This is a genomic window from Ectothiorhodospira haloalkaliphila ATCC 51935 (assembly GCF_000633935.1).
GTDB classification, from domain to species: domain Bacteria; phylum Pseudomonadota; class Gammaproteobacteria; order Ectothiorhodospirales; family Ectothiorhodospiraceae; genus Ectothiorhodospira; species Ectothiorhodospira haloalkaliphila.
This window is the reverse complement of sequence record NZ_KK214997.1, coordinates 1-113,199: the sequence shown is the minus strand read 5'-3', so window position 1 is coordinate 113,199 and position 113,199 is coordinate 1. Positions and strand designations below refer to the sequence as shown.

Genomic DNA, 113,199 nt, shown 5'->3' with positions numbered 1-113,199 from the left:
ATTTGACAATAGGATTGATTATCAACAACAATAGCGCCACTGCCCTGGAGGTGTCTGGCTGCGGTGGGTGCCCGCCGGGCACCGGGCGCTGCGAAGACGTCCGCGAGATCATCCGATGAGCCAGCATAATCCCAAGCATCCGGCAATGCCCGATGCCCTCAGCACGCAGGAGGGAGCCGGCCATTCCGGGTTGTCCTCCGGTCGTGCGGATCTGCTGTCCAGTCAGCGCTTGTTGCAGGGCAGGCGGCAGTTGCAGATCGAGCACATGGGGGAGATCTACACCCTGCGTGTCACCAGTAAGGGAAAACTGATTCTGACGAAATGATTGAATGCCGGGGCAGGCCTCACGTCCCCGGCAGTTATCCGCCAGCCAGCCAGAAGTCCCTGGACTTCAAGCCAGCCATTTTCTCGACACATACTAAAACGCTGGAGTCTTAACTGTGCAAGTCAAAAATACTTCGCTGGTCACTGCGGTGGCCTTGGCACTCGGCACGATGGGGAGCGTGAGCACGGCCATGGCTCAGGAAAGGGCATTCCAGCTGCCCCGCATCGATGTCGTCGGACAAACCGAAGCCGAGCGGGCCAGGATTCCAGCCGCGGTGAATGTGTTGACCCAGGAGGATGTGGATCGCATCCAGCCTCGCTCCACCGAGGATCTGCTGCGCAGGGTGCCGGGTGTCTATATCAAGGGCGAGGAAGAGTCTGCGGTAGTGACCAATTTTGGTGTGCGCGGCATCCCCGCCGGCGATTTCAAGACCCTGGTGCTGGAGGACGGTGTGCCGGTCCAGCCCGGGATATTTATCGGTAACTCCAGGTACTACAATCCCCGGGTGCAGCGCATGGAAGGGGTTGAAGTCCTGAAGGGCGCCTCCTCCCTGCGTTATGGACCCAACAATATCGGTGGTGTTATCAACTTCCAGACCAGAATGCCTGAGGATGGTGTGTCCGTCCGCGGCAAGGTGGGCTCCTGGAATACCCAGGAGGTGGTCGCGGAGCTCGGCGGCAGTTCCCCCAGTGGCGATTCCCGCTTCGGCATCATCGCCACCCGCGCCGAAAGTGATGGCTGGATGGATAAGGGTTACACCATGACCGATGTGATGGTCAGGGCAGGCACGGCCATTGGTGAAGACCAGTACATCAGTGCGAAATTTGTCTACTACGACAATGAGGCCAATATCTCGTACCGCGGACTCTTTGAGGATGCCTACAAGGCGGGCAAGACATTCAATCCCGCACCGGATGACTATTATCTCACCAGTCGAACATCGTTTGATGTGAACCATGAATGGCAGATCAACCGGGATGCCGAGTTGAGAACGCTGGTTTACTGGAGCGAGATGGATCGTGGCTATTGGAGGCAAAACGTTGACGGCACCAAGCAGGTTGATGGGGTGACAGTCTGGGATTACGGTCCTGACAATAGAAACGCTTTTCGCGGCGCCGTCCGTGAGTTCGAGCGTATCGGGGTCGATTCACGCTTGACGTTGAATCACGAAACGTTTGGTATCAATAACGAGGCTGAGTTTGGTATCCGGTACATGGAAGAGGAGATGCTTGATATCGACGCAGGAAACACTCCTTTTGCCTTGCGCTACGACACCACCCATCAAGCCGGTGACTTGAGGCAGGATCGCACCCTGAGTGCCTCCAATATTGGGCTTTTTGCACAAAACCGTTTTGACGTGACCTCGGACCTCTCCATCACCGCAGGATTGCGTACAGAACGCTATAAGGTCGAGCGAGAGGATAGAAGGAACGCCGACAATGACGGTTCATTTTCTGATTCCCATTTCCTTCCGGGTATTGGTGCAACCTATCGGCTGAATCCGTCGGCACAGTTGTTCGGTGGCATTCACCGGGCGATGGCGCCTCCGCAGGTGGCCAATGCCCTGGATCCGGATCTCGTCTCCGATCCCGAAAAATCCACCAATATCGAGATCGGGGTTCGTGGCGCCACCGGTTCCATGCGCTACGAAGTCGCTGCCTTCAATATGGATTTCTCGAACTATGTGGAACCCGGCATATCGGCCATCGCCGACCCCAAAGAGGGTGATGCTCGGATCAGAGGCGTAGAGGGTGCTGTCGGGTATGATTTCGGAAATGGATTCATGCTGGATGGTAATTTAACCTGGATCCCGACTGCTGAATTTCGATCCGGTATTCCAGAGAAGGACGTAGATGCTGGGAACCGACTGTCTTATTCCCCGGAATGGATGGGTAATCTGACGCTGGCTTATCACACAGGCCCGCTGGAGGCGGCCCTGCTTGTGAACTACACAGGGGAAGTTTATGGCGAGGCCCGCAACCGTAAGGAGATCGATCCTGAGAATCATCGGGATGGACTGCTTTCCAGTTACTACACGGTCGACCTGACCGGGCAGTATGCTGTCAATCAGCAGTTCAGTGTCTTTGGTGCCGTCAAGAACCTGACCGATGAGCGTTATATCTCGGGTCTGCGGCAGGGCATCTATGTGGGGCCGGAGCGCAGCTTTGAACTCGGTGCGAAGTACCGCTTCTGAGTATTGAATCCAGGGTGCAGGGGGCGGGGGGCAGGCCCTCCGCCCCCTCACCTGGGTTGCTGTTCAGGCATAAAAAAGGCCGGGCCCGCCATTCACTTGGCGGGCCCGGTCTGTTTTGCGTGTCAGTCAATCATGACACGCACAATCACGACAGGCAGGGAGCCTGCTTACTTGCCACGCTCCATGGTGCGCTCCATGCGCTGCATCATCTCCCGCAGGCGAGCATTTTCTTCCAGGGCGCGGTCGGCCTTCTGGTTGGCCTCATTCGCGGTGCGCTGAGCGCTATCGGCACTGGACTGGGCCCCCTCGGCGGTGCGCAGGGCGCGGTCGGCGGTGACGCCAGCGTTGTCGATCATCTGACGATGTTCTTCCATATTCTGGGTGGTGGCACAGCCGGTGCTCAGCACCAGAGCGAAAGCGGCGGCGGGAACCACGGCAAATCTGATCATACCTTTACGCATCGTAACCTCCATTACAAAGGATCGTTGTTTTTCGGGGCATGTATGGCTCCAGCCCGGGGGTGCCCCAAGGCGCGGTGGCCATGACTCCATCGGACTGAATTCTGAAAAAATTCACGCCACTTGAGTGTAACAGGTCAAGTGGAATATCAATACTGCCGGGTCATCACTCTTGTAAGTCGTTCACAAAACCGGAAATTCCGCGGTGCATCATTGCTGCGCGAATCCCCGAATGGTTGCACCCTTTTGGTGCGAGCTGATGCTCCAAAGGAATCGATGAGTCCTTTTGAATCAGTGAGTTATGATTTGGCACGCCGGTTGCTCATCCTTGAGTGTCTGGCAAGATATGCATCACCGCCTTGTCGGTCATCTCGTTCACTCCTCCTGCTTGCGGGGTATCTTCGGATGCCCCGTTTTTTTGTGGGCGCGTCAGTCCTCGCGCTCCAGGCGGCTGACCGTTGCCACGGGCGAGCCGGCCTCCACCAGCGGATTGCGCCGGATCGAGGTCAACAGGCCGCTCACGGGTGTTTTGAATTCCTTGATGAGGGCACCGGTGCCGCGATCGTAGAGATAGCCGATCAGGTCACCGCCATGGAGCCAGTGCCCCGGATCCTGCCGGAACACGAACAGGCCGCGGGCGTCGCTGGTGAGTTCGAAGACCTGTTTCTCACCAAAATAGTGCAGGTCATCCTCCTCCTCCGCGAGGCTGATGTCCTGAATCACCTCGGCATGGGTGAGAAAGGTCACCAGGGCCCGGAACAGGCGCTCGCACAGGGCCGGCTGCAATTCACCGGCGCGGCCGGCCTTGAGATAGAGGTTCTCGCCGCCGGCTTCCCGCCAGGCGGGCAGCCAGGGGGCGTCCCCATTCATGTGTTCCGGGTGTTCGATCACCGCAGCCAGGCCGAACAGGCAGGCGGATGATCGTTCATCGTCGCTGGGATTGATGAGAAATACCTGGGGCAGGGCATCCATGCCGTCCGCCCCGTGGCCTACCTCCACCCGGTAAAAGGCCTGACGGGTCTGCTCGGCAACGTTCCGGGCCTGGTCGGACCCAGGGCAGGGGGCAATGAGGATGCGCTCCCGCAGGCGCCCCCGGGGCGATTCGCCCGATTCCAGGCTGGTGAGAAAGGCGCTGAGGCGCCCCAGCACGAACTGGCCGTTGATGTTGGCCTCGCCCCCCGGGTTGACCAGTGCCACCCGGGGTCGCCTTTCGGCGGGTCCCAGGTCGTGAACCGGGTTGGCGGTTGGGGTGCTTTGATCTGCCATCGGCATCCGATCCTTCTGGGTTGTGTGGCCCTTGGAGCGCTATCCGTTACAATCGCGGGTCTCGATCCCGAGTGCAAGAGTAAGCTGCCATGCCCCTGGGGCCCGTGATGCTGGATCTTGAGGGGACCACCCTCACCGCCGCCGAGCAACGCCTGTTATGCCATCCCATGGCGGGTGGGGTGATCCTGTTCACCCGAAATTTCCAGTCGGTGGAGCAACTCACCGAACTGGTGACCCGGATCCATGCCCTGCGGGATCCGCATCTGCTGGTGGCGGTGGATCATGAGGGGGGCAGGGTACAGCGTTTCCGTGAAGGTTTCACGAAGCTGCCCCCCATGGCCCGCCTGGGTGAAGTGTACGACAGGAACCCCACTGAGGCACGGCGCAGATCCCGCCTGCTGGGCTGGCTGATGGCGGCGGAGTTGCGCGCCGCCGGCGTGGACTTCAGCTTTGCACCGGTGCTGGATCTGGCCCACGGCTGCAGCGGTGTGATCGGGGATCGCGCCTTTCATCGCTCGCCCCATGTGGTGGCCGATCTGGCCGTGCAGTGGATGCGGGGGATGCGCTCGGCAGGCATGGAGGCAGTGGGCAAGCACTTCCCCGGCCATGGCGGCGTACGCGCCGATTCCCACCTGGAATTGCCGGTGGACGAGCGACCGCAGCGGGATATCCTCACTGATGACATGCTGCCCTTCGAGCGGCTGATCGAGCAGGGCATCGCCGGGCTCATGCCTGCCCATGTGGTGTACTCCCGGGCCGACGGGCTGCCGGCGGGGTTCTCGCGCTACTGGTTAAGGGACATATTGCGTGGGCAGCTGCGTTTCCAGGGGGCGATCTTCAGCGATGATCTGAGCATGGCGGCCACCGAGACCTTCGGGGACTACGGCGAGCGGGCGCTCAAGGCCCAGGCTGCCGGTTGCGACATGATGCTGGTATGCAATCATCCCGACGGTGCGGCCCAGGCGCTGGATGCCCTGGCGGGTCACGAGGCACCCGTGGCCATGGCCAGGCTGGCCAGGATGCACGGTCGGCGGGCGCCGACCTGGGAAGCACTTCGCAAGGATCCGGACTGGGAGGCCGCCGTGGCCCTGGCGGGGTCCATGGACGACTCGTCAAACATGGAATTGCCGGTGTGACAAGGGCTTGGCTGATCCGTGAATAAGCCGGGCTTATGCATTGGCGGGAGTGGAATAGCCTGCCTATAATGCCGCCTGAACCACCAAAGGAGTTAAGAGAATGGCCGACAAATTACTAATTATCATGGTCAACACCGATCCCAAGAACCCTTCTGAGCTGGGGGCTCCCTTCTTCCAGGCCACCGTGGCAGCGGCCATGGAATATGACGTGGAAGTGGTCATGACCGGCCGTGCCGGGGAGCTGGCCAAGAAGGGGGTGGCCGAGAACCTGTTCGTGCAGGAAGGCAGCCCCAAGTCCGTTTACGATTTCATCAAGGATGCCCACGAGGCGGGCGTTACGTTCAAGGTGTGCACGCCCACGCTGGATCTCTGGGGTGATGATATGATCCCCGAAGTGGACGAGACCGTGGGTGGGGCCTACGTCATCGGCGAGGCCATGGATGATGATACGGTGACGTTCACCTACTGAGTTGTCTTGCGGGTCTCCTCTCTCACCCGGGAGAGGAGATCATGGCTTGATCGATCACTTCACGCAGCAAACACGCAGCAAACACAAAGGGTTGTCATGTCCGTTACCCCGGAGCACGTCGCACAGGTCTACGCCGAAGCCGATTGTCTGGTCTCGAAGCAACAGGTGGAGGCGGCGATCGACCACATGGCCGAGGCGATCACCCGGGACATGAAGGATCAGAACCCTTTGCTGCTCTGCGTGATGACTGGTGGGGTGGTCTTCACCGGTCACTTGCTGACCCGCCTGCATTTTCCGCTGCAGGTGGATTATGTGCATGCCACCCGTTATCGAGGCGAACTCAAGGGGGGCGACACCCTGCACTGGATCATGGAACCCCAGATAGAACTCAAGGATCGCACCGTCCTGGTCCTGGACGACATCCTGGATGAGGGCCATACCCTGGCCGGCCTCCTGGAGTATTGCCGTCGGCAGGGGGCCCGCGCGGTTCACAGCGCGGCCCTGGTCCTCAAGCATCATGATCGCCGCGTGCCCGGTCTGGAGGCCGACTACGTGGGCGTGGAAGTGGAAGACCGCTATGTCTTCGGTTATGGCATGGACTACAAGGAATACCTGCGCAACGCCAACGGCATCTACGCCGTGAAAGGATGTTGAGCGGGGTGTCCTGACCGTATCCTCGCCGCCAGCGGGCGGCCCGAATTTTCCCAAAGTAAGAGAGATCCATGACTGACAGCACCATTGCCATCATCGGTGGCACCGGCCTGACCTCCCTCAATGGCCTGGAAATCACCCGCCGCGAGGTGATGCACACCCCCTATGGCGAGCCCTCCGGGCCCATCACCCATGGGGTGCTGGCCGGGCGGGAAGTGATGTTCCTGGCACGCCACGGCTATGGGCATACCATCCCCCCGCACCGCATCAACTACCGGGCCAACCTCTGGGCATTGAAGAATGCCGGCATCAGTCGTGTGGTGGCGGTGGCTGCCGTGGGGGGGATCACCGCCGAGATGTATCCGCCCCGGATCGTCTTTCCCGATCAGATCATCGACTACACCTGGTCCCGGGGGCACACCCTGTTCGAGGAAGACCTGAGTCATGTGACCCATGTGGACTTCACCGAGCCCTATTGTTCGGAATTGCGTCAGTGCCTGCTGGCCAGCGCCCGGTCCATCGGGCTCGATGCCCATGATGGCGGGACTTATGCCGCCACTCAGGGCCCGCGTCTGGAAACCCGCGCCGAAGTGGACCGACTGGAGCGGGACGGCTGCGACGTGGTGGGCATGACCGGCATGCCCGAGGCGGGCCTGGCCCGGGAACTGGGGCTGGGTTATGCCACCTGCGCCGTGGTGGCCAACTGGGCCGCTGGTCGTGGCGAAGGCGCCGGGGAGATTTCCATGGAGGATGTGGAGAAGAATGTCAGCGAGGCCATGGTGAACGTGCGTCGTCTCCTGGAGGCGGTGATTCCGACCATGTAGGTCCGGTGGGTGTCCCTCAGGGCAGCACGCCCCAGAACGGTTGCACCTGCACCGTTTCGCCCGGCGCCACCTGGTTCTGCTCCATCTCCAGCACAATGAAACAATTGGCCTCGCTCATGGAACTGAGCACGCCGGAGCTCTGGGACGGGGTGGCCCGGACCTGCATCTGCCCCGCCTCATCCCGCTCCAGCACCCCGCGCTGAAACTCGATTCGCCCCGGACGCTTCTTCAGCGCACTCTGGCAAGTGGCCGGGAACAGCGGGGGCAGCCCGGGTTCGGCAATCCCCATCATCCGTTGCAGCATGGGCTGAACCAGTTGATGAAAGGTGACCACCGCCGAGACCGGATTGCCCGGCAGGCCCACGAAAACGGCTTCCCCTACGCGACCGAAGGCCAGAGGACGGCCGGGCTTGATGGCCACTTTCCAGAAGTCCACCTGGCCCACCTGACCCAAGATGTCGCGGATATAGTCTGCTTCTCCCACCGAGACACCACCGGTGCTGATCACCACATCAGCGCAGGTTGACGCATCCTCGAAGGCCGCCTTCAGGCTCTCGCGGGCATCCGGGATCACCCCCATGTCCAGCACGTCCACGCCCAATGCGGTGAGCATGCCAAAGAGGGTGTGGCGATTGCTGTCGTAGATGCCTCCGGGTGGCAGGGGCTGACCCAGGGGCGTGAGCTCGTCGCCCGTGGAGAAAAAGGCCACTCTCGGGCGGCGACGCACGGTGACTTCCACCAGCCCCAGGGAGGCCAGCAGGCCCAGACGCGCCGGGGTGATCGCCGCTCCGGCGTCCAGCACCGTCTGACCCTGTTGCACATCCTCGCCAGCACGGCGGATGTTCTCGCCGGCACGCGGCCCGGCGGGGATGATGATCTGATCGCTTTCGCGCGTGACCTTCTCCTGCATGATCACGGTGTCGCAGTCTTCCGGCACCATGGCACCGGTCATGATGCGCACGCATTCGCCTGGGCCCACAGAGCCGGTGTAGGGCTTGCCGGCCCAGGCGGTGCCCATCAGTTCCAGTCGCACCGATCCCTGCCCGGGCAGGTCGGCGCCGCGCAGGGCGTAGCCGTCCATGGCGGCGTTGTCGTGGCCGGGCACGGCAATGGGGGCCAGGACCGGCTCGGCCAGCACCCGGTGCAGGGCGGCCCGCAAGCCAAGCCGTTCGTGACCAGTCACCGGGTTCACGGACTCGAGCATCCGTTGCCGGGCCTGGTGCAGTGTCATGGAGTCCGGGTCGTGATCATCGTGGCAGTGCGAGGCGGCACGGGTGTTGGCTTCAGTCATGGTCTGAACCCCGGGTTGTGTGGTGAGTTTTGAGGCGGTCATCCACCGGTCACGCTCATGTGCCGCAGGATCACCGGCTTGACGCTCAGATCAAAGGCATGTCCCTGCGGCTTGATCTGCATCGCGTCGATGATGGCCTGGGTCAGCGCCCGGGAATCCCCGGGGTGCTCGCGCACCACACGGCGCAGGTCCACCGAGTGCTCCTGGCCCAGACAAAGCAGCAGGCGCCCCTCGGCGGTAAGCCGCACCCGGTTGCAGTCACCGCAGAAGTTGTGGCTATGGGGCGAGATGAAGCCCACCCGGGTGGGGCCATCGCCCAGACGGAAATAGCGGGACGGGCCGCCCGTGGATTCGGTGGTGGGGATCAGGGGGTAGTGGGCCTCGATATCGGACCGTACCCGATCGCTGGAATAGAACACCTCAGCCCGGTCGTGATCCGGATTCACGCCCAAGGGCATTTCCTCGATAAAGCTGATATCCATGCCCCGGTCACGACAGAAGTCCACCAGGTCGATGATCTCGTCCTCATTACGGCCCTTGAGGATCACGCTGTTGATCTTGACCCGCTCCATGCCCGCCTCGCGGGCTGCTTCAATGCCATCCAGTACCCGTTGCAGGTCGCCCACCCGGGTGATGCGTCGAAAGCGCTCTGGTCGCAGGCTATCCAGGCTGATATTGATGCGGCGGACGCCTGCAGCCCGCAGCGCCGGGGCGTGACGGGCCAGCTGGGAGCCATTGGTGGTGAGGGTGAGTTCCTCAAGGCCGGGGAGGCTGCCCAGCCCCCGGAACAGCCCGGTTACGCCCCGCCGTATCAGGGGTTCGCCACCGGTGATGCGGATCTTGTCCACTCCCAGCGCCACAAAGGCCTGGGCGATCTGCTGGATCTCTTCCAGGGTGAGTACCTGATTTCGGGGCAGGAACTGCATGTCTTCGCTCATGCAGTACACGCAGCGAAAATCGCAGCGATCGGTAATGGAAATCCGCAGGTAGTTCACGCGGCGTCCAAACCGGTCTACGAGGGCGGGCGGGGGTGTTGGACTCATGAGGCGCGGTCCTCCGGCGGCGTGGGCATCCCGGGTAATTGGCCGGTGGGGAGCGTGGCAGCCAACAGGCGATGCTCTTGGGGTGTATTGATGTTGGTGAAGGCCCGGGCGCAGTGAGAGAAATCGGCCACGGCCGCATGATGGCGCTGGCACCAGATCCAGGCCTTGCGTTCACCGGCGCTGATAAAGGCCTCAAGGTCGGGCAGCAGCGACTGGTGCAACAGGGCGAAGACGGGCTGCGGGCGTTCACCATCATGGGCGATGGCCAGCCTCCCGCCCTGAGCCTGGAGGGCCCGAGACAGTCGTTGCAGCAGGTCATCGGGAAGTTGTGGGCAATCGCAGGGGGTAGTGAGTATCCAGGGCGTGGTGGTGGCGCTCAGCGCCGCGGCGATGCCCGCCAGGGGGCCGGCAAAGCCGGGCTGTGTGTCGGCCACCACGGGGGCACCGAAGCTTGCGTAGGCATCTGCATGGCGATTGGCACTGATGATGAGCCTGTCCACCTGAGGCGAAAGCCTGTCCATGACCCAACGCACCATGGGTTGCCCGGCAAGATCCACCAGGCCCTTGTCGCGCCCGCCCATACGCTCGCCCCGGCCACCGGCCAGGATGACGCCGGTGACGGAGGCTGGAGTGGGCGCTATGGGCGTGGGTTGGGTCATAAGGTTATATCGGAGTGTAACCCGATCCGGCGGGCTTGAGTAACCGCAACCTCATCCTCAGCCGATCAATAACAGCCACAAGGGCAAGGTGATGGCCGCCGCCAGGGTGTGCGTGGCGATCAGGGCGGCCACGATCTGTCCGTCGCCGCCCATGCGCACGGCCAGGATATAGGCCGAAGAGGCCGTGGGCAGGGCGGCCAGAACCAGCGCGGCGGCCAGATAGACGCCACTCACCCCCAGGAGCATGGCGGCGCCCAGGGCGATGGCCGGCACGGCGATGAGCTTGACCACGGTCAGGTAGGCAATGGCCGGGGCATGCCGGCCCACCCCCGCCAGGCGCAGGCCGGCCCCCACGGCAATCAGCCCCAGGGGCAGGGCGGCTTCACCCAGAAAGCCCAACGAGGTATCCAGCATCGTCGGCAGGGGCCAGCCAGTGATGGACCAGGCCAGACCGGCAAAGGTGGAGAGCACCAGGGGGTTGCGGGCCAGTTCCCGCAGCAGGCCGTGGTTGCCACGGCGGGCCAGGGCCCACACGGCACCTACATTGGCCAGGGGTACCATGAAGCCGGTCAGGATGGCGAACACGGCCACACCCTCAGCCCCATGAAGTCCGCCGAGAATGGCAAAGCCGATATATGAGTTGAAACGGAAGGCGCACTGGAAAGCCGAGGCGAATTCACGCTCCCCCAGCCGCATCCACCGCTGCCCCAGATAGCCCAGGGCCATGCCCCCCAGCATGAAGATGAACCCGGTGTAGATCATCCCGGCGGCGCTCTGGATCTCCAGCGGATGCCGGGCCAGTGAGCCAAACAACAACGCCGGGAAGAGGATGTAGTAGATCAACCATTCCAGGTCGGACCAGAAGCCCTGGTTGAAGGCGGCGTGTCGTTTCAGCAGGAAGCCCAGAACGATCAGGGCAAAGGTGGGGATGAGGATCTGCAGTGTGGTCATGAGGCAAGGATATCGGCAATGTACCGCCACGGGTCAGCGGCATGGATCGCCCCTTAGAAACTCACCTCAACCGCCTGATCTCCCGGGGCCTCGATCCCGCGGCGCAGCAGCAGCGTGCCACTCTGACGATAGAGTTCGGTGAGGGCCTGACGATGACGGATGATGGCCTCGGCTTCCTCCAGCTGGCTCTCCAGCAGATCCCGCTGCGCCTGGGACAGGGCCAGGGCTGTGCCGGTGCCCACGCGGAAGCGGGCCTGCTCGCCACGCAGCACCTCTTCCTGAAGCTCCCGGGTGAGTTGCGTGGCCTGGATCTGTTCGCGGGTGCGGTTGGCCTCGAACCAGGCGTTCTGCACATCCAGGGCGGTGAGTTGCTGCAGATTCCCCAGCGCCTCCAGGGCCTGCTGGCGGCTCAGGCCGGCCCGTTCGGCATCGGCCCGGGCGGCCCGGTTGCCGATGGGATATTCCAGTTGCAGGCCCACGCTGTAGTCGTAGCCGGGGCCGTCCACCTCGCGCCAGGCATCGCCGAAGGCGGAGGCATAGCCGCTCTGGCCCAGGGTGACGAACAGATCCAGGCGCGGCAGCAGGCCCTGACGGGTGCGGATCAGTTCCAGTTCGCCGCGCTGTACGCGCAGGCGCGCTTCATTGAGTGCAGGGCGCAATTCACGGGCCAGTTGCATATGGTCGCCCACCGGTTCCAGAGCGGGTACCTGTGGGTCAGGTGCGTCCAGGGGGGTGACATGGGTGCCCCAATGGGCCACGGACGGGTTGATGAGCTGTAACAGGCGGATGCGGGTCTGAGCCCGCTGCGAGCGCGCATCGATCAGACCCTGACGGCGCAGGGCCTCCTCGGCACGGGCGGAGATCTCCTCGCTCTCGGGCCGATCACCCACGCGGATGCGCTGACGGGTTTCTTCCAGTTGCTGACTCGCCACCGCCAGGGACTCCTCGAAAATCTGGGTGCGGCGACTGGCCAGGACGTAGTCCCAGTAGGCGGTTTCCACGTCGGCCACCAGGGATTCGGTAAAGCCCCGGAACTCGTACAGGGAGCTCTGTGTGTCCACCCGGGCCTGCCTCAGACTGGCCAGGTTGGAATCGATGCGGGCACCGCGCAGCAGGGCCTGGGTGAGGGTGAGGCCGGCACGGGAGGTGAATTGCTCGTCGGTTCGTGTCGACTCACTGCGCACGGTGCGCAGGGAAAGCTCGATGTCGGTGCCGGTGGGCAGACTCTGACGCAGTCCGGCTTCGGCACGATCCCGCTGAGAGCGGGTCACCTGATCGGGGATCTGGGCCTGATCGAACTGCCGCACCGTCTCATCCTCGGACAGGCTCATCTCCGCGAACAGCACCGGATCGAACACCGCCCGTTCCACCGCCTCGAAGGTGCCCGTGATCAGTGGCTGCAACTGCTCCATGGCCAGGGAGCGATTGTTCTGCAGGGCCATGAAGACGGCGTTTTCCACCGACAACTCCAACTGCCCGGATGACACCTGCCCCGGACCGGGGGACCAGGCCGCTGGCGCACCGGGCTTGGGGGCTCCTTCGGGAAGCGTATGGGGCGCTGGGCCCCAGGCATCCAGGCGTTCCTCCAGCCAGGGCGGGGTGGGCAGATCATCGGCCTGAGCCTGGGTGGCAGGCAGCAACATCAGACCGGAGAGGGCCAGGGCCAGAAGGGTGGGGCGCAGGGTTCGGTTTGGGGACATCATGTCGACCTGATCGGGTTGGCAGCGGGAGCCCCCGCATCTTCTCGATGGAACAGCGTGTAGAGCACCGGCATCAGTAGCAGCGTGATCAGGGTGGAACTGAACAACCCGCCGATCACCGCCCGCGCCATGGGCGCCTGGACCTCGCCGCCCTCACCGATGCCGATGGCCAGGGGGATCAAGGCCAGGATGGTGGTCAGCGAGGTCATCAAAATGGGTCGCAGGCGCCGACGGGCGGCCTCACGCACGGCAGCACGGGGTGTCATACCCTGGCTGCGATGCAGTCTGGCGCTCTGATCCACCAGCAGGATGGCGTTATTGACCGAGATGCCCACCAGCATGATGATACCAATCAGGGACTGGGCGTTCAGGGTGGTGCCCGTGGCCAGCAGCATCGCCACCACGCCGATCAGGGCCAGGGGCACGGAGAACATCACGATGAAAGGATCCCGCAGGGATTCATACAGGCTGGCCATCACCATGTACACCAGGGCCACGGCCATGAGCAGAGCCAGACCCAGCTCCGCGAATGCCCGTTGCTGTTCCTCCACGTCCCCCCCGAAGGTGATGTCCACGTTGCGGGGCAGGGGCATATCCGCCAGTTCGGCCCGCACGTCGGCGACGATGGAACCCAGGTCCCGACCGGCCGTATTGGCAAACACCTCGTTGATGCGCTGCTGTTCCTTGCGTTCGATCTGCAAGGGGGCGATCGACGGCTCCAGGTCCACCAGGTGGCGCAGGCTCACCGGCTCGCCGTCGCGACCAGGCACGGTGATATTGAGCACCTCCTGAAGGGTCATGTGCTCGGCATCCCGCAGTTGTACCCAGATGCGGGTCTCCGTGCTGCGATCCCGGAACTGACCGGCGCTACCGCCGCTCAGGGCAGTCTCCAGGGTGCGGGCCACCTGGGAAACGCTCACGCCCAGGTCGGCGGCGCGGGTGCGGTTGATGCGCACCAGCTGTTGTTCGCGGCCTTCCTCGCGACCCAGTCGCACGTCGGTGATGCCTTCGATCCGCGCCAGTCGCGTCTCCAGTTCGGCGGCCACCTGATCGATGGTTTCCAGGTCGAATCCGCGTACCTCCAGGCTCAGGCTCTCGTCATTACCCCCGCCGCCGATACGGCCCATCATCATGCCGCGGCTGGGGCGCACCCGAATGGTGGCGCCGGGCATGTCGCCCAGCTGGCGGCGCAGGTCGGCCGCGATCTGGTCGGTGCTGCGGCTGCGCTGATCCTGGGGCACCAGGGAGATACGCAGCGAGGCAGTGGAAGGCGAGGTGGAACGGAATGTGGAGCCCCCCACGCTGGTGACCAGGTTCTCCACCTCCGGAACATGCGTTTTCAGGACATCTTCCATGCGGCGTACGGCCTGGTCCAGGATCTCCAGACGGGTGCCGGGCTCCATCTCGATGCTGACCCGCAGTTCGCCCTCATCGGTGGCGGGCATGAATTCGGTGCCCAGGCGCGGGATGAGGGCCAATGCCAGCACGAACAGGCTCAGTGCCAGCACGATCACCGTCCAGCGATGGGCCAGTACGGCATCCAGAAGTCGCAGATAACCCGTTTCCACGCGCCGGACGATGCCACCGGCCACGGCGGCGGCACGTTGGGTCAGCGGGTTGCCCGGGCGTTCGCTCACCGTGCCCTTGCGCCCCATGAGCATGGGTACCAGGGTCAGGGCCACCAGCAAGGAGCAGAACAGGGCGAAGGCCACCACGAAGGCCAGCTGCTTGAATAGCACCCCGGCCATCTCCTGGGCAAAGAACATGGGCAGGAAGATGGCCAGGGTGGTCAGGGTACTGGCGGTGATGGCCGCGGCCACATCGGATGTACCTTCGGTGGCGGCCTGTGCGGCGGGCAGTCCGTCCTCGGTGCGGCGTCGGGCGATGTTTTCGATCACCACGATGGCATTGTCCACCATCAGGCCGACCCCCAGGGCCAGACCGCCAAGGGTCATCAGGTTGAGGGTGAAGCCGCCGAAGTAGATCAGGCCGAAGGTGGCGATCACCGAGACCGGGATGGCCGTGGCGGCCACCAGGGTGAAACGCAGATGGCGCAGGAAGAACAGCAGTACCAGAACGGCCAGGCTGCCGCCATAGAGGATGGAGCGGCCCACGTTGGCGATGGAGCGTTCAATGAAGCGGGAGCTGTCGATGGCCGCGACGATATCGAGCTGAGGATTCTCCCGGTTGAGGCGCGCGATCTCTGCGCGCACCGCTTCGGCCACCTGCACGGTATTGGCATCGGCCTGCTTGCGCACGGCCAGGCGCACCCCGGGGGTGTCGTTGATGCGGATCAGGCGAGTGATGCGCTGGTGGGTGTCCCGTACCTGAGCCACCTGATGCAGGAAGATGGGAGAGCCCTCCCGGGTGGCGACGACGGTACCGCGAACCTGGTCCAGAGTCTCGAACTCCCCGGGAACCTGCAGGCGCAGGTCCATGCGACCCCGCACGATCTCGCCCGCCGGCACCGTGACATTGGCCTCACGCAGTGCCTGACGGATATCCTCCAGGCCCAGTTGCAGGGATTGCAGCCTGTCCTGATCCACTTCCACCCGGATCTCCCGTTCCAGGCCGCCCCAGACGTCCACGGCCGCCACGCCGGGCACCCGCTCCAGGCGGGTGCGGATACGGTCATCGATGAGTTGGCGCAGTTCGATGGGGTCCAGCTCGGCGGCCACGCCGATGAGCATCACCGGCAGGTCCGAACTGTCGAAGCGACGCACCCTGGGTCGGTCGGCCTCCTCGGGAAGGGCATTGACGATACGATCAAGCCGGTCGCGCACCTCGTTGGTGGCGTCGTCCAGGTTGGTGCCCCAGGTAAAGGAGATCCTTACGGTGCTGGAACCCTCGGATGAGGTGGATGTGACTTCCTCCACGCCAGGGACGGCCGAGACGGCTTCCTCCACGGGGCGGGTGATCAGTTGTTCAATTTCCTCCGGGCCGGCATTTTCGTAGGTGGTCATCACCGAAATGGTGGGAAAGGTGATGTCCGGCATCAGATCGATGGGCAGGCGGAACAGGGACATGAGCCCCAGGGTGACCACGATGGCCGTCACCATGGAGGTGAATATGGGGCGAGGGACGGTAAAGCGAGCGGGATTCATCAGCGCTCGTCCTCGGCACGGGCCTCGCCCTCGTCGGCAATACGCAACCGCACACCGTCACTGAGCAGGTGCTGCCCCAGGGTGACCACCCGACCACTGATCTCGGGTTCGGTGATTTGCACCTTCCCGGCTTCCTCAATGCCGGTGCTCACGGCCACGAACCGGGCAATGGGGCCATTGTCCGCTTCTTCCACCTGGAAGACGCCGCGCTGGCCGTCCCGTTCGAGCACCGCATCAATGGGCACCACGGTCACATCTTCCACAGTGCGGGTGCTGATCCTGGCCTCCACGAACATGCCCGGGCGCAGGCGTTGGTCGAGGTTGGGCACCTGGATTTCCACCCGAGCCTGGCGGGAAGCCTCACGGAACTCGGGAGCGACGCGGATCACCTCACCTTCAAAGGTCTCGCCGGGATGAGCGACGGTGGAAAGCTGGGCCGACTGGCCGGGCGCCAGGCGGGCGTAATCCCGCTCGGTGACAAATACCCGGGCCCGCAGGGGTTGCAGATTCACCAGCGCCAGGATGGGGGTGTTGGCCTGCAGGATGCTGCCCTGATCCACCATGCGGTCGGCCACCAGCCACTGGCCTTCACCGTTATCCAGTTCCGCCTGAATACGGGTGAAGTCCAGACGGATCTGGGCATTGCGCAGGGCCGCCTGGCGCTGGGCGATCTGGGAACGGGCCAGGGTGACACCCGCCTGGCGGGCCTCCACGTCGGTTTCCGCCGATTCCAGTTCGGACTGGGAGGCCACCCGCTGTTCGCGCAGGTCCCGGGTGCGGTCCAGGGCGCGCTGTGCCGAGGTCAGCGCCGCCTGGGCCTCGATCAGGTTGGCATTGGATACCGCCAGTTCGGCACGGGCCTGCTCCAGGTCCTGCTGGAATTCGTCATCGTCCAGTTCTGCCAGCAAATGTCCCGGCTCCACCTGATCGCCAATGTCCACATGCAGGCGCTTCAGACGCCCGGCCACGCGTGTGGCCACTTCCACCCGGTGAGCAGCCACCAGGGAGCCGGTGAAGAACGCACGGTCCGTCAGATCTGCGCGCGTGACGGTATCCACGCTCACGGCCACGGCGCCCTGGCCGGCACCCGGGCCCGGCCCGGTGTCTGAATCGGATCCGGTTCCCCACCAGATGAGCACCGCCACCAGGATCAATACCGGGGCGATCAGGATCGGGAGTCGTTTCATCGGGTCTTGTCCATGGCCGGAAGGGCGGGGTCGTGTGGGCTTGAACGGTGGCTGATTCAGGCCAGGGATGCCACGTCGGGTGGCAGCCGCAAAGGCCTGGATGAGGGGTAAACGCATGACGCTGTCATGCGTTGACAGCGGATTCGCCGACAGGGTATTTGCGGTGATCTGCCCTGCGGATAGACACCATCGGTGGGCGCGGGTTTCATGCACCGGCCACGCGGGCGGCGTTTGTCATGCAGCGGGCGCAGTATACTCAGTCCAGACCAGCAGATGCCATCCGGCCCGGCCCCCATTGCCACCGGCATCATAGTAGAATCCGCGCTCCCGCTGCCTGTTTCGACGTCATCCACGAGGTTTGTCCCGCCACCATGACCGTCCGTTCCACCGGTTTCCGGCTTGAGCGTCTGCCCTATCCCGGGGATGGGGCGCGGCTGTTTCAGGTGCTGGCGGATCGACCCTGGGCGGTCTTCCTGGACAGCGGCGGCACTGCCGGCCGGCGTGGTCGCTACGATATCCTGGCCGCCGACCCCTTCGTCACAGTGGTCACCCGGGGGGGCGTGACGCGCATCCAGGAACGCAGTGGCGTGCGCGAAAGCGGGGACGATCCGCTGCGCCTGGTGGCGACCTGCCTGGGGCCGCGATTGCCGCCCGTGAATGGCCTGCCCTTTTCAGGGGGCGCGCTGGGTTATTTTGGCTATGACCTGGCACGTCGGTTCGAACGCCTGCCTTCGTTGGCCCAGGACGGCGAGAACCTGCCGGAGATGGCGGTGGGCATTCATGACTGGGCGGTGGTGGTGGACCATCAGGAACAAGTGGCCTGGCTGGTGGGGCGCGGACTGGATCCTCATACGGCCCGGATCTGGCCGGAGTTGCTGCGCATGCTATCCAAGGCCGGCCGGGGGCGGATGCGATCGGGATTCAGGCTGCGTGGCGGTATACAGTCCAATATGTCACGGGAAGACTATCAGGCCCGCTTCGCCCGGGTGCAGGCCTTCATCCGCGAGGGTGACTGTTATCAGGTGAACCTGGCGCAACGCTTCAGCGCCCTGGCTCAGGGGGATGCCTGGGGCAGCTACCAGCGCCTCAGGGGCATCAGCCCGGCGCCCTTCGGGGCCTTTCTCAAACTGCCCGAGGCCAACATCCTGAGCAACTCACCGGAGCGTTTTCTGGAGGTGCGCGCTGGCCAGGTGAGCACCCGCCCCATCAAGGGGACCCGTCCCCGGGGTGCCAACCGGAGCGCCGATCAGGCGCAACGGGCGCAACTGGCCTCCAGCGCCAAGGATCGGGCCGAGAATGTGATGATTGTGGACCTGCTGCGCAACGATCTGGGCAAGACCTGTGCCATTGGCAGCGTGCGTGTGCCGGAGCTTTTTGGCGTGGAGAGCTATGCCACGGTGCACCACCTGGTGAGCGCAGTGAGCGGGCGCCTGGCAGCGGGTCGTGATGCGCTGGACCTCTTGCGGGGATGTTTTCCCGGGGGGTCCATCACTGGAGCGCCCAAGCTTCGAGCCATGGAGATCATCGAGGCTCTGGAGCCGCATCGGCGCGGGGTGTACTGCGGGGCCATCGGCTATGTGGGCTTTGATGGCGACATGGATACCAGCATTGCCATCCGCACCCTGGTGAACAGTCATGGGCAGGTCCGATTCTGGGCCGGCGGGGGCATCACCTCAGGCTCCGATGGCGAGGATGAGTACCAGGAGACCCTGCACAAGGCCAGCGCCATGATGAGCCTGTTGCGCGGGCCGGCAGGGTGATCACGGTGCGGGGGATTAAGGGCGGGGGATTAAGGAATGCCCGCTGGCGGCCGATAAGAAGAATGACCGCTGGCCGATACCGGATGACCCAGGGCTTCAACAAGAGACGTCAACATGCTGAATAATATAACGATCCAGGCAAGGCTGATTCTGTTCGCGGTAGTTGGGCTGACGGTGGTGGGGCTGGTATTCCTGCTGGTGTCCTATCACAGCATGGCCAATACCTCCCGTCAGTTGGTGGATCACAGTCTGCTGGTGAAGGCGGAGGGGGACCTGCGGGCCGCCCGGGTGTATCTGACGCAGTATTACGGCAGCGTTGGGGTTTCCAACGGACGACTGGTGGATGCGGATGGTGAACCGCTGGAAGGGCGTCACGAGATGGCCGATGCCATCAGTCGCGATCTGGGGATCGTGTTCACCATCTTTGCTCGCGACGGCAACCAGTTTCCCCGGGTGATCACCAGCGTCACCCGGCCGGATGGCAGGCGTGCCGTGGGCACACCCTTGGGCCGTGACACGGCGGCCTACGCGTCGGCGATTCAGGGTGAGCGCTACACCGGTGTTTCCGAGATCGTGGGGGTACCCCATCTGACGTCTTACGAACCCCTGTTCAACGAACGCAACCAGGTCATCGGCATCATGGGGCTGGGTATCCCCAAGGAACAGGCCGATTCCATCGTCGCCCGCGGTGTTACCGAGCTGGTTGGCGGGATGCTCATGGCCTTGTTGGTGGTTGTGGTCGTTGGCATCGTGGGGGCGGTGTTCTTCGCCCGCATGATCGTCGGACCCATCCGCGAGGCGGCACATACCCTGCGTGACATCGGCGATGGCGGTGGGGATCTGACGCGGCGACTCGTCGTGAAGGGCAGAAACGAGGTGGCCGACCTGGCAGATGGGTTCAACCGGTTTGCCGACCGGGTGCATGAACTGGTGCGCCAGGTGGGTTCGGCCACGGCCCAGCTTTCCTCGGCGGCAGAACAGCTCTCCACCACGTCGGAGGAGACTCGCGAGCAGGTGAAGCGGCAGCACTCGGAGACGGATCAGGTGGCCACGGCCATGAACGAGATGACGGCGACGGTGCAGGAGGTGGCCCGCAATGCCTCTCATGCGGCCCAGTCAGCCCAGGACACCCAGCAGGAGACCTCCACGGGGAGTCAGGTGGTGAAGGAAACCATTGCCTCCATCGAGGAACTGGCCCATGAAGTGGAGAACGCCTCTGAGGTGATTACCCGCCTGTCCGCCGACAGTGACGAGATCGGCAAGGTGCTGGATGTGATCCGGGGCATTGCCGAGCAGACCAACCTGCTGGCCCTGAATGCCGCCATCGAGGCGGCTCGCGCCGGTGAGCAGGGGCGGGGTTTTGCCGTGGTGGCCGATGAAGTGCGCACACTCGCCAGTCGTACCCAGAGTTCCACCACCGAGATCCAGGACATGATCGAGCGGTTGCAAAGTGGTGCCAGCGGGGCGGTGCGCGTGATGGAACAGGGTCGTACCAAGGCCCAGGATAGTGTATTCAAGGCCGCCAAGGCCGGTCAGTCACTGGACTCCATCAACAACTCCATCGTCAGCATCAACGACATGAATGCGCAGATCGCCAGCGCCGCCGAGGAGCAGTCCGCCGTGGCCGAGGAGATCAACCGCAACATCAGCACCATCTCCCACTCGGTGGATCAGACTTCCAATGGCGCCCAGGAAATCGCTGCCGCCAGCGAACAACTGGCGCGACTGGCAGCGGATTTGCAGAATCGGGTGTCGGGTTATCAGGTGTAGGGTCGAGGGGGGCTACACACGGCTTCCTTCGTCCAGCAACTGCTCGGTTAACGCCTCCAACGCCTGAGCGCGTGGCTTCGACTCCACGCCATCAGCTCGCTCATTCAAACGCGACCAGCGGGGGTGGAGCCGCGCCTTGCGGACCGGGGCAGGCAACTTGCCCCGGCGCCAGGTGTTATCCGTAGGAGTATTGAGTTCCAGGGCCTTTTCGGCGCCATGGCCGCGACGCGACAGGGCCCGGGCCAGCTGCCGCTGGCGCAGGGCCAGCAGACGCAGTGTGGTGTCATTGACCCTCAGTTCCCGTTGTCCTCGCATGCGCTGACCCAGGCGCCGACCCAGGCCGACGCCATTGCCCATGAGTGCACCGGCGGTGGCACCCGCGGCGGTACCCGCACCCAGGGTGGTGCCCAGGGCCATCACGTCGATGGCCAGCCCGATGGCGCCGCCGACCGCTGCGCCCTCACTGGTACGCAACCCGTAGTGACGCAAGGCGTCGGTGGTGAACAGATCCATGCCCCACTGACCATCCTCCAGTGGTATCTGGGTGGCCAGATAATCGCTGGCGCGAAAGCGATACAGGCTGAGCAGGGCATCCACGCAATCCTGCTCCCGTCTGCGGACGAGACGCTGCAATTCTTCCATGCCGGCCTCCGTGGCCGCGGGTTCACGCGGCACAAGCAGCGTGCAGGCGGCGATGTCCAGCAGCATGTCGGCGACACTCTCTGCCGCGGATCTCTCCAGCCACTGGGCCTCCCGGGTGCGGGCCTCCATGAGGCGGCCCAGGGGTTCTCTGTAGGCGTCCAGCAGACTGCGCAGCTTTTCGTGCAGGCGCAGTTCCCCCTGCAGGTCATAGACCACCGAGTCGAAGGTGATCACGGCATGCAGGCCCAGGTTGGCCAGGGTCTCCCGCCACTGTGGCTCACGGTTGTCCTGGGAGGCGACGAAGTTCAGCACGGGGATCAGCGGTCTTGCACACATGCCCAGTACGGCCAGTTCATCCCGGTATTTGCCCAGCACCGGCTCGCGGGCATCAATGACGTACAGGCCCACATCGCTGCTGCGCAGCTGGCGCAGTACCTTGCTCTCCTGCTCAAAGCGTCCACTGGCTTCGGGGGCCTGCAGAAACCGCTCCAGCGCTTCGGCCCCGGCGTGGCGATCCTGTTGACCGGTCTCCAGCCAGTCCAGGATGCCGGAGGCATCCTCAAGGCCCGGGGTGTCAAACAGGGCCATGACCGGCCCGCCGTCTACCAGAATCTCCGTGCCCTCCACGTGCCGGGTGGTGGCCGGGGCGTCGCACACCTCGCCAAAATCCGTGTCGCGGGACAAGGTGCGCAGCAGGGAGGTCTTGCCTGTGTTGGTGTGGCCGACCACGGCCACCTGCAATAGCGGACTCATGACGCGTGATCCTTGGTAGGGTCGAAGGCATCCAGCAGGATTCGGGCATCCCGATGATCGGCCTGGCCCGGGTCATCGGGCAAGAGGCGATCCAGACTGGCCCGTTCCGACAGCGCTTGCCAGGCGCGATACCGGGCCGCCAGGTCGACCTCCCGCTCCCGGGCAATGCGCGCCTCGTCCAGCAGCAGCCAGACGGGTGCGGTGGTGCGGGAACGGAGATCTGCCAGGAAGCCTTCGGTGCTGCGATCCGGGGTGCGGGCCAGGGAGCAGACCACCACCACCACCGAGGGTGCGGGGTCCTGTGCCGCCAGCGCCGCCAGGATGTCGCGGCGGGTATGGCGATCGTCCACCTGGCCCAGGGGGATGCACCGGGGGTGACGCGTGTTCTGGATCCAGTGATCCCGGGCATGCTCCAGTTCAAAGCCCACCAGGGCCATGGGGGTGCTGGTGTCTCGTGTGTCTCGACGCTCCTGGGGGGCATGCCCTGGCGGGGGTGGGGCGGGTGGTGGATCAATCACGCCAAGGCGATGGTGGTCGGGCTGCAGGCGCGGGGCCAGGCGGGCATATCCGGGGGCGCTGAGATCCACGTGGGTGCGGGCTGCTGAACGGCGCGCCAGACCAAGACACAGCAGGCCGAGCAACACGCGGGGCAACAGCCCGTAAAAGAGCAGACTGCCCAGCAAGAAGCCCGACCAGGCAATGCGACCGTCGGCACCCTCACTGACGCCCAGGCGGCTGGCGCGGATGAGTTCCTCATCGGGTACCGGGATGCCCACCCAGGCGGGCAGGGCGCCCAGGGTATGAATCAGGGTGATGAAGTGGGCTTCGCTGAGCAGGGTGGTTCCCCAGGCGAAATCATACTGGCGCACGCTCAGGCTCCAGATGCACATGAGCAGGGCCCCGGCGCCAAAGGCGGCCCATAGCAGGTGGGTCACGGTACCTGCCGACCATCGGGCCAGTCCGCCCCGGCCCAGCAGATTGAGGAGGGCGCGCACCGCCAGTTCATGGGCCTGGGCGCGGGACAGCCAACGCGCCAGGCCACCACCGGCCCCCAGCACCCCATGTCCCAGGAGTCCACCGCCGGCTCGAGGCAACAACAGCATGACCAGCAGCCACAGCAGCAGCAGCAGGGTTTGTACGCCCAGCAGGCTGCCCAGGGCCCAGAAGATGTTGATGCGTGAGGCATCGTCCATCAGTGGCGCGCCCAGAGAAGCACCGGCAGCGCCCACGCCCAACAGGCCGGCCAGCAGCAATGCCAGTATGCCCATCCAGGTACCCAGGCGGCTCACCCCCTGCAGGGCATCCTCGACCCGTGCCCCCAGGCGGGTGGCTGCGGCCCGGGCCAGTACCCGGGCCTCCAGATCACCAGACGTCTCGCGGCCCACCTTCCAGGCCATGGCATCATCAATGACACGGCCCTCGCGATCCTCGTGGATGCGCACCGCCTCGGCAACGAGGCGCTGTCGGAAAAGGGGCTTGCTGGGAACGTCGGGCTGGGTTCGGGCTGGCTTGTCCATGGCGTGGTCACTATAAGGCGCGTACTGGTCTGCGCCAACCGGGCCAGCCCGCGGGCCTCGGGCCGTTCAGGCGGCCTGGCAGACTGGCTGGTGGTCGGTCGAGACGGTAAAGTGAATGGCGCCAGAGGCGGGCATGGCGTGTATCCATGCCTTTAAAGCGCATGAAAAACGGCGGATTATAAAGTAAACCTTGTAAGGAATCTCATGCTTAGATGGCTCTTGATCATCCTCGGTAGTCTGTTCACGCTGGGACTTCTGGTCCTGCTGCTGGGCCCATTTCTGATCTCCAGCCAACCCCTGAAGGGGCTCGAATCGGCCCAGGCGGTCGCGACCGAAGAGAGCCGGTTCGTGACCATTCCCTTTGCGGGGACCGATGGATTGAAACTGCATTATCTGGAGGCCGATGGGGGCAGCGAGGCAGATGCGCCCACGTTCGTTCTGCTTCACGGTTTCACCTTCAATGCCTATACCTGGAATGAACTCCTGCCTGGCCTGGCCGAGCACGGGCGGGTGGTGGCCCATGACCAGGTGCCCTACGGGCTGAGTGCCAAGCCCACCCGTGATGAGTGGTCGGGGCCCAACCCCTTCACCAAGGAGGCGGCCTTGACGCACCTGCTGGCCTTCCTGGATGCCAGGGGAATCGATCAGGCCATCCTGGTGGGCAACTCCTCCGGGGCCACCCTGGCCATGGAGGCGGCCCTGGAGGCCCCGGAGCGGGTCAGCGGCCTGGTCCTGATCAACCCGTGGGTGTATGTGGATCGGCCCAGCTTCCCGGACGCGGTGACCCAATTGCCCCAGATCCGGCGTCTGAACCTGTTGCTGGCCCGGCAACTGGGCTCTCGTGGAACCCTGCTGGATCTGTCTTATCATGATCCGCAGGCCATCAGTGATGAGCGGCGCGCGCTCACCATGATTCACACCCGCGTGGAAAACTGGGATCTGGCCTGGGGTGAGCTTTTTGTGCGCGCCATGGCCAGTCCGGTGGATGTGAGTGCTCATCTGGGGGAGCTGACGCAGCCAAGCCTGGTGATCATCGGGGAGGAGGATCGGGTTGTACCTCCCGAGGATTCCAGGCGCGCAGCGCAGGCACTGCCCCACGCCACGGTGGCGACTATTCCCGGGTGCGGTCACGTGCCCCAGGAGGAATGTCCTGATGCTGTTCTGGAAGCGGTTGTGGAGTGGTTTTAGGTCCCCGCTGCTTGATGATCTCCAGCCTTGGCGACCCCCCCCTGTCGGCGTGCAGGCGCAGCCTGAGTGCGGCAGGGGAGGGCTCCCGGATATGTTGCGTGGGACGATAGATGAAACCGGTGGCGCGACCCTGCTCCGCTGCCAGTTGCAGTCGGCGCAACTGCCGGGAGGTCAATCGTTGAGGCCAGACCAGTGCCGCACCCACGGGGCCGGCACGCAGGATCTGCTCCATGGCCCAGAGGATCTCCGTGTCATCCCGGGGCGTGATCCACAGCAGGTGTCGAAGGTGGATGCCTGCCTGCCGAAGGGCCGGTGCATAGGGAACATAGGGCGGAGCCACCAGGGCCACGGCGCGCCCGCCCTGGGTGAGGGCGGCCAGGGCCGGTAGCAGCAGGGAAACCTCTCCGATGCCGTGTTGGTCCAGCAGCAGTTCCACCAGGGCCCCCTGTGGCCAGCCGCCGCCCAGGCGTTGATCCAGGGCTGCATCACCACTGGACAGGGTCTGCCTGTGATGGCCATCCTGGCCGCCGCCACGCCAGATGTCCGGGCGCTGCAGCAGGCTCTCCAGGGTTGGCGTGGCGTCGCTGGGGGCCTGCGGGTCAGGCATCCTGATTACGGATGATGCCGACGCTGACGCCCTCCACGTTCAGTGCCTCCTGGCGCAAATCCACGACAATGGGTTCAAAGTCCGGGTTTTCCGGCAACAGCCGGACCGTGTGCCCCTCCTGCTGGAAACGCTTCACGGTGACCTCGTCCTCCAGGCGGAACACGGCGATCTGGCCGTTACGCACCTCGGGGGTGCGATGGACGGCCAGCAGATCTCCGTCCATGATGCCTGCACCGATCATGCTGAGCCCCTGCACCCGCAGCAGGTAATCCGGCCGGGGATTGAACAGGCGTGGGTCCAGCCGGTAGTGATCTTCAATATGCTCCTCGGCCAGGACGGGTGCCCCGGCGGCCACCCGGCCCACCAGGGGCAGCCCCAGGGGTTCGCGCAGACGAATCCCGCGGGAAGTGCCCGCCAGGATATCGATGGCGCCCTTGCGGGCCAGGGTGCGCAGATGGCACTCCGCCGCGTTGGGGGACTTGAAACCAAAGGCACGCATGATGTCCTCCCGGGTGGGCGGCATGCCGCTGGTCTGCATGTAGTCGCGGATGAATGCCAGGATTTCCGCCTGCCTGGGGGTGAGCTTTTCCATACCGGTCCTCGCTTCTATATCTATAGACAGTATTTCAAGGCGGCGCGTTTGGCAAGGGGCAACACCCGGCAAAAGGTCGGGTTGCTGGCGTCGCCGGCCCGCCACTTAGTAACATGATCGGTCAACTCAAGGGACGTTGCATGGATACAGTTGCTTTAACCGACGATTTCACCACTGCGCAGACTGCGGATGGACCGCACATTGCGCGGGCCTGCCGGCTGCTCAAGCGCTACGACGGCCAGACGGTGGTGGATCACATTGATCTGGAGGTACGCCCGGGGGAATGTTTCGGGTTGCTCGGGCCCAACGGGGCAGGCAAGACCACCACCCTGCGCATGATGCTGGGGCTGACCCCTCCTGACGGCGGCACCTTGCATGTGCTGGGCGAGCCCATTCCCGCCAGGGCGCGTGAGGCTCGAGTACGGCTGGGTATCGTGCCTCAGTTCGATAATCTCGATCCGGATTTCACCGTACGGGAGAACCTGACGACCTATGCCGGATACTTCGGCCTCAAGGGCGATGCGCGTCGCCGTCGCGTGGACGAACTCATTGCCTTTGCCAACCTGGGGCAACGGGAAAACATGGGCATTGATTCCCTCTCCGGAGGGATGAAGCGCCGCCTCACTCTGGCGCGGGCGCTGATCAATCGCCCGGAACTGGTGGTGCTGGATGAGCCCACCACCGGGCTGGATCCCCAGGCGCGCCATCATATCTGGCAGTGCCTGCGAGGCCTCAAGCAGCAGGGTACAACGCTGATCCTCACCACCCATTACATGGAGGAGGCGGAACGTCTTTGTGATCGGCTGGCCATCATGGACCGGGGGCGGATCGTTGCCCAGGACAGCCCCAATGCCCTGATTGCCGAGCATATTGATCCCCATGTGCTGGAGATCAATGGCAACGCGGCCATGCGCTGGCTGGACGGTCAGACGGACGACCTGCCAGCGCGGGCCCACCGGGTGGGGGATATGGCCCTGCTGTACTGCCGTGAGGCGGCCCCCGTGCTGGAGCGCCTGGAGCGGGCCGGGCTGCGCTACCTGCATCGTCCGGCCAATCTGGAAGATGTCTTCATGAAACTCACCGGACACGAGTTGAGGGACTGAACCATGATGACCTCCCTGATGCCGCAGCTGAGTCTGCGGTTCATTCCCGTGTGGCGCCGCAATCTTCTGGTGTGGCGCAAGATCATGGTGCCGTCCGTGCTGGGCAACTTCGGTGAGCCAGTGCTGTATCTGCTGGCCTTCGGCTATGGATTCGGCCAATTGGTGGGAGACCTGGGTGACCTGCCCTACATGGTCTTCCTGGCCTCGGGCATCATCTGTTCCAGCGCCATGTACACGGCCAGTTTCGAGGGCATGTATTCCGCGTACACGCGCATGTCCGAACAAAAGACCTGGGACGGGCTGCTGGGTGCGCCATTGAACCTGGATGACATTGTCCTGGGGGAGATCATGTGGGCAGCCACCAAGGCCCTGATGAGCGCCACGGCCATCCTGGTGGTGGCGGCTCTGCTGGGGCTGGTCAGCGACCTGCGGGCACTGCTGGCGCTGCCGGTGATCCTGCTGGCAGGGTTTGCCTTTGCGGCCTGCGCCATGATCGTCACGGCCCTATCACGCAGTTATGATTTCTTCCTGTACTACTTCACCCTGGCGATCACGCCCATGTTGCTGCTATCGGGGGTGTTTTTTCCGCTGGATCAGTTGCCGGACGTGATCGTGATCCTGGCCCATCTGCTGCCGCTGGTGCATGTGGTGGAGGTGATTCGGCCGCTGATGATCGGCGAATGGCCGGTGAATGTGCTGCTGCATCTGAGTGTGGTGGCCGCTTACGGTTTGGTGGCGTTGAGCCTGTCCACGTGGCTGCTGCGGCGTCGTTTGATGTGCTGAGCCCCTGCGCGGGTTGAACCTGGCCGGGCGGAATGGGATCTCATTCAATGAATTGCTGGAGTCGATGATGACGTTGAAGGTGGGTTGTATCGGTTTGGGCATCATGGGTGGCCCCATGGCCCTGAATCTGCTCAAGGCCGGCCATGAAGTTCATGTATGGGCGCGACGTCCCGAGGCCACGGAGGCCTTCAAGGACGCGGGTGCTCAGGTGGACACGAGTCCGGCCAAGCTGGCCCGCCAGGTGGACGTGGTGCTGACCAACGTCTCCGATACCCGCGATGTGGAGCAGGTGCTCGTGGGCAATAACGGCGTGATCGAAGGTGCCCAGCCGGGCCTGGTAGTGGTGGATCACAGCACCATCTCCCCCACGGCCACCCGCAAACTGGCCACGGCCCTGGCCGATCGGGACGTGGACATGCTGGATGCACCGGTCTCGGGAGGTCAGCAGGGAGCGAAGGAGGGCAGCCTGACCATCATGGTGGGCGGCAAGGTCGACGTGCTGGAACGGGTGCGTCCGGTGCTCGAGGTGGTGGGCAAGTGCATCACCCATGTGGGCGACCACGGGGCCGGTCAGATCACCAAGGCCTGCAATCAGTTGATTGTGGCCCAGACCATGACCGCCGTCTCCGAGGCCATCCGCCTGGCCGAGGCCGCGGGCGTGGACCCGAAGGCCATGCGCGAGGCCCTGCTGGGTGGATTGGGTTACTCCAGGGTACTGGAGGTGCATGGCCAGCGCATGATCAATCGCTCCTACCCGCCCGGTTTCAAGACCCGGCTGCACGCCAAGGATATGGGGATCGTGCTGCAGACCGCCGCCGACCTGGGTTTGCCGCTGCCGGGTACGGCCCAGGCGGCCCAGTGGATCAACGCAGCCGTGGGGCAGGGATATGGTGAAGATGATTCCGCGGTGATTGCCGAGGTATTGCGCCGCTTGACGCCACCACCCAAAGAGGCAGGAGATCACTGATGACGACCCCGACCCAGGAGTCTTCCATCGACCCGGATGAGGTGGCCCGCTACACTGCTCTGGCCGATCTGTGGTGGGACGATCAGGGGCCTTTCTGGGCCCTGCACACCCTGAATCGGGTACGCACCCGCTACATCCTGGAGCGGCTTTGCCAGTATCTGGGACGCGACCCGAATGCCGAGCGCCCACTGGACGGTCTCACCATGCTGGATATCGGCTGCGGAGGCGGGATTCTCAGTGAGTCCATGGCGAGGCTGGGTGCCCATGTGCACGGCGTGGATGTAACCGGCCGCAATATCGTCGTGGCGCGGATGCACGGGGAACACTCCGGTTTGCCGGTCACCTATGAAGAGGTCTCCGTGGAGACGCTGGCGGACCGAGACACCCAATACGACGTGGTGCTCAACATGGAGGTGGTCGAGCATGTGGCGGATCTGCCTGGCTTCATGCAGGCCTGCAACCGCCTGCTGCGCCCCGGGGGCTATGGCTTCATTGCCACCATTAACCGCACGGCGGCTTCCTTTGTCGCCGCCATCGTCGGTGCGGAGTACATCCTGCGCTGGTTACCCCGGGGGACTCATCAGTGGAAGCGCTTCCCCACGCCGGGTGAACTCGAGGCCCTGCTCACGCCGGATGGTCTGGAGGTGATCGAACGCACGGGGGTGCGGGTCAATCCGTTCAACCGTCGCATGAGTCTGGCCGGGTACATGGGTGTGAACTACATGCTCATGACGCACAAGCCCGGCCCCCGCCTATCTTGAGGGCAAATCCCATGAATACCGCCGAAAACAGTTCCGTCTCTTCCAGTCCGTCGCAAGACGATGGCTTCGATGGCAGACCCATGGTCTTCTACGATGGTGGCTGCCCCCTGTGCCGCCGCGAGATCGGCCACTATCGGCGCCTGGACAAGGCCGGACGGGTCAACTGGCTTGATCTGCACAGTCATCCCGAGCAGCTCGATCGCCTGGGAGTGACCTGGGAGCAAGCCATGAAGCGGATGCATGCCTGCGATGCCGAGGGTCGGCTGACCACCGGTGCCTATGCCTTTGTCACCGTCTGGAGCGCCCTGCCAGGTTATCGCTGGCTGGCCAGGGTGGTATCGGCGATCCCGGGCGTGTTGCCGGTGATGGATTTTGGTTACGGCATCTTCGCCCGCTACCGCCGTCGGCAACCCGCGACCTGTGAGTTGCCCAAGGACTCCTGATTTCCATGAACAAGTTACCGGAAACCGTTTTCAAGGCCCTGTCCGATTCCACACGCCTGCGATGCCTCACCCTGCTCTGTCAGGAGGGTGAGCTTTGTGTGTGCGAGCTCACCCACGCCATTCAGATGCCCCAGCCCAAGGTATCCCGCCACCTGGCCCTGCTGCGCGAGAGCGGCATCGTCGCCGATCATCGACGTGGCCAGTGGATCTTTTACCGGATCAATCCCGACCTCCCTGTCTGGGTGCGCGACATCCTTGAACGCACCGCCCGGGAGATTGCCCCCACCGAGCCCTTCGTTCGCGACCATGAACGCCTGACCACCATGGCCGAGAGGCCCGGGGCCACGTGTGTGGTGTGAGGGGCAGTGAGTGTCGTTGGCAAACCATCGGGCCGACTGACGCCCGAGTGCCGGCACATCAGTCCTTGCGCTTGGGGCAATCCTTACAGCGCTTGCCCTCTTTGTATTTCTTGCAACATTTGTCCTTCTTCTTTTTTGACATCAGGGAGCTTTTCGCGCGGCCGGATTGTGGTGGATGTCGGTCATCCTGACCATGAAGCCAGCAGGTGAAGAACCGGTCAGGCGACCGACTCTCCCTGTCCCATACTCTTTGCGGCGGCGGCCAGCTCGTTGTCGATCATCAGCAGCCCTTCGCTGCGGTCACCGAACAGGCGCAGTCGACCAAGGATGTCGCTGACGGTGGCTTCCTCTTCGATCTGCTCGGTGACGAACCAGTGCATGAAGATGTTGGTGGCATGGTCCTTTTCGCTGAGCGCCTGGTCGACGATGTCGTGGATGGCCGCGGTGACCTGCTGTTCGTGCTCCAGGGTGCGCTCGAACATGGCCAGCAGCGAGCCCGTCTGGGAAGGTGGTGCGGTGATCGCGCCGTGGGTGACTTCGGCGCCCTGGTCGAGCAGGTAGCGCACCATCTTCAATCCGTGTGCAGACTCCTCGTGGTATTTCGCCATGAACCACTCGGCGGCGCCGCGCAGGTTGGCGTTGTCGGCCTCGGTGGAGAGGGCGAGGTACAGGTACGCCGAGTAGAATTCGCGGTTGATCTGGTTGCTGATCTTTTCGGCCATGGCAGTGGAAATCATGATGAAGACCTCGGGGTTGTGAAGTGAAAAAGCCTTGAACCCGTCTTTTGAGGCAAAGAGCATGCCGAGACTGGTGGATGGAGACCTGAAAGACGCTCTCCATGGGGCCAGGGTCCGAGGTGTCATCATACCGTGTTTCGTCCACCCCGGAGCCCGACGCGCGCTATCGGGCCTATGATTTCAGACCATGGCCCTTTGGATTTCAACCCGGTTCGCGTAAAGGGATCAAATGTCCCGTTGCTTCCAGATATCCTGATTGGCCTTGCGGCGGTCCTTGCCAGAGCGTCGTGGGTCCTTTTCCGGCTCGAAGCGGAACATTTCCCGACGGTCGTGCTGGCTCTTGCGGCGCTCGCCCTTGCGGCGCTCCGGGCCGGTGTAGGGCCTTGACGGGGCTTCGGTCTGTGGGTCGTCTTCGCTCATGCCGGAGTCCTTCGCAACGAATGTGTGATCAAGTGGAGGGCTAACCTGAGCCGGATGGGCGGTCGCTGGAGATCTCCTTGCGCAGCTCCCGGATTTCCTGGCGCAGTGCCTTGAGGTCTTCGTGCAACTGGGTGTTCTCGGCGTGGACCACTTCCTCGATGGTGTCATGCTCGAACTGCTGCTGATCCTCCTGCATCGACTGCATGGTGTTGACGATGATGGCGATGAAAAGGTTAAGGATGGTGAAGGTGGCAATCAGGATGAAGGGCACGAAGAACACCCAGGCCCAGTTGTATTGTTCCATCACCGGTCGGGCGATGCCCATGGACCAGCTCTCCAGGGTCATGACCTGGAAGAGGGTGTACATGGATTGTCCCAGGCTGCCGAACCACTCCGGAAAGCTCTTGCCGAACAGGCCGGTGGCAATCACCGCGAACACATAGAACAGCAGCACCAGCAGGCCCAGGATGGACAGGATCCCCGGGATGGCCTTGAGCAGGGCCTCCACGATGAAGCGCAGCTTGGGCATCATGGACACCAGGCGCAACAGTCGCAGCACCCGCAGCACGGCCATGGGGCCGGAGGCCGGGACGAGGGCGATGCCCACCACCAGGAAGTCGAACACGTTCCAGGGGCGTCGGAAAAAGCCCCAGCCCTGGGCAAAGAGCTTGAGCAGGATTTCCACCACAAAGATGCCCAGAATGACCTTGTCTGCCACCAGCAGCCACGGCCCCACCGTGTGCTCCATGACGGTCGGCGAGGTCTCCAGACCCAGCACCGCTGCATTGATGAGGATCAGCGCGATGATCCAGCGCTGAATGCGGTCGGATTCGATAAAGGCGCCCACACGGGCGCGTGGACCGGCCACGGCGTGCATTTGAGGATTCCTTGGGTCTTTCAAGCCATTAAAACCCTTCTGCCCGATGGGGAGAAGGGGGTCGGGACCCGTTCAGTCGGGCCTTTGTCGTTCAATCGATGGACATGCCCTTGAGGCTGTCTCTGAGGACCTGCGCCGATGCCTGCATGCCCTTGAGTTCCGCATCGTTGATCAATGGCGCCACACGGGACTCAATGCCATCCCGACCGACGATGCAGGGGACGCTCAGGCAGACATCCTCAAGGCCATAGTCTCCCTGAGGGTCCACGCTCACCGCCAGAACACTCTTCTGATCTTCCAGGATCACGCGCACCAGATAGGCGATCACCAGGCCAATGGCGGTGTTGGTGTAGCCCTTGCGCGAGATGATATCAAAGGCGGCAGTCTTTACCTGCTGAAATAATCTCTCCATGGCCTGGGCGTCGAACTGCCGCCCGTTGACCGTCTGCTCGAACAGGTTAAGCCCGCCCACCTTGGCGCTGCTCCAGATGGGAACCTCGGAATCACCGTGCTCGCCCATGATGTAGGCGTGCACCGAACGGGGGTTCACGCCATAGTATTCACCCAGTGCGGCGCGGAACCTGGAGGTGTCCAGCATGGTGCCGGTACCGATCACGCGTTGGGCCGGTCGTTGTGTGAGGCGCTGCATCGCGTAGGTGAGGATGTCCACCGGATTGGTGGCAATCACCAGCACGGCGTCGGGCGCGTGGCGGTCAAGATGACCGGCGATCTCGCGGAACACGGCGGCGTTGCGGTTGAGCAGTTCCAGGCGCGACTCGCCGGGTTTCTGGTTGACGCCGGCAGTGATGACGATCACGCTACAGTCGGCCAGGTCGGCATAGTCGCCGGCCCGGACCATGACCCGTCCCACCAGGGACTGGCCGTGCATCAGGTCCATGGCCTCGCCTTCGGCCCGCTGATGATCCCGGTCCACCAGGATCAGATTGCCGGCGATCTGTCGTTGAAAAATGGAATAGGCGGCGGCAACCCCTACGTTGCCGGTGCCGATGATGCCTACACTATTCTTGGCCATGGCAGAACTCTCCTGGGCTGGGTGCCCCCCTCAAGAGGGGCAATGTATCTGCTGTGGTATGGCAACGCTTGTCATGATGACTGATTCTGGTAGAACATCACAAAACTTCCGCAGGTTTCACGGCATAATCACGGACTGGTCAGGGCCTGTTTCTCTTCAGGCCTTTCAAGAGGATACGCGGTATATGACAGCTTCTCCGGATAATCCAGGCGACGATCACGAGGAACGCTCCCCCACGCAGCGGATCAGTGCGGAGAGCATGCGTGCACTCTATGACCTCAATGCCCGTATGGTGTTCGGTTTGCACGGGGAGGAACACTGGTTTACCGCAGGTGCCCGGGTGTTCGTGCTGGGCCGCAGCCATGACTGCGACCTGATGGTGTCGGTGCCCGTGGCCTCAAGGCATCATGCCCGGGTGATCTATCGCAAGGGCAAGTTCGTGCTCATCGATCAGAGCACGAATGGAACCTATGTGCGTTTGCAGGGCAATGACGAAATCTGCCTGCTCAACGGGGAGGAATTGCCGTTGGTGGGGGAGGGGTTGATCAGCCTGGGACGCCCGGTGGCCGAAGACGATACGCATCTGGTGAGCTTTTCCGTGCCCCACTGAGCGTGCCCCGGGCCCGGCGCACGACCGGGCCTACACGACAGGAAGGCCTGCCCGCTCCATCATGCTGCACAGCCGGATGAGCGGGAGTCCCACCAGCGCCGTGGGGTCGTCTCCCTCCATTGCCTCGAACAGTGCGATTCCCAACCCTTCCGACTTGATGCTGCCAGCACACTGGTAGGGCTGTTCCTTGCGCAGGTAGTTCTCGATCTGCTCGGCGCTCAGTGAGCGAAACCGCACCCTGTAGGTTGCCAGGTCCACCTGCGCCTCGCCGGTGACGGCATTCAGCAGGCACAGCCCGGTGTGAAAGACCACCGTGCGGCCCGAGGCCGCCCCCAGTTGTTCCACGGCCCGTTGATGACTGTCAGGCTTGCCCAGTATCCGACCATCCAGCTCGGCGCACTGGTCGGAGCCAATGATGAGGCTGTCGGGTTTTTGCGCGGCACCCGCCCGGGCCTTGGCCTCGGCCAGGCGGGCCACCATGGCACCCGGGGCCTCTCCTGCCTTCGGGGTCTCATCCACCTGTGGTGAGCAGGTATCGAAGGGCAGGGCCAGGCGCTGCAGCAATTCGCGGCGGAACGGCGAGGTCGAGGCCAGGACGAGTCCGGGGTTCATCAGCTGCCCTCGATCTCCACCAGGGCGTCGTCGGGGTTGACGCTGTCACCCTTGGCCACATGAATGGCCTTGACCACACCGCCCACGGGGGCCTGGACTTCGGTTTCCATCTTCATGGCTTCCAGGATCAGCACCCCGTCACCGGCCTTGACCTCGTCGCCTTCCTTCACCAGCACATCAATGATGGTGCCAGGCATGGAGGTGCTCACGTGGCCGGGCTTGGTGGCACGGGGACGACCGCTGCCCCGCGGGCCATCGCGTCGGGCACCGCCGTCACCATCCAGCGCCAGTTCGTCCAGGGTCTCGACGACAATCTCTTCCGGCATGCCGTCCACGGTAACATAGAAGGGACGCTCGTGGTCCCGTTTGTGGCCGGTGCCGGTGACCTTGATGTGGTAGGTCTCGCCATGCAGGGTGGCCTTGAATTCCACCGGGGCGTTCTTTTCCTCGGCCTTGGCGCCCACGGGCTCCAGGGGTTCGGGCACCAGCTTGCCGTCGCGGCGATGTTCCAGATACTCGCGACCCAGGTCCGGGAACATGGCGTAGATCATCACGTCCTCTTCCGACCGGGCCAGGTCGCCCACCTGCTTGCGCAGTGCGTCCATCTCGTCCTGCAGCAGATCGGCAGGGCGGCACTCGATCACCTCCGCATCCCCGATGGCCTTGCGGCGCACCACGGCGTTCACCTGACCCGGGGTGCGGCCATACCGACCCTGCAGATAGCTCTTCACCTCGTTGGTGATGGTCTGATAACGCTCTTCGGTGAGCACGTTCATCACCGCCTGGGTGCCCACGATCTGGGAGGTGGGCGTGACCAGGGGCGGATAGCCCAGGTCTTCTCGCACCCGGGGGATTTCGGTCATCACCTGGTTGACCTTGTCCAGGGCTCCCTGGGCCTTGAGCTGGCTGACCAGGTTGGAGATCATCCCGCCCGGCACCTGGGTGGTCTGCACGCGGGTGTCCACGCCGGTGAACTCGCTCTCGAACTGGTGGTATTTCTTGCGGATCTCCCGGAAGTAAAAGCCGATCTCCTGGAGTGCGGCCAGATCCAGACCGGTGGTGTACTGGCTGTCATGCAGGGCCGCCACCATGCTCTCCGTGGGGGCGTGGCTGGTGCCGCCGGCAAAGGCCGACATGGCGGTGTTGATGTTGGCTGCACCGTGCTCCACCGCCTTGAGATGGCACATCTCGGAGAGACCTGCAGTGGCATGAGTGTGCAGGTGGATGGGAACGGCAACCGCGTCGGTGAGGGCCGAGACCAGCTCGCCCGTGGCATAGGGTGTGAGCAGGCCGGCCATGTCCTTGATGGCAATGCTGTCGCAGCCCATGTCCACCATCTCGCGGGCCATGGTCACGAACTGCTCCGGGGTGTGCACCGGGCTTGTGGTGTAGCTGATGGCGCCCTGGGCGTGCTTGCCTTCCTTCTTGACGGCCTCGATGGCCACGCGCACGTTGCGGGTGTCGTTCATGGCGTCGAAGATGCGGAAGACATCCATGCCGTTATCGGCGCTCTTGGCCACGAAGCCGCGCACCACGTCGTCGGCATAATGGCGGTAGCCCAGCAGGTTCTGGCCGCGCAGCAGCATCTGCAGGCGGGTGTTGGGCAGGGCTTCGCGCAACTGGCGCAGGCGCTCCCATGGGTCTTCCTTCAAAAATCGCAGGCAGGCGTCGAAGGTGGCGCCGCCCCAGACTTCCAGGGACCAGAAGCCCACCGCGTCCATCTTCTCGCAGATGGGGAGCATGTCCTCCGTGCGCATGCGCGTGGCGATCAGGCTCTGGTGGCCGTCTCGCAGGGTCAGGTCGGTGATCGTTACCTTGGACATCAGTGCATTACCTTCTGGTCAGAGACCCTTGTGAGCGGAAATCGCAGCGGCGATCACGGCCGCCAGTTCCCGGGTGGGGCGACGAACGGAATATTGGGTGAGTTCCGGGTGGGCATCCACGTAACCCGTGTCGAAGCTGCCCTTGCGGAAGGCCTCGCTGTCCAGGATCTCCAGATGATACGGGATGGTGGTCTTCACGCCGTATACGCCCATGTCGTTCAGGGCGCGGCGGGCCCGAGGGATCAGGGATTCCCAGTCCAGCGCCCAGACAATGAGCTTGGCGCACATGGAGTCGTAATGGGGCGGGATGTGGTAACCGGTGTAGATGGCACCGTCGGTGCGTACCCCCGGTCCACCGGGGGCAAAATAGCGGGTGATGCGACCAAAGCTGGGCAGGAAATCGTTCTTCGGGTCTTCGGCGTTGACACGAAACTCTATTGCGAAGCCTCGGCAGCTGATCTGATCCTGGCTGTAGCGCAGCGGCTCACCAGCGGCGATACGGATCTGCTCCTGCACGATGTCGACTCCGGTGATCATTTCGGTAACCGGGTGCTCCACCTGCAGGCGGGTGTTCATCTCCATGAAGTAGAAGCTGTCGTCGGCATCCATGAGGAATTCCACGGTGCCGGCGTTCTCGTAACCTACCGCCCGGGCGGCGCGCACGGCCAGTTCGCCCACGTATTCACGCTGCTCGGGGCTGAGCTGGGGCGAGGGGGCGATCTCCACCAGCTTTTGATGGCGCCGCTGGATGGAGCAGTCCCGCTCATAGAGGTGGATCACGTTGCCGTGGCGGTCGGCCAGGATCTGTGCCTCGATGTGGCGCGGGTTGACGATGGCCTTTTCCATGAAGATCTCGGTGCTGCCAAAGGCCTTGGTGGCTTCGGATCGCACGCGGTCATAATTGCGGCGCAGGCTGGCCTCGTCATCACAGCGACGGATGCCGCGGCCACCGCCCCCGTTGGTGGCCTTGAGCATGACCGGGTAGCCGATGTCGCGGGCCAGGCTGACAGCCTCCTCGACGTCGGAGAGGTTACCCTCGCTGCCCGGGATGACGGGCACGCCCGCCTCGATCATGGCCTCACGCGCAGCCACCTTGTCGCCCATGCGGCTGATGACCTTGCTGTCCGGCCCCACGAACTGGATGCCGCGGTCGGCGCAAACCCGCGCAAATTCGGGGTTTTCGGAGAGAAATCCGTAACCCGGGTGGATGGCATCGCAGCCGGCCGTGCGGGCCATGTTCACCATGCGGTGCACGTTCAGGTAGCCGGACAGGGAGTCGGGGCCGATGGAATAGGATTCATCGGCCTTTTTGACATGCAGCCCGTGGCGGTCCGCATCGGTGTACACGGCCACGGAGGTGATGCCCATCTCCGCGCAGGCGCGGATGATACGAACGGCGATCTCACCGCGGTTGGCGATCAGAAGCTTCTTTATCACGAACAGGTCCCGCGCCTGCGCTGAGGCGATTGATTCATGGATTGGTGCCTGGCCTGGTCGGGGCAGGATTCGCTGCCCGGGGCCTGGCCCGTGCACCTTGAAAAAGCCGACTCTCGACCCAAGCATGGGGAAGAGGCGGGGGCCGCGTGCAGCCCGCAGATTGTCATCAAACCGTCAGTATCCGTGAACGAAGCACGGTTTTTCAAGCCGTGATCGCGAATTCGTTTTGACAGTTCCGCGATAAGCCCTCTAGAATTGCGCGCTTATGTCCGAGACCACCCTTCCCGAGCGGGTCGACCCGTTTCGCCTCGCCGGTAACACGCGCCCTCTGGAGGGCCTGCTGGAAGCATCGAGCCTGCCGCGTCTGGTTGCAGCGGGTATCGCACTGGCCGCGCCAGCACGGGTGTCGCTGCGATTCGGGCGGGAGCATGGTGGGCAGGTGAAGGTGTTCGGCAGCGCCCAGGCTGAGCTGGCCTTGCAATGCCAGCGCTGCCTGGGGTCCATGACCTGGCCAGTGGATACCACCTTCGAGGGCGTGGTGCTTGATGAAGGACGCTCCATCGAGGAGCTGCCGGTCGAGCTTGAGCCGGTCATGCTGGAAGACGGGCGGATTTCGGTCTGGGCGCTGGTGGAGGACGAACTGCTCCTGGCGTTGCCGACGGTCCCCATGCATGCGGATGACCGCTGCCCGGATCAGCCATTGAAAGAATTTTCGCAGGCGGAGGTGGAGACACTCCGCAAGCAGGAAGACAACCCGTTCGCTGCCCTGGGTGCCCTGAAGGGGCGCCTGGACGACGACGGTTGATTGACACGGCCGCCGGCGGGGAAACCCCGGCGGCATAGAACGCTTTATCATTGGAGAGACATCATGGCTGTTGCACAAGGTCGTACCACCCGCTCCCGTCGCGGCATGCGTCGTTCCCACGACGCCCTCACCGGTCCCACCCTGTCCGTTGAGCCCACCACCGGTGAGCTGCATCGTCGTCATCACATCAGTGCCGACGGTTTTTACCGTGGTCGTCAGGTGATCAAGGCCAAGGATCTGGAAGAAGACGACGAGTAAAATCGGGTCCCGGGTTGCCGGTGATGTTGATGCATGACCCTTGGAATACCGGTGTCACGCCGGTCAGGGGTATGAGTCGACGGACTGCCGGGCAACCGACGAGGCCATTGCCGGTGGGCCGTTTGGCCCTCCGCTATCGACCTCGTGGGGTCAAGTATCCCGCGAGGCTTTCCTGTGCAGATCAAAAAAGAGTTTGTCCATGAGCGGTCTCTTTACCATCGCACTGGATGCCATGGGGGGTGATCACGGCCCCCATGTGGTTGTTCCGGCGGCACTCAAGGCACTGGCCGAGTTTTCCGATATCCACCTCATCCTGGTGGGCGACAAGGCGAGGCTGGAGAAGGAACTGGCTGCCCTTGGCAAGGCGCCCTCGGATCGGCTGCGCATCCATCACGCCGCCCAGGTGGTGGGCATGGACGAGCCCCCGACACAGGCTTTGCGTAACAAGAAAGACTCCTCCATGCGGGTGGCCATCAACCTGGTCAAGCACCAGCAGGCGGATGCCTGCGTCAGTGCCGGCAACACCGGCGCCCTGATGGCCACGGCCCGCTACGTGCTCAAGACCCTCCCGGGGATCGATCGCCCCGCCATCATCACCGCCATCCCCGCCATCAAGGGCCACACCCACATGCTGGATCTGGGTGCCAACGTGGACTGCTCGGCCAGTCATCTGTACCAGTTCGCCGTGATGGGCTCCGAGCTGGCCAGCGCCGTGGACAATGTCAGCAATCCACGGGTGGGCCTGCTGAATATTGGTGAGGAGGACATCAAAGGGAATGACCAGGTGAAGGAAGCGGCCCATATGCTGGAGCAGAGCCACCTGAACTACATCGGTTTCGTTGAAGGCAACGACATCTACTGCGGTGACGTGGATGTGGTGGTCTGCGACGGCTTTGTGGGCAACGTGGCGCTCAAGACCAGCGAGGGCGTGGCACGGATGGTCTCGCATTACATGCGGGCCGAATTCAAGCGCGGCTTGCTGAGTCGCCTGGCCGCCCTGGTGGCCATGCCGGTATTGCGCAAGTTCCGTGGTCGCATTGACCCCCGAGCCTATAATGGGGCCAGCCTGCTGGGGCTGCAGGGCGTGGTGATCAAGAGCCATGGTGGGGCCGATGCAGTGGCCTTCGAGAACGCCATCCGCATTGCCCGCATCGAGGCGCGCAAGCGGGTACCGCAGCGCATCGACAAGCGGCTGGGAGAGCTGCTGAATGAGGAGTCGGCATCGTGATCTATTCCCGTATAACAGGGACCGGGAGCTATCTTCCGGAGAAGGTTCTGACCAACCGGGATCTGGAAAAGATCGTGGAGACCTCGGATGAGTGGATCCGCGAGCGCACCGGCATTGCTCAGCGCCATGTGGTGGCGGACGACGAGAGCACCTGCGATCTGGCGGAGCAGGCGGCCCGTCGAGCCATGGAAATGGCTGGGCGCCGCCCCGAGGACATTGATCTGATCATTGTGGGTACCACCACCCCGGACCAGGTCTTTCCCAGCACGGCCTGCCTGTTGCAGCAGCGTCTGGGCGTGCACAACGGCTCCCCGGCCTTCGATGTGCAGGCCGTGTGCACGGGCTTTGTCTATGCCCTGGGCGTGGCCGACCAGTTCATTCGGGCGGGCAGTGCCCGTTGCGCCCTGGTGGTGGGAGCAGAGACCATCTCCCGTATCCTGGACTGGAACGACCGGGGCACTTGCGTGCTCTTTGGAGACGGTGCCGGCGCCGTGGTTCTGGAGGCATCGGACAAGCCCGGTGTACTCTCCACGCACCTGCACGCGGATGGCCGTTACGAGAATCTGCTGAGCGTGCCCCGGGGAGTGGGGCGTGGCTACAAGGACATGATTGCCGGCGAAGCCTATCTGCAGATGAAGGGCAACGAGGTCTTCAAGTGGGCGGTCAACACCCTGGGGCGGATCGTCGAGGAAACCCTGGAAAAGCATGGCCTGGAGCAATCCCAGGTGGACTGGCTCATCCCTCATCAGGCCAATATCCGCATCATTCAGGCCACGGCGCGCAAGCTGAAACTGCCCATGGAGAAGGTGGTGGTGACCGTGGAGAATCACGGCAATACCTCGGCGGCCTCGGTACCCATGGCCCTGGATGAGGCGGTGCGCGATGGGCGTATCCAGCCCGGTCAGCTGGTGCTCATGGAAGCCTTTGGTGGCGGTTTCACCTGGGGTTCGGCGTTGGTGTACTTTTAGGCTCGCTCCTGCCCGTGGGCCTGGCGTTTGCGTGGGCGTGAACCGAATGTCCGTCGATCATGCTAAGGTATGGGTCGTCGCAATCTTTCGGTGGTGCCATGGGACAGGAAATCGAAAAAAAATTCCTCGTGGTTTCTGATGCCTGGAAGCAGCATGTCACAAAGAGCGTGAAGCTCAGGCAGGGTTATCTGTGTGGTAACAAGAGCGCTTCGGTGCGGGTGCGCGTGTCCGATGAGCAAGCGGACCTGAACATCAAGAGCGCCACGCTGGGTGTGCAGCGTCAGGAGTTCGAGTATTCCATCCCGGCGGCCGATGCTCATGACCTGCTGGAATCCCTGTGCCATCATCCCTTGATCGAGAAGACCCGTCATTTCGTGCCGGTGGGGAATCACCTGTGGGAAGTGGACGTGTTCGAGGGAGACAATGCCGGTCTTGTGGTGGCTGAGGTGGAGCTGGAGCATGCCGAGCAGGAGCCGGCCATACCCCCCTGGGCCGGCGAAGAGGTCTCCCATGACCCGCGCTATTACAACACGAGTCTTGTGCAACACCCTTACAAGGATTGGTAGTCGCAATGTCCCGAGATCACGACGGAGCCGGTAGCGGGTTGAGTCCGCGCATGGTGGACGTGCTGCTGGTGGATGATCACGAGCTGGTGCGCATCGGTATTCGTGGGTTGCTGGAATCCCGCTCTGCGCAGACCGGTATCCATGTGGTGGGCGAGGCCGGTTCCGGTGAGGAGGCCCTGGAGCAATTGCCACGTCTGCGCCCGGATGTGTTGTTGCTGGACCTGAACATGCCCGGCATGGGGGGGCTTGAGACCACCCGGCAGGTACTGGCCCGTTACCCGGGGACCAAGGTGATCGTGCTCACCGTTCAGGACGAGGGGCCGTTCCCCCGCTGGCTGATGGATAGCGGGGCTTCGGGTTATCTCACCAAGGGGTGTCAGGTAGACGAGTTGATCGAGGCCATCGGGTTGGCCGTGCGCGGTGACCGGCATGTGAGCCCGAAAATCGCCCACCAACTGTCGGGGGGCGATAGCGCCGGGACGAAGGATGCCCTGGCCCGTCTTTCTCCCAGAGAGCGCCAGATATTGGTGCTTCTGGTGAAGGGATGCAAGCAACAGCAGATTGCCAATGAGTTGGGCGTGCATGTGAAAACCGTCAGTACCTACAAGGCCCGCCTGCGGGACAAGCTGGAGTGCTCCAGCGATATCGAGCTGCTGCGCATGGCCATGGATCATGGCATCACCGCTCCGGATCCTTCCGAAGACGCTTGAGGTCTGTGCGCTGTCGTGTCCCGAACCGTATTTGACCTCCACTGTACCCGGTGCCCCCGACTGGTGGGGTTTCTGTCCCAGGTGCGCGAGGCGCATCCGGGTTATCATGCCGCCCCCGTACCTCCCTTCGGTGACCCCGATGCCCGCTTGCTGATTGTCGGGCTGGCGCCGGGCATGCACGGTGCCAATGCCTCGGGCCGGCCCTTCACCGGCGACCATGCGGGCATCCTGCTATACCGCACCCTGTACGACATGGGCTTTGGCAGCCATCCTGAATCCCGTTCCCGTGACGATGGGTTGACCCTGAAGGATTGCCGCATCACCAATGCGGTGAAGTGTCTGCCGCCCCAGAACAAACCCCAGGGGGCAGAGGTTCGCGCCTGCAATGATTATCTGGCCGCGGAACTGGAAACCCTGCCCAATCCCGCCGTGGTGCTGGCCCTGGGTGCCATCGCCCATCAGGCCGTCCTGAGGGCACGGAACCTGAAACTCAAGGATCATCCCTTCGGTCATCACCGCGTGCATGATCTGCCCGGCGGTCTCACCCTGGTGGACTCGTACCACTGCAGTCGCTACAACACCCAGACCCGCCGCTTGACGCCGGAGATGTTTCAGGCTGTCTTCGCGGATCTGCGCCAGCGCCTGGACTCCCGTTGATCCCATGGTGACGGAAGAGTCTGCACCGGAACCGGGCTTTGATGCCAAGTCCTTCCTGGCCGGACTGACCCGCCATCCGGGTGTCTACCGGATGCTGGACGAGGATGGCGTGGTGCTCTACGTAGGCAAGGCGAAGAACCTCAGAAACCGGGTGTCCAGCTATTTTCGCCGCAACCTGCCCAGCCCCCGCATCCGTTCCATGGTGGCGCAGATACGGGATGTGCAGGTCACGGTGACCACCACCGAGGCCGAGGCCCTGCTGCTGGAGAACAACCTCATCAAGCAGCACCGGCCGCGCTACAACGTGCTGCTGCGAGATGACAAGAGCTACCCTTATATCCACCTCTCCCAGCACACCTATCCACGCCTGACGTTTCATCGTGGCGCCCGCAAGAAGCCAGGGCGCTACTTTGGGCCGTATCCATCCACCCCGGCGGTGCGCGACACGCTCAACCTGTTGCAGAAACTCTTTCTGATCCGCCCCTGCAAGGACAGTTTTTTCGAGAATCGCTCACGCCCCTGCCTGCAATACCAGATCAAGCGTTGCACCGCTCCCTGCGTGGGGCTGATCGATCCCCTGGCCTATGACCGCGATGTGAAGCATGCGGTGGATTTTCTCGAAGGCCGCAGCGATCAGGTGATGCGGGATCTGGTGGCCGAGATGGAGACGGCCTCGGCTCGCCTGGAGTTCGAGCGGGCGGCCCAGCTGCGTGATCAGATCACCCGACTGCGGCAGATCTCCGAGCGGCAGTATGTGAGCGGTGAGGGCGGCGATGTGGATATCATCGCCGCGGCCCTGGAGGGGGGGCAGGTGTGTGTGCAGGTCTTCTCCATTCGCGGTGGCTTGAACCTGGGCAACCGGGCCCTCTTCCCCAGCCTGCCGGAGGAAACCAGTGGCGAAGCACTGATGACGGCCTTCCTGGGGCAGTATTACCTGTCCCGGGAGGTGCCGCCCCAGATCATCGTCAGTCATGCCCCGGAGGAACCGGACCTGCTGGAGGAAATGCTTGCCATGCAACGGGGCCACAAGGTGACCCTTGCCTGGAACGTGCGCGCCGAGCGTGCGCGCTGGCTGGAGATGGCCCAGCGCAATGCTCAGATGTCGCTGGCCACGCGTCTGGCCGGCAGGGCCGGGATGCGTGAGCGCCTGGAGGCCCTGCGGGAAGCCCTGGAGCTGGAGGAGGTGCCCACACGCATGGAGTGTTTTGATATCAGCCACTCCCAGGGGGAGGCCACTGTCGCCTCCTGTGTGGTCTTCAACCCCGAAGGTCCGCTCAAGTCGGATTACCGACGCTTCAACATCCGTGACATCACCCCCGGGGATGATTACGCGGCCATGCACCAGGCCTTGCATCGGCGTTACACCCGTCTCAAGGAGGGGGAGGCGCGTCTGCCCGACATCCTGTTCATCGATGGTGGCAAGGGGCAGGTGCGTCAGGCCTTGGAGGTGCTGGAGGAGTTGCAGGTGGAGGGTGTGATGGTGGTGGGCATCGCCAAGGGCGAGGATCGCCGGCCGGGCCTGGAAACGCTTATATTGAGCGATGAACGCGGCCCGTCTATACTGCCGCCCAGCTCAAAGGCACTGCACCTGATTCAGCAGGTCCGCGACGAGGCGCACCGGTTTGCCATCACGGGACACCGTCAGCAGCGTGCCAAGGCACGCAATACGTCACCGCTGGAGCAGATTCCCGGTATGGGGCCCAAGCGTCGCCAGCAACTGCTCAAGCATTTTGGTGGCTTGAGGGGCGTCAGCAGTGCCAGGGTGGAAGAGCTCGCCAAGGTGCCCGGCATCAGTCGCAAGCTGGCGCAGCAGATATTCGATTCGCTACACGACGACTGATTCATGACATTCTCCATCCCCAATCTGCTGACCTGGCTGCGGATCGCCCTGATCCCTTTGATCGTGGTCACGTACTACTATCCTCACCCGCTCTCCGGCCCGGTGAGCGCCTTCATCTTCGCCCTGGCAGGGGTGACGGACTGGCTGGATGGCTATCTGGCGCGGCGCCTGGAGCAGACATCCCAGTTTGGTGCCTTTCTCGACCCGGTGGCCGACAAGCTCATGGTGGCCACGGCCCTGGTGCTGCTGGTAGACAACCCAGGTGGCGTTCTGCTCACCCTGGCGGCGGTGGTGATCATCGGCAGGGAGATCGCCATCTCCGCCCTGAGGGAGTGGATGGCGCAGCTGGGGCAGTCAGGGGCGGTGGCGGTGTCCTGGATCGGCAAGCTCAAGACCACCGCGCAGATGGTGGCCATCTTCCTGTTGCTCTACGGCCAGCCCATCCTCGCTCTGCCCAGTATGAGCATTGGCATGGTCCTGCTCTACGTGGCCGCTGGCCTCACCCTGTGGTCCATGTTCCACTACCTGCGGGCAGCCATGCGCATCAGCGAGTAGCCTGAGCCATCGGTTCAGGCGGAGGCGGCCTGGGCCGCTGGTCGCTGAGCGGCCGATTTGTCGAAGCGGACCGACTGGCGATACGGGAAGACATCGCCATGGATGCCTTTCTTCACGTCCTCCTGTCGCGCCTGCCAGTAGCGGTAGTCGAACAGGTCGGGGTGCAGCTTGATCAGGGTGCGGCGCACCCTGGGGTCGGTGCTCAGGAAGGTGGGGAATTCCTCGGGGAAGACCTCGTTGGGTCCGGCTGAATACCAGGCATCCGAGCTGAGTTCGTCCTCGGGGAAGGGGGATTCGGGGATCTTGCGGAAATGGCACTCGGTGAGATAGCAGATCTCATCGTAATCATAGAACACCACCTTGCCACTGTCGGTGACCCCGAAGTTCTTGAACAGCAGGTCGCCGGGGAAGATGTTCACGCCCATCAACTGCTTCACTGCCAGTCCCCATTCATGCAGGGCATGACGTGCTTCTTCCTCATTGGCACTTTGCAGGAAGACGTCCAGCGGCAGCATGCGCTTTTCGATATACAGGTGCTTGATCACCAGCATGCCGTCGCTTTCCTCCACCTGGGAACCCACCTCGTTCTGCAGGGCCTCCAGCAGTTCCGGGGAGAACCGTGACAGGGGGAAGGCCACCTCGGAAAACTCCAGGGTGTCGGCCATGCGGCCCACCCGGTCGTGCATCTTCACCTGCAGGTAACGTCGCTCGATCAATTCGTGGGTGACATCCTTCTGCGGCGGGAAGCGGTCCTTGATCACCTTGAATACATACGGGTAGGAGGGCAGGGTGAAGACCATCATCACCAGGCCCGGCGTACCCGGGGCCAGGGCGAACAGGTCGTCGCTGTCGGCCAGGTGGTGGAGGAAGTCCCGGTAGAATTCGTTCTTGGCCTGCTTGTGGAAGCCCAGGCTCATGTAGAGTTCGGCCACGGCCTTGTTGGGCATCAGATCCTGCAGGAAGGCCACGGTGGCCGCAGGGACCGGGGTTTTCACGAGGAAGTAGGCCCGGGCAAAGCTGAACACCGCTTCGGCCTCCTCCTCGGTGGTGAGCAGCGCATCGGCGACGATGCCGCCGTGTTCGTTGTTGGTGAGCGGCACGATGAACGGGTGGCAGTGCCCCTCGTGCACCACACGGCCAATCAGGTAGGCGGCCTTGTTGCGAAAGAAGGGGAACTCCAGCACGTCGATGCGCAGATCCGACATGGCCTCGGAGCCGAATGCGGATCGCTCGATCAGGGCCTCGGTGATGTTGCTCACATCCTGGGACAGGTCGGCGTGGGGCAGGTTGAAGTAGAAGGCGGAGAGGATCTCCCAGATGCAGGTTTCCACGCCCCCATCGCGGGTATGGAAGGATAGATAGCCCCGGTAACGCTCGGCCAGTTCCTGCCGGTTGGCCACGGATTCCAGGAAGATCATGTCGTTATTGTAGTATTTGCGCTCAAAAAGGCGGCAGAACACCGAGTTGTAGAAGGTTTCTGCCAGTTCCGGGCGGGAGTGGTGCTGGAGCAGGTCCATGTAGGAGATCTTCACCCGCTGCCACAGTTGTTCCTCCAGGCCATTGATACCGAAGGTGGCGCGCACCTTGGAGAGGGTTTCCTGCACCCGCCCGTCGTAGGAACTGATCCGTTTGACTGACGCGGCCCGAACGGCCTCCCAGTCGGCATGCTCGAAGCGTTCCCGGGCACTGCTGGTGATTTCCTGGAAGAACGAGAAGTGGCGTTCAAAACCCGTGAGGATGGAGCGGGCGATCTGCCGCGCGCGGTCATTCATGGTCTGCTGGTCGCCTTTGGTCGCCTGAGCGGTGTGTGCCGTCGTCATGTCGAATTTACTACAGTATTTACTCTGTTTGCATCAGTTGCTATGTTGCATTGCACCAGCAAATGGTTACTATTGAAATTTCTTGCTGGCTTTTGTCTGAGTCTAGACTACGCTTGGCCCCTCCATTCGAGAAGTCGGGTGGAGTCGTCGGGTAAGCAGATAAGCGGGTTTCCGGTCTGCGTCACCGGGGCCCACACGAGAGCGTTCGGCCATACGTTGTCCTGTCCGGACCGAGAGACCCCCGCCCGGGATACGGGCCACAACGATATAGTGACAGAGGATTAGGCATGATGAACCGAGATGAACAGATCAAGGCGCTCGAAAAGGACTGGGCAGAAAATCCGCGCTGGAAGGATGTGACGCGCGGCTACACTGCTGAGGACGTGGTGCGCCTGCGTGGCTCCGTTCAGCCTGAGCACACCCTGGCCCGCCGCGGCGCCGAGAAGCTGTGGAAGCTGGTCAATGGCGACGCGAAGAAGGGTTACGTGAACTGCCTGGGCGCCCTGACCGGTGGTCAGGCCGTGCAGCAGGCCAAGGCCGGTATCGAGGCCATTTATCTGTCCGGTTGGCAGGTGGCGGCGGATGCCAACACCTCCGAGACCATGTATCCGGACCAGTCCCTGTACGCCTATGATTCCGTGCCCACGGTGGTGCGTCGCATCAACAACGCCTTCAAGCGTGCCGATGAGATCCAGTGGTCCCGTGGCATCAGCCCGGAAGACAAGGACGGTATCGATTACTTCCTGCCCATCGTGGCAGATGCAGAAGCTGGCTTCGGCGGTGTGCTGAATGCCTACGAACTGATGAAGAACATGATCACCGCCGGCGCCGCGGGCGTGCACTTCGAAGACCAGCTGGCCGCGGTGAAGAAGTGCGGTCACATGGGTGGCAAGGTGCTGGTGCCCACCCAGGAAGCGGTGCACAAGCTCATCGCCGCCCGTATGGCCTCCGACGTGATGGGGGTGCCCACCCTATTGCTGGCCCGTACCGACGCCGAGGCCGCCAACCTGCTGACCTCTGACTTTGATGAGAACGATCGTCCGTTCGTCAGCGGCGAGCGCACCGCCGAGGGCTTCTACCGGGTGAAGAATGGTCTGGAGCAGGCCATCTCCCGTGGTGTGGCCTATGCCCCGTATGCTGACCTGGTGTGGTGCGAGACCGGCACGCCGGATCTGGGCTTTGCCCGTGAGTTCGCCGAGGCCGTGCGCGCCAAGAACCCGAACCAGCTGCTGGCCTACAATTGCTCTCCCTCCTTCAACTGGAAGAAGAACCTGGACGACAAGACCATCGCCCATTTCCAGGAGAAGCTGTCCGAGTACGGTTACAAGTACCAATTCATCACCCTCGCCGGTATCCACAACATGTGGTACAACATGTTCGATCTGGCCTACGACTATGCCCGCGGCGAGGGCATGAAGCACTATGTGGAGAAGGTGCAGCAGCCCGAGTTCGCGGCACGCGACAAGGGTTACACCTTCGTGTCTCACCAGCAGGAGGTGGGTGCCGGTTACTTCGACGACATCACCACCGTGATTCAGGGTGGCACCTCTTCGGTGACCGCGCTGAAGGGTTCCACCGAGGAAGATCAGTTCAGCGGCTAAGGCCTGCCTGGGCTGACCCGAACTGATCGGGACCTTCAAGGGCCGCATCAACCGGAAACGGGGGGTGCGGCCCTTGTTGTTTGTGGGGCCTGTGTTTCGGTGGCTTGCGAACGGGCCTGGGTGGGGCCAGGTCCTTATTCATTATATGCGGCCCCTGTGGGGGGGTAGGTAGTGGGCCGACGGGCATCGGGGCCTCGAGGTGTCCTGACCGCGGGACGCCGTGAATACGTCCTTGTAGGCTTGGCAGCCGCATCCATGCGGCTGACACCCGCTTACAGGCCACCTCGAGGCCCCGATACCCTTGCATTCCGACTCCCATTGACATGAGTGGAGAGAAAAAACATGACATCCGAGCGATTGAATTTTCAGGGTACGGCGGACTTGTGCGATGAACACGAGGACGGCGATATCCAGGTGTGTGAGCCGATCTTTCGGGATTTTGGCGGGGAGAAGGCCTTCTCCGGCGAGATCGTGACCTTGAAGTGCTTTGAGGACAATTCCAAGGTGCGCGAGATGCTGGGCACCGATGGACGCGGCAAGGTGCTGGTGGTGGATGCCGGGGGCTCCATGCGGTGTGCGATGCTGGGGGATCAGCTGGCCATCCTGGCGGTGAAGAATGGCTGGGCCGGTGTGGTGATGTATGGCTGCATTCGGGATTCCCGGGCCTGCGGGGCATTGTCCCTGGGGGTGAAGGCCATGGCCACGCATCCCCTCAAGAGCAGGAAGATGGGGGTGGGGCAGGAGAATATCCCGGTGCGCTTTGCGGGCGTGGAATTCCGGCCGGGGGATCTGCTGTTCGCGGACGAAGATGGTATTGTGGTGCGCCCTGGCTGATTGTGTCCCGTTTTTGAGGTGAAACCATGCGGATCCCACGACTTTTTGCTGTGCTGTGTTCTTTCTTGCTGCTGGCTGCGGGGCATGCTTCGGCAGAGGTCCAGATCAAGGAGATCGAGGCGGGCGAGGGTGATCGGGCAGCGATGCACCACACGTTGCATGTGCATTACACCGGCTGGCTGGAGGATGGTACGCAGTTTGATTCCAGTCACGACCGGGGCGAGCCGCTGCGCCTTGTGCTGGGCCATGGGCAGGTGATTCCTGGTTGGGAAATGGGTCTTGAGGGAATGAAGGAGGGCGGCAAGCGGGAGCTTGTCATCCCGCCGCACCTGGCCTACGGGTCCCGGGGGGCGGGTGGTGTGATTCCACCGGACGCGACGCTGCGCTTTGAAGTGGAACTGGTGCGCGTGGAAGGGCCTGCCTACTCGAACGTGAGCAATGCTGAGTTGGAAGCCCTGCTGGAGTCGGGTGTGACCCTGATCGACATCCGCCGTCCCGATGAATGGCAGCAGACCGGCGTGTTGGAAGGGAGCGTGCTGCTCACGGCCTTCGATGAGCAGGGGCGTTTCAACCCGGCCTTTCCGGCGGAGCTGAACCGGTTGGTTGAACGGGACGAGTCCTTTGCCATCATCTGCCGCGTGGGCAACCGCACGGCCTTCCTCTCCCAGGCCATGGCGGAGCAGGGGGGGTATGAGAACGTACACAATGTCACCGAGGGCATCATGGGCTGGATCGAGTCGGGCAAGTCGGTGACCCGTTCCTGCCCTGAGCTGACCTTTGGTGCACGTTGCTGAGGGTCTGTCGGTGCCTGGTACACCCGTTCGTTTTCGCCTGACGGTATCCTGCCCGGACCGGGTGGGTATCGTGGCCGCCGTGAGCGGGTTTCTGGCGGGGCATGGGGGGTCCATCACCGAGGCGAGCCAGCACTGTGATCCGGTGACCGGCTGGTTCTTCATGCGCTATGAGATCGACGCGGGCACGCTCCCCTTCGATGCCGATGGCCTGAGGCACGCCTTTGCGCCCGTGGCCGAGGCCTATGGCATGCACTGGCAGGTGACCGACGCCAGCCGGCCCCGCCGGGTGGTGCCGCTGGTGAGCCGTCAGGATCACTGTCTGACGGATCTGCTGTATCGCTGGCGCAGCCAGGAGATGTTTCTGGAGATCCCCTGCGTGATCTCCAACCACGAGACCATGCGGGACTACGTGGAGTGGCATGGCATCCCTTATTACCATGTGCCGGTGGATCCGCGGCACAAGACAGCCGCCTTCGAGCGGATATCATCCCTGGTGGAGGAGGCCCGGGCCGATGTGGTGGTGCTGGCCCGGTACATGCAGATCCTGCCCCCGGAGATGTGCCAGCGCTTTGCCGGGCGGGTGATCAATATCCACCACAGTTTCCTGCCCTCGTTCGTGGGGGCCCGCCCCTACCACAAGGCCTTCGAGCGGGGGGTGAAGCTGATCGGCGCCACCTGCCATTACGTGACCGATGAGCTGGATGAGGGGCCCATCATCGAACAGGACGTGGTCAGGGTGCGGCATGACCATACGGTGGATGAACTGGTCCGCCTGGGGCGTGACGTGGAGCGCACGGTGCTCTCCAGGGGGCTGCGCTACCACCTGGAGGACCGTGTGCTGATTCATGGGAACAAGACGGTGGTCTTCAGCTAGTTCGTCAGGGGTGCTCAGAACATCCCCATCAGGTCGCGCAGGTTCATCACCTGACGGCCTTCCACCTTGAGGACGCCGTCCTCCAGTTCCAGGGCCAGGGTGACGCGCTGGTCTTCCCACTCGGTGACGAAGGGCATCATGCCCAGGATCACCGACCATTCCCGCCACTGCTGCTCCACCATCTGCGCCAGATGGGCCTCACTCACGTGGGGCCATTGGGCCCTAAGGGAGCGCTCCATGATGGACTGGACCAAAGGTTCGTCAAAGGTGAGCCGCAGGCCGCCATACAGGTTGTGCAGCTGCTGGAGTTCTCCGTCCAGCTCGAAGTCGGGGTCTTCCCTGAGGCCGAGGCTGACCTGGCCCGAGAGGGCGCCGGTATCGTCCCTGGCCACTGACGCCTGCTCCAGAATGATCTCACCCCCCTGGCGGAGCAGGGCGGTGACGGCCCGTTCCAGCCGTTCCTCGTCCTGCCGGGTCAGGTCGGCCTCCGGATCCAGATTGTTTGCCAGGGCCGCCAGGTCGCGCAGGGCCTCGTAGCCGAGATCAGAGCTGAGCTGAAGTTGGGCCTGATCCACCACCCGTTCGCCATTGAGGGAAACGCGCCCGAGGGAGAAGGCCACGCGGTCGCGGAACCGATCCCCATCACGGTGGTTGTTCCAGTTCATGGCCAGCTGCTTCAGGGACAGGGTGCCCTCTGGTTCCTCCACGGAGAGATGCCCGAGGGACAGCCGGGAATCGCCCACAATCAACAGGCCCCCGTCCAGCATGGCGTCTTCCAGCCACAGGTTCAGGTCCTCCAGCAGGGCATCCAGTTCCCCGTCCTGCTCCCGCAGCCACAGGCGTGGCAGCGAGGCTTCCAGATGCGCCAGTCGGTCCTCATTGGCCAGGCGGGCATGCAGGGACCAGGTGCGCCAGGAGGCTTCGCCCGTGCGCTCGCCCTGAGCGTCCAGGATACGACCGGCGTAGGCGATCCCGCTCAGGGCGGCCTGATGCCGGCCCCGTGTGTGCACGTCCACCTGGTAGCGAAGCCAGTCATCGTCCTCAAAGTCCGGCAGGATGGATCGCCAGGTGTCGGAGAGCGTGAGGCCGCCCTCCACGCGGGCGATCGTGCCCAGCAGGCCGGCCAGTCCCCGCGTGGTGACCTGGGCGGTGCCGGAGGTTTCCAGGCGGGGCGTGCGGGTGTCCTGCAGGTCGGCCAGCAGTTCCCGGACGGGGCCGTGTGCCTCAGGGATGTAGCGCAACCGGTATTGGAGTTCCCCGGTGGCACGATCGTAATCGGCCCAGCGCAGATGCAGTCCGGGCGTGTCGGTGTCCTGATCCTGCCAGGCCTGAAGCGTCGCCTCGACCTGTTGTGCAGCGGCACGATGCACCAGGTGGTTGGCGCCCAGGACGATCACCGCCAGGATCAGGAGCAGCGCCAGAATGATCAGGGCGGTCCGTTGGCGGGCGGGGGGCATGTTGCTGGGTGGGGCCATGGCTGATCTCGTCAACAGATGAGGGGTCAAGGGTAATGCCTGAGTGGCCGGGGATCCACATCACCGGCGCGCACGACGAAAGGCCTTGAGGCCGGCATTGCGTTGGGTGAGCTGGGAGGGTGGCACGGGGTGTGGAACCTGTTCGCCCAGGTAGCGTAGGTGACTGATGCAGCCCGCCCTGCAATCGCTGGCCCCGAACCCGGGGATCAGGCTGTCTCCGCCCATGCGGGCGTTGAGAGCGCATTCGGCTTCGTGATGCAGTGTGACGTGAACCACGCGGGCGTCCGCGCGGGTGAGCAGCCAGTCGATGTGCCAGCGTCGGGTCTTTTGGCGGCGCAAATGCCGCTCGATACGGGCATCGAGATGTTGCCGGGCGCTGCCGGTGTAGATGTACCAGCCGGCCGGCAGTCGATGGGTGGGAAGTCGCCCTGCCTGTATCCGGCAGGGTCGACGCAGATGAATGTACAACTGATAGGTGGTGGGCAGGGACATGGCCCGTTCAGTATGCCATGTCTCCCACCCACCTGGCGTGGCGTCACCGGCAGGTGACGCCCGGTGGCATCAATGCTCTGCGGCCTTGTTGATGCCGATACCCGTCTGGGAACGGATGTACTGGGCCTCGAACCGGCGACGGTCTTCGGCAGCCCGCTTGGAGCGGTCCAGTTTGGAGAAGACCCAGATACCCAGGAAGGCAATGACCACCGTGAACAGGGCCGGGTTGCTGTAGGGCACGATGGCCTCTTCATTGCCCAGTACCTGCACCCACACGTTGGGGCTCAGCACCACCATGACCACGGCGGAGATCAGGCCCAGGGAGCCACCGATCACCGCGCCCCGGGTGGTCATGTCATGCCAGTACATGGACATGATCAGCACCGGGAAGGTGGTGGAGGCGGCAATGGTGAAGGCCAGGCCCACCAGGAACGCGATGTTCTGGCTCTGGAAGGCGATCCCCAGCAGGATGGCGATGATGCCCAGGATGATCGTGGCCACCCGGGAGACACGCATCTCCTGCTGGCTGGTGGCTTTCTTGTTGATCACGTTGGCATACAGGTCGTTGGAGATGGCCGAGGCGCCCGCCAGGGTCAGGCCGGCCACTACCGCCAGGATGGTGGCGAAGGCCACGGCGGAGATGAAGCCCAGGAAGAGGTCACCGCCCAGGGCGTGGGCCAGGTGGACTGCCGGCATGTTGTCGCCGCCGAACATGCGCCCGGTCTCGTCGAAGTAGTTCGGGTTGCCCATGACGAAGGCGATGGCGCCCATGCCGATGATGAAGGTCAGCACGTAGAAATACCCGATGAAACCGGTGGCGTAGAACACCGACTTGCGGGCTTCCTTGGCGCTGGGCACGGTGAAGAACCGCATCAGGATGTGGGGCAGACCGGCGGTACCGAACATCAGGGCGATACCCAGCGAGATGGCGGAGATGGGATCGCTCACCAGACCACCCACCTTGAAGATGTCCTCACCCAGGGCGTGACGATCGGCGGCCCCCTGGAACAGGCCCTCCAGGCTGAAGCCGTAGAAGTAAAGCGACATCCCGGCGATGAAGGTGGCACCAGAGAGCAGCAGCACGGCCTTGATGATCTGCACCCAGGTGGTGGCCAGCATGCCGCCGAAAGTCACATAGCCGATGATCAGGATGCCGACGATCAGTACCGCCACTTCGAAGCTCATGCCGAAGAGGGTCTGGATCAGGGCACCCGCGCCCACCATCTGGGCGATGAGGTACAGCAGCACGATGGTGATGCCTGCAAAGGCGGAGAACACCCGAATGGGGATCTGCTGAAAGCGGAAGGAGACCACGTCGGAGAAGGTGAACTTGCCCAGGTTTCTCAGGCGCTCGGACATGATGAACATGATCACCGGCCAGCCCACCAAAAAGCCGATGGAGTAGATCAGGCCATCGAAGCCGGAGGTGTACACCAGGGCGGTGATCCCCAGGAAGGAGGCCGCCGACATGTAGTCGCCGGAGATGGCCAGGCCGTTCTGGAAACCGGTGATGCCGCCACCGGCGGTGTAGAAGTCGGAGGCGGTCTTGGTGCGGCGGGAGGCCCAGTAGGTCACACCCATGGTGCCCACCACAAAGACGATGAACATGATGCTGGAGGTCCAGCTGCTGCCACCCACGGCCTCGGTGATGTCGCTGGGCTCGGCCAGGGCCACGCCCACGGTCAGCAGGGCGGCCAGCAGCAAGAAGGTCAGTAAGGGTTTCATTCAGCGTTCTCCCTGACGGCGGCGGTAAGCTTGTCAAATTCCGTGTTGGCCTTGTACACGTAGATGCCGGTGAGCATGAAGGCGAACAGGATGATGCCTACGCCCATGGGCACGCCCAAGGTGATGATGCTGTCGCCAAAGGGACGGATGGCCAGGACGTCAGGCAGGAAGGCCACCAGCATGATGAAGCTGTAGTAAACCAGCAGCATGATGGCGCTCAGGCTCCAGGCGAGGCGTGAGCGCTTTTTCACCAGCCTCTGGAAGTTGGGATCCGCCTTGATGCGGTCGATGGTGCTTTGGTCCATGAATGCTCCCGCTTTGTGCACAGAAGAATGGATATACCCTTATGCTTTTTATGTGGGTATAAGTGCAATGATTAAACGGGCGGATGTTCTTACATCGAGGGGCATGTTGCAAGGCAGCAGCGGCGCATTGCGGCTTTTAATGCCCGGGATCAAGGTTTGGCGATGAGGGGGGGGCACAAATGAAAAAGCCACCATTTCGGTGGCTTTTCGGTGCAATTTGGCGGAGAGGGAGGGATTCGAACCCTCGATACGGGGTTACCGTATACACACTTTCCAGGCGTGCGCCTTCGACCGCTCGGCCACCTCTCCAAAGTGCGTCACCCTGACCGGATAGTCCGGGTCACAAGGGTGTCTGCCAGGCTGGAGGGAAACCCCGCCTGACAAGGTGCGCAAAGATACATCAAACTTCGGAATTTGGCAAACGGGATCGCACCCGGGATCGCGCCATGGTGTTGCGGTATGAGTGATCGGATGATGCGGGCCCCGATGGCTGGCGAGGCGGCCCTTGAAGCGGTGTGGCCTGGGACAGGGGCGCGGGCCGGGCGATGCCGTAGCCTTGCGCAAAATCCACGCCCAGCTCGGCCAGAGTGGCCAGCACCGCATCGTCTTCCACGAACTCGGCAATGGTATGCAGGCCCATCACCCGGCCGATGCGGGCGATGGCGTCCACCATGGAACGATCGATGGGGTCCCGGGCGATATCCCTCACCAGGCTGCCGTCGATCTTGAGGTAGTCCACCGGGAGTTGCTTGAGATAGGTGAATGAGGACAGGCCGGTGCCGAAGTCATCCAGGGCGAAACGGCAACCCCGTTGGCGCAGTTCATTCATGAACAGCCCGGCCCGGGTCAGGTTGGCGATGGCCGCCGTCTCGGTGATCTCGAAACAGATGCGCGAGGCAGGGATCTGGTAGCGCTCCAGTTGCTGGATGACGAAACCGGGGAGTTGTTCATCGTTCAATGAGGCGCCAGAGAGGTTGATGGCATAGATGGTTCCGCTGGAAGAGGATGCATGGCGGGGATCCTCCCTCAAAACATGGGCGAACTGACTGAAGAAATGGTGCACCACCCAGCGGTCCACCGCCGGCATCAGGCCAAAGCGCTCAGCGGCGGGGATGAAGGCGCCGGGCATGACCACCCGGCCTTCCTCATCCAGCATGCGCAACAAGATCTCCTGGTGCGGGGGATGTTGCTGATCGGTAACGGGCACAATGGGCTGCACATCAAGCCTGAAGCGATGCTCCGCCAGTGCCTGGTTGATCCGCGAGACCGCCTCCATCTCTCCGTGTCGCTGGATGAGCTCCTGATCGTCAGGATGGTAAACATGAATGCGGTCGCGACCACGCTCCTTGGCCGCGAAACAGGCCATGTCGGCGGCGCTGAGGACTGCCGTCATGTCTTCGGCGGTGGATTCGAGCATGACGGCGCCGATGCTGATGCCCACCTCGAAGACCCGCCCCTGCCAGACGAACCGGAACTGACGCACCGTCTGACGCAGGTTATTGGCGATCTCCAGGGCCTTTTCGCGAGGGCAATGCTCCAGCAGGACCCCGAATTCATCGCCACCCAGGCGAGCCAGCGTGTCAGAGTCACGAATCTTCGCCAAGAGGGTAAAGGCCAGTTGCTTGAGCAGTTCATCTCCGGCCACATGCCCGCAGGTGTCGTTGACCACCTTGAACTGATCCAGATCCATGTAGAGCAGGGCGTGGTGGGCTTGGAGTTCATGGGCCTGCTTGAGCGCCACCTGCAGGCGGCGCTCGAATTCAAACCGGTTGAACAGCCCGGTGAGGGGGTCATGGGTGGCCTGCCATGACAGCTTGCGTGCCATTTGTCGGGGCTTGGTGACGTCATGAAAGACCAGCACGGCGCCGATGGTGTTCCCCTGACGGTCGCGGATCGGTGCGGCAGAGTCCTCGATGGCACGGGTGCGACCATCGCGGGTGATCATGACGATGTGATTGGCCAGACCCACATTGCGCCCCTCGCGCAGGCAGGCGTCCAAGGGGGTGCGCACCGTGGCACCGCTGGTTTCATTGACCAGTTGAAACATTTCGTCGGGGCGCTTGCCGCGGGCTTCCAGGATGGGCCAGCCGGTGAGGGCTTCGGCCGCTGGATTGAGGTAGTCCACGCGTCCATCGGCATCGGTGGTGACCACCGCATCGCCAATGGAATCCAGCGTGACCTGGGCGCGCTCCTTGGCATTGAAGACGGCTTCCTCGGCCCGCTTGCGTTCCGTGATGTCCTGCACCGTGCCGATCACGGTGCCCACCTGCCCATCCGGACGGCGGATCACCTGCGTCTGTTCATGGACGTGACGCACGTTTCCGTCGGCCCCGATGATGCGGTAGTCCAGTTCGCCGGCGATGCCTTCTTCCATGGCCTTGCGGTCGGATTGTCGCGCGGCTTCCTGGTCATCCGGATGGATGCGTGCGATGAAGCTCTCGTAGTTGAGGTGGCGTTCCGTAGGGGCGGTGCCCAGCACACGGGACATCTCGTCGCTCCAGTAAAACGCCCGCTCGGGCAAGTGCATCTCCCAGGTGCCAATGCGGGCGGTGCGTTGGGCCCGTAACAGCCGTCGGTCTCGCTCTCCAAGGGTGTGCTGGGTCTCGGCGATGCGGGTGACCATCTGATCGAAGGTGCGGCCAAGATCCGCCAGTTCGTCGCCTCCAGTCACGCCACTGCGGGTATTCAGATCACCCTCGGCAAACTGTCGCGTGGCCCGGGCCAGACGCTCGACACGCTTGGTCACTGTCCAGTGGAAGAAGATCAGCCCCAGGACGGCCAGTAGTGCCAGGTAGCCGATGAACCGGAGCACGAGTTCGCGCACATTGCTCTGGGCTGCTGCCTTCGCCGGTATCAGGTTCAGCTGGATCAGCATCAGCCCCTGCGATGGAACCTGCGCCGAGAGGCTGGGCGTGTCGGATATCTGATTGAGCGTGAAGGCGGCCAGGAGGGCATTGCGGGATTCACTGGTGAAAACTTTTCCGACACGGCCGGTGTCGTCGAGCAGGGCCGCGATCGACAGGTCGGGATAGAGGGCCGGGTTCAGGGGATGGGGAATCAGGCTTTCCCAGGGCTCTCCCAGGCGTTGGTCATCCATGCCGACAAGGATCTTCCCTTGCGCGCCCAGGATCACGGCCAGATTGACATCGAGTTCCTCGCTCATGGATTGCAATGTCTGCTGCAGGCGCGCGTGCTCACCTCGCGCCAGCATATCCGCGGCATGATCCTGCAAGCGCTGGGTCAGTGCCTTGAGGTGGCGTGCTTCGGAGGTTTCCACATGATTTGCGGCGGCGTTGAGGCCGAATCGGTAGGCCAGCAAGCTGCTCAGGGCGATAAACACCAGCAGGATCAGAACCGTCAGATAGCGCAGCGGGATGCGCGTCATGTTGGGGCCACTCCTGGGTTACCTCGCGTCCACCCCGTGCCGCCCGGGGAGAGTCGCATCTTCACTTGGGTTGCAGTAAATCCCTGCCGAGTGAAGGTTAACGCAGAAAGCGTGCCGGATGTGCCCGTATGACACCGATCAAGGAAAAGAAATTTCGATTATTGTGGCCCCATCCGCATGATCGAAGCTGCGGGACGGGGCTCGCCGTGCCTCTCACCAAAGCGTGCCGTTGCGCCAGTCCCTGATCACGAGGCCGATGAGCACAAAGATGCACAGCGTGGTGATGATGGTTGCCACCGTCACGACAATGGAAAGAATTTCGACAGATGCCATGAGATTAACCCCATTCGGATCAGTGTTTTGGCGGGGGTTCTTTAAGTTGTTCCCAGTCGAACTCCTGGGGTCTGAGCCAGGTGGTGAGGAGCACGATCACCATGGACACCGCGGCTCCCACCAGGGCACCCACGTAGAACCCGATCTGGAAATAGGCGGTGATACCGGCCGCGCTGCCAGCCACCATGGCCAGTGTGGCGCCCCACCGGTTGGTACGACGCCAGTACAGACCGGCGGCAATGGGCCAGATGGTGCTGGCCACGAACGCACCGGTGAAGTGCAGCAGTTCCGCCAGGGTGGTGATGCGGGGCAGACATAACAGCCACGTGACCACCCCCAACAGCAGGATGGTGACCTTGGTGGCGGTGCGCAGATGATCGGCACTGGCTTGAGGCCGCAGATGACGATAATAGATGTCACGCACCACCAGCATGGCGGTGGCTGCCAGCAGTGAGTCCAGACTGGAAGCCAGGGCGGCGAAGACCATGATCAGTACGATGATGGCACCCGCCAGACCCAGCAACTCAGCGGAGATGATGGGGCCCACCATATCCGCGGCGGGGATGTTGGTCCCCAGGGCAGGTCCGGCCAGGGCGATGAAGCCGGCCACGATGGGGATCGGGGCCCAGAACAGGCCGGCCAGCAGGTAGGCCCACAGCCCGACGCCCTCACGGAACGAGTAGGCGCGTGTCCACCAGACATTGGAATGAAAGATCTCCCCCATGCCGAACAGCAGGTTGTTGAACAGGAACATGATGGCTGCGGGCATCATCAGGGTCAGCAGTTCGGGTCGTTCCAGTTCCAGGCTGAAGTGAATCTCGTCAAAGCCGATGCGGCCAATGACCATCCAGGCCAACACCACCAGGCCGATCAGGATCAGGATGGACTGGATGAAATCGGTGCCGATGACCGCCCGGAAACCGCCGATGAGGGTGTAGGCCACGCAGGCGGCCAGGATCACGGTCATGCCCTGCCAGTAGGGGATGCCCGACAGGGCATGTGTGAGCACGCCACCCGCCATGCCCAGGCTGACCAGCCAGCCAAAGCTGTAGAAGATGGAGATGCCCAGAAAGACCCGCCAAGCCACGTTGCCGTAGCGCAGGCGCACGAAGTCGCCACTGGTATAGCCATGGGGCATGAGTGTGCGAATGCGCTTGGCCAGCGGGGCAAACAGCAGTAGCCCGACGGCGCCCAGGGAATAACCCACCATGCCCCAGATGCCCATCTGATAGGCCAGTTGCGGGGCCATCATGGTGGTGTTGCTGGTCACCCAGGTGGCCATGGCGGTGGCGGTGCCCACGGCCAGCCCCACCTTGCGGCCCGCCAGGACGAACTGGTCCAGTTCCTTGTCCTTTCGACCGAAATACCAGCCCAGCCCCACGTAAAGGGCGGTGAACAGGGCAATCAGCAGCCAGGCAACTCCTGGCTCCAGGATGGCGGTTTCCTGGATGCTCATAGGCGCTCCTCATGCCGGACCCGCCAGCAGGCGGACCCTGAATGTACCGTAGTCGGAGTCATGAATCCTTGGGGATGATCCGGTTGGCCCGGGTGCCGAAGGCGATGACGCCGGCGGTGGCCAGAAAGACCACCCCTCCCAGGGTGAAGATCCCGAAGGCCTGGGCGATAGAGTGGTGCCTGACCTCCACACTTTGTGTCTGGCTCCAATCGGTCTGGCTGCCATCGTCCAGCTGGGCCCGAACCCGGTAATGGAATGTGCCGTTGCTGCGCCCGCTGATCACCGTGGCGCCATCGGCCCCCTGGTAGAACACCTGGGCGTCGGAGAAGTCCTCCTCCGTGGCTTCCTCAAGGCGGAAATGGTCCACCTCGCCTTCATCGAGAGACCAGCGCAACTGGAAATATCCGGCCCGCGCAAGATCCGTGGTGCTTTCCAGGTGGGGTTTGGGGGCTTCGGCCAGGATGGGGACGGGCAGCAGGAACAGGGCCAGCACTGCAGGGACGGCCACCCGAAGGGTAAGCGAAAAACGGCCTGAATGTCGTGAGGACTGAGGCAAGTCACGCTCCTTTGGCCACCGGGCCACCGGCATGCCGTCAGAGGGCCGACGCGCTCACAAGACAATCACTGAGGAAATCGGCCCGTCTGCATGCGATTGAGGCGATGTCTTATGCACTTACCCTAGTCGTGTGCTTTTCGGGGGTCAAGCGCGGGCCACGACGTTTGGGGCGGCTGCCCGGGCTGTCGGCTTTGCCCGGGCGGCCCGGGTGGCGTACATTATGCGCCCGCTCACCATCCGGGTTTCTTCATGCACTGGGCCTCCGTGCTGCGCGTTGTCGGGCTGCTGCTGATGCTTTTCAGCGGGACCATGCTGCCCCCGGCCATTGTCTCCGTGATCTACGACGACGGCGGGCTGTTGCCGTTCGTGGTCTCCTTTGGTGTGTTGCTTGCGCTGGGGTTGCTGCTCTGGCTGCCGGTGTGCCGTTCCCGCCAGGATCTGCGCACCCGGGATGGCTTTCTCATTGTGGTGCTCTTCTGGACCGTGCTGGGCCTCTCCGGGGCTTTGCCTCTGAGCCTGTCCCAGGCCCCTGCCGTCTCGTTCACCGATGCGGCCTTCGAGAGCATGTCCGGGCTTACGACCACCGGCGCAACGGTGCTGATGGGCATTGATGACCTGCCGGAGTCGATCCGCTTTTACCGCCAGCAACTGCAATGGTTGGGGGGCATGGGCATCATCGTGCTGGCCGTTGCCATTCTCCCCATGATCGGGGTGGGGGGCATGCAGCTTTACCGTGCCGAAACCCCGGGCCCGGTCAAGGACAACAAACTCACCCCCCGCATCGCCGAGACGGCCAAGGCCCTCTGGTATATCTATCTGTCACTCACGGTGGCCTGTGCGTCGGCTTACTGGCTGGCGGGGATGAACTGGTTCGACGCCATCGGCCACAGTTTTTCCACCGTGGCCATCGGCGGGTTCTCCACCTACGACGCCAGCATCGGGCATTTTGACAACCCGGTGATCTCCATGATCTGTGTGGTTTTCATGCTCATTGCCGGCATCAACTTTGCCATGCATTTCATGGCCTGGCGTACCCGATCCCTCACCCATTACCTCAAGGAACCCGAGGTGCGCTGGTTCCTCGGTATCATGGGAACGTTGATGATGGTGGTGGTTGCCAGCCTGCTCATTCAGCAGCACTTCGGCCACTGGGGAGAGGCACTGCATCATGGCGTCTTTCAGGCCGTCTCCATCGGTACGACGGCTGGATTCACCACCGATGATTTCGCCCATTGGCCGATCTTCCTGCCGGTGCTTCTCGTCATGGCCGCTTTCATCGGCGGTTGCGCCATGTCCACCGGCGGTGGGATCAAGGTGATCCGATTCATGCTGTTGATCAAGCAGGGCTATCGGGAGGTGATTCGCCTGGTGCATCCCCAGGCCCTGGTGCCCATCAAGGTGGGTGGGAAACCCGTGCCGGATCGCGTGATCGATGCAGTCTGGGGTTTTTTCGCGACCTACATTGCCCTGTTCGCCTTGATGATGCTGACCCTGATGGCCACTGGGCTGGATCAGGTGACGGCCTTTTCGGCGGTGGCGGCCACCATCACCAACCTGGGCCCGGGCCTGGGGGCAGTGGCAGAGAACTATGCGGCCATCAGTGATCTGGCCAAGTGGGTGCTCATGTTCGCCATGCTGCTTGGACGCCTGGAGGTCTTTACCTTGCTGGTGTTGCTGACGCCGGCCTTCTGGCGGCACTGAGCCGGGATCATGGGTCTTGACCCGACCCCGCCGCGGGCAGGCAATGGGCCCGATAGTCACCATGGGGGATGCGATCCGCAGGTCGGGTAGGGCGGTTGTACAGGTAGGTGTGAGCCTGCAATCGACGTCCATCCTGCAGCGTGACTTCGCGGGGAACCCGCAGATACAGGGAATGCGCCGGGTGTTTCGGGTCATAGTCTTCGATGCGGTCGAGACGGGAGAGCGTGAGTGGATCCACCTCATACACCTCGCCATGGACCTTGCCCTGGCCCGTCTTGAGGCCCGGGTAGCTACCCAGGTTGAAGAGTTGCCCGCGGGTGTGGGCGGGCCCAAGAAAACGGGCCGTTTTCAATGCATCGTGACGGCACAGCCCCCGGAGCAGGGTGCCGTAAACGAAGATACGGATGGACAAATCAAGGCCTCCCCAAAGCTGTTCCCATCCCGGGATTCACGATATGACCCACTGGCCCATGGACCGGCGTATCATTTTGAGGTTCCGCTGGTCTGTCAAACGCTTACCGTTGCTTTAAGATAGTGAACCCAACACCCTTGCGGGGAGAAGAGTCCGATGCCGAAGGGGAAAGGCCTCCTGGAGCGATGTTACCTGGCGCTGATGCTGCTGGGGTTGGGCTTGCCTGCCAGCGCTCAGGATCTGCGCGAATACTGGCCGATGGAGGCTTTTCTGGAAAGGCATGCTGAACAGCGTCCGTTGATGCACGCCTTTGAACGCCGGGTGAGCGAATCAGGCAGATCGATACCCGCCGAGCAGAGGCCTGATGTCCCGGTGACGGTGTCCGTGATCTACCCGGGATTACAGATCTCCGATTACTGGCGGCGTAACCTGGTGGCCTTCGAAGGTCGGGCCCGTGAACTGGATCTACCTCTGGATTTGCGGGTGTTTTTCAGTGGTGATGCACGGGATCAGGCCGTTCTGCAGGTGCAGCAGTTGCGGGAGGCCCTGGCCCATGAACCGGACTTTCTCATCTACACCCTGGATACTCCCGCGCATATGGCCTTGATTGATCGGTTGCTGGCGCGGGCCCCAGGGGCCGAGAGGCCCCATATCATCCTGCAGAACATCACCACCCCCGTGCGCGCCTGGAATGGCCTGCAGCCCCTGATGTATGTGGGCTTCGATCATCTTCAGGGCTCGCATCTGTTGTTGGACCATATTCGTTCCCAGGCCCGGGAAGGCGATGAGATCGTGGTGCTGTATGGAACGGACGGCTACGTCAGTCGCGCCCGTGGAGATACCCTGACCCGATCCCTTGTGGATGCGTCGGCGCCACGACTGCGTGATACCTATCTGACCGATCAGAATGTGGATATCGCCGAACAGGCGACGCTGGATGCCCTGGCGCGCCACCGGGATTTGCGGTTCATCTTTGCGTGCACCACGGATACGGCCCTGGCCTCGGTGCGCACCCTCGTTTCCCAGGCGCGCGCCGATGTGCAGGTGACCGGTTGGGGTGGCGGTGGCGCGGAACTGCAGGCCATCCGTGAAGGCACCTTGTCGGCAACGGTGATGCGCCTGAACGATGATGCAGGTGTGGCCATGGCCGAGGCCATCGCACTCCAGGTTCGTGGCATGGGGCACGAGATCCCGCAGATCTATTCGGGGGGAATGCACCTGGTGACACGGGATACTCCTGCCGAAGAACTGGAGGCATTGATGCAGCGCGCCTTCCGTTACTCCGGTGTGCCCGACTTAGTGCGTCACTAGGACGACCGGGGATCATGTTCACCTCCCTTGGGACCCAACTTTGTCGCCCCACACTCACCCGAACCATCATTCTGGCCGTGGGCCTGGCGATGATGCTGATTGCCGGGCTGGCGGTGATGCTCACCATTCAGGGGGCCCGTCAGGCCAACCTGCAGGAGGTGCACCGCAGCTTCGATGGCAGTGCCGCCATTGCCTCCCTGATTCTGGACAAGGAGATTGAATCCGCCGAGCGGGTGGCCAGCGAGCTTGTGAGGCTTCCGGCCTTGCGAGAGGCGGTGTACGCCGATGACCCTGAAGCCGCCATGCACCTGATCAACCTTCACGATCGCTTGCAGGGGCGCAGCCTGTTCGACGCCCTGGTGATCACCCGTGAGGACGAACTCCCCTGGGTGGCGGGCGGTTTTGCGCTTCGACACAGTGACGCCCTGATTCGATGGCTTGCGCATCAGGAACAGGCCACCGTCGCCACCCCCAGCCGGCTTGTGGCGGTCGAGACGGGAGAAGGGGAGTCCATCATGGCGGTGGTCACGCAAGAGAGTTTCCGGGACCCTGACTCGGGTCGGATGGTGGGGCAGTTACTCGGCCTGGTGGCGCTTTCGGCACGGGTCTCCCTGTTCACGGAGATTCGTGCTCGGGCGAATCTCACGGGTGTGGCGCTGGTGCTGGACGGGCAGCTATTTCCCGGCCCTTCGGAGGTGGCCATGCAGATTGCAAACCTCGAAGATGTACCCATCGGCGCTCCTGAGCAGATCGCGATACTGAATCAATGCCGTGTGGCCTGGCGATTGCTCGAACCGGACAGTGTGGAGGCCGATGTCGGCATCGTCATGAGTACAGAGGGTGCAGGCGAGGAGGGATCCATCCTCATTCGAACCGTGTCCATGCTCGGTGCGCTCATTTTGCTGGTGATGGGCGGGTTGCTGGTGTTTCTGACCCGTTCCATCGCCATTCCCATGCGGGATCTCTCCCTGCAGACGCGACAATCCCCCGCGGGGCCCTTCAGCCCCCTGGCAGTTCCCCGGATGCATCGTTACGATGAGCTGGGGCAGGTGGTGGGTGCGTTCAACGATCTGATCGAGCGGATCGGCAAGCATCAGACGGAACTGGACAGGATTGCCCACTATGATCCTCTGACCGGGGTGCCCAACCGGCGTCTGCTGGCTGACCGCATGGACCAGGCCATCGCCCGCAGCCGGCGCAATGGTTGGCCTCTGGCGATCTGCTACCTGGATCTGGACGGCTTCAAGCCCATCAACGATCATCATGGCCACGCCATGGGGGATCAACTGCTGCTGGCCATCACGGCGCGCCTGCGCAACCTGCTGCGGGTTGATGATACCCTGGCGCGTCTGGGAGGGGATGAATTCGTCATCCTTTTTAACAACGTACGAACCATGGAGCAGGCGCATCAGGCCCTCTCCCGGTTACTGGAGGCGGTGGCAGAGCCGGTGACCATCGAAGGTCAACGCTTGGAGATTTCCGCCAGCGTGGGTGTGACCTTTTATCCCACGGACCAGGCCGATCCGGATACGCTTTTGCGACATGCAGACCAGGCCATGTATCGGGCGAAGGAGTCGGGCAAGAACCGCTACCATTTCTTCGAGACCGGCTAGTCTGGAACTTGTGCTGGTGTCAGAATGCTGCGATGCAGCAGGCTTCTGTGTGACTGCAGTGGGCATTTGAACGGAGCAAGAAGGCGAAACATGAACGAACCCGATGACAGGCGGGACAAGCGGGTCAGGGAACAGGCGGCACAGGCCCTGAAGTCAGGGGATTTTGAACTGGCCGAACGCCTGCTGGCTTCGGGCGACGTGGATCTGGCAAGACTCACCGAGACCTTGCGCACCTATCAGGTGGAACTGGAAACCCAGAACGCCGAACTGCGCGAGAGTCAGCTCACCTCCTGGAAGCTTCAGGGATGCTATTCCGCCCTGTTTCACGGCCTGCCCCTGGCGGCCCTGGTGGTGGACCCGACCGGTATCATCCTGGATGCCAATCAAAGGGCCGTGGACCAGTTCGGGCTCTCCACTCAACAGATGCGCGGGCAACTGCTAAGGCGTCTGTTTCATGTGCAGGGGCTGGACCACGTGAACCGCACCCTTGAGGAGGCGGGCCGAGAAGGTGAGGCCGTGCTCAGGGACATACAGCTCAGGCATCAGGAGGGCCGTGCCTTTCCGGGGGATCTGCACGTGCATCGGCTCCCGGGGCGAGACGGGCGGGATTCGGACTTCGCCTGCGTGCTGGTGGACCTGAGCGTCCACAAGGATGCCGAGGCCCGTCTGGAGGCGGCCCTGCAGGCCCTGGAGGCCAGTGAGCGGCGCTACCGCATTGCTGCCGATTACTCGCCGGACTGGGATTACTGGTATGGCGCCGATGGCAGCCTCAAGTATGTCTCGCCGGCCTGTGAGGCCGTGAGCGGCTATACCCGGAAGGACTTTCTCAGGGATCCGGAACTGCTCAAGAGGCTCATGCCTCCCGAGGACGCCGCGCGCTGGCAGGCCCACATGGACGAAATCAATGCGGATGGTGCCTCGTTGCCCAGGCATCAGATGGAGTTTCGCATCCGCCATCGCAATGGCGAAGAGCGCTGGATCGAGCATGAATGCCTTCCAGTGGTGGCTGAGAGCGGCGAATACCTGGGGCGTCGGGCCGTCAATCGAGACATCACCCGGCGCCGGCGGGCCGAACAGTCCCTGCGCGATCGCGAACACCGGGATCTGCTATTCACTCAGTCCATCATCGATTCCCTCAAGTCCAGCATCTGCGTCCTGGATCGTCGCGGAGACATCATTACCGTTAATCGTGCCTGGCGGGAATTTGCCAACAGCAACGGCGGGGTGAACGGTCGTGTGGCGGAAGGCGTGAATTACCTGGAAATCTGCGATCGGGCCATTGCCGAGGGCGAGGAAAGCGTTCGGGCGATCGCTGATGGTATCCGTCAGGTGCTGCGGGGTGAGAGCGATGCCTACGAGGCTGACTATGACATGGGAAATGATTACTACATCCTGCGAGTCTCATCGCTTCGACACGAGACGGAGCAGCCGGAACATGTGGTGGTCAGTCATGTGGATGTCTCGGAGATCAAGCGCGCCGAGACCGCCATGCGTCAGGCCAAGGATGAAGCTGAATATGCCAACCGGGCCAAGTCGGAGTTTCTGTCTGCCATGAGCCACGAGTTGCGCACCCCCATGAATGCCATTCTGGGTTTCTCGCAACTGCTGGAAGCGGATCCCAGCCTGGGTGAGGAGCAACAGGAAAACCTTCAGGAGATCCTCAAGGGGGGGCGGCACCTGTTGGCCCTGATCAATCAGGTGCTGGATCTGGCCAAGGTGGAATCGGGGCGCATGGATCTGTCTCCCGAAAATCTGGGGCTGGAAGAGGTGGTGGAAGAATGTGCGCAACTGGTCATGCCTCTGGCGGATCAGCGAGGCATCGTCGTGGATCTGGGGGAGCCGGCTGGCCAGCGAGTGTGGGCCGACCGGGTGCGACTCAAGCAGGTGCTGATCAACCTGCTATCCAATGCCGTGAAGTACAACCGGGATGGCGGCCGGGTTCAACTTCACTATTGGCCCAAGGAGGCCGAAAGGATACTGCGTATTGGCGTTGAGGATACGGGCCCAGGTATCAGCGAGGCCCGTCAGGCCCAGTTGTTCGAACCCTTCAACCGGCTGGGGGCTGATGCCACCGGGATGGAGGGGACCGGCATCGGACTGTCCCTGTCGCGCAGCATGATCCAGGCCATGGGCGGCCAGATCGGTGTCATCAGTACGCAGGACGAGGGCAGCACCTTCTGGATTGAACTCCCCGTGCCCGAGGACGATCATCCGGAAGCCACAGGAGAGATCAGTACCGCACGGACTCCAGATCCGCATGGCACGACGGAAGATCAGGTGATCCGCCACACCGTGCTCTATGTGGATGACAACCCCTCCAATCTCAATCTTGTGGAACAGATCCTCAAACGGCGGCGCCAGGGCGTGCGGCTCATCGGAGCGCACACCTCGGGCACGGGCCTGGAGTTGGCCCGTGCGCAACGACCGGATTTGATCCTCATGGACATCAACATGCCACACATGAACGGCTTTCAGGTGCTCGATCGTCTGAAGCAGCACCCGGAAACGTTCGATATACCCGTGCTGGCCCTGACGGCCTACGCTTCCCAGCGGGACTCGGCCAAGCTCAGTGAGGCGGGATTTCAGGGTCATCTCACCAAGCCCCTGGACGTGGAAGGCTTTCTGGCCGAAGTGGATGCCTGGCTTGGCTAGTTGCCCTTGAACACAATCCTGCCGCTGCGCTCAGCGCTGCGTCGATGCCCTGTACTGTTGTGCGGGATGCGTCCCTGATCTGGCCCAGTCCAGAATGAATTCAGCGATGGCCTCCGGGTTGTTCAGATCCAGAATCGGCAGGGGGGTGTTGAGGGAGCCGGGCGCATCCGTGGCCACGGCGATGATGTCCGGATCGTCCGGATGCAGCGGTGGCTGGCTCAGGGAGGGGCGGTATAGTTCGATCTTGGGGAAGCACTCCGACTTGAATCCCTCCACCAGGATCAGATCTGAACGTGCCGGGTCCAGGTGTTCCACCAGGGTCCGGAGATCCGGTTCTTGGGGTTCTTCCGCGTCCACCATCAGGGCAAAGCGGTGACGGGAAGCGATGAGCATCTGGGCCGCGCCGGCCTTGCGCAGTTCGAAGCTGTCCTTGCCCGGCTTGTCCACGTCGAAGGCATGGTGGGCATGCTTGATCATGGCAATGCGCAGTCCCCGGGCCCTGAGCAGGGGGATGAGTTGTACCAGCAGGGTCGTCTTGCCCGTGCCGCTCCAGGCGGCGAAGCCCAGCAAGGGCAGGGTGCTCGTGGTCATCGGGTCTCCGGGGGTGTCATGGCCGTCATGCCCATGGCGCCGGTGCGGCAGTCGGGGCAGATACTCAGGTGGGCGGCGCTCACATTGTTAACATGAAACAGATCGGTGCGATAACCCAAGCAGCATCAGGGGCCATGCGGGTGCTGGCCATCATGGTTTTGTCTCCGGTAAGGTGAAAGAGGGCACGTGGTGAATCCCATGCCTGTTTTAGGCGCTCATGAGCAAAATCATATAACAGATCAGGCGTCGAGCTTCCCGTTCGACCGACCCACTCGATGAACCGCAAGGACCGACCACGGTCACAGGACACATGACAGCAGACCATCACCCTCAATCCCGCCTCACTCCTCGCTCCCTTCCCGCTTACCGCGTAGCCCGCAGTCCGCTGGCTCGCTGGACACTCCCGCTGGCCTTGCTGGCGTCCCTGGTGTTTCCTGCCTGTTCGGGGGATGCCCAGGACGACGAGAGTGCAGGGCCGGGCCCCTCGGGCCGGGCCGTGACCATCACCTATGTGGAGTTGGAACCGGAAACGGTCACCCGTACACAACGGGCCCTGGGGGAACTGCGGTCAAGGAATGACCCCAGGGTGGCCGCCGAGGTATCCGGTGCGGTGAAACGACTGTTGGTGAACGAGGGGGACCGGGTCCGGGCCGGGGATCTCATTGCCGAGCTGGATGAGGAGGACTACGTGCTCCGCCGGGACCAGGCCGAAGCTGACGTGAAGCGATTCAACGCCCGGTCAGCCCTGCAGGAACTCACGGTGGTGCGCTATCGGGAGTTGCATGAGAACAACCACGTGTCGTCCCAGGAACTGGACGAAGTGGAGGCGGAACTGGATGTAACCCGGGAGGAGTTGGCGGCCTCGCGCCTGGCCTTGCGTGCCGCGGAGCGGGATCTGGAACGCACGCGTGTGAAGGCCCCCTTTGATGGCGAGATCGATGAACGCCTGGTCAGTGAGGGCGATTACGTTCAGACCGGCACCGCCCTGTATCGGTTGACCACCTCGGATATGTTGCAGGTGCGGGTGTCCTTCCCCGAGACCCTGGCCAACGATTTGGAGATCGGCATGCCCCTCAAGGTGAGCAACCGCGCCGCCGGGGTGAGCGAGCTGGACACCGAGATCAGCGAGATACGTCCGGCCATCAGCCTGGATGGGCGCGCCATCCGGGCCATCGCCCTGGTGGAGAACCCCGGCGGCTGGCGCAGCGGCTCCAGTGTGAACGTGGAGTTGGTCCTGTCGGAGCGAGAAGGTCTCACGGTGCCGCGCCAGGCGCTGGTGCAGCGACCCGACGGGGATACGGTTTACGTGCTGGATGCGGACGAAGAGACGGTGGAGGCCCGACGCGTGGAAGTGGGGCAACGCACCGCCGACTGGGTGGAGATCCTGGATGGTCTCGAAGCCGGTGACAAGGTTGCCGTGGATGGCGCCGGGTTCCTCACTGACGGTGCCTCCGTGAACGCCTCACCCCAAGAGGGTGACGACGAACAATGATGACACTCTCCGAGCTCTCCATTCGCCGGCACGTGCTGGCGGTGATGATCAGTGCCGTGATCGTGCTGTTTGGCTTGATCTCGCTACAGGACGTGGGCACTGACCGCATCCCCAATATCGATTTCCCGGTGATCAGTGTCACCGTCACCCAGACCGGAGCGGACCCGGAGATCATCGACTCCGCCATCACCAGCGAGGTGGAGCGGGCGGTGAACACCGTGCCCGGGATCGACAACATCACCTCCCAATCGGTACCCGGGGCCTCCATCGTCAACATCATCTTTGACCTGGAAAAGGATGTGGACGTGGCCTTCAACGAGGTGCAGGCCCAGGTGAGTCAGGTGGTGGCTGAGCTGCCCTCCGATGCGGATCAACCCGTGGTGGACAAGGTGGAGTTCGATGCCCAGCCCATCATGTGGCTGGCCCTGCAAGGGGACCGCACCCGACAGCAACTGGATACCTACGCCCGCAACGAGATTCGCCAGCAGATCGAGAACATCAACGGCGTGGGCGAGGTGCGCATTGGTGGGGGGCTTGAGCGGAACATCCGTGTGGAGATCGACCCCGACCGGCTCAATGCCTTCGGTGTGACCATCCCGGATCTGATGGCCGCCTTCGAGGAAGAGCACGTGCAGATGCCCGGGGGCTTCCTGGTGGGCGGTGACCGGGAGGATCAACTCAAGCTGGACCTGGAATACCATAGCCCCGAGGAACTGGAAGAGATGGTCATCGGCGCCCATGGCGACTCGCTGGTATACCTGCGGGACGTGGCCGATGTCATCGATGGGCTCGCGGATCGTCGGGGCCTGGCCCGCTTCAATGGCGAACCCACCGTGGGCCTGGGGATCGTCAAGGTCTCCGGTGCCAATACCGTGGCCATCATCGAGGAGGTGAAGGAGATCCTGGATGATCAGATTCGCCCTCAGTTGCCGCCGGGGATGCAGATCACCATCTCATCCGATGAATCGGTGTTCATCCTGGAGCAGATCGACTCGCTCTATCTCACCATCGCGCTGGGGATACTGTTCTCGGCACTGGTCATGTGGCTGTTTCTGAAGAACCTGCGGTCCACGCTGATCATTGCCCTGTCCATTCCCGTCTCGCTGATGGCGGCCGTGGCGGTGGTGTACTTCTTTGGCTACACCCTCAATTCCATCACCATGCTGGCCATGTTGCTGCTCATTGGCATTGTGGTGGACGATGCCATCGTGGTGCTGGAGAACATCTATCGGCATCGGGAGCAATACAAGGAAGGACCCGTGAAGGGAGCCATCTCCGGTTCAAAGGAAGTGTTCTTCGCGGTGATCGCCTCCACCCTGGCCCTGGTGTCCATCTTTGCCTCGGTGATCTTCCTGGAAGCAACGGTGGGCCGGTTCTTTGAATCCTTTGCCGTGGTGGTCACTTTTGGTGTGCTGGCCTCCAGCCTTGTGGCCCTCACCCTGATTCCCATGCTCTGCTCCCGGTTCCTGACGGTGCAAACAGAGCATGGACCGGTGTACAACGCCCTGGAAAAGGGCTTCCGGGGCCTGGAGTCGGTTTACCGGCGCAGCCTGGCAACAGGTCTGAACTGGCGCTGGACGGTGCTGGCCGCATCGCTGGTGGGCCTGGTGGTGGTGGGCAGCCTGATCTTCCCCCGGGTGGGCGGGGAGTTCGCACCTTCCGAGGATACGGGGCAATTCGTGGTCATTTTCCAGACCCCGCAGGGGTCGAGCATCGATTATACCGATCGGCGCATGGCCGAGATTGAAGAAATCGTGCTGGATCAACCCGAGGTGGATCGCATGTTCGCGGCCATTGGCCTGGGGGATGCGGGGCAGGTGTACGAGGGGATCTCATTCATTCGCATGGTGCCCCGCAATGAGCGCAGCGCCAGTCAGCAGGAGGTGATTGACCGTATCTCGCCCAAGCTCGGGCAACTGGCGGGTGTGCGGGCCTTTGCCACCGAGGTGCCGTTTGTGCCCGGGCAGCGGGGTGACCCGCTGCAGTTCGCCATCACCGGGCCCGATCTGACCGAGGTGGCCCGCCTGGCTCGCGAGATGCGATCGCGCCTGGAAGAGGTGGATGGCATGGGGCGTCTGGACATGCAACTGGACCTGGAGCGGCCGGAACTGGCCTTGAACGTGGACCGTGAACGGGCCCGCGACCTGGGTATGTCCGCTCGTCAGGTGGCCCAGGCCGTGGAGGTGATGGTGGGCGGCATCGACGTGGCGCGTTTCAACGACCCGGACGGCGGCGGACAGCGTTATGATATCCGGCTCAAGGGCCGTGAGGATGCCTTTACCCGCCCTGATGATCTGCAAAAACTGTATCTGCGGGCGGGCAACGGGGAACTGGTGCGCCTGGATACCGTGGCCAGCATGGAGGCGGGCATCGGGCCGGCGGTGATCAACCGCTACAACCTGAACTATTCAGCCGAGTTCTATGGCAGCCCGAGCATGCCCCTGGGCGAGGCGGTGGAAACACTCCAGGCCATTGGCGACGATGTGCTGCCTCTGGGTTACAACGTGGAGCTGATGGGGCAGGCCGAGGAGATGCAGCGGGCCATTGGCGCCATGCTGTTCGTGTTGTTCCTGGCGGTTTCGCTGGTCTATATCGTGCTGGCCAGTCAGTTCAATTCCTTCACCCAGCCGTTGATCATCATGGCGGCCCAGCCCATCGCCCTGGTGGGCGGTATCGTCGGGCTATGGGTGGGCGGATTCACCCTCAACATCTTCTCCATGATCGGCATGGTGCTGCTCATGGGGCTGGTCACCAAGAACGGCATCCTGTTGGTGGATCTCACCAATCAGTACCGCCGCAATCGGGGCCTGAGCGTGGATGAAGCCCTTCAGGAGGCCTGTCCCATCAGGCTGCGCCCCGTGTTGATGACCTCATTGACCCTGATCCTGGCCCTGTTGCCGGCGGCTCTGGGTTTTGGGGCAGGGGCGGAGACCAATGCGCCCATGGCGGCCGCCATCATCGCCGGCATGATTGCCGCGCTGGTGCTCACCCTGCTGCTGATCCCCATCGCCTACTCGTTGGTGGAGAACTTCCTGGAACGCCGTGGCTTTGGCCAGCGTACCCGTGAGATCCAGGAGGAACCGGTGTAAGGGTCAGGCCTTGCCGGTATCCTTCTTCAACAGGCCCTCCAGGCGGGCGACTTCCGCCTGGGCCTCCACCAGGTCGGTGACGTCGTATTGCACCCCCAGGTAATAGATGAGGTTCCCTTCGGAATCGAACAGCGGGCGGATGTTCAGGCGGTTATGGAACAGGGAGCCATCCTTGCGGTAGTTGCGCAGGGTGACTTCCACCTGCCGATGCTCCGCCAGCGCCTTGCGGATCTCGTCAAGGCCGGGCTGATCATGTTCCTCGCCCTGCAGGAAGCGGCAGTTTCGGCCCAGGATCTCCTCCTGGCTGTAACCGGTGAGCTGTTCAAAGACCGAGTTGGCATAGACGATGGGGTTGTCCGGTTGATCCGGGTCCGACAGGGTGACGCCGTTGACGCAGGTGTCCAGAATCTGGGCCAGCACGGAAGGGATCAGGCCCGGGTCTTTTTCAGCGGTGAACTGCATGGTGCGATGACTCCGGTAAGAGAATCGATGGTCAGCGTGGGGGCGGGGTTGGGCTGGCTGGTTCCAGTTCGGTCTCGGCCAGGCCCTTGATGTTCCGCGCCGTCCTGTCGGTACCTTCCTGCACGGCAATGCGGATGAGCTTTTCGAAAGGCCGCATGGCAAAACCCAGCTTGGCCAGTTCAAAGGTAAAGGTCAGTTCCGTGTGTCCATCCCGCGGGGTGAACTTATAGTCGATCTGGAAAGGATCCTTGATGCCGCGGAAGGAGACGCGTGATCCGGGCTCGAGTGTCACCACGCGAAACTCCGTTTCTGTTCGCCGCCCCTGGTCCACGCGTACCTGATGGCCCGTCCAACCCGGTCGCAGCGGACCGCTGGTGAGCGCGCGCAGGGATTTGACCTCGGGTGACCAGCGCGGATAGTTCTGGATGAAATCATCCACGATGAAACTGAATACCTGCTCCAGCGGACGTTTGATGAGTGTCCTGGATTGGGCTTTGACCATAAGCGGCGCCTTTCCTGCTGTGCGGGTTTCCCGTGGGGCTTGATCCCTCGAGTATAGACAAAACCCCGAGGCTTGTACGGTCAGTGCCGTGCGGCGGCGATCTCCCGTGCGCTGCGCCGGCCCCGGTGCAGCGCCCAGTGGATGGAGGGGGCACACCCGTATTCACCACAGGTCCACACGAATTCGCTTTGCCTGAGCGCCACTTCGGCCGGGTTTTGAACCGGCGGTGACTGCACCGGCAGGGCATGGGGCAAGGAGTACACGGTCAGCCGTTGCCAGTCCAGGACTTCGTCACCAAACCAGGCGGCCAAACCGCTTCGCACCCGGGCTTCCAGTTCATCAAGATCATGCTCGGCGCCATGCACGTTCACGCTCACCAGGGTCTTGCCGGGCGGTGCATAGTGTTCGGAGAGCACCGATGGACAGAGCACGTTATTGATGCAGCCCTTGCCTTCCCCGTTGAGCATGAGGTAGGGGCCGTCGATGGGTGCCCGGTTGGCGGAGAAGTAAAAGCAGGTGGTTCCACGGGTGGGTACATCGGCGGCATTCTGCCCCAGCAGTCGAGCGGTTTCCGGGCCTTCCGTCGCAATGACGATGACCCGTGCTTGCAGCACCTCGCCTGAGGTCAGGTGCAGAAGGTTCTTCTCGATTCGCTCCACACGGGTGTGCAGTTGTAACGTATCCGCCGGCAGGCGGGCAGCCATCTGTTGGGGGATCTGTTCCATGCCTTTGGCCGGCAGGGCGGTATCGCCCAGGGCAAACGCCCTGAACACGAACTCGAAGGCTCGGGATGAGACATGCAGATCCGGCTCGAAGAACACACCGCTGAAGAAGGGTTTGAAGAAACGATCGATGATCCGTTGCGAGAATCCCAGTTCCGCCAGGTGGGTGACCGCATCCCGTTCATGGCGCTGATAAAGATCGTTCAGATCGCCCTGCAGGCAACGGTGCCGCAGATGCAGCAGCCGGATCTTGTCGCTCAGATGGCCCACGGGAGACCAGAGCATTTCCGGTAGCCGGGTGGGTTGACGCCAGACATCACTCACACGGCGGGCGCGCCCATTGATCCTCACCAGGGCGCCTGTCTGAAAGGCACGCAGATCCAGGGCTTCGTAGTCCAGGAATCGCTGCGCCTCCGGATACCAGGTTTGCAGCACCTGAAACCCACGATCCAGCAGGAATCCATCGTGATGATCCGTGCGGATTCGGCCGCCCACGTTGTCGGAGGCTTCAAGAATGAGAGGCTCGCGTCCCTGTTCACGCAGGGTGAGGGCGCATGCGAGCCCGGAGAGGCCGCCGCCAACGATGGCCACGTCAATGCTCATGGGGTGCTCCCGCGGGCTGAATGATCAACAAGACAACAAACTTCGCTTCCAGGCATTTGTGTCTGGTCATTTGATGGATAATATAACGCTGTAACGCGCCCTGTCATTGTCTGCCGGGCCGGCCAAACACGCAGCGTCAAGGAACCTCACCATGAACGACGCCTCATTCGAGCGCCGAGTGCATCTGATCGAAAACACCTGGATCACCATGGCGGACGGCTGCCGTCTGGCGGCGAAGATCTGGCTGCCGGAGGGTGCCGAAGAAAATCCCGTGCCGGCGGTTCTGGAATACATCCCGTATCGCAAGCGGGACCACAAGGCGCTGCGGGATGCGGAAATCCATGGTTTCTTTGCCAGTCAGGGGTTTGCTGGGGTGCGAGTGGACATCCGCGGCAGCGGGGATTCCGAGGGCATCCTGCGGGGCGAGTATCTGCAGCAGGAACTGGACGATGGGCTGGAGATCCTGCGCTGGATTGCTGCCCAGCCCTGGTGCTCCGGCAAGGTGGGGCTGTTCGGGCTGTCCTGGGGGGGCTTCAACGGCCTTCAACTGGCCGCTTTGCAGCCTCCGGAACTGGGCGCCGTGATCTCCGTGTGCTCCTCGGACGACCGCTATGCCGATGATGTGCATTACATGGGCGGCTGCCTGCTCACTGACAACCTCTCCTGGGCCTCGACCATGTTCGGCTTCAACTCCTGCCCGCCGGACCCTCAGGTGGTGGGTGAGCGCTGGCGAGACATGTGGCTGGAGCGGCTGGAGGGCAGTGGTCTGTGGATTCACAACTGGTTGCAGCATCAACGCCGGGATGCCTTCTGGCGTCATGCCTCGGTGTGCGAGAACTATGACGCCATCCAGGTGCCGGTGATGGCGGTCAGCGGATGGGCCGATGGCTACTCCAATACCGTATTTCGTCTCATGCGTCACCTGAAGGGGCCGCGTCGCGGTCTGGTAGGCCCCTGGGGCCACAAGTATCCCCATATGGGCGGTCCAGGACCCACCATCGACTTCCTGGGGGAATGCGTGCGCTGGTGGGATCACTGGCTCAAGGGCATCGACAGGCAGGTGGAGCAGGATCCGATGCTGCGGGTGTGGATGCATGACCGCCGCAACCCCCTGCTGCCCGAGACCACCGGAGGCTGGGTGGCCGAGCCACACTGGCCCAGCCCGGCCATTCGCCCCCGGGAATACCAGCTCAGTAACGGGCGCCTTGTCCCGGGAGAGGATGATGCGGGCGAGTCGGAGACGCTCACCATCCAAAGCCCCCTGAGCGTGGGCCTGTTCGCCGGCAAATGGTGTTCCTATGCCGAGATCACCGACCTGCCTTCGGATCAGCGTCTGGAGGACGGCGGCGCGTTGGTGTTCGACACACAGCCCCTGCACGAAGACCTACAGATGCTGGGGGCCGCCGAGGTGGATCTGGAAATCAGTGCCGACAAGCCCGTGGCCATGGTGGCGGTGCGCATCTCGGATCTGGCCCCGGATGACCGTGCCACACGGGTGACCTTCGGTATCCTGAACCTCACGCATCGAGACGGCCATGAAGATCCACAGGCGCTGGAGCCGGGGCGCCCCTACCGGGTGACCGTGCGCCTGAATGAAGTGGCTCAGCGATTTCATGCGGGGCATCGCATCCGCCTGGCCATCTCCAGCTCCTACTGGCCACTGGCCTGGCCGGCACCCGAGCCGGTGAGGTTGACCCTGCATACCGCCGGTTGCCGCCTGCGTCTGCCTCAGCGTTGCCCAGAGTTCGACGATGCCAGCCTGCCCAGCCTTGGGCAGCCCCGTCAGGCCCCCACACCACCCAACACCTTGATGGCTCCGGCCCAGCGTGAGTGGCAGGTGGTGCATAACCTGGCCAGCAATCAGGTGGCCCTGGATGTGGTGAACAATGATCCACGAATTCGTCTGGATGATATCAATCTGACGTTCGGGCGCCAGGTGCGCGAGCGCTACAGCTACAGTAACGAGCGCTACGATACCCTCAGGGGCGAGGTGACGCACGAGCGCCAGTTTGCTCGCGGCGACTGGGATGCACGCACGGTCACCCGGACGGTGCTCACATCCACCCGGACCCACTTCATCATCCGTGCCACACTGGATGCCTACGAGGGGGATGTGCGCGTCTTTTCCAAGACATGGGACGAGACGCTCCCACGTGATCTGGTGTAAACACGAACGCTTTTGCGGAGACAAGCCAAGTGCCCAAGAAAAACGTCTTCATCATTGGTCTGGACGACTTCAACCGGGACAAGCTCGAACGCTTGCCCCAGGCTGAGGAATGTGAATTCCACGCGGCACTGGATATCAGTGACATCCGTAACGTGGATCAGTACGACATCAAGCACCTGATCGACAAGGCCACACGCACCATGGAAGCCTTTGACGGTACGGTGGATGCGATCACCAGCTACTACGACTTCCCCGGCACGGTGATGACGCCCATCCTGGCCGAGCGCTTTGGATTGCCCGGGCCCACCCTGGAGTCGGTGCTCAAGTGCGAGAACAAGTACTGGAGTCGCCTGGAACAGCGCAAGGTGATCCCGGAACATATTCCCCAGTTCCGGGCCTTCGATCCTTTTGATGAAGAGGCCTATGGTGGCCTGGGTCTGTTGCCGCCGTTCTGGATCAAGCCCATCAAGTCCTTCCGCTCCTACCTGGCCTTCCAGATCAACGATGAGCGTCAGTTCAGGGCGGTGATGCCCCTGTGCCGGGAAAAGGTGGGTTTCATGGGCGAACCCTTCCTCTACCTGATGCGTCATTTCGGCGCCCCGCCGGAAATCGCCGAGATGCCCGAGAGCTTCGTGGCCGAGAGCCCCATCGGCGGTTGGCAGTGCACCCTGGAGGGCTATAGTTACAACGGGCGGGTACACATCTACGGAGTGGTGGACTCGGTTCACGAGCAGGACAGCTCATCCTTTGCCCGCTATGAATACCCCTCCTCACTGCCGCTGGAGATCCAGCATCGCATGATGGACGTGGCACGCATGGTGGTGCAGCAGTTCGGGCTGGATAATTCCGCTTTCAATGCCGAGTTCTTCTACGATCAAACATCCGATCAGGTGTGGTTCCTGGAGATCAACCCCCGGGTATCCCAGGCCCATACGGATATCTTCGAGAAGGTGCATGGTGTATCGCATCTGTCGGTGATGGTGGATCTGGCCCTGGGCCGCAAGCCCAAGCCCATGGAGCGCAAGGGTCAGTTCAATGTGGCCGGCCACTTCATGTTCCGTACCGTGGAGAGCGGCAAGGTGGTGCGGGTTCCCAGCACCAAGGCCATCGACAAGCTGCGGCAGCGCCAACCCGGCACCCATGTGAAGATCCCGGTCAAGCCGGGTCAGCACCTCAAGGACCTGCAGGGGCAGGATATGTACAGCTTCGAGATCGCCAATGTCTTTATCGGCGGGCGCGATCAGACAGACATGCTGGACAAGTACGACGAGGCACTGGCGGTGCTGCAGTTTGATATCGAGAAGGACCCGGATCCGGTCATTACCTGATGGGGGCTTCGGTGGCCAGTATCTGGCCCCACTGCTACCATGGCGCGACATTCATGTATCGGAGAGAGCTCATGCGCGTCCGTCCACTGATCCTGACCGCCGCCGTCGCCTTGCTGTTGCCGTTGGGCGTTCAGGCCGATGAACTGGATATCCAGCCCGGGCAATGGGAATTCACCAACGTGACCAGTGTGGAGGGTGATACCCCGTTCCCGGAGCAGACCCACACCAGTTCGGAGTGCATCACTGCCGAAGACGTGGCCAGGGGGCCGGACTTCCTGCAGGTGGAGGAAAACTGCGAGGTGTCCAATATGGATATGACCTCATCCACCATGACCTACGACATGGTCTGTGTAGAAGACGGCATGGAAGTGGATATGCGTGCCGAGCTGCAGTTCATGGGTGATCGCATTGAAGGTCACATGACGGCCAACCTGGAGAGCCCCATGGGTCCGCTGGTGATGCGCACGGACATCACGGGGGAGCGCATCGGCGAATGTGAGTGAGCTCACTGATTACCGCCATCATCATCCTGCTCACCTGCCAACTGGCGGGTGAGGTGATTGTGCTCTGGCTGGATTTGCCCTTTCCGGGGCCGGTGCTGGGCATGCTCATCCTGTTCGGGGCACTGTTGATTCGTGGTGGCGTGCCCGAGTATCTCAAACAGACCACTGACACCCTGCTGCGTCACCTGGCCCTGTTGTTCGTTCCGGCAGGCGTGGGCCTGATGGTCCATTTCGGCCTGGTGGCCCGGGACTGGGCGCCGATCCTGCTGGGGCTGGTGGTGAGCACGGTCCTTGCACTGGGGGTGACCATGCTGATACTGAGCCGGTTGATCCGGCTGCGGAGTCGGCGCGCCGAAGATGGCTGAAGAGATCACGGACATCTGGGCCTTCCTGGCCGCCAGCCCATTGCTCTGGCTCACCATGACCCTGGTGGTGTTCCAGGGCAGCCTCTGGATCAACAAGCGACTGGGAGGCAGCCCCGTGCTGCACCCGGTGCTGATATCCATGGCCATTCTCATTGGCATCCTGTTGCTCACCGGCACTGACTACGACACCTATTTCGACGGTGCCCAGTTCATCCATTTCCTGCTTGGCCCGGCCACGGTGGCCCTGGCCATCCCCCTTTACGAGAATCGCCAGCAGATCCGGGCACTGCTGCTGCCCCTGCTGGTATCGGGGTTGGCGGGCGCGGCGACGGCCGCCCTGAGTGCGGTGACGATCGCTTATCTGATGGGCGCGGAATGGGTCACGCTGATGTCATTGGCGCCCAAGTCAGTGACATCACCCATTGCCATGGGGGTGTCCGAGAAACTGGGGGGCCTGCCTTCGCTGACGGCCGCCCTGGTGCTGCTGACCGGGGCCATCGGTTGCATCCTGGCGCCCGGCCTGATCCGGCTGCTGCGTATCCGCGATGATCGGGTGAAGGGATTCGCCATGGGGTTGTCAGCCCACGGGTTCGGTACTGCCCAGGCCTTCGGCATCAGTGCCACAGCCGGGGCGTTCGCCGGCCTCGGCCTCGCCCTGGCCGGCATCATCACAGCCTTCCTGCTACCCGCCTCGTTCAACTGGCTACCGATCCTGGTGGGCGGTTGACTGCCTCAATCACCCTTCGCCTCGGCGAGTTTCAACCTTTCTTGACTCAGGTTCCGCTGGCCGCTCGCATGGCTATGGGATCAGGGAGGGGCGGCCCAGTGCATGAATCATGACAAGGATCTATATATCATAAGCGAATATTGATATGCTTGTTCAATGAATTCCATCCACTACCAACTGTTCCCCTTCCTTCGCTGGCAAAAGCCCAGCCGCGAGATTCTCAAGAGCGATCTGGCGGCGGGCACTGCCGTGGCCCTGGTGTTGGTGCCGCAGTCCATGGCCTATGCCCAGTTGGCGGGCATGCCGCCGGTCTATGGCCTGTATGCCTCCCTCCTGCCCGTGATCGTGGCGGCCCTATGGGGCTCTTCCAATCAGCTGGCCACGGGGCCCGTAGCGGTGGTCTCGCTGCTCACGGCAACGGCATTGATTCCGCTGGCCGCGCCGGGTTCCGGCGAATACGTGGCCCTGGCGGTGGCGCTGGCCTTTTTGGTGGGGGTGGTGCAGTTATCCATGGGTGTGCTGCGCATGGGGGCACTGGTGAGTTTCATCTCTCATCCGGTGATCGTGGGCTTCACCAATGCAGCAGCGCTGGTCATCGGCCTTTCGCAACTCAACAAGCTATTGGGCATTCCGGTGGACACCGGAGGGCATTTCCTCATGGGCCTGTGGGACATGCTCGGCGATGTAGCCTATCTGCATTGGCCCACCCTGGCCTTCGGCGTGGGCGCCATCCTCATCATGGTGGGGCTCAAACGGTTCATCCCCCGGGTGCCTGGTGTGCTGGCCGCCGTGATACTGGCCACTGCCATCAGCTGGCTGATGGGCTTTGAGCGCAAGGCGGATGTCCACCTGGATCAGGTGTCGCCTCCAGCAGTGGCGGAACAACTGCTCAAATGGGGCGACTTCAAGGAAGAGAAGGCCGATCTGGAGCTGCAGATCCGCGAACAGCAGGCGCTTCTGGAAGCGGCCGACTCCACCGAGGCGGCAGCGCTGAGATATAAGATCGAACTGCTCTCCTTGCGTCAGGAGCACGTGTCGCGGGTGCTCAAGCTGTACCGGGAAGAAATGCGGGATGTGCGTTTTGCTCGCCTTCCCGGAGAAGACGGGCAGCCGGATGCCTTTGTGGCAGCTCAAGCCCTGGATGAGAGGGGGGAGGAGGTCCACCCTAAATGGCGAGTGACTCAGGTCGATGGGGTACAGATCCGCATGGATGCGGGGGGCCGGGTGATCGGCAGTATCCCGGCGGGTCTGCCGTCCATCTCCATGCCGGATCTCACGCCTGCTACATTGACGGCGCTTTTTACCGCGGCCTTTGTCATTGCGCTGGTGGGATTCACTGAGGCCATCGCCATTTCCCGTGCCCTGGCGGCACGAACCGGCCAGCGGCTCAATCCCAACCAGGAGTTGATTGGCCAGGGGCTGGGGAACCTCTCGGCCAGCGTGAGCCAGGGCTACCCGGTGAGCGGATCCTTTTCCCGTTCGGCCGTGAACCTCAATGCCGGAGCTCGAACCGGTCTGTCTTCCGTGTTCACCGCGGTATTCATCCTGCTGGTGCTCCTGTTCTTCACGCCTTTGTTTTACCACCTGCCTGAGGCGGTCCTGGCTGCGATCATTGTCATGGCAGTGGTGGGGTTGATCAATTTCAAGGCCATTCAGCATGCTTGGTTGGCCAGCCGGCATGATGGCATCGCCGCCATTGTGACCTTCGTGGCCACTCTGGCAGTGGCACCGAATCTGGATGTGGGCATCCTCATTGGTGTGGCCCTGGCGGTAGGTCTGTTCCTGTACCGCACCATGCGGCCGCGCGTATCCGAGTTGACACGCTACGAGGATGGCACGCTGCGCGAGGCGCGTCGCTACGGCCTCAGGGCTGACGAGGAGATCGGCCTGCTGCGGTTCGACCGCTCACTGTATTTCGCCAATGCCGGATACTTTGAAGACGCGGTGCTGGAGCAGGCCGCCCGCTATCCCCACGCCCGCTACATGATTGTGGTCACCCAGGGCGTGAACGAGATCGACGCCTCCGGAGAGGAGGTGATCCGTTCACTGGTGCAGCGACTACGGGCGCGGGGTACCACGCTGGTGTTTGCCGGCATCAAGCCACAGGTGTTGATGGTGATGAAGCGCACCCACCTGGTGGATTTCATGGGCGAAGACAACGTGTTCCATTCCACCGAAGGGGCGATTGCCACCATTCGGGATCGTCTTGCCAAGCAAAAAGCCGAGGAGGGTCAGGCAGACCAGGAAGAGGGCGAAAACGAGCGCGCCTGAGATTCGGCACGAGGTCGATGCCCCAGGTGGGGGCCGCTGGAACGGGCGTGGTCAGGATGGACGGGCACAAAAAAGCACGGGCACAAAAAAACAGAGGAGGGGTGGCAGTGCCAACCCCTCCTCTGCTTGATACCGCTACTTCAGTGATGCAGCGGAAAACGCCTTCTTAGTAGAAGGGTCTCCACAGGTACACCAGGAAGTGGGCGGCGGCAGCCAGCACCATGAACACGGTGAACGTGGTCTTGAACTGCTCGTGGAATTCCTTGGCCTGTTCTTCGGTCAGACCGGAAATGCTGTCATTCATGGTAGATACCCTCTAAGTTAGGACAAAAGTCAGTCTGAAGCTCGGTTGGAGCTCGAGATTACTCGGAGACTTCCGCAGACGCATCATAGGTCAGCGGGTTGTAGTTGTCGTTGGAGTACACGAAGGCGTGCACAACCAGGGCGACAACCAGCACGGCCATCAGGATGGGCATCAGCCAGGTGCCAGGATTCACGACCAACCACAGCTTCCAGTCGTCCTTGGGGTTGCTCGGCTTGCTTGCTCTGTATTCGCTCATTGATAACACCCTCTTGGTTTGTAACCGGGCCTCTCGCCAAGACCCGGAGCATGGAAAACCTCAAAGCTCTGCGACGGGGTGACCTTGGTTCCAACGGCTTGCCTGTCGCGATGGGTGTGAGTCTACGTTGACAGGGTTGGATGTCAAGCAAGCGTAACACTCCACTTTCGTGAATGGATGAGAAAGTTGAGCAAGATCAGGTTTAGCCCCCGGAAGGGCTTGCGAGTGCGGGTTACATACATTGGTGTCGGTAATGTAACATCCCAGATTCCCCACCTTTACGCAAAGGAATGATGTGCCCGATGTCCACGCCCGGCCGCATTGACCAGCAAGAAGATCGCCTGAGCATCGCCGGCGACTGGGTGCTGGCTCATTACCGTCACCTGCGCGGCCAGGTGGAGCGATCAGCCGCTGCCGAGTTCGGTGGCGCGGTCAGTCTTGAGGACCTGGGGGAACTGGATACCGCCGGTGCCGCCTTGCTGGTGGAGTTGCTGGGGGCGGCGCGCCTGGAGGCTCTGGCCTCCGAGGCGGCTTATCTGCCCGAGGAGCGTCGGGCTCTGCTGGAGACAGTGGCCCGCGCCATGGGGTCAACCCGGTCGCCCGAGCCACCCCCGTCGCGACCGATCCGCGACTTTCTGGCCGGAACCGGCCAGGTGGTGGAAGCCCTGTGGCATCAGCAACGGCTGCTCATGGGCTTTATCGGCATGACGCTGGTGACCATCCTGCGTTTGCTGCCGCGCCCGCATCGCTGGCGCTTCACCGCCCTGGTGGTCCATCTTCATCAAACAGGGCTGAATGCGGTGCCCATTGTGGCCTTGCTGACCTTCCTGGTGGGTGCCGTGGTGGCCTTTCTGGGGGCCACGGTGCTGGAAGAGTTCGGGGCCACCATTTACACCGTGGACCTGGTGGCTTATTCCTTCCTGCGGGAGTTTGGCGTCTTGCTGGCGGCCATCCTCCTGGCGGGGCGCACGGCCAGCGCCTTCACCGCCCAGATCGGCTCCATGAAGGCCAACGAGGAGATCGACGCCATTCGCACCCAGGGGTTGAGCCCCATGGAACTGCTGGTGGTGCCCAGGGTGATGGCGTTGATGATCAGCCTGCCGCTGCTGACCTTCATCGGCATGATGAGTGGCATCATGGGCGGCGCAGTGGTGTGTGCCGTGTCACTGGATATCCCCTTCAGCCAGTTTTTCATCATTCTCGAACGTGACATCCCTCTCCAGCATTTCCTGGTGGGCATGGTCAAGGCGCCGGTGTTTGCCTTTTTGATTGCCGTGGTGGGCTGCCTGGAAGGGTTCAAGGTGAGCGGCAGCGCTCAATCGGTGGGGGAACACACCACCTCCAGCGTGGTGCAGGCCATTTTCATCGTCATTCTCATGAATGCCTTGGCAGCACTGTTCTTCATGGAGATGGGCTGGTGACGGACGATCAGGGTACACAGCCGCCGCTAATCCGCGTGCGGGGGCTCCAGAACCGATTCGGAAGCCTGGTAGTGCACGATGGGCTGGATCTGGATATCCGCCACGGCGAAATCCTCGGCGTGGTGGGTGGGTCGGGCACAGGCAAGTCAGTGCTCCTGCGCAGCATCGTCGGCCTCATGCGGCCCTCGGCGGGGCGCATCGAGGTGTTTGGCAAGGAACTGCAGAGCCTGCCGGATCGAGAGCGATCCCGGGTGGAGAGGCGCTTTGGCGTGCTGTTTCAGGGTGGGGCATTGTTCACTTCCCTGAACCTGCAGGAGAATATTGCCCTGCCGCTGATGGAACACGCGGGCCTGTCGCGGCGGGATGCCGAGTATCTGGCACGCATCAAGCTGGCCCTGGCGGGATTGCCAGGCGAGGCCGCGCTCAAATACCCGGCTGAACTCTCCGGCGGCATGGTGAAGCGGGCGGCACTGGCCCGGGCCCTGGCGCTGGATCCGGAAGTGTTGTTTCTGGACGAACCCACCGCCGGACTCGATCCCATCGGCGCCGCGGGCTTTGACCGGCTCATCATGACCCTGCGCGACGCGCTGGGACTGAGCGTATTCCTGGTGACCCACGATCTGGATACGCTGTATACCAGTTGCGACCGGGTGGCCGTGCTGTCGCAGCGCCGGGTTTTGGTAGCGGACCGCCTGGAGGTGGTGGAGAACACCGCTGATGAATGGATTCGTGACTATTTCCATGGCCCCCGTGGCCGCGCCGCCCGTGAAGCGGCGGATGTTCTGGAGAATCGCTGATCATGGAACCTCGAGCCCATCATGTAGTGATCGGATTATTCACCCTGCTCACCTTTCTGGGGGGGCTGGTGTTCGGGCTGTGGTTGCACAAGGCTGCCTCGGACCGGGAATATGATTACTACGAAATTGTCTTTACGCGGGCAGTGAGCGGCCTGGCCGAAGGCAACATGGTGCAGTTCAGTGGCATTCGCGTCGGTGACGTGATGGATCTGCGCCTGAATCCCGATGATCCCAACGAGGTTCGGGTACTGGTTCGTGTGGACAGCGAGATCCCGGTGCATGCCGATACCCGTGCCACCCTCAAACTGGTGAACATCACCGGCGCCATGAGTGTGCAGTTATACGGTGGCACACCGGATACCCCGCGGCTGGAGGGCAGTCGCTCCAGTCCACCGCGGATCGAGGGGGACCCCTCTCCGCTCAATACCTTGCTGGACGAGAGTGAGAGCCTCATCGAGGCAGTGGGGCAACTGCTGCACAACGCCAATCGGCTGGTTTCCACCGATAATGCCGATAGGGTGACCCGTATCCTGGATGATGTGGAGCAGGTCACCTCCGCCCTGGCGGGTCAAAGTGGCGATCTGGCCAGTGCCATGGGGGCGATCACAGAGGCCAGCCTGCAGGCGGAAAAGACCTTGGTGTCCTTGCAACGATTGGGTGATGAGGCGCATATCCTGGTGGCCGGGGAGGGCAGGGCCATCCTTGAGCATGCCCGCCAGACCATGGCCTCGGTGGAGGCCACGGCGGCGCGCATGGATAAACTGCTGGCCACCCATGAGGGTTCGCTGGACCAGGGGCTACAGTCATTTGGTGAACTGGACCCGGCCATGCGTGATCTCAGGAGCAGCCTGCGCAACCTTAACCGCGTGATCCGTCGACTGGAAGATAACCCGGCGCGCTTCCTGCTCGGTCAGGATGGCATTCAGGAGTTCAACCCGTGATATCCCGTCTCTTCATCGTGCTCGTGCCGGCCCTTTGGCTTTTGGGGTTGGCGGGCTGCACCCTGCTGCCCGAACAGACACCGCAACGGGTGTTTCTGCTGTCGCCACCCGAGCAGGAGACGGCTTACGAAGTCCTGCACGACAAGGTGCTCAGGGTGGAGAAACCCGAGGCCCCCTTCCCGTTGACCACGTCCCGCATCCTGGTGGCGCCCAGCGGCAAGGAAATCAGCTTCTATGGGGGGGCTCGTTGGGCGGATCGCACGCCCCCGCTGGTGGCAGCCTACATGGTGGAGGCACTGCGCCAGGATGGCCGAGTGGCCTCGGTGATCAGCGATTCCAGCTCTGCACGCAGCCAGGTCTCTCTGGTGAGTCAGCTCGGTGCCCTGCGTAGTGAATACCCGTCTCAAGGCGCTGATGGCCCCCCCGAAGCCTTTGTTCGACTGGATGTACAGCTGATGGAGGATGCCAGCCGCAATATCATTGCCAGCCGACGTTTTCAGGTCCGCCAGCCCAGCGAGGGTGAGGAGATCGAGGCGGTGGTGGAGGCGATGAACCAGGCCATGGAGGTCTTGAGTCGTGAGGTGGTGGATTGGGTGGTGGAGCAATTGGCGCCCGGCCATCGTCTGGAAAAAGGCTCTTGAAGTTGACCCGGCAGCCTCGAATGGGGAGGATGCGAGGCTGAGAGGGCAGCTTGAGCGGAACAGTCATGAAGCTGACAAGTCCTTCGTTCCCGGATGGTGGTGCCATGCCTGTGGATGTCTCGGCCCGCCACGCCAACGAACTCCCTCCGCTGGAGATCCATGATGTGCCGGGAGATGCCCACAGTCTGGCGCTGCTCCTGGAGGACCTGGATTCGCCGCTGGGGGAGGTGACCCACTGGCTGGTGTGGAATTTACCCCCGACGACCCAACGCGTGGACTCGCTGAATCTGCCCAGCCAGGCAAGGACCGGCATGGATGCGTTCGGCAAGGTCGGCTATCTGGGGCCGGTACCGCCGGAGGGTTGTCATCATTATCGTTTCCGCCTGCTGGCGCTGGACGCCGAGCTTGACCTGCAGGCAGGTGCCACCCGTTCGCAATTCGAACACGCCGCATCGGGGCACGTGCTGGCCGAAGCCCGTCTTACGGGCGCGCTGTGCATGCCAACGCCGGATCACGGATCATGAGACCGTATCGCCCAGGAGCATTCTTCGCCACTGTCAATCCCACGGTTTTCATCGCCTCGGCGATCATGGTGCTGGCGTTCGTCGGCTTCGGAGTGAGTTTTCCCGCCACCGCCAGCCAGGTGTTCGAGGGGATCCAGGGCTTCATCACCGAGTATCTGGGCTGGGGTTATCTGCTGGCGGTGACCGTGTTTCTGGTGTTCCTGATCTGGCTTGGTTTCAGCCGCTACGGGTCCATCCGCCTGGGTCAGCCGGATGATCGTCCGGAGTTCGGCTACGGGGCCTGGTTCGCCATGCTTTTCTCGGCCGGCATGGGCATCGGGCTGGTCTTCTGGAGTGTTGCCGAACCCATCCTGCACTATCAGCACCCGCCCACGGGGGAGGGCGAAACCATGGAGGCCGCGCGCCAGGCCATGGTCTACACCTTCTTCCACTGGGGGCTTCACGCCTGGGCTGTGTATGTGGTGCTGGGGCTGTCGGTGGCGTACTTCAGCTTCCGCCACCGTCTGCCACTGACGATTCGTTCGATCTTCTACCCGCTGCTGGGCGACCGTATCTATGGGCCGATCGGTCATGTGATCGATATTCTGGCGGTATTCGGCACCCTGTTTGGTCTGGCCACATCGCTGGGTTTCGGTGCCATGCAACTCAATACCGGGCTCAATGTGCTTTTCGACATGCCCGTGTCCCACTGGTATCAGGTGGGGATCATTACCGGCATCACCCTGGTGGCCGTATTCTCGGTGTTGTCGGGGCTGGATCGGGGTCTCAAGTGGGTGAGCGTGTTCAACCTGGGGTTGGCAGTCGTCTTCATGTTGTTCGTGCTGTTTGCTGGTCCCACCCTGTTCATCCTGCGTTTCCTTCTGGACTCCACCGGTGCCTATCTGCAGCAATTGGTTGAAATGTCCCTGTATGCCGACGCCATCGGCGGCTCCCAGTGGCAGAAGGACTGGACCATGTTCTACTGGGCATGGTGGATCGCCTGGTCGCCCTTTGTGGGCATCTTCATCGCCCGCATCTCTCGCGGACGCACCATCCGCGAGTTCATTTTCGGGGTGCTGGCGCTGCCCTCGTTGTTCGTGTTCGCGTGGATGGCCATCTTCGGCGGCAGCGCGCTGCGAGCACTACCTTGACATGGTTGGTAAGCGCCGGGCCGGCCAAAGAAAAAACCAATCATTACAAGACCTTAAGATCATTTAAAAGCATTTAAGGTCATCCTTAGTCAGCAAAACGCGTAATTCATGGGCTCGGATTGCCCAACGCAGAATTCCTTAAATTGCGGTATAGTGCTGAGCACTACCCTGGCGACATCAGGATCCGCAATTGGCCAAGCCGCGCTACCTTGATATCCCCCTCGACTCCATCCAGATAGCGAACTCAGAAGCTGAGGTCAGACGCTGGATTCCTGGCGATTCCTGTCTTGCTGCCGCCACTCGATTTACCCCGGAAGCCGTACGTCATTTGCTGTTGGCTCACCCGATCTGTGTCACTCCAGCGGATGAGGGCCAATACATTATTCGGGCAGGCCACCGTTCATTGCAGTTGGCCCGAGCAGTGCTGAGCCCTGGTATCCTTGTTCCTGCCGTCTCCCTGGATTCCGGGTACGACGTAGACTCGCTGGCTTACCTGGATGATCTGCTCAGCCCGGTTCTGCTAGGCTCCGGGTCTGAGGATCTTTCCATCCTGCGCTGGCTGGATGCTCGAGAAGCTGGAATGCTGGATGGTGGCCTCGCCCAACAGATGGGGTTCCCGAAGTCACCCAGCCTTTTCGAACTCGCTGACTTCCTTGGTATCTCCCACAGCAAGATGGACCGCATGAAGAACAAGCACCGAACCCGCCGCCAGGAGTAGCGGCATGGCGCCACGCACAGAAGCACCGCCCCTTGACGCCATACTCGATGAGATGCCCGCTGGCAGTCGGGAGTTGTGGAGTCACCTCGAGCAGGAATTCCCCATTCCTCCCGATGCACGCGGCTTATTCCCCATCGCCGAAAATGTGCTCGAACTCAAAGAGAATATCGAATGCCTGGCGAACCAGGCGGATGAGGATTTCTCTCACCTGATCGCCTGGGCTGAAGCAGTAGGCTGTATCCCCCTTGAATCCGAACTGCGGCAATTACCCGCCCTTACGCGAATCCGTGAATCCTCGGGCGCGTTCAAATCACCGCTGCATGGCTACAACGGAACCTATCCAGTGTGGTGCGCCCTCTGGTGGAGGCATCAACTGGATCCACATAGCTCGCACATACCCGGGATTTACAAATGGCTCCAGGCCCACATGGTTGTGGCCCACATCCTGCTGCGGCGTAATGAGGTGCACATTTCCAAAGACAGAAAACCAGGGTGGAAGGACTCGGCGCGAAGGATTCGTTGCTGGCATGAGGCACGTTATGACTGGGTCTTTGATTATTTGGCGGGGGATATCAGTAAACCCGAATACCTCATCGGGGCGCTTGATGAGCTCACAGAATGGCTGAATCCCGCTGATCATGACCCTCGACGCATGGGAAGTATGCAATCGAGTGATGTGCTTGGACAGCGACATGGTATTCCAGAATTCAAGAACAATATTGCTTTCGCCCATGGCCTGATGAGGCCTCCAGAATTTGAGGGTGGGAAGAAGCTAAATAAAAATAAGGGTAAACGCGGCCCCCGTCGCATCCAGCACTACATCTATCCTGATCATTCCTATTACCAAGTATTGTCAGAATATGGTGCCACCGAGGTATCCTGGGGTGGTCGTATGGGACAAATCAAATTGAATCGTCCCGATGAAAAAATTCAAACTGAACTGAAAGAAGCAGGTCTGGACCCGGATGAGTATGATGACTTGTCAAATGTGGAACTGGATATTGGGTATCTGTTGGGAGAAGAAGATAGGGATATCTCGTCGGAATCTGAACCTCTTCCACCGCTGAGCACGATTTTTGCCAATGCTCGTGCAAAAGCCCGCCATGTAGCCATGCATGCGCAGCGCCTGTCAGTAGAGCGGCGCAGGATTCGTCTCAGTGAGATACGACTCATTATGTCCGTCCTGGAAGAGCTATTTCATGAGTCCGACCGAAGTTTCAGATTGACGGCCTTGCTGGGTGCCGTCTCCTTGGTCACAGGCACTGCTTATCAATCGGTTTGTTCGATGGTTGTTTTACGTTCACTCACCCGCCATGAGAAAGTCCGACACCTGGCTTTTAATCCCGATCACGACATGTGGATTCGATCTCTTTTTTATGCTCCCATACGTGCACCCATGGGCCAGGAGATGTCGGGGAAACAGGCAGTTGAGATGTCACCTCGCGTAGTATTTCCAGATGTCTGGGGCGTTTCAGATCATTTGAAGAATGAGTTCGTCCAAGAGCTGATTGAATTTTCGATAAACCCTCGGGCCCGTATCCAACCATTCCGATCAAAAAGTTGGAGGCCAGCAGCTTATCTGAGGAAATGGGACGAGAAGATTGCTGAAAGGATGGCTCTTGCAGGATTGGAGCGGCGGTGGCAGAAAATTGATAACATGGGCGATGTCCTACCATCCTGGTTTGCGGGATTAGAAGAAGGGGCGCATCTGGAGAATCGTCTGCTTTTCGATAGACCTGATCCCATGGCACAGACACATGCATATTATACCGCTTTCCAGCGTGCTGAGTTGGCGGGGTACTATGCCAATGAATTAGGGGGATTGGCAGAGCGGTTAGATCTTCCGAGTCGGGATTCAAACACGCATGCACTGTTTGCCAGCAAGGCAAGTTGTGTGACGATCGATGAGAGCTGGGTAGGTAATGACCGTGCGCCCCGAGTTGAGCATCTCAAAGCCTTTATGGAGCGAGTACGCGCGAAGGCTCCGCAGGTGGGCAGCCCATATCACCGCAGGGACATGAGCAGATTATGTGAGCAACACAACTGGCGAACGCTTTACGTCGGCTTGGCACTGGCTCTGGGCACCGGGTTCCGCTCTGTTCGCACGCCCGTTACCGACCTGACCGCAGTCCATGAGGCGTCACAGACCATGCTTCTCGCCGAAAAGGATCAGTGGGACGGTCGGCATACCAGGCTTGTGGTTTTGCCTGAAGCGCTCGTGACGCTGGTTAAGGCTTATCGTCGACATTTGAGTCAACTGTTCCTGCAATTTCCCGTTAGCTTTCCCTTGCTGCTCAAGGTTCCAGCGACAAAGAACCGGGATCGAAGTCGTTACGGATCGGCCGGTTTTCATCTCGACCTTCGGCGAACACTCTTTTTCCTTGCTTGGCAAGAGCGGGGGAGGTGGCATCCCGAGGAATTCACCGGCGCCACGTTGAAGAAACACTGCGATGCGATAGAGCCGGATGCCTGGCCCGTGGCGAATGCAGGTCGCCACTTTCTTCGCACCTACCTGACTCACCAGGGCGTGGCGGCCACCGCCATCAACGCGCAGATGGGACATTGGTCCTACGGAGAAGAGCCTTGGACACCCCATTCAGCGTTTGACCCCGTGCAGTTTCGAAACGAGGTGCGTCCCGCGCTCGATGCCCTGATGGAGCAGTTGGGGTTTGATGGAAGACTGCCATGACCGATGAGCCTGATAATCCCGAGGCAGGCAATCGGCCATCTGACCTGCCAGGTGACGTGGATGTTGCGCGCTTGTGGGCGCGTTGGCGACAGCTCTGGGCCCCTTACGTGAATCTGCTGGATCCAGTCATACCCCAGTTTCAACCTGTTGAGTCCTGGTCCCCCCCGGCAGAGTATTTGCCGGTACTGAAGGCGTTGCACAGAAGTTTCCCGCTGCTTGCCCAGGGCGGCGGAACTGCTGAAGAGAAAGACCCCCCAGAGGTGCCCTTTGAATTCGGTGCCGTCATCACAGAGGTCGGCACTCGGGCCCCGGCGTACAAAAATTTCATAACTCGCTGGCGAGCTCTGGAGGTGCTTGATGCCGGAAACCGACTTCGACGGTGGAATATTCCCGTCACTCGCATCCCGGCACCACTGCCCACCCCCACCGGCTTGCTCTTTTCAAGTCAGAAGTTCGAAGCCTTCGTTGCCGGAGAGCCAGTTTTCGACGCCTTCATGGAGTCGATTACGGATGTCCAGCGCTTGGAGCAATGTGACCATTGCCAGGCCTTGAGCTGGGGTCGGCTGTTGTTCTCTCTGATCAGTTTTTCAGGAGTGTTCGACTCCAAATCCCTTCTGGCTGTGCCCCAGGCAATGTTCGATTCGCCTGCGCATGGCTACTGGTTGGATATATCGGTTCATCACCCAGATCAAGGTCCAGCCACCTTTCGACGCTACTTTCTCGATCCCATCTCTCGTCATCTGCTGCTTCGGCAACGAAGGCTGCTGGTGGACCCGCAGGCAGTAAAATCACCATTCAAAGTCCGGAATACCCGTTCGCTTTACAGAAATATCATAGCCTACGCTGATGCCCAGGGATTTGCTAACCGGATGCCGAAAAACTGGGCTGAGCTCAAAAGCCTGGCGACAACACGCCTATCAATTTATGTGCCAGCACATCTCGTTGGGTTCGCGAAGGGGTATTACGCCTCGGCCTCACTGCCGGTGAGGACGTTGGATCGTCTGTTCAACCCCCCCAAACATGTAGCGAATATGGAGGTATGGGAAGAGACCGAAATCCCGGTCGCCCTGTCGCCGGACTCCGAGCTGGATGAAAGCGACACGGAGGGGAATGGGTTTCCAAATATTCTGCATCATGCGCTGGTTTCACTGCTCGATGCGATCAACGATGCGTCAAGGGAGGCATCGATTGCAAGGGTCAGCAACTGGGTGGAGGGTGCAAAGCGATTCCTGGATGGCGAAAACCGTTACATCCCAGCGAGTGTATTTCGCTTGTCCGGTTGGGTGCTTTATGTGCTAAACAGGCAAAAAAGTGATCATTGTCGTGAACTGCGTGCCAACCTATATGCGATTGCCCCTGGTCTGGTGGGCCAAATGGGGTGGTCAGATTTCACCGAGATCCAGGCAGAGGACGATTTTATTGCAATCTATACCAATGTCCTGGATGAAGCAGAAACAGGGGCACGGCGAAAACGTATTGTGAAGGGCCTTCGGTCGTTTCATGAGTTTCTTGTCGAAAAGCATGGGGTTCCCCCGCTTGATGAGTCGGGCATGTTCAGTCAAATGTTCCGTCAACCTCACTCAGTCGATGCCAACTTTGTTGATCCAGATACGTTTGACTGGATTTGTCGTTATCTTCGCCACACACACGTGGATGATCCGGAAAAGGGCACAATCCGTATCTTGATCGCGGTTTTGGGGTACTTTTCGGGGCTTCGAAGAAGTGAAGCCGTAGGCTTATGCGTGGGGGACTTTGATGGCCCGCCTGAGTATACACTGGTGGTCAACCCCAACAAGCTGAGATCGCTCAAAACAGATAATGCCAACCGTGTACTGCCCATTCGATTTCTGGTTCCCAAGCACTACCTCGAACTACTCATTGGTTGGATTGAACGTCAAAAGGAAAGAGCGGTTGAAGCTGGAGTGAAGCCATCCGAAAAACTTCTATTCTCCTCGGAACTACAGAGTGCCCGCGAGCGTAAGTTGCGACAGTTCGACCTGGATCTGGACGCAGTGACGCAGGCCTTGGTCAGAATGAGTGGTGATCGAACACTGCGTTTTCATCATTTCCGGCATTCCTTTGCCCAGAGGATGTTGATGGGCTTGTGGTACTACGAGAACCAGGATCGGGACGTCGATTTTCAGGGGTGGTTCGGTCGACTATTGGGCCTGGAATCAGCATGCCATACGCGAGAGCAATTGCTAGGCAAGGCTAAGTTACAGCGACGCAGTCTCAGACTGATCAGCATGCTCCTTGGCCACTCCACAACCGACATCACCATGAACCATTACATACACTGCGCCGATCTTCTTCTGGGACGTGCTGTTCGGGCCGCAATCCCGGATCTACGGGTTGAAGAGGTGGCCGCCCTTGCGGGCGTACGTCCCTCAACCGTGTACGACGTAGCGCGGGAAATGGAATCACAATCGGTATGCGATCAACTCGATGCGCTGGGGGACGCGGCATTACCCAACCACAAGCGCCTGACCTGGCCGGAGCCGATGAATCAAAAGTTGCTTCGTACTCCTGAGGATGCATACGAGGAATTGCTACTCCGTACTGAGGCACTCAACCATCGTGTGGATGGAGTAGGGCAGGACGAAGGCTTCGTGTATCCTTATCCACCTAGAAAGCTGGATGCTGCGCGGGCTTGGCTGGCAGATCTCCCCGAGCACTTTCGAATGTCAACCCGGGGTGCCGGGGCCCCTTTGCTGGAACCTCCGCGGACACAGCAAGATCGCAACTTGGCGCGTCGACTCGTACATCTTCTGCTCAGTGATCCGCGTCTGCTAAGATCCGAGCAACTTGCCAAGCTTGCAGCCGGATATATCAGTGGAAAACTGGCAGATCATCCAATGATGCTGGTCTGCGACCGTATACCTCTTTTTAATCTGTGGTGGAGGCTTTTCTCTGCGACAGAGCTACAGGATGACGTTGAGTTGCTTCACCTTTCGACTCCGCGAATGGCCAAGGACACACAACTGGCGTATTGGAGAAAACGAATGCCGGAGGGCGCGATGATCCGCGCAGGGGGTACGCTGGAACTGAATCGGGGGCAGCAATTCCCAGAACGAGGGGCCGTGTTGTTCTCTCCACGTCTTCAGCCAGCCACGCGTTGGAAGTACGGATTTGCTTGGGCGATGACGTGCGTTGCGCTGGATCGACTGCATTGGCGGGTGACGCCCTTGGGTGTCACAGGCAGATCGGATTAAGGTATGGCCATATCCAGAGTGTCCTGAATGTTCCATCATGCAGCTTACGTGCAAGCGTTACATACGATCAACTACTGCCCTTGATCATCCCAGTCGAACACAATCGCGTCCGGTTTTGCCAACGTATCCATGCCGACATCATCCAGAGAAGGGGCTCTATCCAGTTGCTGATGGGCACCTGCCAACGCCACCAAGGTAGATACCCGGTTCATGGACAACAACTGGCAATAAGCCAGTGCAAGCGCATCCCCCCGATGCAGTTCCTCCAGTTGAGGACCTTTGAGGGCTTTCAGGGCTCGTTCGTTGACCCTGAATAGGCCATCAATCAGGTGTACGCTCTCGTCGGTCTTGCGGATGGCCATGGGCCAGGGCTCGAATAAATCATGCTTGCCCAGCAGTGCGCAGGATTCGATTGTCTTCAGGCGGTTGTCTTCGAATCGCCGAAATGAATCCATGATTCGCTGCAAGGGCGCTGAGAGAACACCATGCGCATCAAAGAAGGGTGTGGCCTCTTCATCCTTCGTGATCAGGCCGCTGCCCTCATCAAAGCACAGTACCGTGTCCCCGTTTTCCGAGGTCATTGCCCGGAAGGGATAAAGACGCATGAGGATCGGGGTATAGTCCGCAATCATCAGGCCGTTACGCGCGATCATGAGGTTTCTACCCGTCTCGAACCCCATCAGCATCTGTGGAACCCAGGCCTCTTGGTGGCGTGTCATCACGATGGGGGCAGCAAGCGCCGCCTTGGGCAGTTCTGCCGCCACCAGCGGAATCAATGGCTTGTCACGAGCAAAGTCCTGGGAGGTGGGAGCCCTCCAGTGGTGGCGCTTGTGCTCAATAGGGGAAATGGGCACCAGGTTCATCGAAGGGCTCCTTGCAAGGCTTCAGCAAAAGGGAAGGAATGCATTCATCCTGCATGTGCACGGGGTGCGGCCAGGCCGCTGTAAAGGTCGAAATACTGTTCTCCCATGACTGTCCCCGAAAAGTGAGTTTCAAACCGATTCCGTGCGGCTTGTCCCATGGACCTGGCTAGACTGGGATTGTCCCATAGACGATCCATGGCGGCGCGCAGTGCCTCAGGATCCCCGCTGGGAACCACGATGCCTGTTTGTTCGTGAATATTTACAAAGCTTGTACCGGTGTGGAGATCCGTGCAAATCAGCGGGCGTGCCTGCATGGCACCCTCCAGCAAGGACAAACCGAAGGCTTCGGAACGAAGATGTGAAGGTAGAACCACTGCGCGGCAGCGTCGCATCAAATCGATTTTCTGCTCATCGGAAATGTGACCCAGAAAGAAAACGTTATCCAGGTTCAAGCGCCTGGCCTGGGCCTTGAGCCGTTTTTCCATGGGCCCACGCCCTGCAATGACCACTTTGAAAGATGCGTTTTGGGCAGCCTCGAGCAGGATGTGTAAACCCTTGTAAGCCCTGAAGACACCCACAAAAAGAAAGAACTCTTCCCGGTCTTCAAATGGCAGAGGACATGCCCTGCCAGGGGGAGGATATCTGCATTCATTCAAACCCAAGGGGATGACACGTAATTTATTTCGAAACCGCCTGAGAATCGGGCTGCTCCGCGTGTAATTCGGGGAAGTCGGTACGATGATATCAGTGGCGTCAAGAAAAGCGTGCATCAGTGGTGCATAGACCTTGCTCAAATGGCGTTGCCTAACAATGTCCGAGTGATAAGTCACGACAGAGGGTTTGTCTGGTCGGCGCAAGAAATGCAGCAGATCAGCAAACGGCCAAGGAAAGTGGTAATGCAGAACGTCAGCCCAGCGGGCGAGTTGGCCAAATTGCGTCAAGGCGGACAGGGAAAAACCGCAGGATGCCAGCTCGAATAACTGCTTGGCCTGATAGACTTCAATGTCGTCCACCCGGATAGGGTGACCCACGGGAGAGGGAGTGAGCGTCAACACCCGGCTTTCAACGCCCCTGGCATGCGTATTGAGGCAAATTTGCCTAATGGATTCTTGTATTCCTCCTTGGGTCATGGGGTAGAAGGTTTTGTAGACATGCAGTACACGAATCTTCCGTTGCACAACGAATTCCTCAGGATTTTGCCTGTGCGGAGGCCTCAGCCCGCAGAATGTTCCATAGCTGATCGGCCGCTGTTTGCCAGGTAAAGGCTTGCGCTCTGGCCGAGGCTTGTGTGGACAGCCTGGATCGCAGATCGACGTCGCAGAACAGCCTTTTGAGGCCTCGGGTCAGGCCGCTGGGGTCGTTTGGGTTGATCATATACCCGGCGTGGCCCGCAACCTCGGGAAGGGAGGCACGATCAGAAATCAATACCGGCTTACCAAAGCTCATTGCTTCAACCACTGGGAGACCAAAACCCTCATGCAGGGACGGCATGGTCAGAAAAAGCGCATGTTCATACAGGGTGGATAACTGTGAGTCCGGGAGCCTGCCGGTAAACACCACGCCAGTGGATGGTGGATAGCGTTTTGAGAGCGATGCTCGAGAAAGGCCACCCCAGCCATCGGCTCCTGCGATGACAAGTTGATGGTGGTTGCGCAGTTCCTGACTCAGTCCACAGTATGCCATCAGCAACTGCTCAATGTTTTTTCTGGGCTCCAGCGTTCCGACAAAGAGCGCATAGGGCTGATGAATGCCCAAGTGGGCCAACGAATCGAAGGTGTCGGGGGGTGGCCAGTGGGACGCCCCAGGATAGATCACCCGAACCTTTTCACGTGTCTTGGGGAAACAGTCCAACAGATGCCGGGCCGTGTAACGTGAGACACAAATCACACGATCGGCGCGCTGCAAGGCCGGAGGCATCAAAGCCCGTTCCTGAAGCTGGTTGAGGCGCGGCATGGTATCAGGTGCCGCTTTCCATACCAAGTCGTGAATGGTGACGACTTTACCCATACGGTCCGGAAGAAGAGGCGGCAGTCGGTGTGCGGGGCCCCAAAAGACATCGACCTTATCCCGTCGTACTTGCAGGGGAAGCCAGGACTGCCCCCAGATGGCCTTGGCCATTCTCCCCCGTAGGCAGGCGCAACGCAGGGTGACGGGTTCAGTGATCCAACGCTCGGCATGCAAGGGGCGGTGGGCATAAAGAAAAAACCGGGCATCGTAGCTGAGCAGATGCTGGACCAATTGATCCGCATAGCGCCCAATGCCCGCGAGTGGCCCTGCCAATATACGTGCGTCGATGCCGATCTTGAGCAAGAGTTCTCCATTCGTTGATGAGACCTGGCGCGTCTATTGAAGGCCCGAAGGCACACCGGGGGCCAGGGTTTCCGGAAAAAATTGCGCCTGTTGTTCGCTGATTCTCCATAGATGCCGCCGCAAGGCCCATTGGCGGACGGCATCATCCTCTACCGTATCCAGCCAGCGCATCAATTGGCTGATGTAGGCGCCTGGCTCATGTTGAGTACGCAGATACGCCCAGCCTGCCTGCGCCACGGCGTCGAGTGGGAGTGCCCGATTGGCCAGATTATCCAACAGGATCAAGAGATCCTCCCTTTCCTGCTCAGGCGGTCGGACCTTGAAAACCACGTTATCGGGGAGTCCCGCATACCAGTCGGTATCCGTGACAACAGCGGGTACGCCATTGGCCCAAAGCCGAAGCTGGCTGCCCGAAGCCTCTCCCATGCTGGGGTAGCGCAAATTCAGGGCAAGATCAGCGGAGCGTAATAGCGCATCGAGCTCCGTATCGGATACATAGCCATGCCAGCGAACCTGTTGGGCAAGTCCAGCCTTGCGCAGCTGCTCCCGCAGGGAAGGCCAATCCGCCAATTGCCCCGCAATATTGAGGCTGAAACGGTGACGCCAGGGAGAGGAACGCCATGCCTCAATAAACTCCGAGAGCCGGCGGTTCATACCCATGAAGCCGAACGCCACCAGACTTATACGTTCCTCCAGGCCTCTTTGACGTTTGCTGGGATCAAAGCCGCCTTCCGCCGCCATGGGCAGTGGCAGGTGAAGGCATGGCATGAGCGGAAAACGCGTCCTGACCTCATTCGTCACCGAAGGGTTATGGGTGATCACTCCCAGCGCGGCATCCAGTGCCTCTTCAAAAAGTGGAAAGTGCGCGGCAAAATCATCAGGCGTGGCGTCCCCACCCAACAGATTCTGTGCCGCGATGTATCCTTCCTGACCATACCACTGTCCCATGCTCTCCAGATACTGAACCACCTCTTCGGCTTGCGCCGCACCATTTCGAAGGTTCAGGAAGTCTGCATATAGCCCGTGTATCGAGCGATCATGCAGCACCACATAGCCGGGATGGCGTCGACTCAACCGGAAAATGTCTTCGTGGAATGTCAGGTTGTTACCGATGTGATAGATGCAGATATCGGCCTGATTCAGCTCACGCGCTGAGAGGCTTTCGAGGCTACGCCAAGGTAAATCCGTAGCGCAGGGGAGGGCGGCTGGCGTGCAGAACTGAACATCAGCGGATTTTATCAGCTCAGGGGCGAGCCGCAGGGTGTAATTGGCGATATCCGTCCTGGCTGGCGGCAGAGGTGAAATCCATAAAATGCGTTTCATGCCAGCAGCGTACTCACGACATGGTCCCAGCTGATCCCGCGGCTCAGGTATGCCTCCCGGCCATCCCGGCCCCAACGGGCTGCCCGCGAAAAGTCACTCCAGAGTGTGTCCATGCTCTGTGCCAAAGCGACGGGCTCGGGCTCGGCAACCAGCCCTGTCACTTCGTGCTCAACAAATTCCAGTGGCCCACCGGCATCCTGGGTGGTGACCACGGGCTTGGAAGCGAGCATGGCCTCCAACGTCACATACCCGTAATCTTCATCATAGGGCGGAAACACAACGCCCAGACATCGGGCATAGAAATCCAGTTTTTCCATCTCGGTAATCGACCCAAGCCAGCGGACTCTGTGGGAAACGCCAAGCTCCACTGAAAGTGCCTTGAGTTCCTTTTCGATATACGTGCTCTCGAACGCGCCCGCAAAGAAAACCTTGACATCCTGCTTGCAATGGGAAAGCGCGCGAATCACCAGTGACTGACGTTTGATGGCGTTGACCCGGCTCGGGAAAAACAGGAAACCCTCGGCCGGCTTGCAGTAAAGCTCTTCAGCATGGGGTGGGGGATGGTAGAGCGGCTTACTTTCGACATCGCAAAAATGCCGCATCCGTGAAGCCACATTAGCGGAGTTGGCAAATACAGCGCGGGCCTCCGGGATATACTGGCGATCTGCCTGGGCGATGGCATCTCGAACGGAGCGAGCTCCGATCTGCTGGAAAAGATCACCAAAGTCGGGGTGATCCCAGAGCTCGTAGGCGGTGCGATACTGATGTATCACCCACAATACCTTATTCGGGTGCGGGATCAGGTAAGCCGGAAATCGCAGCCCTATGAGCCGATCCACCGGTTCCCCAGTACTCTCGTCCAGAGACACCAGGCGAGCCATCAGAATCTGGTCCAGAAGGACTTCGGCAGGGTACCACTTGAAAGGAAGGGTCACCAGTTCTGCCTGATGCCCGCCGCGGCGAAGGGCCTGAACCAGATTATCGGCATGACTCTCTGCGCCGCCGCTGACAAAGGGGATTTGGGTGTTTGCGACGACCACGCGCACGAAGGGTTCCTTTCTTCAGGCTTCAAGAGGAAAAGTGACGGGCGTTTCTGACCTGTTGCAGCTGGCGAGCCCGGATCCGCGATAGATGGTAAGTTCTTTGCACGGGATCAGCGATCTGCGCAGGATCCTGGTATGCCGGTACGTCCAGACGGGTGGCAGTACCGACGAGGTGCCGCATCATATCATGATTGCGATTCACGATCAGAAAGTGCCGTAGCTTGTGCTTGACACGCGGCATCCGCCGCAGTACCCACAACGCCAGCCGCCTCACTCCAGGCCGTCGGGCTGCATGCCCGGCAGCCGCCAGCAGCAGGGGTTTCGCGGCACCTTGCCACCCTGACCTGCTCCAGTTGCGTAACCGCTCCATCTTGCCATCAATGCTCTTGAAGTCCGTGTAGGCCGCCAATTTAGAGCTTGGGGAACGATCTGTCGAGTCTTGCCTTGGCCTTTGCGGGTCCTGATAATGCCGCCCATGCTGCGAGCCGCCTGGGATTACCGAAGCTTCATTCTTGGCAGTGTCAAACGGGAATTCCAGTCCCGATACCGTAGCTCCATGCTCGGTATTTCCTGGACATTCATACAGCCATTGGCCCTGATCATCGTCTATACGGTGGTGTTCTCCCAGATCATCAGTGTCAAGCTCCCGGGGGTTGAGAGTGGCTTTGGGTACAGCATCTATCTGTGCGCAGGGATCCTCACATGGGGATTGTTCGCCGAGATCACCCAGCGCGGAACGGCTGTCTTTCTGGAGCAAGCAAACCTGCTCAAAAAGATCTCCTTTCCCCGGCTGTGTTTGCCCGTGATCGTGGTCTCCACGGCGCTGCTCAACTTTTCCATCATCCTTGGGCTGTTTTTGATCTTTCTGTTGCTGGTAGGGCAGTTCCCAGGGTGGGTCATCCTGGCGATGATCCCGGTACTCCTGATCCAGTTGGCGCTGGCCGCAGGACTGGGTGTCACCCTTGGCGTGCTCAACGTGTTCTTCCGTGACGTGGGGCAACTTTATGCGGTGATCCTTCAATTCTGGTTCTGGCTTACGCCAATCGTCTATCCCGTCGCCATACTCCCCGATGCTGCACAGCAACTCATGCAACTCAATCCCATGGCTCCACTGATAGGTGCCTATCAAACCATATTTGTCCAGGGTAGCTGGCCGGATTGGGTATCTTTATTACCTGTCACCCTCCTGGCCATCCTGCTGTGTGTGCTTGGCATGCACCTCTACCGTAAGCATGGCCACGACATGGTGGACGAGCTGTGAGGGGAAGCATCAGGGTGACTGAGCTGGGAAAGGCCTACAAGCGATATCCTCATCGCTGGGCACGACTCCTGGACTGGCTAGACCCCTTTTCCCACCAACGCCACGACCTGCATTGGGTACTGAGGGACCTGAATTTTGTTGTGGAGCCGGGGGAGGCCGTAGGCGTTATCGGGGTCAATGGCGCTGGCAAAAGTACGCTGCTCAAGATGATTGCAGGCACCACGAGACCGACAACCGGATCCATCCATATCGGCGGACGGGTGGCCGCGTTGCTTGAATTAGGCATGGGGTTCCACAAGGACTTCACTGGCCGACAGAATGCCTACATGGCGGGTCAGCTTCTGGGGCTCACTGCACGCGAGCTTGATGCACTGATGCCGTCCATCGAAGCCTTTGCCGACCTCGGTGACTACATGGACCAGCCGCTGCGCGTGTACTCCAGCGGCATGCAAATGCGCTTGGCGTTCAGCGTGGCCACGGCCCGTCGACCTGATGTGCTGATCATTGATGAAGCGCTATCCGTTGGGGATCAGTACTTTCAGCACAAAAGCTTTGACCATATCCGGGGCCTGGCAGAGCAGGGCACAACACTGTTGCTGGTGAGCCACGACAAGCAGGCCATCCAGAGCTTATGCGACCGTGCCATCCTTCTGGATAACGGGGCGATCGCCATGGAGGGTGAGCCGGAAGCCGTCATGGATTACTACAATGCCAAGCTCGCGGCAGACCAGAACCAGGTCATCGACCAGAACATGACAGGCGATGGCAAGATCCAGACCCGATCCGGTACAGGCGAGGCGACCGTGCGGGATATCTGCCTGTGCGACGAGTCAGGGCATGTCCTTAAAGTGGTCCACGTTGGGCAGCGGGTCACACTGTCCATCACGGTGGATACGTTGACTGACCTGCCAAGACTCGTGCTGGGGTATGGGATCAAGGACCGCCTGGGGCAAGTGGTTTTCGGGATCAACACGCATCACACCCAACAGGTGCTGGAACATGTGAAAGCCGGCAGCCAATGTCAGTTTGAGATCACCTTTGAGGCAAACCTTGGCCCAGGTACCTATTCCGTGCAGACCGCGCTGACCAGTGCGGACACCCATCTGAACAATAATTACGAGTGGTGTGATCGAGCATTACTCTTCACCGTCATCAACAAGGATAAGCCAGACTTTTCAGGTGTCTCCTGGATGAATGCAAGGATTGTGATTGAAAAGACATGAAGTTCATTTCCTACGCAGAAAATTTTGAAGACGTCATGCTCTGGCGGGCCTTGAAAGGGATCGAAAGCGGTTTCTATATTGACATTGGTGCCGCCTGGCCGGAACAGGATTCCGTAACCCATGCCTTTTACCAGCGGGGATGGCGAGGTATTAACGTAGAGCCGAATCCGGCGCTCCATGAACAGCTGATCCAACAGCGGCCGCGGGACGTTAACCTCAAGATGGCAGTCGCGGATGCTGAACAGACAGGGCAGATTCATGTCATTCCACATACCGGGTTATCCTCACTTGATGCCAGTATCGTGTGTCTACATGAGCAGGCCGGATACGTGGCCGACACTCACCCGGCAAAATGCATCACGCTGAAGGCTTTGTGGCAGCAGTACGTTCCCCCCGGTCAGAGCGTCCACTTTCTCAAGGTGGATGTGGAAGGGCTCGAAACTGCGGTCCTGAAGGGGCACGACTGGGCGTGTCTGCGGCCCTGGATCGTGATTGTTGAAGCCACTGTCCCATTGTCGCAGACGGAGTGTCATGAGTCCTGGGAAAGCATTCTCATGGATGCGGATTATCAGTTTGTCTATGCCGATGGATTGAATCGATTCTATGTGGCCGGTGAGCACGCGCAGCTGGGCGAACATTTCACGTACCCGCCCAATGTATTCGATGGCTTTATACGCCGTACGGAGTTCGAGGCACATGCGCGTGCCATCCGCTCGGAGAATCAAGCATGGGCCGCGCATGGTGAGTTGCAGGCGCTCCATCAGAGCCGCTCCTGGAAGCTGACGGCGCCACTGCGTGCCTTGGTCGAGCGGGTGCGACATGCCCGCAACGGCAGGCAGTCTGATTCGGCGCCGCTTTCACCGGGCAGTCTCAAGGCCGCTTTCGCCCGGGCTCTAAGTAGAGAACCCTCACCCGATGATCTGGATGTAGGTAGCCTGCCGGCACACTATCAGCCTGAATGGAACTGGTTCGACGGTGAGGCCTATGAAACGCTGCGCGTGGGGGAGTTGACCCTGCACTTCCACCTTGGCGCCTTGCGTGATCGGCGTGGTTTGGGGCGTCATGCCCGGGAGCTGCTGTATGAACTCAGGCGCTTGTGTTCATCCTCCGGGCCTGACCAAACCTCACCGGCGGCCATGGAGTATTACGTGTTTTCCACATTGCACTGGTGTCCTGAGAGCCTTCCCAGGCCCTCTGCAGTCATGATCCATGATGTGACCCCATTGCTCATGAGTGAACGGTTTGGTCATTGCGCCCAGCGATTCGAGGGGGATTTCCAGCGGGTGATTGCTCAGGCAGATCGCCTGTTGACCGTGAGTGAATCCAGTAGCAAGGACATCCAGGCACGTCTGCCGGAGAGTAGACCGCCAGTCGAGGTGGTAGCGAATGGCGTCACCGTCATGGCGGGGGAGGCCCGCCCGCCCGTATTACTGCCCGATCGGCCGTATTTCGTTTTCCTCGGAACCTGCGACCTGCACAAGAACCTGGATGTTCTTTTCGAGGCCCTCTCGTTGTCCGATGGCCTTATTCATCTTGTGCTGATAGGCCCTACCGAGGGCTTTGTGGAAAAGCTCAAACAAGCCCCGCTGGCGCAGGATCATGTCACCATTGCCGGCAGGCTGAATGATCAGGAGGCGGCCTGGCTCATCAAGCGTTCAGTGGCCATGGTATTCCCAAGTCTTTACGAGGGGTTTGGTTTACCCCCATTGGAAGCGGCTCTGCTCGGGGTGCCATCCATATGCAGTCGACGCCCGGCGATGGTGGATGTGCTGGCAGGGTCAGCCATTTTTTGTGAACCCGACAGCCCCTATCAATGGCTCATGGCCATGCACGAACTCATGAAGAACCCCGGTCGCAGAAATGCCCTGGGGGAAAAAGCCTTCAAGCGGGCGAGTGACTTCACCTGGTCTGCTGCTGCCCAGCGCCTGGTGGCACTGTTGAAATCTTCCACCCACGGGCCACACGAGGCACCATGATTCCGGATATTGGCATGCCGTTGATGCGCGGGATGGGTAGCCCGCTGCTGAATCTTCCCGCCGGAATGCGCTCCGCCTCCGTGGCGGTGAATCGGCAGCGCGAGGCGCCATTGTCGCGCGCCAGCGTCGTGCGTGCCACAGGGCTGCTTTTCAGTCTCAGCCTTCTGGCTATTTTGCTGATGCTGGTACAGTTTTATCCTGGTGTGGCGGCAGGCAATGAGCAAGCAGCGAACCTTGCCCGCAACATTGGCTTTGGCGGCGGTGTTTTCGGTTTGAGCCTGGTCATGCTTACAGCATTCTACCGGCATTGGGCCCCCTACACAGCGCCTGTCTATGGCTTTTCCGGCGGGCTTTTCATGAGTGGATTGGCGCTGGCAATGGAGCAGCGTTTCCCGGGTATCGCCGTACAATCCATCGTTGTGACCCTCTGCCTGATGTTATCGCTTTACAGCCTGTATGCCATGCGGGTGGTTCAGGTCTCACGACGGATGTTCGTGGTTGTGTATGCGCTGACGGCAACCATTGCACTCGTTTATCTGCTGGGATTCGTTCTGATATTGACTGGTGTGTCCCTGCCGTTCCTGCATGGGACCGGTGTGGGTGGCATGATTTGGTTTGCTTTCATTGTGGTGGTGGCCTCAATGAACCTGCTCGTGGATTTCCGACGCATTGATCTGGCATGCCAGCGACCGCAACCGCTGTGGATGCGCTGGTTTTTGGCGCTCGGCCTGCTGGTGACCATGGTCTGGCTGTATATTTCCGTGCTCCGATTGCTGGCCAATATCAAGCGCTGACGGATGATGTTCAATGTTTTCCCAATTGTGCAGAGGCGAAATCGACGAGCTGCTGGTAGTGACGCTGCCGGATGATGTCCAGCACGATGTTGGCATCCAGATTCAGGTAGTCATGTACCAGAGCATTGCGCAGCCCGATCACCTTGGTCCAGGGCGTGCCGCTGACGTCATGTCCAAGCGCTTGCAGTTTGGCAAAGGCCTGACGGGCGTCGCTTGGGACAGTCGTGCCAAGAGACTTCAACCTCTGTTTTGCAATCCCTATGCAGGCCTCCGTCAATAGTTGCAGGTTGCGCTCTGCCGCACGATATATCAGGGGCGATAGGCCCTGTGGCGCCTGGCTCAATGCGTGAAGCTGCTCAAGCTCTTCAGTCAGAGTGGCCAGATGTTCTCGCATGGCGCTCACGTACTCAATTTCCACAGTCAGGCTCCTGGGTGTCAGAGGTGGCAAATTTTCGCACATGAAACTGGTAATCAAGCTCCCACATTGAACTGATCCGGTTCTCTTCACGAGCCAGACGCAGGGGATCGTTGACCTGCAGAACCCTTCCTGTGCGAATAATCACCATGGCCAGCGGTATGGGGGCCTGATTGATATCGACAACCGAGAGCATGTCCTCCGCAAGGTCGAGCTGGTTCCGCCAATGCTGAGCCAGTAACTCAGGCCTCAGGCGCCGCTCCAAAGGACGTTTTTCAGGTGTGTGGAAGGCAACCGCCAAGTCGTAGTCGCTCGTCTCGGTAGCGGTATTTTTCGCACGGGAGCCATAAAGCCATAGCACGGCAATTTCCCCGTCGGCCGATGCCATTTCCGTCAAGCGTTCCAGTGTTGTTCTCACTCAGATCCTCGTGGCCGGGTTCTTAGGCAGCCTGCCACCCCTGACGGGTGTCTGCGGCACCTTGAAACGTGACGAGGTCGCTGGGCAGGTCGATGGCAACTTGCATGGTATGTCTCCGTTCAGCTGCTGCCATGATCCGGCGGTTGGGCTCAGGCAAAGCACTCCCCCAACGTCAGCACCAACTGCGGCTCCCAGTGGGGCAGGTCGATGCCCAGATCGGCTTCCAGCTTATCCACACACAGCCGCGAATTACCGGGCCGCTGTGCCGGGGTAGGGTAGTCACTGCCGGGGATCGCCGCCACCTGGGCCGGGGTGAGCTTCAACGCCATTCCCGACTCCGCCGCCCGCCGGAAGATCTCGCAGGCAAACCCATGCCAGCTGGTCTCCCCATGGGGCGCCAGATGATACAACCCCTCGATGCCACGCCCCAGCCGCTGCCGATACACCGCCAGGGCCGTCACCTCGGCAATCAGGCGCGCCGGCGTTGGGGCGCCGATTTGATCATTCACCACCTTCAGGCTGTCCCGCTCCTGGCCCAGGCGCAGCATGGTCTTCATGAAATTGCTGCCCCGGGCACTGTACACCCAGCTGGTCCGGAAGATCAGATGCTCGGCCCCACTGGCCATCACCGCCTCATCCCCCGCCAGCTTGCTCTGCCCATACACGGACAAAGGCCCCGTGGGGCTGTCCTCCCGCCAGGGCGCATCCCCGTCGCCGGGATAGACATAATCACTGGAATAGTGGATCACCGGGATGCCGGCAATGGCCGCAAAGCAGGCCAACTGCGCCGGCAACTCGGCATTCAGGCGAAAGGCCGCCTCGCGCTGCGCCTCGGCCGCATCCACCGCCGTCCAGGCCGCAGCATTGACGATCAACGCCGGACGAGCGGCCCGCAACACCCCGGCCACCGCATCCGGACTGGACAGATCCAGCTGGGCACGGGTGGGGGCAATCAACGACCCCAATGGAGACAGCGCCCGCAGCAGCTCAAAACCCACCTGACCGGTGGCCCCAAGAATCAGAATATTCATCAGTCGGCTCCATGGGCCTGTTTGTTTTATTCCCACCCAGGTCTCGATAATGCCCCGTGCGTTAAGGTTTCATGTAAGGTATCATGTAACTAGACACGAAACCAATGGGGGCATCATGCCATCAATCAACGAATCATCTGGCAAGGTAGCACGTCACCGCGAACGGATGCGTGCTGCGGGGCTGCGGCCCGTGCAGTTTTGGGTGCCAGATACCCGCTCGCCAGAGTTCACGGCGCGATTGCGCAAGCAATGCCAAAGCCTGAAGGAGGACCCGGCAGAAGCCGATGTTTTGTGCTTCACTGAAGAGGCCGCATCGCTCGTGGAGCGTTGGGATTGATGCAGCGAGGCGACTTGGTGGCGGTTTCTTTGCAAGGTAACTATGGCAAACCGCGCCCAGCCTTGATCGTTCAATCAGACCTTTTGACGGATTTGGAGAGCGTCGTGCTGTGCCCAGTCACAAGCGATCTGCGCGATGCAGTATTTCGCGTGACTGTGGAGCCGAATCCCGCCAATGGGTTGAGCGCGCTGTCGCAGATCATGGTGGACAAACTTTCGACGCTGCCGCGCACCAAAATTAGCGAACCGTTTGGTCGTCTCGATGAAGAAAGGATGAAGGCGGTAGATAGGGCCTTACTACTGGTTGTTGGCGTGATCTAACCCGAACATTTAATTATTAAGGGGTAGTTGACAGAGGAAAGGGTGAGGCCAATGAGATATGTATTGACTGAATTTCTATTGGTAAGCTTCCTTGCGATGGGCAAATAGATAAGAGCCGTTGGCGAGCAACTGTTCGATCAGTGGCTTGGCCTCTGCAACCAACCCGGACTGTTTGGCTCGAAGGATGATCCCCAGCGTGCCAACTAACGGAATTTGGTGCGCTTGCGCTGCCGCACGGGCTTCGCCATCGTCTAGTACCGCTTTGCTGCCATTGTGGCGCATACATTGTGCGAGGACTTGTGACTCACCCGCGCCAATATCCCATTTGAGGATCGATACCGGAACAGCAATATCGGGGTGGATGTGGCGCTGGGCCCAGTTCAGGGTTGATTGTATTGAGCGGTCTTGGGTGCCGGCGGCAATTTCATCCGTGACAGATTGTGGAACGATCAGACGGGATGCCAGCCGTTCAACAAGCTCAAGCTGGTTGATTTTGCCCAGCAGAATCAAGGGCGATGCGTTGATCACCCAGTTTTGTTCAGTCATCGGCGAGTTCCGCATCCAGTTCGTCTTCATCTAACTGAATGGCTGGTACTTTGCGCTGGCGTAGTTCGTCGATGAACTGTGCCCGGCTTTGGCCAGCAATTTCGGCAGCTTTCTCTTGTGAGATGCGCCGTTCTGCATACCATTGCACTGCAGCGGCGATGCGCATTTCCCTTGCAAATTCAGCCGGGGGCAGGCGCAAGGCCGAAAAGATGTTTTCTGGGAGTTCGAGGTCTAGGTGTGTCATTTCGTTGCCTTCGTAGCAATGGAGCAGTCAATGGGCACGGCTTTGAGGGGTGATCAATCATTACCAGTTTCTGTCCGCAACATAGCCGAATTGCTCCAGCAGGGCCTGGGCCAAACTGATAAGTGTACATCCGCTCGGCAAAGGCGTCTTCCGGCTCACCCTGAACCCCAACATGGATCAGCACCCAGGTCTCCGCCCCATCACGGGCCTGGACCTTGATCAACTTGTCCGCATGGCGCAGGCCACTGTCGGCATCCGCCGTGATCTGCTGCAGTTCCTTGTCCATGGGGGTATATCCCCGCGACCAGTCCACCCCGGCATGGATTGCCGGGAACAGCAGCTGGGTGAATTCCTCGAAATAGGATTCCAGAGCCTCCTTCCACGGGCTGTCATGATCCGTGGGCCGGGCGGTGTCTTGATCGGTCATCGGCGAAAAGTGGGTGTCCTTTAATTTAATTAAGCCCGCCGCTCAAACATCAGCGGGGGCTCCCATGGGCCTGTTTGTTTTATTCCCGCCCATCAGCAGCACGCCTTGCATCCAGACCAAAGAACAAGGCAGCGCCCAGTAAAGCATCATCCTCCGTGATCAAGCAGGCTTGGTAATACTCGGCACAAGCAAGGTGAAGTGCATCCAGGGTTCTCAAGCTTGTCTTGCGCATGCCGATCCAGTGGATGGCGCGTTGATAGTGGAGGATATCAATTGCGCAACGCATAAAACGGCCCTGCCGAACATCATCACCGAATGCATTTTCAATCCGATTTGCATCGGGCTCAGTCAGCTCTCCCATCCGCACCCATCGAGCCAAGGCGCTAGCAACTTCCACCTCGGTCAAGTGACTGATCAGCACGGGCTCGGACTGGCTGAGTAGCAGGGCCTGAACCTGCTCACTGGCCTGCTCCTGCCGATAATAGGGGAGCAACGCGCTTGTATCGAAGTAAAGCATCAATAACGTGATTCGTTCCGAAGGTGCCGAACCACGGCGGCGGCACTTTCCTTGGATGGAGGCAAGGCAGCCCGGAGCGTGGAACGATCGAGAAAACGAACCTGCCTGGATTGCGGTGCTGTCAAACGAGCCGCCGGCTTTCCATGACGAAGAATGACAATCTCCTCGCCCTGCGCAACGGCATCCAAAAGCTGAGAAAGCCTTTCTCGAGTTTCCCGAACATTCATCGTTTGCATTGCGATCACTCCGGCCCCGTGTCCTGAATAAAATGGTCATTAAGCCAAGGGGTTCCCCTCCGATGGCATGACCAGCTGACCAGAAAACTACACCATATTGGTGGGTGTGTACAAGACTTGAGTACACATTGACATCAACGACGCCGCCCCCCAATCGCTCACCCTGATTGATAGCGGCCATCCAGCATACGCTGCCACCAGGCTGGGTTGTCCAGATACCACTGCACCGTCTTGCCCAGCCCGGATTCAAAGGTTTCCTGCGGTGTCCAGCCCAGCTCCCGCTCGATCTTGCCGGCATCAATGGCATAGCGCCGGTCATGACCGGGGCGGTCCTGCACCGGCACGAAGGTGATCAGGTTTCGATAATGCCCCGTATTGATTGCCGGGAACAGCAGCTGGGTGAATTCCTCGAAACAGGATTCCAGGGCATCCTTCCGCGGGCTGTCATGATCCGTGGACCGTGCCCATCCCGCGCAGGAATTTGAATTTTGCTTGGCGGCAGGCCGCATGTTCCACCAGCTTCGCCAGCTTGCCCACGGCGTGGCCGAATGCCTGCAACAGGCTCGTGCCGTGGGCAATGAAGGCCTCCGCGTCCATGGGTGAGGGTCTCAGGGTGGGTGGGGGAGGTCGGCGAAAAGTGGGTGTCCTTTAATTTGTCCGGTTTGATATCGATATCCTCGGACATACGGTAGAGACTACGATGAGTCTTCGCCAAGCTGGTGCCTCCAGCAAATACCAGCTCAAAATGAGGTGAATTCAGCTGTGAGAGCAGGCTCAACAGCTTCACCGCATAGACATCCTTTTCCACAATGGCCGGACTGTCGATACCCAGCGCATCGGCTACATCGGCAAACAGCCCAGGATCGATCGTCACGCAGTGACCCGCTCTACACCCAGCTGATAGCGGCCGAAGGCAATACGCCGATGAAAGGGGCCCTTGACCTTGACCACGACCCTGGCCGGCACCTGCGTGCCTCCCGCCTGGTAGGCTTTTTCGGCGCTGGCAGGCTCCCACTTCACACCCAGCCGGTTCAATGCCTCCTTGGCGACCTGCTCGAAGCCACCTGGAGCTGCCAGCATTGGCTGCCCCGTAATGCGGTTCTTGCGTGCCTTGGCATACAGCCCTTGGCCAACCCGTACCAAGCGCCCTTGCGCCTCCAACTGACGCAGTGCTCTGCCCACTTGGTCGTACCCCGCCAGTGAGGTGAAGTCATCACGCAGAAAGACCGTCCGACGGCTTTTGCGGATCTTGTCGCGGATTCGGGTTTCGAGGGTATCTGAAGTGGACCCCATCTGCTGGACCACCTGACAGGGGGTTTAAGCTCTAACCGGGTTGTATCTCTCAGGCGTCAGGCCGCCCGAGTCAGAGGTTGGTTGAAGTAGACCTCATCCGGTGTTGCATCGTCCAGCCCTTGGTGGGGCCGCTCTGCGTTGTACCAGGCGAAGTACTGCTTCAGGTCCTGGCGTAAGTGGGCTCCATTT

At 61.5% G+C, this 113,199-nt stretch carries 105 protein-coding genes, 1 tRNA gene and 4 pseudogenes; 56 read left to right on the top strand and 54 right to left on the bottom strand.

Annotation, left to right across the window (positions count from 1 at the left end; all coding sequences use genetic code 11):
* The first annotated feature begins 115 nt into the window (after positions 1–115).
* Both ECTHA_RS17290 and ECTHA_RS0106455 read left to right on the top strand, forming a co-directional pair.
* On the top strand, positions 116–325 hold the full coding sequence (locus ECTHA_RS17290; RefSeq protein WP_238624858.1) for a hemin uptake protein HemP: 210 nt from the start codon (positions 116–118) through the stop codon (positions 323–325).
* A gap of 115 nt (positions 326–440) precedes the next feature.
* The gene (locus ECTHA_RS0106455; protein WP_025281849.1) at positions 441–2,519 is read left to right on the top strand and encodes a TonB-dependent receptor family protein; all 2,079 of its coding nucleotides are present in this window, start codon (positions 441–443) and stop codon (positions 2,517–2,519) included.
* A gap of 167 nt (positions 2,520–2,686) precedes the next feature.
* Here ECTHA_RS0106455 and ECTHA_RS0106450 read toward each other — a convergent pair whose 3' ends face one another.
* Both ECTHA_RS0106450 and ECTHA_RS0106445 read right to left on the bottom strand, forming a co-directional pair.
* On the bottom strand, positions 2,687–2,968 hold the full coding sequence (locus ECTHA_RS0106450; protein ID WP_025281848.1) for an Lpp/OprI family alanine-zipper lipoprotein: 282 nt from the start codon (positions 2,966–2,968) through the stop codon (positions 2,687–2,689).
* A 438-nt stretch (positions 2,969–3,406) separates the two neighbouring features.
* On the bottom strand, positions 3,407–4,243 hold the full coding sequence (locus ECTHA_RS0106445) for a succinylglutamate desuccinylase/aspartoacylase family protein (protein WP_025281847.1): 837 nt from the start codon (positions 4,241–4,243) through the stop codon (positions 3,407–3,409).
* A gap of 89 nt (positions 4,244–4,332) precedes the next feature.
* Between ECTHA_RS0106445 and nagZ the strand changes: the two genes are divergently transcribed.
* From nagZ to ECTHA_RS0106425, 4 genes are all read left to right on the top strand, one after another.
* A complete protein-coding gene (gene nagZ, locus ECTHA_RS0106440; RefSeq protein ID WP_026623604.1) occupies positions 4,333–5,379 on the top strand; it encodes a beta-N-acetylhexosaminidase in 1,047 nt (348 codons plus the stop codon).
* A gap of 100 nt (positions 5,380–5,479) precedes the next feature.
* Positions 5,480–5,848, top strand: a complete 369-nt coding sequence (locus ECTHA_RS0106435) for a DsrE family protein (protein ID WP_025281846.1) — start codon at positions 5,480–5,482, stop codon at positions 5,846–5,848.
* A 96-nt stretch (positions 5,849–5,944) separates the two neighbouring features.
* Complete coding sequence (locus ECTHA_RS0106430) at positions 5,945–6,502, top strand: hypoxanthine-guanine phosphoribosyltransferase (protein WP_025281845.1); 558 nt, start codon at positions 5,945–5,947, stop codon at positions 6,500–6,502.
* A 68-nt stretch (positions 6,503–6,570) separates the two neighbouring features.
* Positions 6,571–7,323: an S-methyl-5'-thioinosine phosphorylase gene (locus ECTHA_RS0106425; RefSeq protein ID WP_025281844.1), complete on the top strand. Its 753-nt coding sequence runs from the start codon at positions 6,571–6,573 to the stop codon at positions 7,321–7,323.
* A 16-nt stretch (positions 7,324–7,339) separates the two neighbouring features.
* On the opposite strand, the gene moeA is transcribed toward ECTHA_RS0106425, so the two are convergent.
* The 7 genes from moeA to ECTHA_RS0106390 are packed head-to-tail and all read right to left on the bottom strand — an operon-like array spanning position 7,340 to position 17,258.
* The gene (moeA, locus tag ECTHA_RS0106420; protein ID WP_025281843.1) at positions 7,340–8,614 is read right to left on the bottom strand and encodes a molybdopterin molybdotransferase MoeA; all 1,275 of its coding nucleotides are present in this window, start codon (positions 8,612–8,614) and stop codon (positions 7,340–7,342) included.
* Positions 8,615–8,652: 38 nt separating this feature from the next.
* Complete coding sequence (gene moaA, locus ECTHA_RS0106415) at positions 8,653–9,657, bottom strand: GTP 3',8-cyclase MoaA (protein WP_025281842.1); 1,005 nt, start codon at positions 9,655–9,657, stop codon at positions 8,653–8,655.
* Complete coding sequence (mobA, locus tag ECTHA_RS0106410) at positions 9,654–10,316, bottom strand: molybdenum cofactor guanylyltransferase MobA (protein WP_025281841.1); 663 nt, start codon at positions 10,314–10,316, stop codon at positions 9,654–9,656. The genes moaA and mobA overlap by 4 nt, the downstream gene beginning before the upstream one ends.
* Positions 10,317–10,373: 57 nt before the next feature.
* Positions 10,374–11,267: an AEC family transporter gene (locus ECTHA_RS0106405; protein ID WP_025281840.1), complete on the bottom strand. Its 894-nt coding sequence runs from the start codon at positions 11,265–11,267 to the stop codon at positions 10,374–10,376.
* Between the two features lie 53 nt (positions 11,268–11,320).
* Complete coding sequence (locus tag ECTHA_RS0106400; protein ID WP_025281839.1) at positions 11,321–12,970, bottom strand: TolC family protein; 1,650 nt, start codon at positions 12,968–12,970, stop codon at positions 11,321–11,323.
* On the bottom strand, positions 12,967–16,071 hold the full coding sequence (locus ECTHA_RS0106395; protein WP_025281838.1) for an efflux RND transporter permease subunit: 3,105 nt from the start codon (positions 16,069–16,071) through the stop codon (positions 12,967–12,969). Before ECTHA_RS0106395 ends, ECTHA_RS0106400 begins: the two co-directional genes overlap by 4 nt.
* Positions 16,071–17,258 (bottom strand): efflux RND transporter periplasmic adaptor subunit, encoded by a 1,188-nt coding sequence (locus tag ECTHA_RS0106390; protein ID WP_025281837.1) that lies wholly within the window; start codon positions 17,256–17,258, stop codon positions 16,071–16,073. Before ECTHA_RS0106390 ends, ECTHA_RS0106395 begins: the two co-directional genes overlap by 1 nt.
* 371 nt (positions 17,259–17,629) lie before the next feature.
* On the opposite strand from ECTHA_RS0106390, the gene pabB reads away from it, so the two are divergent.
* Positions 17,630–19,018, top strand: coding sequence for an aminodeoxychorismate synthase component I (pabB, locus tag ECTHA_RS0106385; protein WP_025281836.1), 1,389 nt, complete (start codon positions 17,630–17,632; stop codon positions 19,016–19,018).
* 114 nt (positions 19,019–19,132) lie between these two features.
* Positions 19,133–20,788 carry a methyl-accepting chemotaxis protein gene (locus ECTHA_RS0106380; protein ID WP_025281835.1) on the top strand — a complete coding sequence of 552 codons (1,656 nt, stop codon included), beginning with the start codon at positions 19,133–19,135 and terminating at the stop codon, positions 20,786–20,788.
* A gap of 12 nt (positions 20,789–20,800) precedes the next feature.
* Here the strand turns inward: ECTHA_RS0106380 and ECTHA_RS0106375 are convergent, their stop codons facing one another.
* Complete coding sequence (locus ECTHA_RS0106375) at positions 20,801–22,183, bottom strand: GTPase/DUF3482 domain-containing protein (protein WP_025281834.1); 1,383 nt, start codon at positions 22,181–22,183, stop codon at positions 20,801–20,803.
* Complete coding sequence (locus tag ECTHA_RS17285) at positions 22,180–23,700, bottom strand: DUF2868 domain-containing protein (RefSeq protein WP_025281833.1); 1,521 nt, start codon at positions 23,698–23,700, stop codon at positions 22,180–22,182. The genes ECTHA_RS0106375 and ECTHA_RS17285 overlap by 4 nt, the downstream gene beginning before the upstream one ends.
* Before the next feature lie 204 nt (positions 23,701–23,904).
* Between ECTHA_RS17285 and ECTHA_RS0106365 the strand changes: the two genes are divergently transcribed.
* Positions 23,905–24,888 (top strand): alpha/beta fold hydrolase, encoded by a 984-nt coding sequence (locus ECTHA_RS0106365; protein WP_026623603.1) that lies wholly within the window; start codon positions 23,905–23,907, stop codon positions 24,886–24,888.
* Here the strand turns inward: ECTHA_RS0106365 and imuA are convergent.
* Both imuA and lexA read right to left on the bottom strand, forming a co-directional pair.
* The gene (gene imuA / locus ECTHA_RS17280) at positions 24,812–25,495 is read right to left on the bottom strand and encodes a translesion DNA synthesis-associated protein ImuA (RefSeq protein WP_025281831.1); all 684 of its coding nucleotides are present in this window, start codon (positions 25,493–25,495) and stop codon (positions 24,812–24,814) included. The two genes, ECTHA_RS0106365 and imuA, sit on opposite strands and share 77 nt — an antisense overlap.
* Positions 25,488–26,087, bottom strand: coding sequence for a transcriptional repressor LexA (gene lexA, locus ECTHA_RS0106355; protein WP_025281830.1), 600 nt, complete (start codon positions 26,085–26,087; stop codon positions 25,488–25,490). The genes imuA and lexA overlap by 8 nt, the downstream gene beginning before the upstream one ends.
* A 140-nt stretch (positions 26,088–26,227) precedes the next feature.
* On the opposite strand from lexA, the gene ECTHA_RS0106350 reads away from it, so the two are divergent.
* The 6 genes from ECTHA_RS0106350 to ECTHA_RS0106325 all read left to right on the top strand — a co-directional run bounded on the left by ECTHA_RS0106350 (position 26,228) and on the right by ECTHA_RS0106325 (position 30,503).
* Positions 26,228–27,190, top strand: a complete 963-nt coding sequence (locus ECTHA_RS0106350) for an ATP-binding cassette domain-containing protein (protein ID WP_025281829.1) — start codon at positions 26,228–26,230, stop codon at positions 27,188–27,190.
* 3 nt (positions 27,191–27,193) lie between these two features.
* Positions 27,194–27,973, top strand: a complete 780-nt coding sequence (locus ECTHA_RS0106345) for an ABC transporter permease (protein WP_025281828.1) — start codon at positions 27,194–27,196, stop codon at positions 27,971–27,973.
* A 67-nt stretch (positions 27,974–28,040) separates the two neighbouring features.
* Positions 28,041–28,940: an NAD(P)-dependent oxidoreductase gene (locus ECTHA_RS0106340; protein WP_026623601.1), complete on the top strand. Its 900-nt coding sequence runs from the start codon at positions 28,041–28,043 to the stop codon at positions 28,938–28,940.
* Positions 28,940–29,701, top strand: a complete 762-nt coding sequence (gene ubiG / locus ECTHA_RS0106335; RefSeq protein WP_025281826.1) for a bifunctional 2-polyprenyl-6-hydroxyphenol methylase/3-demethylubiquinol 3-O-methyltransferase UbiG — start codon at positions 28,940–28,942, stop codon at positions 29,699–29,701. Before ECTHA_RS0106340 ends, ubiG begins: the two co-directional genes overlap by 1 nt.
* A gap of 80 nt (positions 29,702–29,781) precedes the next feature.
* A complete protein-coding gene (locus ECTHA_RS0106330; protein ID WP_026623600.1) occupies positions 29,782–30,144 on the top strand; it encodes a thiol-disulfide oxidoreductase DCC family protein in 363 nt (120 codons plus the stop codon).
* 5 nt (positions 30,145–30,149) lie between these two features.
* Entirely contained in the window at positions 30,150–30,503 is a 354-nt protein-coding gene (locus tag ECTHA_RS0106325; protein WP_025281824.1) for an ArsR/SmtB family transcription factor, read from the top strand.
* 218 nt (positions 30,504–30,721) lie between these two features.
* Here the strand turns inward: ECTHA_RS0106325 and ECTHA_RS0106320 are convergent, their stop codons facing one another.
* From ECTHA_RS0106320 to ECTHA_RS0106305, 4 genes are all read right to left on the bottom strand, one after another.
* Positions 30,722–31,303, bottom strand: a complete 582-nt coding sequence (locus ECTHA_RS0106320; RefSeq protein ID WP_238624879.1) for a ferritin — start codon at positions 31,301–31,303, stop codon at positions 30,722–30,724.
* Positions 31,304–31,465: 162 nt separating this feature from the next.
* On the bottom strand, positions 31,466–31,660 hold the full coding sequence (locus ECTHA_RS0106315) for a hypothetical protein (protein WP_025281822.1): 195 nt from the start codon (positions 31,658–31,660) through the stop codon (positions 31,466–31,468).
* A gap of 40 nt (positions 31,661–31,700) precedes the next feature.
* Positions 31,701–32,537 (bottom strand): ion transporter, encoded by an 837-nt coding sequence (locus tag ECTHA_RS0106310; RefSeq protein ID WP_025281821.1) that lies wholly within the window; start codon positions 32,535–32,537, stop codon positions 31,701–31,703.
* 91 nt (positions 32,538–32,628) lie between these two features.
* Entirely contained in the window at positions 32,629–33,570 is a 942-nt protein-coding gene (locus ECTHA_RS0106305) for an L-lactate dehydrogenase (protein ID WP_025281820.1), read from the bottom strand.
* Between the two features lie 184 nt (positions 33,571–33,754).
* Between ECTHA_RS0106305 and ECTHA_RS0106300 the strand changes: the two genes are divergently transcribed.
* Positions 33,755–34,180 carry an FHA domain-containing protein gene (locus ECTHA_RS0106300; protein ID WP_025281819.1) on the top strand — a complete coding sequence of 142 codons (426 nt, stop codon included), beginning with the start codon at positions 33,755–33,757 and terminating at the stop codon, positions 34,178–34,180.
* Between the two features lie 30 nt (positions 34,181–34,210).
* Here ECTHA_RS0106300 and ECTHA_RS0106295 read toward each other — a convergent pair whose 3' ends face one another.
* The 3 genes from ECTHA_RS0106295 to ECTHA_RS0106285 are packed head-to-tail and all read right to left on the bottom strand — an operon-like array spanning position 34,211 to position 38,052.
* A complete protein-coding gene (locus ECTHA_RS0106295) occupies positions 34,211–34,792 on the bottom strand; it encodes a Maf family protein (protein ID WP_025281818.1) in 582 nt (193 codons plus the stop codon).
* Positions 34,792–36,615, bottom strand: a complete 1,824-nt coding sequence (gene oadA / locus ECTHA_RS0106290) for a sodium-extruding oxaloacetate decarboxylase subunit alpha (protein ID WP_025281817.1) — start codon at positions 36,613–36,615, stop codon at positions 34,792–34,794. The genes ECTHA_RS0106295 and oadA overlap by 1 nt, the downstream gene beginning before the upstream one ends.
* Before the next feature lie 18 nt (positions 36,616–36,633).
* Positions 36,634–38,052, bottom strand: a complete 1,419-nt coding sequence (locus ECTHA_RS0106285) for an acetyl-CoA carboxylase biotin carboxylase subunit (protein ID WP_025281816.1) — start codon at positions 38,050–38,052, stop codon at positions 36,634–36,636.
* A 265-nt stretch (positions 38,053–38,317) separates the two neighbouring features.
* Between ECTHA_RS0106285 and ECTHA_RS0106280 the strand changes: the two genes are divergently transcribed.
* The 9 genes from ECTHA_RS0106280 to pgsA all read left to right on the top strand — a co-directional run bounded on the left by ECTHA_RS0106280 (position 38,318) and on the right by pgsA (position 45,639).
* Positions 38,318–38,857, top strand: coding sequence for a YceD family protein (locus tag ECTHA_RS0106280; RefSeq protein ID WP_025281815.1), 540 nt, complete (start codon positions 38,318–38,320; stop codon positions 38,855–38,857).
* Between the two features lie 63 nt (positions 38,858–38,920).
* Complete coding sequence (gene rpmF, locus ECTHA_RS0106275; protein ID WP_025281814.1) at positions 38,921–39,115, top strand: 50S ribosomal protein L32; 195 nt, start codon at positions 38,921–38,923, stop codon at positions 39,113–39,115.
* Positions 39,116–39,314: 199 nt separating this feature from the next.
* Positions 39,315–40,343 (top strand): phosphate acyltransferase PlsX, encoded by a 1,029-nt coding sequence (gene plsX, locus ECTHA_RS0106270; protein ID WP_025281813.1) that lies wholly within the window; start codon positions 39,315–39,317, stop codon positions 40,341–40,343.
* Entirely contained in the window at positions 40,340–41,311 is a 972-nt protein-coding gene (locus ECTHA_RS0106265) for a beta-ketoacyl-ACP synthase III (RefSeq protein WP_025281812.1), read from the top strand. The genes plsX and ECTHA_RS0106265 overlap by 4 nt, the downstream gene beginning before the upstream one ends.
* 98 nt (positions 41,312–41,409) lie before the next feature.
* Positions 41,410–41,877: a CYTH domain-containing protein gene (locus ECTHA_RS0106260; protein WP_025281811.1), complete on the top strand. Its 468-nt coding sequence runs from the start codon at positions 41,410–41,412 to the stop codon at positions 41,875–41,877.
* A 5-nt stretch (positions 41,878–41,882) separates the two neighbouring features.
* A complete protein-coding gene (locus tag ECTHA_RS0106255) occupies positions 41,883–42,587 on the top strand; it encodes a response regulator (protein WP_238624888.1) in 705 nt (234 codons plus the stop codon).
* Between the two features lie 15 nt (positions 42,588–42,602).
* Complete coding sequence (locus ECTHA_RS0106250; RefSeq protein WP_025281809.1) at positions 42,603–43,244, top strand: uracil-DNA glycosylase; 642 nt, start codon at positions 42,603–42,605, stop codon at positions 43,242–43,244.
* A 4-nt stretch (positions 43,245–43,248) separates the two neighbouring features.
* Positions 43,249–45,084, top strand: coding sequence for an excinuclease ABC subunit UvrC (uvrC, locus tag ECTHA_RS0106245; protein WP_029762483.1), 1,836 nt, complete (start codon positions 43,249–43,251; stop codon positions 45,082–45,084).
* Between the two features lie 3 nt (positions 45,085–45,087).
* Positions 45,088–45,639 carry a CDP-diacylglycerol--glycerol-3-phosphate 3-phosphatidyltransferase gene (gene pgsA / locus ECTHA_RS0106240; RefSeq protein WP_025281807.1) on the top strand — a complete coding sequence of 184 codons (552 nt, stop codon included), beginning with the start codon at positions 45,088–45,090 and terminating at the stop codon, positions 45,637–45,639.
* A gap of 14 nt (positions 45,640–45,653) precedes the next feature.
* Here pgsA and aceK read toward each other — a convergent pair whose 3' ends face one another.
* On the bottom strand, positions 45,654–47,411 hold the full coding sequence (aceK, locus tag ECTHA_RS17275; RefSeq protein WP_025281806.1) for a bifunctional isocitrate dehydrogenase kinase/phosphatase: 1,758 nt from the start codon (positions 47,409–47,411) through the stop codon (positions 45,654–45,656).
* A gap of 338 nt (positions 47,412–47,749) precedes the next feature.
* On the opposite strand from aceK, the gene aceA reads away from it, so the two are divergent.
* The 4 genes from aceA (at position 47,750) to purU (ending at position 51,562) form a co-directional block, all read left to right on the top strand.
* Entirely contained in the window at positions 47,750–49,060 is a 1,311-nt protein-coding gene (aceA, locus tag ECTHA_RS0106230; RefSeq protein WP_025281805.1) for an isocitrate lyase, read from the top strand.
* A 342-nt stretch (positions 49,061–49,402) separates the two neighbouring features.
* On the top strand, positions 49,403–49,894 hold the full coding sequence (rraA, locus tag ECTHA_RS0106225; RefSeq protein ID WP_029762480.1) for a ribonuclease E activity regulator RraA: 492 nt from the start codon (positions 49,403–49,405) through the stop codon (positions 49,892–49,894).
* 26 nt (positions 49,895–49,920) lie between these two features.
* Positions 49,921–50,688 carry an FKBP-type peptidyl-prolyl cis-trans isomerase gene (locus ECTHA_RS0106220; RefSeq protein ID WP_025281803.1) on the top strand — a complete coding sequence of 256 codons (768 nt, stop codon included), beginning with the start codon at positions 49,921–49,923 and terminating at the stop codon, positions 50,686–50,688.
* Positions 50,675–51,562, top strand: coding sequence for a formyltetrahydrofolate deformylase (purU, locus tag ECTHA_RS0106215; RefSeq protein ID WP_425305684.1), 888 nt, complete (start codon positions 50,675–50,677; stop codon positions 51,560–51,562). The genes ECTHA_RS0106220 and purU overlap by 14 nt, the downstream gene beginning before the upstream one ends.
* Before the next feature lie 14 nt (positions 51,563–51,576).
* On the opposite strand, the gene ECTHA_RS0106210 is transcribed toward purU, so the two are convergent.
* The 8 genes from ECTHA_RS0106210 to ECTHA_RS17265 all read right to left on the bottom strand — a co-directional run bounded on the left by ECTHA_RS0106210 (position 51,577) and on the right by ECTHA_RS17265 (position 61,289).
* On the bottom strand, positions 51,577–53,037 hold the full coding sequence (locus tag ECTHA_RS0106210; protein ID WP_025281801.1) for a DUF945 family protein: 1,461 nt from the start codon (positions 53,035–53,037) through the stop codon (positions 51,577–51,579).
* Between the two features lie 60 nt (positions 53,038–53,097).
* The gene (locus ECTHA_RS0106205) at positions 53,098–53,529 is read right to left on the bottom strand and encodes a GIY-YIG nuclease family protein (RefSeq protein WP_025281800.1); all 432 of its coding nucleotides are present in this window, start codon (positions 53,527–53,529) and stop codon (positions 53,098–53,100) included.
* Between the two features lie 69 nt (positions 53,530–53,598).
* Complete coding sequence (locus ECTHA_RS0106200; RefSeq protein ID WP_025281799.1) at positions 53,599–55,254, bottom strand: cation acetate symporter; 1,656 nt, start codon at positions 55,252–55,254, stop codon at positions 53,599–53,601.
* On the bottom strand, positions 55,251–55,559 hold the full coding sequence (locus tag ECTHA_RS0106195; protein WP_025281798.1) for a DUF485 domain-containing protein: 309 nt from the start codon (positions 55,557–55,559) through the stop codon (positions 55,251–55,253). The genes ECTHA_RS0106200 and ECTHA_RS0106195 overlap by 4 nt, the downstream gene beginning before the upstream one ends.
* 218 nt (positions 55,560–55,777) lie before the next feature.
* Positions 55,778–55,868, bottom strand: a tRNA-Ser gene (locus tag ECTHA_RS0106190).
* Positions 55,869–55,959: 91 nt separating this feature from the next.
* Positions 55,960–58,944 carry an EAL domain-containing protein gene (locus tag ECTHA_RS17270; RefSeq protein WP_238984740.1) on the bottom strand — a complete coding sequence of 995 codons (2,985 nt, stop codon included), beginning with the start codon at positions 58,942–58,944 and terminating at the stop codon, positions 55,960–55,962.
* A gap of 352 nt (positions 58,945–59,296) precedes the next feature.
* The gene (locus tag ECTHA_RS0106175) at positions 59,297–60,733 is read right to left on the bottom strand and encodes a sodium:solute symporter family protein (protein ID WP_025281796.1); all 1,437 of its coding nucleotides are present in this window, start codon (positions 60,731–60,733) and stop codon (positions 59,297–59,299) included.
* A 58-nt stretch (positions 60,734–60,791) separates the two neighbouring features.
* Positions 60,792–61,289, bottom strand: coding sequence for a hypothetical protein (locus ECTHA_RS17265; RefSeq protein WP_051582606.1), 498 nt, complete (start codon positions 61,287–61,289; stop codon positions 60,792–60,794).
* A 249-nt stretch (positions 61,290–61,538) separates the two neighbouring features.
* Between ECTHA_RS17265 and ECTHA_RS0106165 the strand changes: the two genes are divergently transcribed.
* Positions 61,539–62,990, top strand: coding sequence for a TrkH family potassium uptake protein (locus ECTHA_RS0106165; protein ID WP_025281794.1), 1,452 nt, complete (start codon positions 61,539–61,541; stop codon positions 62,988–62,990).
* 7 nt (positions 62,991–62,997) lie between these two features.
* On the opposite strand, the gene ECTHA_RS19370 is transcribed toward ECTHA_RS0106165, so the two are convergent.
* Complete coding sequence (locus tag ECTHA_RS19370; protein ID WP_025281793.1) at positions 62,998–63,402, bottom strand: gamma-glutamylcyclotransferase family protein; 405 nt, start codon at positions 63,400–63,402, stop codon at positions 62,998–63,000.
* Between the two features lie 156 nt (positions 63,403–63,558).
* Between ECTHA_RS19370 and ECTHA_RS0106155 the strand changes: the two genes are divergently transcribed.
* The 3 genes from ECTHA_RS0106155 (at position 63,559) to ECTHA_RS18930 (ending at position 68,978) form a co-directional block, all read left to right on the top strand.
* Positions 63,559–64,713, top strand: coding sequence for a substrate-binding domain-containing protein (locus ECTHA_RS0106155; RefSeq protein ID WP_025281792.1), 1,155 nt, complete (start codon positions 63,559–63,561; stop codon positions 64,711–64,713).
* Between the two features lie 14 nt (positions 64,714–64,727).
* Positions 64,728–66,326 (top strand): diguanylate cyclase domain-containing protein, encoded by a 1,599-nt coding sequence (locus tag ECTHA_RS0106150; protein ID WP_025281791.1) that lies wholly within the window; start codon positions 64,728–64,730, stop codon positions 66,324–66,326.
* A 90-nt stretch (positions 66,327–66,416) separates the two neighbouring features.
* Positions 66,417–68,978 (top strand): hybrid sensor histidine kinase/response regulator, encoded by a 2,562-nt coding sequence (locus ECTHA_RS18930; protein WP_025281790.1) that lies wholly within the window; start codon positions 66,417–66,419, stop codon positions 68,976–68,978.
* A gap of 30 nt (positions 68,979–69,008) precedes the next feature.
* On the opposite strand, the gene mobB is transcribed toward ECTHA_RS18930, so the two are convergent.
* Complete coding sequence (mobB, locus tag ECTHA_RS0106140; protein WP_025281789.1) at positions 69,009–69,569, bottom strand: molybdopterin-guanine dinucleotide biosynthesis protein MobB; 561 nt, start codon at positions 69,567–69,569, stop codon at positions 69,009–69,011.
* A gap of 310 nt (positions 69,570–69,879) precedes the next feature.
* On the opposite strand from mobB, the gene ECTHA_RS0106130 reads away from it, so the two are divergent.
* Positions 69,880–71,061, top strand: a complete 1,182-nt coding sequence (locus tag ECTHA_RS0106130; protein WP_084306774.1) for an efflux RND transporter periplasmic adaptor subunit — start codon at positions 69,880–69,882, stop codon at positions 71,059–71,061.
* Positions 71,058–74,150 carry an efflux RND transporter permease subunit gene (locus tag ECTHA_RS0106125; RefSeq protein WP_238624900.1) on the top strand — a complete coding sequence of 1,031 codons (3,093 nt, stop codon included), beginning with the start codon at positions 71,058–71,060 and terminating at the stop codon, positions 74,148–74,150. The genes ECTHA_RS0106130 and ECTHA_RS0106125 overlap by 4 nt, the downstream gene beginning before the upstream one ends.
* Positions 74,151–74,153: 3 nt before the next feature.
* On the opposite strand, the gene ECTHA_RS0106120 is transcribed toward ECTHA_RS0106125, so the two are convergent.
* The 3 genes from ECTHA_RS0106120 to ECTHA_RS0106110 all read right to left on the bottom strand — a co-directional run bounded on the left by ECTHA_RS0106120 (position 74,154) and on the right by ECTHA_RS0106110 (position 76,439).
* Positions 74,154–74,612, bottom strand: a complete 459-nt coding sequence (locus ECTHA_RS0106120; RefSeq protein WP_025281786.1) for a PAS domain-containing protein — start codon at positions 74,610–74,612, stop codon at positions 74,154–74,156.
* A 31-nt stretch (positions 74,613–74,643) separates the two neighbouring features.
* Complete coding sequence (locus tag ECTHA_RS0106115) at positions 74,644–75,114, bottom strand: SRPBCC family protein (protein ID WP_025281785.1); 471 nt, start codon at positions 75,112–75,114, stop codon at positions 74,644–74,646.
* Between the two features lie 80 nt (positions 75,115–75,194).
* Positions 75,195–76,439, bottom strand: coding sequence for a protoporphyrinogen/coproporphyrinogen oxidase (locus tag ECTHA_RS0106110; protein ID WP_025281784.1), 1,245 nt, complete (start codon positions 76,437–76,439; stop codon positions 75,195–75,197).
* Between the two features lie 151 nt (positions 76,440–76,590).
* Here ECTHA_RS0106110 and ECTHA_RS0106105 point away from each other — a divergent pair, with 151 nt between their 5' ends.
* The 6 genes from ECTHA_RS0106105 (at position 76,591) to ECTHA_RS0106080 (ending at position 83,800) form a co-directional block, all read left to right on the top strand.
* On the top strand, positions 76,591–78,606 hold the full coding sequence (locus ECTHA_RS0106105) for a CocE/NonD family hydrolase (protein WP_025281783.1): 2,016 nt from the start codon (positions 76,591–76,593) through the stop codon (positions 78,604–78,606).
* Positions 78,607–78,635: 29 nt separating this feature from the next.
* Positions 78,636–79,934 carry an ATP-grasp domain-containing protein gene (locus tag ECTHA_RS0106100; protein WP_025281782.1) on the top strand — a complete coding sequence of 433 codons (1,299 nt, stop codon included), beginning with the start codon at positions 78,636–78,638 and terminating at the stop codon, positions 79,932–79,934.
* A 71-nt stretch (positions 79,935–80,005) separates the two neighbouring features.
* Entirely contained in the window at positions 80,006–80,437 is a 432-nt protein-coding gene (locus ECTHA_RS0106095) for a DUF3617 domain-containing protein (protein ID WP_025281781.1), read from the top strand.
* Positions 80,434–80,802, top strand: a complete 369-nt coding sequence (locus ECTHA_RS0106090; protein ID WP_338042690.1) for a CidA/LrgA family protein — start codon at positions 80,434–80,436, stop codon at positions 80,800–80,802. The genes ECTHA_RS0106095 and ECTHA_RS0106090 overlap by 4 nt, the downstream gene beginning before the upstream one ends.
* Entirely contained in the window at positions 80,795–81,529 is a 735-nt protein-coding gene (locus ECTHA_RS0106085) for an LrgB family protein (RefSeq protein WP_025281779.1), read from the top strand. The genes ECTHA_RS0106090 and ECTHA_RS0106085 overlap by 8 nt, the downstream gene beginning before the upstream one ends.
* A gap of 156 nt (positions 81,530–81,685) precedes the next feature.
* A complete protein-coding gene (locus tag ECTHA_RS0106080) occupies positions 81,686–83,800 on the top strand; it encodes a SulP family inorganic anion transporter (RefSeq protein ID WP_025281778.1) in 2,115 nt (704 codons plus the stop codon).
* A 166-nt stretch (positions 83,801–83,966) separates the two neighbouring features.
* Here ECTHA_RS0106080 and pufB read toward each other — a convergent pair whose 3' ends face one another.
* Positions 83,967–84,104 carry a light-harvesting antenna LH1, beta subunit gene (gene pufB, locus ECTHA_RS0106075; protein ID WP_025281777.1) on the bottom strand — a complete coding sequence of 46 codons (138 nt, stop codon included), beginning with the start codon at positions 84,102–84,104 and terminating at the stop codon, positions 83,967–83,969.
* A 58-nt stretch (positions 84,105–84,162) separates the two neighbouring features.
* Positions 84,163–84,360, bottom strand: coding sequence for a light-harvesting antenna LH1, alpha subunit (gene pufA, locus ECTHA_RS17255; protein ID WP_025281776.1), 198 nt, complete (start codon positions 84,358–84,360; stop codon positions 84,163–84,165).
* Between the two features lie 302 nt (positions 84,361–84,662).
* Between pufA and ECTHA_RS0106065 the strand changes: the two genes are divergently transcribed.
* The 9 genes and pseudogenes from ECTHA_RS0106065 (at position 84,663) to ECTHA_RS18920 (ending at position 96,433) form a co-directional block, all read left to right on the top strand.
* The gene (locus ECTHA_RS0106065; protein WP_238624904.1) at positions 84,663–85,781 is read left to right on the top strand and encodes an ABC transporter permease; all 1,119 of its coding nucleotides are present in this window, start codon (positions 84,663–84,665) and stop codon (positions 85,779–85,781) included.
* A complete protein-coding gene (locus ECTHA_RS0106060; RefSeq protein ID WP_025281774.1) occupies positions 85,778–86,578 on the top strand; it encodes an ABC transporter ATP-binding protein in 801 nt (266 codons plus the stop codon). The genes ECTHA_RS0106065 and ECTHA_RS0106060 overlap by 4 nt, the downstream gene beginning before the upstream one ends.
* A 2-nt stretch (positions 86,579–86,580) precedes the next feature.
* Complete coding sequence (locus ECTHA_RS0106055; protein ID WP_025281773.1) at positions 86,581–87,519, top strand: MlaD family protein; 939 nt, start codon at positions 86,581–86,583, stop codon at positions 87,517–87,519.
* A complete protein-coding gene (locus ECTHA_RS0106050) occupies positions 87,516–88,160 on the top strand; it encodes an ABC-type transport auxiliary lipoprotein family protein (protein ID WP_051582605.1) in 645 nt (214 codons plus the stop codon). The genes ECTHA_RS0106055 and ECTHA_RS0106050 overlap by 4 nt, the downstream gene beginning before the upstream one ends.
* Positions 88,161–88,264: 104 nt before the next feature.
* On the top strand, positions 88,265–88,684 hold the full coding sequence (locus ECTHA_RS0106045) for a YbhB/YbcL family Raf kinase inhibitor-like protein (RefSeq protein WP_025281771.1): 420 nt from the start codon (positions 88,265–88,267) through the stop codon (positions 88,682–88,684).
* Positions 88,681–89,799 (top strand): annotated as a pseudogene (locus ECTHA_RS17250) (BCCT family transporter); the annotation flags it as partial. The gene ECTHA_RS0106045 and the pseudogene ECTHA_RS17250, both read left to right, overlap by 4 nt.
* A gap of 205 nt (positions 89,800–90,004) precedes the next feature.
* The gene (locus tag ECTHA_RS0106035) at positions 90,005–90,532 is read left to right on the top strand and encodes a ParB N-terminal domain-containing protein (protein ID WP_025281770.1); all 528 of its coding nucleotides are present in this window, start codon (positions 90,005–90,007) and stop codon (positions 90,530–90,532) included.
* 4 nt (positions 90,533–90,536) lie between these two features.
* Positions 90,537–93,221: a hypothetical protein gene (locus ECTHA_RS18925; RefSeq protein ID WP_025281769.1), complete on the top strand. Its 2,685-nt coding sequence runs from the start codon at positions 90,537–90,539 to the stop codon at positions 93,219–93,221.
* A complete protein-coding gene (locus ECTHA_RS18920; RefSeq protein ID WP_025281768.1) occupies positions 93,218–96,433 on the top strand; it encodes a tyrosine-type recombinase/integrase in 3,216 nt (1,071 codons plus the stop codon). Before ECTHA_RS18925 ends, ECTHA_RS18920 begins: the two co-directional genes overlap by 4 nt.
* Positions 96,434–96,504: 71 nt before the next feature.
* Here ECTHA_RS18920 and ECTHA_RS0106020 read toward each other — a convergent pair whose 3' ends face one another.
* From ECTHA_RS0106020 to ECTHA_RS0105995, 5 genes are read right to left on the bottom strand one after another with little or no spacing between them, the layout of a single operon-like run.
* Positions 96,505–97,296 carry a SapC family protein gene (locus tag ECTHA_RS0106020; RefSeq protein WP_025281767.1) on the bottom strand — a complete coding sequence of 264 codons (792 nt, stop codon included), beginning with the start codon at positions 97,294–97,296 and terminating at the stop codon, positions 96,505–96,507.
* Positions 97,297–97,340: 44 nt separating this feature from the next.
* Positions 97,341–98,474, bottom strand: coding sequence for a glycosyltransferase (locus ECTHA_RS17235; RefSeq protein ID WP_244875617.1), 1,134 nt, complete (start codon positions 98,472–98,474; stop codon positions 97,341–97,343).
* A gap of 10 nt (positions 98,475–98,484) precedes the next feature.
* The gene (locus tag ECTHA_RS0106010) at positions 98,485–99,606 is read right to left on the bottom strand and encodes a glycosyltransferase family 4 protein (RefSeq protein WP_025282267.1); all 1,122 of its coding nucleotides are present in this window, start codon (positions 99,604–99,606) and stop codon (positions 98,485–98,487) included.
* A 33-nt stretch (positions 99,607–99,639) separates the two neighbouring features.
* Positions 99,640–100,929: a glycosyltransferase gene (locus ECTHA_RS0106005; protein WP_084306772.1), complete on the bottom strand. Its 1,290-nt coding sequence runs from the start codon at positions 100,927–100,929 to the stop codon at positions 99,640–99,642.
* Positions 100,926–101,975, bottom strand: coding sequence for a glycosyltransferase family 4 protein (locus ECTHA_RS0105995; RefSeq protein WP_025282265.1), 1,050 nt, complete (start codon positions 101,973–101,975; stop codon positions 100,926–100,928). Before ECTHA_RS0105995 ends, ECTHA_RS0106005 begins: the two co-directional genes overlap by 4 nt.
* A gap of 472 nt (positions 101,976–102,447) precedes the next feature.
* Here ECTHA_RS0105995 and ECTHA_RS0105985 point away from each other — a divergent pair, with 472 nt between their 5' ends.
* Genes ECTHA_RS0105985 through ECTHA_RS0105970 form a run of 4 tightly spaced genes read left to right on the top strand, consistent with a single transcriptional unit; the run spans position 102,448 to position 107,226 of the window.
* Positions 102,448–103,233: an ABC transporter permease gene (locus ECTHA_RS0105985; protein ID WP_275259714.1), complete on the top strand. Its 786-nt coding sequence runs from the start codon at positions 102,448–102,450 to the stop codon at positions 103,231–103,233.
* 14 nt (positions 103,234–103,247) lie between these two features.
* Positions 103,248–104,456, top strand: coding sequence for an ABC transporter ATP-binding protein (locus ECTHA_RS0105980; RefSeq protein WP_275259713.1), 1,209 nt, complete (start codon positions 103,248–103,250; stop codon positions 104,454–104,456).
* A complete protein-coding gene (locus tag ECTHA_RS18915; protein ID WP_025282262.1) occupies positions 104,453–106,432 on the top strand; it encodes an FkbM family methyltransferase in 1,980 nt (659 codons plus the stop codon). The genes ECTHA_RS0105980 and ECTHA_RS18915 overlap by 4 nt, the downstream gene beginning before the upstream one ends.
* The gene (locus ECTHA_RS0105970) at positions 106,429–107,226 is read left to right on the top strand and encodes a Bax inhibitor-1/YccA family protein (RefSeq protein ID WP_025282261.1); all 798 of its coding nucleotides are present in this window, start codon (positions 106,429–106,431) and stop codon (positions 107,224–107,226) included. The genes ECTHA_RS18915 and ECTHA_RS0105970 overlap by 4 nt, the downstream gene beginning before the upstream one ends.
* A 10-nt stretch (positions 107,227–107,236) precedes the next feature.
* Here ECTHA_RS0105970 and hepT read toward each other — a convergent pair whose 3' ends face one another.
* The 3 genes from hepT to rfbD form a co-directional block, all read right to left on the bottom strand.
* Positions 107,237–107,644 (bottom strand): type VII toxin-antitoxin system HepT family RNase toxin, encoded by a 408-nt coding sequence (gene hepT, locus ECTHA_RS0105965; protein ID WP_025282260.1) that lies wholly within the window; start codon positions 107,642–107,644, stop codon positions 107,237–107,239.
* The gene (gene mntA, locus ECTHA_RS17225) at positions 107,634–108,059 is read right to left on the bottom strand and encodes a type VII toxin-antitoxin system MntA family adenylyltransferase antitoxin (protein WP_238984755.1); all 426 of its coding nucleotides are present in this window, start codon (positions 108,057–108,059) and stop codon (positions 107,634–107,636) included. The genes hepT and mntA overlap by 11 nt, the downstream gene beginning before the upstream one ends.
* Before the next feature lie 149 nt (positions 108,060–108,208).
* A complete protein-coding gene (gene rfbD / locus ECTHA_RS0105950) occupies positions 108,209–109,090 on the bottom strand; it encodes a dTDP-4-dehydrorhamnose reductase (protein ID WP_025282258.1) in 882 nt (293 codons plus the stop codon).
* 115 nt (positions 109,091–109,205) lie between these two features.
* Here rfbD and ECTHA_RS19365 point away from each other — a divergent pair, with 115 nt between their 5' ends.
* Together ECTHA_RS19365 and ECTHA_RS0105940 are read left to right on the top strand one after the other, a co-directional pair.
* Complete coding sequence (locus ECTHA_RS19365; RefSeq protein ID WP_025282257.1) at positions 109,206–109,427, top strand: antitoxin MazE family protein; 222 nt, start codon at positions 109,206–109,208, stop codon at positions 109,425–109,427.
* The gene (locus tag ECTHA_RS0105940; RefSeq protein ID WP_025282256.1) at positions 109,427–109,747 is read left to right on the top strand and encodes a type II toxin-antitoxin system PemK/MazF family toxin; all 321 of its coding nucleotides are present in this window, start codon (positions 109,427–109,429) and stop codon (positions 109,745–109,747) included. The genes ECTHA_RS19365 and ECTHA_RS0105940 overlap by 1 nt, the downstream gene beginning before the upstream one ends.
* Before the next feature lie 75 nt (positions 109,748–109,822).
* Here ECTHA_RS0105940 and ECTHA_RS0105935 read toward each other — a convergent pair whose 3' ends face one another.
* The 10 genes and pseudogenes from ECTHA_RS0105935 to ECTHA_RS20660 form a co-directional block, all read right to left on the bottom strand.
* Positions 109,823–110,293 carry a PIN domain-containing protein gene (locus tag ECTHA_RS0105935; RefSeq protein WP_035369384.1) on the bottom strand — a complete coding sequence of 157 codons (471 nt, stop codon included), beginning with the start codon at positions 110,291–110,293 and terminating at the stop codon, positions 109,823–109,825.
* A complete protein-coding gene (locus tag ECTHA_RS0105930) occupies positions 110,286–110,459 on the bottom strand; it encodes a UPF0175 family protein (protein ID WP_238984743.1) in 174 nt (57 codons plus the stop codon). The genes ECTHA_RS0105935 and ECTHA_RS0105930 overlap by 8 nt, the downstream gene beginning before the upstream one ends.
* A gap of 13 nt (positions 110,460–110,472) precedes the next feature.
* On the bottom strand, positions 110,473–110,964 hold the full coding sequence (locus ECTHA_RS20205) for a hypothetical protein (RefSeq protein ID WP_203225351.1): 492 nt from the start codon (positions 110,962–110,964) through the stop codon (positions 110,473–110,475).
* A gap of 79 nt (positions 110,965–111,043) precedes the next feature.
* The gene (locus ECTHA_RS0105920) at positions 111,044–111,481 is read right to left on the bottom strand and encodes a type II toxin-antitoxin system VapC family toxin (protein WP_025281913.1); all 438 of its coding nucleotides are present in this window, start codon (positions 111,479–111,481) and stop codon (positions 111,044–111,046) included.
* Entirely contained in the window at positions 111,481–111,717 is a 237-nt protein-coding gene (locus tag ECTHA_RS19355; protein WP_084306768.1) for a type II toxin-antitoxin system Phd/YefM family antitoxin, read from the bottom strand. The genes ECTHA_RS0105920 and ECTHA_RS19355 overlap by 1 nt, the downstream gene beginning before the upstream one ends.
* 158 nt (positions 111,718–111,875) lie before the next feature.
* Positions 111,876–112,082: pseudogene (locus ECTHA_RS19350) on the bottom strand (GDP-mannose 4,6-dehydratase); the annotation flags it as partial.
* A 79-nt stretch (positions 112,083–112,161) separates the two neighbouring features.
* Positions 112,162–112,314, bottom strand: a complete 153-nt coding sequence (locus tag ECTHA_RS20340) for a hypothetical protein (protein ID WP_174411991.1) — start codon at positions 112,312–112,314, stop codon at positions 112,162–112,164.
* A 76-nt stretch (positions 112,315–112,390) separates the two neighbouring features.
* A pseudogene (locus ECTHA_RS20665) lies at positions 112,391–112,504 on the bottom strand (nucleotidyl transferase AbiEii/AbiGii toxin family protein); the annotation flags it as partial.
* An 83-nt stretch (positions 112,505–112,587) separates the two neighbouring features.
* Entirely contained in the window at positions 112,588–113,010 is a 423-nt protein-coding gene (locus ECTHA_RS0105900) for a DUF6088 family protein (RefSeq protein ID WP_025281915.1), read from the bottom strand.
* An 86-nt stretch (positions 113,011–113,096) separates the two neighbouring features.
* Positions 113,097–113,199: pseudogene (locus ECTHA_RS20660) on the bottom strand (integrase core domain-containing protein); the annotation flags it as partial.

Bases quoted from the DNA above. Each gene is read 5' to 3' on its own strand.
- ECTHA_RS0105985 (WP_275259714.1), top strand. From the start codon at position 102,448: ATGCTGCGAGCCGCCTGGGATTACCGAAGCTTCATTCTTGGCAGTGTC.
- ECTHA_RS0106435 (WP_025281846.1), top strand. From the start codon at position 5,480: ATGGCCGACAAATTACTAATTATCATGGTCAACACCGATCCCAAGAAC.
- aceK (WP_025281806.1), bottom strand. From the start codon at position 47,411: ATGAATGACCGCGCGCGGCAGATCGCCCGCTCCATCCTCACGGGTTTT.
- ECTHA_RS0106345 (WP_025281828.1), top strand. From the start codon at position 27,194: ATGATGACCTCCCTGATGCCGCAGCTGAGTCTGCGGTTCATTCCCGTG.
- pabB (WP_025281836.1), top strand. From the start codon at position 17,630: ATGACCGTCCGTTCCACCGGTTTCCGGCTTGAGCGTCTGCCCTATCCC.
- ECTHA_RS0105900 (WP_025281915.1), bottom strand. From the start codon at position 113,010: ATGGGGTCCACTTCAGATACCCTCGAAACCCGAATCCGCGACAAGATC.
- moeA (WP_025281843.1), bottom strand. From the start codon at position 8,614: ATGACTGAAGCCAACACCCGTGCCGCCTCGCACTGCCACGATGATCAC.
- ubiG (WP_025281826.1), top strand. From the start codon at position 28,940: ATGACGACCCCGACCCAGGAGTCTTCCATCGACCCGGATGAGGTGGCC.
- ECTHA_RS0106175 (WP_025281796.1), bottom strand. From the start codon at position 60,733: ATGAGCATCCAGGAAACCGCCATCCTGGAGCCAGGAGTTGCCTGGCTG.
- ECTHA_RS0106405 (WP_025281840.1), bottom strand. From the start codon at position 11,267: ATGACCACACTGCAGATCCTCATCCCCACCTTTGCCCTGATCGTTCTG.
- ECTHA_RS0106205 (WP_025281800.1), bottom strand. From the start codon at position 53,529: ATGTCCCTGCCCACCACCTATCAGTTGTACATTCATCTGCGTCGACCC.
- ECTHA_RS0106395 (WP_025281838.1), bottom strand. From the start codon at position 16,071: ATGAATCCCGCTCGCTTTACCGTCCCTCGCCCCATATTCACCTCCATG.
- rfbD (WP_025282258.1), bottom strand. From the start codon at position 109,090: ATGAATATTCTGATTCTTGGGGCCACCGGTCAGGTGGGTTTTGAGCTG.
- ECTHA_RS0106130 (WP_084306774.1), top strand. From the start codon at position 69,880: ATGACAGCAGACCATCACCCTCAATCCCGCCTCACTCCTCGCTCCCTT.
- ECTHA_RS0106445 (WP_025281847.1), bottom strand. From the start codon at position 4,243: ATGGCAGATCAAAGCACCCCAACCGCCAACCCGGTTCACGACCTGGGA.
- ECTHA_RS19355 (WP_084306768.1), bottom strand. From the start codon at position 111,717: ATGCAAACGATGAATGTTCGGGAAACTCGAGAAAGGCTTTCTCAGCTT.
- ECTHA_RS0106095 (WP_025281781.1), top strand. From the start codon at position 80,006: ATGCGCGTCCGTCCACTGATCCTGACCGCCGCCGTCGCCTTGCTGTTG.
- imuA (WP_025281831.1), bottom strand. From the start codon at position 25,495: ATGCCTGACCCGCAGGCCCCCAGCGACGCCACGCCAACCCTGGAGAGC.
- ECTHA_RS0106280 (WP_025281815.1), top strand. From the start codon at position 38,318: ATGTCCGAGACCACCCTTCCCGAGCGGGTCGACCCGTTTCGCCTCGCC.
- oadA (WP_025281817.1), bottom strand. From the start codon at position 36,615: ATGTCCAAGGTAACGATCACCGACCTGACCCTGCGAGACGGCCACCAG.
- ECTHA_RS0106150 (WP_025281791.1), top strand. From the start codon at position 64,728: ATGTTCACCTCCCTTGGGACCCAACTTTGTCGCCCCACACTCACCCGA.
- ECTHA_RS20340 (WP_174411991.1), bottom strand. From the start codon at position 112,314: ATGGACGCGGAGGCCTTCATTGCCCACGGCACGAGCCTGTTGCAGGCA.
- ECTHA_RS0106065 (WP_238624904.1), top strand. From the start codon at position 84,663: ATGTCCACGCCCGGCCGCATTGACCAGCAAGAAGATCGCCTGAGCATC.
- ECTHA_RS20205 (WP_203225351.1), bottom strand. From the start codon at position 110,964: ATGACCGATCAAGACACCGCCCGGCCCACGGATCATGACAGCCCGTGG.
- ECTHA_RS0106450 (WP_025281848.1), bottom strand. From the start codon at position 2,968: ATGATCAGATTTGCCGTGGTTCCCGCCGCCGCTTTCGCTCTGGTGCTG.
- ECTHA_RS18920 (WP_025281768.1), top strand. From the start codon at position 93,218: ATGACCGATGAGCCTGATAATCCCGAGGCAGGCAATCGGCCATCTGAC.
- ECTHA_RS0105970 (WP_025282261.1), top strand. From the start codon at position 106,429: ATGATTCCGGATATTGGCATGCCGTTGATGCGCGGGATGGGTAGCCCG.
- plsX (WP_025281813.1), top strand. From the start codon at position 39,315: ATGAGCGGTCTCTTTACCATCGCACTGGATGCCATGGGGGGTGATCAC.
- ECTHA_RS0106400 (WP_025281839.1), bottom strand. From the start codon at position 12,970: ATGATGTCCCCAAACCGAACCCTGCGCCCCACCCTTCTGGCCCTGGCC.
- ECTHA_RS0106110 (WP_025281784.1), bottom strand. From the start codon at position 76,439: ATGAGCATTGACGTGGCCATCGTTGGCGGCGGCCTCTCCGGGCTCGCA.
- mobA (WP_025281841.1), bottom strand. From the start codon at position 10,316: ATGACCCAACCCACGCCCATAGCGCCCACTCCAGCCTCCGTCACCGGC.
- moaA (WP_025281842.1), bottom strand. From the start codon at position 9,657: ATGAGTCCAACACCCCCGCCCGCCCTCGTAGACCGGTTTGGACGCCGC.
- ECTHA_RS0106295 (WP_025281818.1), bottom strand. From the start codon at position 34,792: ATGAACCCCGGACTCGTCCTGGCCTCGACCTCGCCGTTCCGCCGCGAA.
- ECTHA_RS0106260 (WP_025281811.1), top strand. From the start codon at position 41,410: ATGGGACAGGAAATCGAAAAAAAATTCCTCGTGGTTTCTGATGCCTGG.
- ECTHA_RS0106165 (WP_025281794.1), top strand. From the start codon at position 61,539: ATGCACTGGGCCTCCGTGCTGCGCGTTGTCGGGCTGCTGCTGATGCTT.
- ECTHA_RS0106125 (WP_238624900.1), top strand. From the start codon at position 71,058: ATGATGACACTCTCCGAGCTCTCCATTCGCCGGCACGTGCTGGCGGTG.
- ECTHA_RS18915 (WP_025282262.1), top strand. From the start codon at position 104,453: ATGAAGTTCATTTCCTACGCAGAAAATTTTGAAGACGTCATGCTCTGG.
- ECTHA_RS0105940 (WP_025282256.1), top strand. From the start codon at position 109,427: ATGCAGCGAGGCGACTTGGTGGCGGTTTCTTTGCAAGGTAACTATGGC.
- ECTHA_RS0106350 (WP_025281829.1), top strand. From the start codon at position 26,228: ATGGATACAGTTGCTTTAACCGACGATTTCACCACTGCGCAGACTGCG.
- ECTHA_RS0106045 (WP_025281771.1), top strand. From the start codon at position 88,265: ATGCCTGTGGATGTCTCGGCCCGCCACGCCAACGAACTCCCTCCGCTG.
- ECTHA_RS0106085 (WP_025281779.1), top strand. From the start codon at position 80,795: ATGGCTGAAGAGATCACGGACATCTGGGCCTTCCTGGCCGCCAGCCCA.
- ECTHA_RS0106055 (WP_025281773.1), top strand. From the start codon at position 86,581: ATGGAACCTCGAGCCCATCATGTAGTGATCGGATTATTCACCCTGCTC.
- ECTHA_RS0106330 (WP_026623600.1), top strand. From the start codon at position 29,782: ATGGTCTTCTACGATGGTGGCTGCCCCCTGTGCCGCCGCGAGATCGGC.
- ECTHA_RS0105920 (WP_025281913.1), bottom strand. From the start codon at position 111,481: ATGCTTTACTTCGATACAAGCGCGTTGCTCCCCTATTATCGGCAGGAG.
- ECTHA_RS0106300 (WP_025281819.1), top strand. From the start codon at position 33,755: ATGACAGCTTCTCCGGATAATCCAGGCGACGATCACGAGGAACGCTCC.
- ECTHA_RS0106325 (WP_025281824.1), top strand. From the start codon at position 30,150: ATGAACAAGTTACCGGAAACCGTTTTCAAGGCCCTGTCCGATTCCACA.
- ECTHA_RS0105930 (WP_238984743.1), bottom strand. From the start codon at position 110,459: ATGCGCATCGCCGCTGCAGTGCAATGGTATGCAGAACGGCGCATCTCA.
- ECTHA_RS17290 (WP_238624858.1), top strand. From the start codon at position 116: ATGAGCCAGCATAATCCCAAGCATCCGGCAATGCCCGATGCCCTCAGC.
- ECTHA_RS0106120 (WP_025281786.1), bottom strand. From the start codon at position 74,612: ATGCAGTTCACCGCTGAAAAAGACCCGGGCCTGATCCCTTCCGTGCTG.
- ECTHA_RS0106305 (WP_025281820.1), bottom strand. From the start codon at position 33,570: ATGGCCAAGAATAGTGTAGGCATCATCGGCACCGGCAACGTAGGGGTT.
- ECTHA_RS0106340 (WP_026623601.1), top strand. From the start codon at position 28,041: ATGACGTTGAAGGTGGGTTGTATCGGTTTGGGCATCATGGGTGGCCCC.
- ECTHA_RS17270 (WP_238984740.1), bottom strand. From the start codon at position 58,944: ATGACGCGCATCCCGCTGCGCTATCTGACGGTTCTGATCCTGCTGGTG.
- ECTHA_RS0106020 (WP_025281767.1), bottom strand. From the start codon at position 97,296: ATGAACCTGGTGCCCATTTCCCCTATTGAGCACAAGCGCCACCACTGG.
- uvrC (WP_029762483.1), top strand. From the start codon at position 43,249: ATGGTGACGGAAGAGTCTGCACCGGAACCGGGCTTTGATGCCAAGTCC.
- ECTHA_RS0106080 (WP_025281778.1), top strand. From the start codon at position 81,686: ATGAATTCCATCCACTACCAACTGTTCCCCTTCCTTCGCTGGCAAAAG.
- lexA (WP_025281830.1), bottom strand. From the start codon at position 26,087: ATGGAAAAGCTCACCCCCAGGCAGGCGGAAATCCTGGCATTCATCCGC.
- ECTHA_RS0106425 (WP_025281844.1), top strand. From the start codon at position 6,571: ATGACTGACAGCACCATTGCCATCATCGGTGGCACCGGCCTGACCTCC.
- aceA (WP_025281805.1), top strand. From the start codon at position 47,750: ATGAACCGAGATGAACAGATCAAGGCGCTCGAAAAGGACTGGGCAGAA.
- ECTHA_RS0106365 (WP_026623603.1), top strand. From the start codon at position 23,905: ATGCTTAGATGGCTCTTGATCATCCTCGGTAGTCTGTTCACGCTGGGA.
- ECTHA_RS0106210 (WP_025281801.1), bottom strand. From the start codon at position 53,037: ATGGCCCCACCCAGCAACATGCCCCCCGCCCGCCAACGGACCGCCCTG.
- ECTHA_RS0106255 (WP_238624888.1), top strand. From the start codon at position 41,883: ATGTCCCGAGATCACGACGGAGCCGGTAGCGGGTTGAGTCCGCGCATG.
- ECTHA_RS0106315 (WP_025281822.1), bottom strand. From the start codon at position 31,660: ATGAGCGAAGACGACCCACAGACCGAAGCCCCGTCAAGGCCCTACACC.
- nagZ (WP_026623604.1), top strand. From the start codon at position 4,333: ATGCCCCTGGGGCCCGTGATGCTGGATCTTGAGGGGACCACCCTCACC.
- ECTHA_RS0106200 (WP_025281799.1), bottom strand. From the start codon at position 55,254: ATGAAACCCTTACTGACCTTCTTGCTGCTGGCCGCCCTGCTGACCGTG.
- ECTHA_RS0106375 (WP_025281834.1), bottom strand. From the start codon at position 22,183: ATGAGTCCGCTATTGCAGGTGGCCGTGGTCGGCCACACCAACACAGGC.
- mobB (WP_025281789.1), bottom strand. From the start codon at position 69,569: ATGACCACGAGCACCCTGCCCTTGCTGGGCTTCGCCGCCTGGAGCGGC.
- ECTHA_RS19365 (WP_025282257.1), top strand. From the start codon at position 109,206: ATGCCATCAATCAACGAATCATCTGGCAAGGTAGCACGTCACCGCGAA.
- pgsA (WP_025281807.1), top strand. From the start codon at position 45,088: ATGACATTCTCCATCCCCAATCTGCTGACCTGGCTGCGGATCGCCCTG.
- ECTHA_RS0106220 (WP_025281803.1), top strand. From the start codon at position 49,921: ATGCGGATCCCACGACTTTTTGCTGTGCTGTGTTCTTTCTTGCTGCTG.
- pufB (WP_025281777.1), bottom strand. From the start codon at position 84,104: ATGAATGACAGCATTTCCGGTCTGACCGAAGAACAGGCCAAGGAATTC.
- ECTHA_RS0105935 (WP_035369384.1), bottom strand. From the start codon at position 110,293: ATGACTGAACAAAACTGGGTGATCAACGCATCGCCCTTGATTCTGCTG.
- ECTHA_RS18930 (WP_025281790.1), top strand. From the start codon at position 66,417: ATGAACGAACCCGATGACAGGCGGGACAAGCGGGTCAGGGAACAGGCG.
- ECTHA_RS0106320 (WP_238624879.1), bottom strand. From the start codon at position 31,303: ATGCTCTTTGCCTCAAAAGACGGGTTCAAGGCTTTTTCACTTCACAAC.
- ECTHA_RS18925 (WP_025281769.1), top strand. From the start codon at position 90,537: ATGGCGCCACGCACAGAAGCACCGCCCCTTGACGCCATACTCGATGAG.
- ECTHA_RS0106390 (WP_025281837.1), bottom strand. From the start codon at position 17,258: ATGAAACGACTCCCGATCCTGATCGCCCCGGTATTGATCCTGGTGGCG.
- ECTHA_RS0106380 (WP_025281835.1), top strand. From the start codon at position 19,133: ATGCTGAATAATATAACGATCCAGGCAAGGCTGATTCTGTTCGCGGTA.
- ECTHA_RS17285 (WP_025281833.1), bottom strand. From the start codon at position 23,700: ATGGACAAGCCAGCCCGAACCCAGCCCGACGTTCCCAGCAAGCCCCTT.
- ECTHA_RS0106105 (WP_025281783.1), top strand. From the start codon at position 76,591: ATGAACGACGCCTCATTCGAGCGCCGAGTGCATCTGATCGAAAACACC.
- ECTHA_RS0106310 (WP_025281821.1), bottom strand. From the start codon at position 32,537: ATGCACGCCGTGGCCGGTCCACGCGCCCGTGTGGGCGCCTTTATCGAA.
- ECTHA_RS0106005 (WP_084306772.1), bottom strand. From the start codon at position 100,929: ATGAAACGCATTTTATGGATTTCACCTCTGCCGCCAGCCAGGACGGAT.
- ECTHA_RS0106195 (WP_025281798.1), bottom strand. From the start codon at position 55,559: ATGGACCAAAGCACCATCGACCGCATCAAGGCGGATCCCAACTTCCAG.
- pufA (WP_025281776.1), bottom strand. From the start codon at position 84,360: ATGAGCGAATACAGAGCAAGCAAGCCGAGCAACCCCAAGGACGACTGG.
- ECTHA_RS0106115 (WP_025281785.1), bottom strand. From the start codon at position 75,114: ATGGTCAAAGCCCAATCCAGGACACTCATCAAACGTCCGCTGGAGCAG.
- rpmF (WP_025281814.1), top strand. From the start codon at position 38,921: ATGGCTGTTGCACAAGGTCGTACCACCCGCTCCCGTCGCGGCATGCGT.
- ECTHA_RS0106155 (WP_025281792.1), top strand. From the start codon at position 63,559: ATGCCGAAGGGGAAAGGCCTCCTGGAGCGATGTTACCTGGCGCTGATG.
- ECTHA_RS0106430 (WP_025281845.1), top strand. From the start codon at position 5,945: ATGTCCGTTACCCCGGAGCACGTCGCACAGGTCTACGCCGAAGCCGAT.
- rraA (WP_029762480.1), top strand. From the start codon at position 49,403: ATGACATCCGAGCGATTGAATTTTCAGGGTACGGCGGACTTGTGCGAT.